Here is a 111,652-nt window from a genome sequence, read left to right on the forward strand (position 1 = left end):
GCCGGAGGCCGCCCCGCTGCCGGAGGCCGCCCCGCTGCCGGAGGCCGCCCCGCTGCCGGAGGCCGCCCCGCTGCCGGAGGCCGCCCCGGCGCCGGAGGCCGTCTCGCTGCCCGACGCCGAGCCCGTTTCCACAGTGCGGTCCGGCACGAAGTTTGCTCCCGCCGCGCCCGATGACGAGCGCGGCGCGCACTACGCCGACTACGCCCTCCTCGACGGACCGCTCGGGGCGCCCATCGATCGGCCGGCCGCCGACGATCCGGCCGGGGAGACCGCACCGCCCGCCGAACCGGAGCCGGCGCCCTTGCCCGCGCCCGCCCCCGGGGAACCGCTGACCGCCCCGCCCGGCCCGCCCACCGGCCCACCGGGTGTGCCCGGCGAACCCGGAGCCGAGCCGCTGGGCGTGCCGGTCTCGCCGGCACCCGCCGGCCCCGGCTTCGACGCGGGCGAACTGCCCAGCGGCGAGGAGATCGGGGCGGAGATCGCCGCCGAACTGGCAGCACAGGCACCGGAGCCACAGCCCGCTCCGCGGCACAGCGACACGGGCGAGTGGCGCGGAATCGTGCTGGTCACCGGCACCGACACCGGCGTCGGCAAGACGATCGTCACGGCTGCGGTGGCCGCCGCCGCGCAGGCATCCGGCCTCCGCGTCGCTGTCATCAAGCCCGGCCAGACCGGCATCGCCGACGGCGCCCCCACCGACCTCGACGTCATCAACCACCTGGCGGCGCCGGAGACCGCGCGCGTGCTCGCCGAATACCCGGACCCGATGGCGCCGCTCGCCGCCGCCACGGTCGCGTCGCTGCCACCGCTCGAGCTCTACGAGGTCGTCGACGCCATCCGCACCGAGGCCGAGAAGCACGACCTGGTGCTGGTGGAGGGGGCCGGCGGCCTGCTGGTGCCGATGGGCGTGCGCCCCTCGGGCGCGGCGTGGACCCTGGCCGACCTGGCCACCACACTCGGTGTGCCGACCATCGTGGTGGCCCGGGCCGGCCTGGGCACGCTCAACCACACCGCCCTGACCCTGGAGGCGCTCAGCCGTCGCGGCGTCCCCGCGGGCGTGGTGATCGGCGCCTGGCCGAACGAGCCCGACCTGGTCCACTGGGCCAACCTCAGCGAAATGCTCCCGCACCTGATCGGCGCGCTGCCCGACGGCGCCGGCCGGATGGATCCGGGTGTCTTCCGCCGTTCCGCGCCCGGTTGGCTGACCGCGCCCCTTTACGGCGTCATCGACAACTGGCGGGTCTGGGCCGAGGAAACCGGTGACGGCCACCACTGACCTGCGCTCGGATAACGGCGGCCTGCGCTCGGATAACGTCGGCTGATGCTGCCTACCGATGGCCATGTGCACAGCGAATGGTCGTGGGACGCCCCGCTCGGCGCGATGGAGCGCACCTGCGCACGCGCCGTCGAGCTGGGGCTGCCCGCCGTGGCCTTCACCGAACACCTCGATTACACGATGTGGTCGGCGGTCGAGGGCAACCTCGACGCGCATCCGTATCTGAAAGCGCTGCGAACGCCGGAACTGACCATCACTCCCCCGCCGCTGGACGTCGACGGTTACCTGGAGTCGGTGCAGCGCTGCCGCGATCTCTTCCCCGGCCTGCAGATCATCACCGGCGTCGAGGTGGGTGAGCCGCACCTGCACACCGCCGCGGTGAAGGCCGTGCTCGCCGCCGGACAATTCGACCGGGTGCTCGGTTCGCTGCACTGCCTGCCGCTCGGTGACGGCTTCGCCGAACCGCCGGCGCAGTTCCAACGGCACGCGGCCGCCGACGTGGTCCGGGCCTACCTGGCGGAGGTGCCCCGCCTGATCGCCGGCTCCGACGTCTTCGGCGTGCTCGCCCACATCGACTACGTCGTGCGCTACTGGCCCGACTCGGCCGGACCGTTCGACCCGTACGTCTTCGAGGACCAGTTTCGGCCGGCGTTGCGCGCGCTGGCGGACGGCGGCCGGGCGCTGGAGGTCAATACCCGCCGGCAGTTTCGACCGGAGTTGGTGCGCTGGTTCCGCGAGGAAGGCGGCGACGCCGTGACCTTCGGCAGCGACGCGCATTTCCCGGAGGCGGTCGGGCAGGGCCTCGCCGAAGCGGTGGCCATGGTCGAGGCGCACGGCTTCCGCGCCGGGGCCCATCCCCACGACCGCTGGTGGCGATAGATATAGGAAACGTCCAGGAGGCGTAGAGGGTCTGGTTGGCGGGGATCCGCCCGGGGCCCGGAGCGCGTGGACTTCTCCGTAGCGACTCTCGCGGAGGTGGACATGCGCGAAACATCGGCCCGGGACACGGTGCCCTTCGCCGGCCAGGATGTGCCCGGCGCCCAGATCGGCGCCGACCAGGCGGTGGACCTCGCGCTCCGGGAGGCCGGCGGCGGCCGGCTCGCCGGGGTGCGGGTGGCCCGCGAATTCGGCCGGGTGTCCTACCTGGTGCAGTTCGTCCGCGGGACCTGGCTGTGCACGGCGACCGTGGATGCCCGAACCGGCGAGGTCACCTCGGTCCTCGACGACGGCGCCCGGCTGCCGACCGCCGTGGACGACGGGCGGCCGGCACCGGGAGTGGGCGGCCGGGCCATCCTGCGCACGGATCTGCGAACCGTGTGGGACGTCCGCGGCGCGGTCGACGACCCGGCGGTGTCCTACGTCGCCACCGACTCGGGTGTCGCCGTGGTGGTGCTGCGGCCGGGTCTCGCCCGGGCGCTGTCGCTGGAGTTGCACCACACGACCGGTTTCGGGGCCACGCGCCAGGTGGCGCCGCTGCCGGACGGTGTCGCCGGGGCGACCGCCGGCGGCCGGGTGTTCCGCCTCGATCGTGGCGGCCGGCTCCGCTGGGAGACCCGGTTGCCTGCGCCGCCCTACACCCTGGCGGCGGACGAGACCGGGGCGCGCCTGCTGGTCGCCACCAATGCCGGCGCGGTCGAGGTCGATGCGGAGCGCGGCGAGATCCTGGGGATGGACGGCGGGCCGGTGCGGGCGGCCGCATATCTGCCGGACGGCTCCCACCTGCTGGCCCGGCATCGCGGGGACCTGCTCGTGGTGGGCCGGAACGCCGAGCCGCGCTGGGTGTGGGAACAGGGCGAATATCCCGAGCGGATGTGGTTGCAGGACGGCCGTGCCTATCTGACCGGCGAGGGTGGGCTGAAGGAGCTGGTGGTCGGCGAGGGCACGGTGGCCCGCTGGTCGGAGCCGACCGCCGAGACCGTCGAGTGCGCGGCGATCGCCGACGGGCGGGTCTTCACCTGTGCGCCCGGCTCGCACGTGAGCCGGCACGGCTATGCCACCGCGGGTTACGACGGACCGGTCACCGGCGTGCCGGACCATCCGGAGGTGCTCACGGTCGTGCGCCCGGACGGCGCCGAACCCTGGCTGCTGATCGGCCATCGGGACGGCTTGCTGTCGGCCCACCTCGTCAACTGATCGCGATGTCATGGCCGGAAGTTTGGGCCTTGACCTAGGGGGAGACTCAACCCCCGAATCCCCCCGGGAGAGAGACTCAGGCGGCCGGGAGGCAGACGACGGCGTCGGTTCCCCGGCCGGCCGCCGGGCGGAGTTCGGCCTGCCCGCCGGAGGCCTCGGCAAGCTGACGGACCAGGGCAAGGCCGAGCCCGGTGCCGCCCTTGGGCGCGTTCGCGGCCCGCCAGAACGGATCCATCGCCCGGGTGCGCTCCTCCGGCGTCAGCCCGGCGCCCTCGTCGGTGACGTGCAGCTCCCACCCGGATTCGCAGGGCTGCCAGCCGATCGTCACGGTGCTGCCCGGCGGCGCCGCCCGGACGGCGTTGGAAAGCAGGTTGTCGAGAATCTGCTCGATCCCACCGGGCAGCGACCGCACCCGCGCCTCCGGGTCGCCGACGGCGCTCAGCTCGACCTCGCCGGCCGCGGCGACCGGCTGCCAGTGCTGGACCCGCCCGGCCGCGACCGCGGCCACCCCACACCGTTCCGGCTCCACCTCGACCTGCTCGTAGCGCGCCATCGTCAGCAGCGTGTCGACCAGCCGGGTGAGACGGTCCGTCTCGGCGAGCGCCGCCCGCAGGTCCCGGCCCTGCTCCTCGGCGGCGTCGTGCTCGAGGTTCTCCAGTCGCAGGCGAAGGGCCGCGAGCGGGGTCTTGAGCTGATGGGAGGCGTGCCCGATGAACGCCCGCTGGGTGGCGATGAGCGTGTGCAACCGATGCGCGGTCGCCGCGAACGTGGTCGCGAGCCGCCGCAACTCCGGCGGCCCGGTCGAGGTCGGCAGGAAGCCGGGGGCGGTGCCCAGCGCGGCCTGACCGGTGGCGCGTTCCAATGCCCGGACCGGGCGGCTGATCCAGCGGGCCAGCGCCACCGCGGTCAGCGCCGCGGCGGCCAGCGCGATGACACCCGCCCCGGCCAGCAGCAGCCAGAAGCGGTGGATCCGGGAGGTCAACGCCGTCGCGGGCACGCTGATCCGGATCGCACCCTGCGCCACGACGCCGGGGTGCACGGAGACGGTCACCACGAGCGCCCTGTCGCGGTCCGAGCCGGTGATCCGGGCCCGTACCCGGCCCTGTCCGTGCAACACCGCGCCGATGTCCGCGGCAGCGTCCGGAAGTGGTCCCCCGGGTCGCGTGCTCGTCAGCGTCCGGCCCCGGCCGTCGACGACGTCGACCTGGCCACCGAGGCGTTGCGCGGTCTCGGCGGCGAGCAGGTCGATCGGCCCGCCGCCGCTGAGCGCCGCGTCGACGAAGACGGCCAGCACCTCGGCGTCGTGCTCGAGCTGTTCGAGCGCGTTCTGCTGCTCGTTGCGCTGCTGCATCCAGCCCAGCGGAATCTCCAGTGCGGCCAGGATGAGCAGGCCGAACGTCAGGTAGGTCAGTAGCAGGCGCCGGGTCACGCGGCGTCCGCCGGCGGCACGCTCAGCCGGAATCCGACCCCACGCCGATTCTCGATCCACCGGGGGTCGCCGAGCTTCCGGCGCAGCGTCGCGACGTGGAAGTCGAGGGTCTTGCCGCTGCCGAAGAAGTTGGGCTCCCATACCCTCTCGAGGATCCGGCGCCGGTCGACCACCGCGCCCGGGTCCTGGGCGAGCAGGACCAGCAGCTGGTACTCCTTGGCGGTCAGCCGCAAGGGGGTGCCGCGCAGCGTGGCCTCGCGCAGCCGCGGATCGATCCGCAGCGGGCCGAGCGGACCGCCCGGGTTCGCCGGGGTCACGACGCGACGGCCGATCGCGCGCATCCGGGCGACCAGTTCCCGGGTGCTGAACGGCTTCGCCACGTAGTCGTCGGCGCCGATCTCCAGGCCGAGGACCCGGTCCGCCTCGTCGCCGCGCGCGGTCAGCATGATGATCGGCACGTCGCCCTCGGCCCGCAAGCGGCGGCAGACGTCGATGCCGTCGATGTCCGGCAACCCGAGGTCCAGCAGCACGAAGTCGCCGACCGGAGCGCTCAGGGCGGCCGCGCCGGTGGCCACGTGCCGGGTGACCATGCCGTATCGGGCCAGCCCGTCCATCAACGGCTCGGCGATCGACTCGTCGTCCTCGACCAGCAGGACCTCCACGGCACAACTCCTCACCGCGCGCCGACGGCGGCAGGGCGCGCACCAGGAGGTACGTCTCTGGGTTGCGGCCGGTTGAAAGAAGGGCTTTACCTTCCCGCCGGGTGAGGGTCCAGACTCCTCGGCATGAGCTTGCGGGAAGGCCATTCACCAGGGTTCGAGTCAGTTCGCAAAAACACCTGCGGAGCAGCCAAAAGCCCGTCAAGAACAGGGGTGGAGGCCCGGCCACCGTGACCCGGTGGCGGGCTTCCAGCCCGCACAAACAAAGCTTCCGAGGTGTACGCGGTGGATCAGACCGTCTCGGCCAGTTCCGCCAGCTTGCTGACCGTCGCCCAGTTCCGCTCCGTGCCGTGCAGGGCGAGCCGGCGGGCGACCATCGCGGCGTTCAGCGGATTGCCGTGCACCCCCGTGCGGTAGTCGATGTACACCTCCCGATCCTGCACCCGGACGTCGTCGTGCTCCTCCAGGCGTTTGACGCGCTCGGGCGACGGGTGCTCGGCAAGGAAGATGACCCGCATCAGAGTCGGACGTTCGGCGGCCGCCTCGGCGAAGGGGTTCGCGGCGAGGATCTCGCGGAGGCGGTCGTGGCTGCGGACCATGACCGGCTCATCGAGTCCGAAGTCGGCGCGCAGCACCTCGCGAATAAGCGAGCCGATCTCCGAGCCGGTCACCGAGCCGATCACCAGCCCGCTCTCCCGATCGGAACGGAGGATGACGTTGCCGCTCTGCAGATGGGTGCGGGCACCGGGGATGCCGGCCTCGGCCAGCCGATCACGCAGGTACGCCATCGGCACCTTGTTGCGGGCACCGAGATTGACCGCTCGCAGCAACGCGATCCACACCGTCATCGACCGTCATCCCTCCGTGCCGACTTCTTGGAGGTCGCCGGAGATCAATTCCATCATCGTGGCCTCACGCCGGCGGCGGCGGAGGCCCGCAGACCCACACGCCGTGTGCGATTTTCATATTGAAGGCCGGCGGGTGGCATCAAATCGGCCACCGTGGCCGTTGCGGGACACCTGGGCAGTTTCTAGGCTCGGCGTGACCGCGATCACGTAGAGGGGATTCGCTCATGACCAACAGCAATCCGGTGTCGTCGAGCGCCTACGAGTACTTGGACAACGTCGGTCCCGAGGAACAGGCGCGGCTCGAGGCCGTCCGCCGGTACCGACTGGTCGATCAGCCGGTGGAGGACGCCTACGACCGGATCGCATTCGTCGCGGCGGCCATCTTCGACACTCCGATCGCGACGGTCTCCCTGGTCGAGCAGGACCGGGTGTGGCTGGCCGCATGCCAGGGCCTCGTCGGGGTGCGCGAGGTGGGCAAGGAGCCCGGCCTGTGCGCGTCGGTGATCGCCCAGGACGACGTCTACGTGATCAACAACGCCTCGGTCGACCCGCGCACTCTCGAGCACCCGCTGGTCCGCGGTGAGCTGGGCCTGCGCTTCTACGCCGCGGCGCCGATCCGCACGCACGACGGCTACCGCCTCGGCACCGTCAACGTCATCGACAATCGGCCGCGCGAGGCCACCCCGCGTCAGCTGCGGGCTCTCGAGCACCTGGCGTCGATGGTCTCGGACGAGTTGGAGCTGCGCCTGATGGTGATCCGCAGCGCCGCCGCCGAGCAGCGCATGCGGGAAACGGTGAACTGATCACCCGGCCGGTGCTCGACGGGTGCTGATCGACGGGTGCTGATTACCGGCCGGTCCGATCGGGTAGTCCGCGTCCATGCAGACCCCCCGAAAGATCGCTGTCGTCGCCCACCAGCGCAAGACGCTCGATGGTGGCTTGGATGAGCTGCGGCGCCGCATCACCGGCGGCGGCGTCGACGAGCTGATCTGGGCCGAGGTCCCGAAGAGCAGCAAGGCGCCCAAGCAGGTCCGCAAGGCCGTCGCGGCCGGGGTCGACCTGCTGGTCGTCTGGGGTGGCGACGGCATGGTGCAGCGGTCGCTCGACGTGGTGGCGCAGGAGAAGGGCGGCTCGAAGATCCCGGTGGCGATCATTCCGGCCGGCACCGGGAACCTTCTCGCCACCAACCTGGGCATCCCGCACAACCTGGAGAAGGCCGTCGACATCGCGCTGCACGGCAAGCGGCACCGCATCGACCTGGGCAAGCTGGGAGGTGAGTACTTCGGCGTGATGGCCGGCGTCGGCTTCGACGGCGCGATGATCAACGACGCGGACCGGAAGATGAAGGAGCGGCTGGGCAAGCTCGCCTACGTGTGGGCCGGCGTGCGCCACGTCAACGGCGAGGCCGCCACCGCGCGGATCCTCGTCGATGGGGTGAAGTGGTTCGACGACGAGGCCAGCTGCGTGCTGATCGGCAACGTCGGCACGATCACCGGAGGCATCAACGCCTTCGACGACGCGAAGCCGGACGACGGCTGGCTCGACGTCGGCGTCGCCACCGCGCAGGGCGCCATGCAGTGGGCACGCGCGCTCGGCACGATGGCGGTGGGCCGCTCGGACCGTTCCCCGTTCGTCCGCACCACCCGCGCCCGCCGGATCGACGTGAAGCTCAAGAGCAAGATGGAGTACGAGCTGGACGGCGGCGCCCGCACCAAGACCAAGAGCTTCACCGCTTCGGTCTCCCCCGGCGCGGTCAAGATCTGCGTCCCCCGCGAGTCCCCCGAGGCGGCTTAGGCACCCAGCCGCAGGCATCACGCCAGGCGAAAGCGAAGACCGGCTCCGAGAGCCCGGTTTCCAAAGCCCGGCGCCCAAGCCCGGCGCCCAAGCCCGGCGCCCAGCGCTCACACCGGGGGGCAAGCGGCCCACGCATCACGCCAGATCCGCGCGGGCCAGATCCGCGCGGGCCAGATCCGCGCGGGCCAGATCCGCGCGGGCCAGATCCGCGAGCGCCAGATCCGCGACCGCCAGATCCGCGAGGGCCAGAGCATGGGCTCGGCCCGGGCAGCGGCGTGGTCCCGCGCCGAAGGCCAGGTCGCCGTTGAGCGCGACCAGCACCTCTTCGCCGGCCGACACGGAGACCCCGCCGGGTAGCGCCGTCGTCGTCGTGGCCTGGCGCCGGGTCGCCGGGACCGGTGGATCTTCGGCCAAGACCTCGGCCGGCGGGCGGGTGCGCAGGCGCTCGATCAGGGTGGCGGTGGCGTCGCAGGCCTGAACCAGGACGCCGATGCGGGCTGCGGTCGGCTCGTCGTGGGCGCCGGCCAGGACGGTGATCAGCTGCTCGACGGCCGCGTCGGCTCGGGAGTCATCGCCGGTGCCGGGGCGGTAGGCCTGGGCGATCTCGCGCACGAGCGCCACCACCGGCGCGGCGATCCCCATCGCCCGGGCCAGCGTGGCAACCGGATGCTCAGCATCCACCCGGCGTAGCGAGGCCGCCGGGATCCGGTTCAGGATCTCGACGGAGAGCGCCCGGCGACGCTCATGATCTACGCCGGTGCTGAATCGGCCGACCGAAGCGCGCAGCCAGGCGACCCCGGCCGAGCCGGGCGGGACCGGCGGAACTACGAACGTGGGGTCGGTCAGGACGGCCAGTGCGGCCGCGGGATCGAGAATCTCCGGCATGCCCGGACGTTAACGGCGGGAACCTTCGGTCTTCGCCGAACTGACCGGCCGACCGCAGATCTTCGCGACAAAAGACAAATTTGCGACAAAAACTCCGTACGCAAATGGGCTTTTTATGGGGTTATTTGCCTATCAATCCCCTGGATTGTGGCGCCTGATGGGCCGCACACTTGCCTTCGATCCGGCACCACTACGCATCTTCAGGGGGTTCGGCATGACGTACCACCCGAGTTCCGCAGTGAGCGTCGCCGCCGTGCTGACCGCGGCCACCGTCATCGTCGTCGGGTACCGCCTCGGTCGCACGCACTCCGCCTGGCGGGACGTGCACAACGCCCGCCGCGCACTCCGCAGCACCCGCCGGGACGCACTGGCCCAGACGGTCCAGTTCATCACGGCTTCGGTGATCATCCTGGCCACGCTGTTCGCGGCCGCCTTCAACGCTGCCCGCTGATCGAAGGCCCGGGAATCAACGGGGATTCCCGGGACACAGCGTCAGGCGATCTGCTGCCACCAACCGTCGACCGGCGGCGGGTTGTCGACGTCGACCCGCTCGCCCGGCCGGGGAACCGCCAGCTTGACGCCGCGGGCCTTGGCCTCGCTCCAGGCGCGGTCGGCCGGCTCGGGCCAGTCGTGCAGGGCGAGGTTGAAGGTCGCCCAGTGCACCGGAATCATCAGACCGCCGCGCACGTCGACGTGGGTGGCCACCCCGTCCTCGGGGATCATGTGGATGTCCGGCCACTGGTCGCCGTACGCCCCGATCTGCACCAGCGTGACGTCGAACGGGCCGTGCTCCGCGCCGATCTCGGCGAAGCCGGGGAAGTAACCGGTGTCGCCGGAGTAGAAGACCTTGCGGGTGGGTCCGTTGATCACCCAGCTGGTCCAGAGGGTCTCGTCGCGGCTGAAGCCGCGGCCGGAGAAGTGCCGGGCCGCGGTCGCGACGAACTCGATGCCGGCGACCTTGGCGTGCTCGTCCCAGTCGAGCTCGATGATCCGGGTGGCGGGCACGCCCCAGCGCTCGAGGTGGGCACCGACCCCCAGCGGCACCAGGAACGGCGCGGCCTGGAGATCGACCAGATTTTGGATGGTGTCCATGTCGAGGTGGTCGTAGTGATCGTGGGAGATCAGCACGGCGTCCAGCGGCGGCAGGTCGCGCAGCGCCACCGGCGGCTCGTGCAGGCGCTTCGGCCCGCCCAGCCGGGACGGCGAGCAGCGGTCGCTCCAGACCGGGTCGAGCAGCACCCGGCGGCCCTCGATCTCGACCAGCGCCGAGGAGTGGCCGTACCAGGTGACGTGCAGGCCCTCGGCGTCGAGGCCGGAAACCGGGGTCACCACCGGGATCGGCTGGTGCGGGTGGCGGGCCTCCCGGTCGCGCATCGCGGCGACGGCCATCGAGGGCACGCTCGCGGCGGAGAGCGGGCTCGCCGGCACGGTGTTACGGAACTTGCCGTCCGAGAACTGCGGGGAAGCCTGGACCCGGGCAAGTCGGTCACCCTTGGCCTTGGCGCCCATCTGGCGCGGAATGTCCCTGGCCACCCACACGGCCGCCGCGCCCAGCGCCAGCGCGATCCACGAACCGGTTCGTCCCCGCTTAGTCATCACCCCAGTTTGACGGGCTGATGGGGGTACCGCCACAAAGCTGCGAAGGATCTAGACTGCGCGGCCGTGACTGTCGACACCCTCCAGATTCAGCAGCAGCTCATCGTCCGTCAGCGAATCCGCCTGATGGTCAACCAATATGAGATCCACGCCGTCTCCGCCGACGGCAAGGAGGCGGGCATTCTCGCCTTCGCCCAGCAGAAGCGGATGGCCTTCAAAGAGCAGGTCACCCTCTACTCCGATGACACCAAGACCACCCCGGTCCTGGGCTTCAAGGCTCGCCAGGTGATCGACCTGGGCGCCACCTACGACGTGACCGACGCCAACGGCACGCCGATCGGCCTGTTCCGGAAAAACTTCAAGGAGTCGCTCCTGCGCTCCACCTGGCACCTGGAGCAGCCCGGATTCGGCGAGATGATCGGCCGGGAGAGCAACCTGACGGTCGCGATCCTGCGCCGTTTCGTGGACTCGCTGTCCTGGCTGCCGTACCACTTCGAGTTCCTGATCGGCGACCGGCCGGCCTTCTCGGTGATCAAGAAGTGGGGCCTGCGGGACCGTTACGTGGTGACGATCCACGACCCGCAGCTGGACCGCCGGCTCGTCGCGGCGATGGCGGTTGCGCTGGACGCTCTGCAGTCCCGGTAGCGTTGCGGGGTATGGACGATTCTCGGGCCGAGCGCCTTTTCGGGGACAGCCTGGTCGCACCGGGTGACCTCGCCGCCAGCCCGTTCCGGGTGGACCGGGACCGGATCGTCAGTTCCCCCTTCTTCGCCCGGCTCGCCGGCGTCACCCAGGTCATCAGCCCGGGTGGCGCCGGCCTGCTCGTGCACAACCGGATGACGCACAGCCTGAAGGTCGCGCAGGTCGCCCGGGCCATCGCCGAGCGGGTGGTGAAGGCCGACGAGGCCGACCTGGCGGAGAAGCTGGGCGGCCTCGACCCGGACGTGGTGGAGGCCGCCGCCCTGGCCCACGACCTGGGCCACCCGCCCTTCGGCCACCTGGGCGAACGCGTCCTCGACCATCTCGCCCGGCACCGGCTGCGGATCCCGGACGGATTCGAGGGCAACGCCCAGTCGTACCGGATCGTCACCAGCACCGAGATCCGCGGGCAGGCCACGATCGGCCTCAACCTCACCAACGCCGTCCGCGCCGCGATCCTCAAATACCCGTGGACCAGGAACGGCACCGCCCGCTACATGGATCCGCCGCCGCGCGGAGCGGCCCCGCCGTCCGACGACCCGGACGGCGGTTCGGCCAAGTTCAGCGCCTACACCACCGAGGTCGACGACATGCTCGCCGCCCGCGCGCCGTTCGCGGGCCGGGTCGCCGACTGGCAGCAGACCGTCGAGGCGTCGGTGATGGATACCGCCGACGACATCGCATACGCCATCCACGACCTGGAGGACGTGCACCGGGTGGGCGTGCTCCAGCAGGGCGCGGTCGCCGCCGAGCTGATGGCCTGGCAGCGCTGGGGTCCCGACTCGGATCCGACCCGGGCCGGCGGCGCGATCGAGTCGCTGCGCCGCCAGCTGCACCGCAAGGACGGCTGGATGGCGAACGACGACGCCTTCACGGCGGCGGTCGAGCTGGTGCGGGCCGAGCTGGTCGACGGCCTGCTGGCCCGTCCGTTCGACGGCTCCCTGGAGGCGGAGGCCCAGGTCGCGGCGTTCTCGGCGACCTGGACCCAGCGCCTTGTCGAGTCGATCGGGCTGACCGGTCAGCCGGCCGTCCGCTCCGGCCACGTCCAGCTGGCGACCGCCCAGTGGCACGAGGTGCAGATCCTGAAGTTCGTCCAGAACCGCTTCGTCCTGGCCCGTCCCGACCTCGCCCTGCACCAGCGCGGCCAGGGCCGGTTGCTCGCCACCCTGGTGGAGGCGTTGCTGGCGTGGCTGACCGACCCCGACGAGGAGCAGCGCATCCCGCGCCGGCTGCGCGATCTGGTCGAGCTGGCCGAGTCGGAACTCCCGGACGGCACGCCCGACCGGGTGGGCCAGGCCCGCGGCCGCGCGGTGATCGATTTCGTGGCCGCCCTGACCGACAATCAGGCGGTGGGCCTCATGGAGGCCCTCTCCGGCAGCTCCCGCCAGCTCTGGACCGACGCGTTCGTCCTCTGAGCAGCAAGGCTTGATCAAATGAAGAGCTTCGCGGAAGCGACCGCCCTGAGCGGCAACGACGACGGCACCTACACCGCGGAGCTCGACCCGCAGTGGGCGATCGGCGACAAGCTGCACGGCGGCTATCTGATGGCGGTGCTGTGCCGGGCCGTGGCGGCCGGCGCCGAGCATCCGCACCTCGTCGCGGTCACCACCTCCTTCCTCCGGCCGCCGGCGCCGGGACCGGCCACCGTCTCGGTCGAGCTGCTGCGGGCCGGGCGGAGTCAGGCGCAGTTCCGGGCGCGGCTCGAGCAGGACGGCGCGGCCTGTGCGGAGGCGCTGGTCACCCAGGGCACGCTGGACGAGGCGGAGGCCTGGTGGAGCGGCGCGAGCCGGCCCGAGCTGCCGGCCGAGGAGGACTGCTTCCTGCTTCCGTCGAATGCCTCGGGCGCCTCCTTCCAGGTGCACCTGCTGGACGTCGTCGAGCACCGGCTCAACCCGGCCGATCTCGGCTTCGCCGTCGGACAGCCGTCGCCCAGCGGGCGGATCGCCGGTTGGCTGCGGCTGGCCGACGGCGCCGACTGGGACCCGCTGAGCATGCTGATCGCCCTCGACCCGGCACCGCCGATCTCGCTGACCCTGGGCGTGACCGGCTGGGCGCCGACGATCACCCTCACCGCCTACCTGCGGCGGCTGCCGGCACCGGGGCCGCTCCGGGTCGCCATGCACGCGACCGAGATCGTCTCGGGCCGGATGGACGAGATCACCTTCGTCTGGGACGCGAAGGGCAACCTGGTCGCCCAGGCGACCCAGCTCGCGGCCATCCGGCATTAAGCCGACGGGAGAAAAGCGCGAACGTGATGGCAGCAAGCACTGTAACGGTGTAATCCTGTAATCACGTTCGTATGGGGAGGTTGGATATGCGTTACCGTCCCGCTCCGCCGGGGGCCCGCAACGAGCCCCCGGCTGCCGACGACGCCGCCGCCTGGGTTACCGGGGCAATCCCGGACGGGTGGTTCACCGAGCGTCCCGAGGTCGTGGTCGACCGCGACGAGATCATCATCTGGGCCCGGGTCGCCGAGCCCGATCTCGGCGCCGACGCCACCGACGCCGACCGGGCGGCCGCCCAGGCCGGCCGGATCAACCAGTTCCGCGAGGACACCCGGGAGGACCGGATCCGGGTCGCCCGCCAGGTCGAGCACCGCTATCAGCGCAAGGTCGCCTGGGGCGTGCGCTGCGGCGACACCGAGGAACTGTTCACCCATCTGGCCGCTCCGGTGATGACGCGGCTGCGCCAGCCCGAGCGGCAGATCCTGGACACGCTGGTCGACGCCGGCGTGGCCCGCTCCCGGTCGGAGGCGCTGGCCTGGTGCGTGAAGCTGGTCGGGCAGCACTCCGAGGACTGGCTGGCCGGCCTGCGGGAGGCCATGACCAAGGTCGACGAGCTGCGAAAGCAGGGCCCGCACTAGGGTTTGCGGCGTGCTACGTCAGGTCACCGCCCTCCGCTATGTCACGCCGCTCCGCGAGGGCGGTTCGCTGCCCGGCGTCGTCGAAGCCGACGACCTGGGGACGTACGTCGTGAAGTTTCGCGGCGCCGGGCAGGGACCGAAGGCCCTGGTCGCCGAGGTGATCTCCGGCGAGCTGGGCCGCCGGCTGGGCCTGCCCGTTCCCGAGCTGGCCGTGGTGCACCTCGATCCGATCGTGGCGCGCGCCGAGCCGGACGAGGAGGTCCAGGAGCTGATCAAGGCGAGCGCCGGGGCCAACCTGGGGATGGACTTCCTGCCCGGGTCGCTGGGATATGACCCGGTCGCGCACCATGTCGAGCCGGCGCTGGCCTCCCAGGTGATCGCCTTCGACGCCTTCGTGGAGAACGTGGACCGCAGTTGGCGCAACCCGAACCTCCTGATGTGGCACAACGAGCTGTGGCTGATCGACCACGGCGCGACTCTCTACTTCCACCACAACTGGCCGCGCGCCGAGGCGGTGGTGCACCGGCCGTACAAGTGGGACGACCACGTGCTCAAGCCCTACGCCACCGCGCTGGCGACCGAAGGCCCGGCGCTGGCTGCCCGGCTGACGCCCGGGCTGATCACCGAGGCGCTGGCCCTGGTGCCGGACGAGTGGCTGGACGACGTGGACCGCGACGCCTACCTCACCCACCTGGCCCGCCGGGCCGAGCAGCCGGAGGCGTGGCTGCCGTGAGACTCCCCTACGAGTACGCCATCATCCAGGCCGTACCCCGCATCGAGCGCGGCGAGCTGATCAACGTGGGCGTCGTCCTCTACAACCAGCGCGCCGACTTCCTGGCCGCCCGCACCCACCTGCACGAGGACCGGCTGCGCGCCCTCGACCCGGACGCCGACGTCGCCGCCGTGGCCGCCGCCCTGGCTTCGTGGGAGGCCACCTGCACCGGCGCGGGCGCCGCCGCCGCGATGAAGCCGGGCGAACGTTTTCGCTGGCTGGTGGCCCCCCGCAGCACGATCCTGCGAGCCGGCCCGGTGCACATGGGCCTGGCCGAGGACCCGGCCATCGAGCTCGACCGTCTCATGGCGATCCTGGTCAGGTAGAAACCCGCAGGTCGACATCCGAGACCACGCCGCGCGGGCTCACACATCTGATCTGGTCGCCGGGATGCAGTCGGAGGTCGTCGGCGTAACGGTCGGCCAGCTTGCGCTCGGCGGCCTTGTCGCCCGCGTCGGCGGACTGCAGAAGATCGGCGATCTCGTCGATCAGGGCCGGGTCGGCGGGCGGCTCGCGGCCCATGTCGCCCCAGAGATCCCACAGCAGCAGCTCGTCGCCGCGGCGGTGGGCCAGCTCGTAGATCACGTAGTTGCGCACGAACCAGGCGCCGCGCAGCTCCGGATCGCCGCCGACGCCGAAGGTCTCCACATCGACCACGCCGCTGCGGTGGTCGGTCCACACCTGCGCCGCCGTGCGGAGCCCGCCGGGCGCCAGCCGCACGTCGGGCACGTCCACCTCGGTGTCGGTGGCGATCCAGCGGCTCCCGTCCCAGAACTCCGTGATCACGTGGTCCAGGTGGTCGCCCGGGACGATGTAGTCGGCGAAGCCGATCCGGCTTCGCGCCGGCACCCCCTTGTGCCGCAGCGCGGCGACGGTCAGCAGGGCGAAGTCGCGGCAGCAGCCCACCACGCGCTGCTCGGGCGGGCGCGGCTCGGCGAGCGGGGTGGCGAACCGCTTCCGGTCGGCGCCGAGGATCCGGTCGACCCAGCGGCTGTCGATCTCGGTGAGCCGATCGGGTGGGAAGTCGATGCCGGAAGCCCGGTAGTGCACGGCCAGGTTGCGCACCACCGCGCCGATGCCGTCGGGATCGGCCGGGAGCGGGTCGAACAGCGCCGCGTGCTGCCGAGGGTCGGAGAACCGGGTCTGGCGGGTGTAGTCCATGTCGTTCACTCCTTGATGGGTTGGGCAACGTGCACGAACGGGTCGGTGCCGGCGATCCGGTGCCACTCGCCGAGGTAGATCTCGCGCTCGGGGCCGCCGCGGGCGAGCCCCTGCGCGTTGGTGAAGCCGTCGATCGCCTCGTAGGCCCGCAGGATGCGCGGATAGAAGCAGTCGTCGCGGGCCACGGTGGTGAACACCTGGCGGTGGGCCGGCTCGATCCGGATGGTGATCTCGTCGAACGGCTCGACCGAGCCGGTGAACGGGACACACACCTCGATGAGCGCCTCGCTCTCCGGCGTGACCGGGCCGTGGTAGATCACCCAGTGCTCCACCGCCTCGCTCTCGGTCTGCCCGTCGAGATGGGAACGGATCGCCCACTCGCAGCCGCGGATGGCCTCGACCAGGCCGTGCTGGTCGACCTCGGTGCGGATCGACGCGATCTTGGTCGCCGGGACGTCCCGGACGGTCACCTCGAAGCTCGCCTCGAGCGAGCTGGCTCGGTTGGCCAACTGGCCGCGCAGCCAGCCGAAACTGCCGCGCCGGGCCTGCATGCCGGCCTCCTCCGCGGCCCACCAACGGTCGAGCCGGAGCACCGCCTCCTCGTCGGTGGCGTCGACGATCTCGGCGATGACCGCGAGCGGCATCTCCAGCCGGCGGAGCACACTGATCCGCCGGGCGCGCTCCACCTGGTCCTCCCGGTAGCGGCGATAGCCGTTCAGCGGGTCGACCGTGTCGGGCCGCAGCAGGCCCGAATCGTCGTAAGCCCGCAGCGTTTTCGCCGTGAGCCCGGCCCGGCGGCCGAACTCACCGATGGTGAGGGTGTCCATGACGAAGAGTCTGGGCCTTCCCCCAGGGGGAAGGTAAAGACGGATCACGACGGAAGCGGCAGACTGGGGACCATGGAGCTGCCGATCAACCCGCCGGTCAAGCCGATGCTCGCCAAGCCCGTCGCCGAGATCCCGCCGGGCCAGGTCTACGAGCCGAAGTGGGACGGCTTCCGTTCGATCATCTTCCGGGACGGCGCCGAGGTCGAGATCGGCAGCCGCAACGAGAAGCCGATGACCAGATATTTCCCCGAGGTCGTCGAGGCCGTGCTGGCCAACTTCCCGGAGCGGGTGGTGATCGACGGCGAGGTGATCGTGGCCGACACCGAGCGGAACACGCTCGATTTCGAGGCGCTCCAGCAGCGCATCCATCCGGCGGCCAGCCGGGTCAAGCTGCTCAGCGAGCAGACCCCGGCCAGCTTCGTCGCGTTCGACCTGCTCGCGATCGGCGACGAGGACCTCACCGAGCGGCCCTTCGCGGAGCGGCGGGCGCGCTTGCAGGACGTACTCAAGAATGCGCAGCCACCGGTGCACATCACGCCGGCCACCGACGATCTTCCCACCGCGCAGCGGTGGTTCGCGGAGTTCGAGGGCGCCGGGCTGGACGGGTTGATCGCCAAGGCGCACGACCTCACCTACCAGCCCGACAAGCGGGTGATGACGAAGATCAAGCACAAGCGGACGGCCGACTGCGTGGTCGCCGGATATCGCGTGCACAAGTCCGCCGAGGATCGGATCGGATCGTTGCTGCTCGGCCTCTACGACGAGCGCGACGTCCTGGTCTCGGTCGGCGTGATCGGCGCGTTCCCGATGGCCGTGCGCGAGGAGCTGTTCCGCGAGCTTCAGCCGCTGGTCACGCCGCTGGAGGGCCACCCGTGGGATTGGGCCGCGCACATGCAGGGCGAGCGCACCCCGCGGAAAAACGAGTACAGCCGGTGGAACAACGGGAAGGATCTCTCCTTCACACCGTTGCGCCCGGAGCGCGTGGTCGAGGTGCGGTACGACTACATGGAGGGCATCCGGTTCCGGCACACCGCCCAGTTCGAGCGCTGGCGACCCGACCGCGAGCCGCGTACCTGCACCTATGAGCAGTTGGAGCGCCCGGTGCGGTTCGACCTGGCCGAGGTCCTCAGCAGTCGGTGAATCAAGACCGGCTAGCCTCGACCCTGCAAGTCCCAGCCGTCGAAAGGCCCTGACCGTGCCGCGTCGCTCCCGTCTGACCGTCGGACTTCTCGCCGCGATGGTGGTCGCCACCGCGGGCTGCACCCTGCCCGCGTTCGCGCCGGACGGCTCGGGCGAGGACAGTCCGGTCGCCGGCGGCACACCGACGTCGGCCGCGGTCCCGGGCACCACGCCCGACTGGCGCAACTGCGACGACGTGCCGCGTGACCTGGTCGGGCGGGGCGCGACCGGGATGAGCTACGACTGCGCCGAGATCGCCGTCCCGCGCGACTGGAACGACCCGCAGGGCGGCGAGACGTATGCGATCTCGGTGATCCGGATCCATTCCTCGACGCAGAAGAACCGGATCGGCTCGCTGCTGATCAACCCGGGCGGCCCGGGCGGTTCCGGCGTCGACACCGCGGTCTACCTGTCCTACGGCGAGGCGCTCGGCGGTCTGCCCACCGAGATCACCAACCAGTTCGACATCATCGGCTTCGACCCGCGCGGGGTCGGCCGCTCCGATCCGATCAAGTGCATCAGCAACGCCGACCAGGACGCGAGCTTCGCGGCGCCGCCCGACCCGGTGAGCCAGGCCGATTTCGACAGCCTGGTGGCGCTGAACAAGAAGATCGCCACCGGCTGCGGCACGAAGTACGGTGACCAACTGGTCAACTTCTCCACCGAGCAGGCCGCCAAGGACATGGACGCGATCCGGGCCGCGGTCGGCGACGCGAAGATGTCCTACCTGGGCTTCTCCTACGGCACGCTGCTCGGCGCCACCTACGCCCAGCTGTTCCCGACCAAGGTGCGGGCGCTGGTGCTCGACGGCGCGGTCGACCCGAAGCAGAGCTACGTGCAGGGCTCCGAGTCGCAGGCCAAGGGCTTCGAGCGGGCGTTCACCAACTTCAGCACCTGGTGCAAGGCAACCCCGGCGAAATGCCCGATCGCGCCGGACGCGCGAAAGGCGGTCACCGACGCGATCGCGGCCGCCGCGAAAAATCCGATCGCCTACTCGGACGGTCGCAAGGCGACCTCCGGCTGGATCTTCGTCGCGGTGATCTCGTCGCTCTACACCGAGTCGAGCTGGACCACGCTGGCGCAGGCGGTCGCGGCCCTGCAGGACGGCAACCCCAAGGGCATCTTCACGCTGGCCGACCAGTATTCGGAGCGCAAGCCGGACGGCAGCTACACCAACCTGTTCGACGCCAACCTCGCGGTGAACTGCGCCGACACCAAGGACGCGCCGAGCGTCGAGGAGGTCCGCAAGCTGCAGGGCGAGTGGCGCGCGAAGTACCCGCTGTTCGGGGCGCCGCTGGCGACCGGCATGCTGCCGTGCACGTTCTGGCCGGGCGACCGCGACCCCTACCCGGCCGGCACGGCCACCGGTGCCCCGCCGATCGTGGTGGTCGGCACGACCGGCGACCCGGCGACGCCGTATGAGAACACCGCCGACCTGGCGAGCATGCTGGGCGTCGGGCACGTGCTGACCTGGGAGGGCGAGGGCCACACCGCCTACCCGAGCACGACCTGCATCGTGAAGGCGGTCGACAACTACCTCATTTCTCTCCAGGTGCCGCAGGAGGGACTGCGCTGTCCGGCAAAATGACGCCCTCTCGCTCGGCCAATGCCTCGAGGAGCACCTTCACCCGGCGCAGGTTGTGCTTGAGCTCCTCCTGCTCCTCGTGCCGGAAGGCGTCGTTGTCGACGATCAGCCGACTGGCGAAGTGCGCGGTGATCAGCGGGATCACCAGCAGCACCATGACCGAGATGAGGATGCCGGCCAGCACCCGGCCCTCCCAGGTCTGCGGGGAGATGTCGCCGTAACCCACGGTGGAGGCGGTGACCACCGCCCACCACACCGAGTCACCGAGCGAGGCTTTCTCCTCGAAGACGTGGTAGAGGGCGGCGCAGACCAGGATCAGCAGGGAGTAGGAGAGGATCAGGGTGCGCGGCGAGTTCGCCAGCCAGACGATCGCCCGATAGGCCTTCCGAAACGGCGTGAGCAGCACGTGCATGGCGAACATCGTGCCTGAACAGGGCACCTCACGGGGAGGACGCGATCGATGGAGTTCCGCCTGGCCGAACGGGCAGACGTGCCGGCCATCCTGGAGTTGCTGGCCGACGACGAGATCTCCCGGTCCCGCGGCTTCGGCACGGTCGCCGAGGAGGTCGACGCGTCAACCTGGGCCGCGTTCGAGGCGATCGACGCCGACCCGGGCAACGAATTGATCGTGGGCATTGACGACGGCGAGGTGGTGGCGACCTGCCAGCTCACCTTCACCCCCGGCCTGAGCCGCGGCGGCGCCTGGCGGATGACGATCGAGGCGGTGCGGGTCCGGGCCGATCGGCGCGGCGGCGGCTTGGGCCGCCGACTTATGGCGTACGCCGTGGAGCGCGCCCGCGACCGCAACTGCCGGATCGTCCAGCTCACCACCGACAAGCGGCGTACGGAAGCACACCGCTTCTACGAGTCGCTCGGCTTCACCGCATCGCACGAGGGCATGAAGCTGACGATCAAGACCAGTTAGCCTTGTTGATCTTGCTCGGCTGCACCCGCGGCGGCTCGCCCGGCATCTTCGGATGGTCGGGCGGGTAGGGCAACTCCCCCTGACCGGCCTTCTCGTCCCGCTCCGACCACTCCAGCAGCGGGGTGATGTCGTGCGCCACGTCGTCGATCGCGGCATGCGGGTCGCCGATCTTGGCGAACCGGGCCGGCACGGTCCGCAGGTCGAAGTCGTCCGGCTCGACCTCGGTCAGCTCGTCCCAGGTCACCGGGGTGGAGACGGTGGCCCGGGCGGTGGCCCGCAGCGAGTAGGCACAGGCGATGGTCCGGTCCCGGGCCATCTGGTTGTAGTCGATGAAGACCTTCTCGCCCCGCTCCTCCTTCCACCAGGAGGTGGTGATCCGGTCCGGACTGCGCCGCTCGACCTCCCGGGCCAGCGCGATCGCCGCCCGCCGCACCTGCACGAACGACCACTGCGGCGCGATCCGCACGTAGACGTGCACCCCTCGCCCGCCGGAGGTCTTCGGATAGCCGACGAAGCCGAGGTCGCCGAGCACCTCGCGGATCACCCCGGCCGCCGCGACCACGTCGCCGAAGTCGGTGCCGGCGTGCGGGTCGAGGTCGATGCGCAGTTCGTCCGGGTTGTCCACGGCGGCGCCCCGCACCGGCCACGGGTGGAACACGACGGTGCCCATCTGCGCGGCCCAGGCGACGTGCGCGAGGTCGGCCGGGCACAGCTCGTCGGCGGTGCGCCCGCTCGGGAAGCTGATCGTGGCGGTCTGCACCCAGGGCGGCACGCCACGGGTGGGGATGCGCTTCTGGAAGAACATCTCGCCCTCGATGCCGTCCGGGAAGCGCTGCAGGGTGGTGGGTCGGTCACGCAGCGCCCGCAGGATGCCGTCACCGACGGCGAGGTAATACTCGAAGACGTCACGCTTGGTGTAGCCCTTGCGCGGGAAGCAGACCTTGTCGGGGCTGCTCAACCGGACGGTGTGGCCGGCGATCTCGCGCTCTTCCGCTGCGGCTTTCGGCATGCATCCGACCCTATGCCGCCAAGACCCATGGACACGCCCGTGGCCGCCCGGCAAACGCCGGACGGCCACGGAAATGCTAACAAATCGGACGCTAGGCGCTGCGGCGCCGACGCGTGTACCAGACCGAGGCGGCACCGGCGGCGACCATCAGGGCGCCGAGCGAGATGACCGCGCCCATCGGCGCACCGGTGACCGGAAGCGCGTGACCGGCGCTGACGCCACCACCCGGAGTGCTGCTGCTCGGAGCCGGCGTGCCGGTGTCCTGCACGCCCGGCGGCGTGGTCGGCGGAACGGTGTCGACGTTGCCCGACGGCGGCGTGGTGGCCGGCGTGGTCGGGGTGGTGGCCGGCGTGGTCGGGGTGGTCGACGGCGCGACCGAGCCGTAGCCGCCATGACCACGGGTGTGCCCACCGGTGGTGGCCGGGCCGGTGGTGGTGGCCGGACTGGTGCCACCGCCCTTGGTGCCGTAGTCGCACTTGGTGCGGTCGGCCTCGTTGCAGGGCGACGCGGTGACGGCCGGACGAACCGCAGTATCCGCGGCCAGGACCGGCGTGGCGGAGAAGGCCAGGGCCGCCGCGACGGCCACAGAGGGCAGTCCGGCGGCAAGAATGCGGCGAGTTGCACTCATGAGGAGTATTCCGTTCTGTTGCGGTATTTCCAGGGTCCGAAGGGCAGCTTAGCGGGAATTGCCCGATTTACCCGTTAATGCTTCTCGGCGGGTCATCATCCCGGAAGACCACCGAAACGGTGACTACGCCATATATGGGACAAAGCGAACATCTTGACCTCAAACTGCGGGTCGGCGGCGAACAGATCACCGCTGTACGGCGCGTTGAGCTGCACACTCGCCCCGGAGTCCAGATAGACCGACACCACGGTCCGGCCACCCCGCCGCTCGGCCCGCATGTCCACCACCCGATGCCACGGCGCGATCCCGCCACCACCGACCGACAGCGTCCGGATGCCGCCCGCGCCCAGCTCGGTCGCGGTGAACCGGCGGGCCAGAAGCCCCGCTCCCGCCCCGGCCATCGGCGGCCCGAACGCCAGTACCGGCCAGATCCACAACGGTGGTCCGATCCGTCCGACGAGCGCCAGCACCACGGCGACGAGCATGGCGGCAGTGATACCCACCACGCCGATCAGGGCGCCGATATAGAGGCCGCGGCCGAAAGCCTGCTGCCACGTGGGACGGAACGTCGCGGGCGATGCATCTTCCATGCCGGTACAACGGCGGACGCCGCAACGACGGCCGCACTTCGAGTGCGTCGAAGTACCGTTGGTGGCATGGCAACGCATGACACCACCCTGCCCACCACCGAGGATGAGTGGCGGGTCCGGCTCAGCCCCGACGAGTTCCGGGTCCTGCGCCAGGCCGGCACCGAGGCCCCCTGGTCCGGGGAGTACGTCGACACCAAGACCGAAGGCATGTATGCGTGCCGCGCGTGCGGCGCCCAGCTCTACCCCAGCACCGACAAGTTCGACTCGCACTGTGGCTGGCCGTCGTTCGACGACGCCATCCCGGGCGCGATCAAGGAAATCGACGACATCAGCCACGGCATGGTCCGCACCGAGATCCGCTGCGCCAACTGCGACTCGCACCTGGGCCACGTCTTCCGCGGCGAGCACATGACGGCGAAGAACACCCGCCACTGCGTGAACAGCCTCTCGATCCGCCTGGATCCGAAGGCCTGACCGAAGGCGCAGCCCGGCGAGAAGCCGCCGGGCTGCGAAAATCAAATTCAAGTTCCAGCTTGCGTACGCGGTGAGCACCGCGCCATCAGCCGACGTTCCGTTCCAGCTCCTCGACCACGTAGCGCAGCCCGTTCGAGGCGGTCTGCCACTCGCCGGTCGACGACAGCACCCAGCTGTCCCCCAGCGCCGGCGCCCGGGTGTCCCCGGCCACGTCGAGGTCGATCCGGGTCCGCACGACATGCGTAGCGACCGGCAGGAACGCCTCGTAGACCGCCGCCCCGCCGATCACCCAGACGTCGCCGCTCAGGTCGGCCCCATGAACCGCGTGGGCGACCTCGGCCCCCGCGGCCGACCACAGCGGGTCGCGGGTGAGCACGACATTCCGCCGGCCCGGCAACGGCCGCACCCGCTCCGGCAGCGAATCCCAGGTGGCCCGCCCCATGATCACGGTCGCGCCCATCGTGCGCTCCTTGAACAGGGCCTGCTCCCCCGGCAGATGCCAGGGGATGCCACCGTCCGCACCGATCACCCGATCCCGGGCCTCGGCCCAGATCATGTGGACGGTCACGCTGTGCCCACCTTTGGCATGCCCTTCCGGCCCTCGCCTGCGACGCCGTCGGCAGGCGCCGGCAAGTGCCGCTCGGTGCAGTCGGTCATACCGCCACCGGGGCCCGCAGAGCCGGGTGGTGCTCGTATCCGACCAGCGAGAAGTCCTCGTACCGGTAATCGAAGAGCGAAGCGGCCGGGGCGATCTCCAACTGCGGGAACGCGAACGCCGACCGGGACAACTGCTCGGTCACCTGCTCCACGTGGTTGGAGTAGATGTGGCAGTCACCGCCGACCCAGACGAAGTCGCCGGGGACCAGCCCGACCTGCGCCGCCACCATCCGGGTGAGCAGCGCGTAGCTGGCGATGTTGAACGGCACGCCGAGGAAGAGGTCGGCGCTGCGCTGGTAGAGCTGGCAGCTCAGCTTGCCGTCGGCCACGTAGAACTGGAACATCGCGTGGCACGGCGCGAGCGCCATCGACGGCAGCTCGGCCACGTTCCACGCGGAGACGAGCATGCGGCGCGAGTCCGGGTCCGTGCGGAGCGTCTCCAGCACCGAGGTGATCTGGTCGACGTGCCCACCGTCCGGAGCCGGCCACGACCGCCACTGCACTCCGTAGACCGGGCCGAGCTCACCGTCCGCGTCGGCCCACTCGTCCCAGATGGTCACGCCCTGGTCGCGCATCCAGCCGACGTTGCTGTCGCCGCGCAGGAACCAGAGCAGCTCGACGGCGACCGACTTGAAGTGCACCCGCTTGGTGGTGACCAGCGGGAAGCCCTTCGACAGGTCGTAGCGCAGTCGCTCGCCGAACACGCTGACGGTGCCGGTGCCGGTGCGGTCACTCTTCGGGGTGCCGGTGGTGAGGACGCGGCGCAGCAGGTCCTCGTACTGGGTGTCGACAGACATGCCAGCAAAAGTACAGCTCCGCCGACGCCGCCCCGGTGGCAGTAGGGCGACGGCGGCGGAGTGTCTATCAGCCGGCCCAGGCCTCGGCCATCTGCGGGATCTGCTGGTTCATCGCGTTCAGCTCCTGCTGCTGCCCCGCGGCCGTGCCGGCCTGCATCGCGACGGCGAATCCGAGCTCGGCGCCGATCTGCTGCCAGCGCTCGTAGAGCACCTGGTCGACCAGAACGGTCCGAATGTCCTGATGCGCCGCCCGAAGCTCGTCCACCGCCGCCTCGTACCGTGCGACACGCTTGTGCAGGTCGGAGGTCTCGTACATGGTCATGCAGCCAGATTAGCCATAAGTGAGGCTTTTTCCGGTGTTAGCGGGAAAAGGGCTAGATCCGCAGTTCGCTGCCGTGCTCGTCGTCCAGCCAGACACCGTCGCTGGCCAGGTACCGGAACTCGTAATGGCCCGGCGACAGCGGCACGCTCACCGTCCGGGTGCCGTCCCGGCGCTGCATGAGCTCGTGCGTCCCCGGCTCCCAGCCGTTGAACGAGCCCACCACGCTGACCCGCCCGGCCGGCACATCCCCCGGCAGGCAGAAAGTCACCCGCGTCTTGTTCCCCAACAACCTGCTTTTCTTGATCATGAGCGCCTCCACAGCCCAGGCTTCCATCCGTTCAACGTCGGGCCGCGATACGGGTGACGGCATGCCGCATACGATTTGTGACATGCATCCGGAACCACATGACGTCCTGCGCTCCGCCTCGTTCGCCGACCTCGACACCACCACTCTGTACGGCATCCTGAAGCTTCGCAGCGATGTCTTCGTGGTCGAGCAGGACTGCGCCTACCCCGATCTGGACGGCCGGGACACCGAGCCCGGAACCCGGCACGTGTGGTTCGAGCGGGCCGGCGAGATCCGCGCCTACCTGCGGGTTCTGCACGACGGCGAGACCCAGCGGATCGGCCGCGTGGTGACCGATCCGAAGGCCCGCGGCGCCGGCCTGGCCGGGCGCCTGGTGGCCGAGGCGCTGATCATCATCGGCCACCGGCCAAGCACCCTGGAGGCCCAGGCCCACCTGGCCGGCTTCTACGGCAAGTTCGGCTTCGAGCCGACCGGCCCGGAATACCTCGAGGACGGCATCCCGCACATCCCGATGCGCCGGGCGTGAGACGGCTCAGGGCAGGTTGGCGACGATCTCGCTGACCGAGCGGCGGCGGCCGGTGTAGAACGGGACCTCTTCGCGCACGTGCCGGCGGGCCGTGGCGGCGCGCAGGTCGCGCATCAGGTCGACGATCCGGTGCAGCTCCTCGGCCTCGAAGGCGAGCAGCCACTCGTAGTCGCCGAGGGCGAACGACGAGACCGTGTTGGCCCGGACGTCCGGGTACGGGCGCGCCATCTTGCCGTGCTCGGCCAGCATGTGGCGGCGCTCCTCGTCGGGGAGCAAATACCACTCGTAGGACCGGACGAACGGGTAGACGCAGAGGTAGGTGTGCGGCTCCTCGCCGGCCATGAAGGCGGGCAGGTGGCTCTTGTTGAACTCGGCCGGGCGGTGCAGGCCCATCTGCGACCACACCGGCGCCAGGTGCCGGCCGAAGGCGGTGCGGCGGAACAGGCCGTACGCGTCCTGCAGGGCGTCCGAGGAGCTGGAGTGCCACCAGATCATCACGTCGGCGTCGGCGCGCAGCCCGGACACGTCGTACGTGCCGCGGATCGTCACGTCCTTGCCGGACAGCTGCTCGAACAGCGTGTCCACCTCGATGGCCAGGTCCTCGCGCATGGCCGGCATCGGGGTAGTCGCCTTGAACACCGACCACATCGTGTAGCGGATCGTGGCGTTCAGCTCGGCGATCCGGACCGCGCTCGGCTGGGTTTCGTCGCTCATCATTCCTCCAGGGACTTGCTGACGTCTTCGGCCGCCCGCTCGCCGCTCGCCACGCAGGCGGGGATGCCCACGCCGTCGAAGGCGGCGCCGGCCAGCGCCAGGCCGGGCGGCAGCTGCTGCCGGGCGAAGGCCACGCGGTCGCGGTGGCCGGGGGCGTACTGCGGGAGGCTGCCGCCCCACCGCTGGATCCAGGCGGCGGCCGGCGGCGGCAACGCGCCGCCGATCAGCTCGCCGAGCTCGCGCCGGGCCTGCTCGAGCAGGTCCTCGTCGGCGAACTGCAGGCGGTCCTGCTCGCCGTAGCGGCCGAGGGAGGCCCGCACGATCACCGGGCCGGCCTCGGGGCCCAGGTGCGGCCACTTCCGGGTGAAGAACGTCGCCGCCTTCACCAGGGTGCCCTCGCTCGGCGGCACCAGGAAGCCGGACAGCTCCGGCAGCGGGGTGCCGGGCGGCAGCGCCAGGCCGGCCAGCGCGACGCTCGCGTAGTCGAGTGCCCCGATCGCCTCGGCGGCCTCCGCGGACAGCGCGGTGAGCAGCCGGGACGCCGGCTTGGCCGGCACCGCCACGATCACCGCGTCGACGTCGTCGGTCTGCGGGGCCGGCGCCGGGCCGAGCAGCAGCCGCCAGCCGTGGGCGGTGCGGGACAGGTCGCGCACCGGGAGGCCGAGGCTGATCCGGGCGCCGCTCGCGGCGGCGGCCGCGGCCACCAGCCGGCTCATCCCACCGTGCACGGCCGTGAAGATCGGGCCGGGAGTGCCGGTGCGGGCCGCCTGCGCGGCGCGCACCGCGCCCTGCAGGGTGTGCTCGACCCGGGCGGTCGCGGCCAGCTGCGGCATCGTGACGTCGAGGGACAGCCGGTCGGCGCGGCCCGCGTAGACGCCGCCGAGCATCGGGTCGACCAGACGGTCGACGACCTCGGCGCCGTACCGGGCGCGGACCAGCTCGCCCACCGCGACGTCCTCGCCCGCGGCCAGCAGCGGGCGGCCGTCGTCGGGGTCGGTGCCGGTCACGTGGGCCACGTCGCCGAGCTTGGTGAGGTCACCGGGGACGCCGACGAGGGTGCCGCCGGGAAGTGGGGTCAACCGGCCGGCGACGGAGAGGGCGGCCGGCACGGTGGCCGGGTGGACCAGGGCGTCACCGAGGCCGAGATGCCGGGCCAGGGCGACCACCGCGGACTCGTCGCCACCGGGGCCGGCGGTCAGGAAGGATTCGGCGCCGCGCTCGACCGGCAGACCGGCCAACTCGCCGGTACGCAGTTTGCCACCGAGGACGCCGCCCTGCTCGTACACGATGATGTCGGTGCCCGGCGGGGTCAGATCGCGCAGGCGGACCGCGGCGGCGAGCCCGGCGATGCCGCCACCGATGACCGCAACCCGCTTTCGCACGTTGTCAACCCTCCCAGGTCGCGCACGGACGTGGCCACCGGGGTCGGTCGTTGTGAGTCCCACGGGGGCCCACCCTGCACCCACCGGTCCCGGCCAGGGAGGGCCGAAGGTCCCTCAGCGCGCCGATGCGGTGTGCACGAGCTCGACAAGCCGGGTGAGCATGTCCGGGTTCGTGTCCGGCAACACCCCGTGGCCCAGGTTGAAGACGTGCCCGGGGGCGGCCCGGCCCTGCTCGAGCACCCGGCGGGCCTCCCGCTCGACGACCTCCCACGGCGCGAACAGCACCGCCGGGTCGAGGTTGCCCTGCACCGGCCGCTCCGGGCCGATCAGCGTGGTGGCCCGGTCGAGCGGGGTGCGCCAGTCGACGCCGACCACGTCCGCGCCGGCCTCGCCGATCGCGCCGAGCAGCACGCCCGTGCCCACCCCGAAGTGGATGCGCGGCACGCCGGCGCCGGCCAGGCTGCCGAGGACCCTGGCCGAGTGCGGCAGCACGAACTCGCGGTAGTCGGCCTCGGAGAGCGCGCCCGCCCACGAGTCGAACAGCTGGACCGCGCTGACCCCGGCGTCGATCTGGGTGCGCAGGAACGTGAGGGTGATCTCGGCGAGCCGGCCGAGCAGCGCGTGCCACAGCTCCGGCTCGCCGTACATCATCGCCTTGGTCCTGGTGTACGTCCGGGACGGGCCGCCCTCGATCAGGTAGCTCGCCAGGGTGAACGGCGCACCCGCGAACCCGATCAGCGGGGTGCCGCCGAGCTCGCCGACGAGCTGGCGCACCGACTCGGCCACGAAGGACACGTCGTCGGCGGTGATCGGGCGCAGCCGGTCGAGGCCGGCCGCCGTCCGGATCGGCTCGGCGATCACCGGGCCGGTGCCGGCCACGATGTCCAGGTCGACGCCGGCCGCCTCGAGCGGCACCACGATGTCGCTGAACAGGACGGCCGCGTCGACGTTGTGCCGGCGGACCGGCTGCAGCGTGATCTCGGTGACCAGATCCGGTCGCCGGCAGGACTCGAGCATCCCGACGCCCGCACGGATCTTGCGGTACTCGGGCAGCGAGCGCCCGGCCTGCCGCATGAACCAGACCGGGGTGTGCGGCACGTCCTGACCGCGGCACGCCCGCACGAACGGCGAATCGTTCAACACTGAAGTCACGGCGCAATGGTGCCATGTGCGAAATCCCGCAGTCGCCCCGCGACTGGACGGCGCGGCGATCGACGACGGACAGCGGTGATCGGCATAGGCTTCCGGCATGGCGACCCCCTCCGCTGCACCCGAGGCGTTCACCCGCGCCGTCGCCGGGCTGCGGGCGGCCGCGCCACGACCGGAGATCCTGCTCGAGGAGATCGCCGCGCCGCAGCGGCTCGCGCCGTACGCGTTCGCCCTGTCCGCCACCGTGCTCCGCGACGGTGACGAGGTGGCCAGCGGCCGGCTGATCCTGCTGCACGACCCGTCCGGGCACGACTCCTGGCGCGGCGACGTGCGGCTGGTCACCCTGGTCACGGCCGAGCTGGAGCCGGACATGGCGGGTGACCCGCTGCTGCCCGCGGTGGCCTGGACCTGGCTGACCGACGCGCTGGAGCAGCACGACGCCGCCTACACGGCGATCGGCGGCACGATCACGCAGACCGCGTCGACCCGGTTCGGGGAGCTGGCCGGCCCGGTGCCGACCGCCGACCTCGAGGTGCGCGCCTCCTGGACGCCGACCTCGGTGGACACGGCCGCCCACCTGCTCGGCTGGTGCGCGATGCTGGCCTCGACCGCGGGTCTGCCGCCACCCGGGGTGACGTCCCTTTCGGAACGCCACCGGGTGGGGCAGTAAGCCTTCGAGAAAACCCGGTTCAGCAGACGCCGGTGAAGGTGTCGCAGGCCGTCTTGATCGGGATGGCCAGGCCGATCCCCTCGGCGTCCTTCGCCTTCGCGGTGGCCAGGCCGACGACCTGGTTGCCCGAGTTGACCACCGGTCCGCCCGAGTTGCCGGGGTTGATCGGCGCGTCGAACTGGATCGTCGGCCCGTCCGGGTCGGACGGCCGGTAGGCGCTGATCACGCCGGTGGTGACGGTGTCGTCCAGGCCGAGCGGCGCGCCCACGACCACCACCTGCTGGCCCGCCTTGACCTGCACGGTCGCCGCGGCCAGCCCGGGGACGTCCTGGTTGGCGCGCAGCAGCGCCAGGTCCTTCGCCTTGTTGACCTTCACGATGGTCGCGTTGATCTTCGTGGTGCCGCGTTCCAGCGACACCGTGCGGCCGCCGCCGGTGTAGAGCTCGGCGACGACGTGGTAGTTCGTGAACAGGTTCGACTGGCCGTCCTTCGCCTTCGACCCGACCGAGAACGCGGTGCCGGTGAAGTCGCCGGCCCGGACCCGGAACACGCTGGGCAGCACCTTCGACGAGACGGCCTCGGGGTCGAACACCCCGGCGAGTTCCTTCTCCAGCCGGTCGGTGCGGTCCTGCTCGGCGGCGAGCACCGAATGCAACGACGCGTTGTCGCTGTGCATCGTCTCGATCCGGTACGCCTGCCAGCCGGCCACCGCCACCAGGACCCCGACCAGGCCGGCGATCACCGGTTTCGCCTTCCGGGCCGGCCGGGCGCGCTGCGGATCCTCGGCGGGCACCGCCGGGAAGGTCTCCGAAACGCCGGCCTGCCATTGCGGCGCGGGCTGGTACTGCGGCGCCGACTGATATTGGGGCTCGTGCTGCTGCCAGGACGGCTGCGGCGAATATTGCGGCTCCTGGTACCGGGGCTCCGGATACTTCGGATCGGCGAACCCGGTGTTCGATTCCCAGCCCGGTTCCGCGCCCCAGGAGACCTCCTCGGCGCGGCGCCGACCGTCGTATCGGTGCTGGTCGGTGCCGTCGGCAGGGATGAACGGGTCGTACGTCGTGGTCATCCGGCACGGCCTCCAGGGTCTCGGCGCTGCGAGGAGTAGTACGCACGAAACGGCTCAGCGGATGAGTCGGCTTTCGATCGAGAAAACGGCGCGCCGGTACCCGGCTGCACAATGCAGGGGTGGCGCACCCGTACGGTTACGTGGTGACCGACGAAGCACCCCTGCGCCGTCGGGACGAGCCAGAGCCGGCAGGGGACGGACGACCGCTCGCCGAGCCGCCCGACCCGACGTCTGGCGGTCCCGCGCCCCTGCCCGCCTCCGTCCCGCTGACCGCCCCTCGCGAGGGCACCCCCCGCCCACTCGAGACCGAGTCCGAATTGTCCGAGATGGTGGCCAAGATGGCCGCCGGCACCGGACCGGTCGCCGTGGACGCCGAACGAGCCTCCGGCTACCGCTACACCCAGCGCGCCTACCTCGTGCAGCTGCGCCGGGCCGGCGCCGGGACGGTGCTGATCGACCCGATGCCGCTGGACGACCTGCGCACGCTCGATGCCGCGCTGGCCGAGAGCGAATGGGTGCTGCACGCGGCCAGCCAGGACCTCGCCTGCCTGGCGGAGCTGGGCCTGAAACCGCGCAGGCTGTTCGACACCGAGCTGGCCGCGCGGCTGGCCGGGTTCGAGCGGGTCGGCCTGGCCGCGCTCACCGAGCAACTGCTCGGCTATTCGCTGGAGAAGCACCACTCGGCGGCGGACTGGTCGACCCGGCCGCTGCCCGAGTCGTGGCTGACCTACGCGGCGCTCGACGTCGAGCTGCTCACCGACCTGCGTGACCTGCTCGCCGCCGAGCTGGAACGGCAGGGCAAGACGGCCTGGGCGGCCGAGGAGTTCGCCACCCTGGTGGCCAGCGCCGACCGGCCACCCCGGGTCCGCCCCGATCCGTGGCGCCGCACGTCCGGAATACACCGCGTCCGTGGCGCCCGCGCCCAGTCCCGGGTGCGCGCCCTCTGGTATGCCCGGGACGGCGTGGCCGCCCGCCGTGACTCGGCCCCCGGCCGGGTGCTGCCCGACTCGGCGATCGTGGCCGCGGCCGAGCTGGACCCGAAGGACGAGCGCGCCCTGCTGGTCATCCCCGGCTTCGGCGGCCGTTCGGTCCGCCGGCTGGCCCGGGTGTGGCTGGACGCCCTCGACGAGGCCCGGGCGCTGCCGGACGACGAGCTGCCGGTCAACCAGCCGCTGGACGGCCCGCCGCCACCGCACCGATGGGCCGAACGCGACCCGATCGCCGCGGCCCGGCTGGCCCGCTGTCGTCAGGTGGTCGTCACCACCGCCGAGGCCAACAACTTGCCACCGGAAAACCTGATCAGCCCGGACTACGTCCGCCGGCTGGCCTGGTCCCCGCCCGACGAGGTGAGTTCGCAGACGGTCGGCGACACCCTGCGCGGCTTCGGGGCCCGCAACTGGCAGGTCGGCCTGCTCGCCGACCAGCTGGCCGATGCCCTTCCGGAGCCGGCACCTGCAACCTGAGAAACCGGCCGGGCGTGGAACCGCCCGGCCGGAACCTCTTGCCGAGGTTTCCCGGGCTGTGCGCGATCGCTCCCGCAGAATGAGAGCCGGAAACGTTGCTGTGACATTGCAAGGGTCCTCTGGCACCTCTTAGTTACCGGCGAGTAGCATCAATCGCACAGGAAAAATGCCCGCAAGGAGACTCCCGTGCCCCGTGAAGTACGTGAGGTCGTCTTCGTCGACGGCGTCCGCACCCCGTTCGGCAAGGCGGGCGGCATGTATGCCGAGACCCGCGCCGACGACCTGGTCATTCGTTGCATCCGCGAGCTGATGCGGCGCAACCCCCAGCTTCCGCCCGAGCGGGTGGACGAGGTCGCGATCGCGGCCACCACCCAGATCGGCGACCAGGGCCTGACCATCGGCCGCACGGCCGCGCTGCTTTCCGGCCTGCCCAAGACCGTCCCCGGCTACTCGATCGACCGCATGTGCGCGGGCGCGATGACAGCGGTGACCAACGTGGCCGGCGGCATCGCGATGGGCGCCTACGACATCGCGATCGCCGGTGGTGTCGAGCACATGGGCCGGCACCCGATGGGTGAGGGCGTCGACCCTAACCCGCGGATCCTCGCCGAGAAGCTGGTGGACCCGTCCGCCCTGGTGATGGGCTCGACGGCGGAAAACCTGCACGACCGCCTGCCCGGCATCACCAAGGAGCGGGTCGACCGCTACGGCCTCAATTCGCAGATCAAGACGGCCAAGGCGTACGCCGACGGCAAGCTCCAGGACGACCTGGTGCCGGTGGCCGTCCGCAGCGTCGAGCAGGGCTGGGGCCTCGCGACCGTGGACGAGGCGCCGCGCGAGACCTCGATGGAGAAGCTCGCCACCCTGAAGACCCCGTTCCGCCCGCACGGCCGGGTCACCGCGGGCAACGCGGCCGGCCTCAACGACGGTGCCACCGCCGCGCTGCTGGCCGACGAGGCCACCGCCCGCGAGCTGGGCCTGCCGGTCGCCATGCGGATGGTGTCGTTCGGTTTCGTCGGCGTCGAGCCGGAGATCATGGGCTACGGCCCGATCCCGTCGACCGAGAAGGCCCTGAAGAAGGCCGGTCTCACCATCGACGACATCGGCCTGTTCGAGCTGAACGAGGCGTTCGCGGTGCAGGTGCTCGCCTTCCTCGACCACTACGGCATCGCCGACGACGACCCGCGGGTCAACCCGTGGGGCGGCGCGATCGCCATCGGTCACCCGCTCGCCTCCTCGGGCGTGCGGCTGATGACGCAGCTCGCGCGGCACTTCGCCGAGCACCCCGAGGTCCGGTACGGCATCAACGCCATGTGCATCGGCATCGGCATGGGCGGCACGGTCATCTGGGAGAACCCGAACTGGGAAGGATTCGCGAAGTGACGGCTCTTCCGGAGTACCCCAACGAGGTCGTGACCAAAGCGATCGTGCGCCTGGTCCGCGTCCCCGGCCTGGCCAAGCAGGCCGCGCTGATCACGCTGGACAACGGCTTCGACTACAAGAAGCCGAACAGCTTCGGGCCGGGCGGCCTCGCGTCGCTCGACGAGGCGATCACCACGGCGACCGCGGCCGACCCGGCGTTCATCGCGATCACCGGCAAGCCGTACATCTTCTGCGTCGGCGCCGACATCACCGGCATGCCGTTCATCACCGAGCGGGCGCAGGCCGTCGCCCTCGGCGAGCTGGGCCACCGGGTGTTCGCCCGGCTGAAGAGCTCGGCGATCCCGACCTTCGCGTTCGTCAACGGCGCGGCGCTCGGCGGTGGCCTCGAGGTCGCGCTGCACTGCCACTACCGGACGGTGTCGACGGGCGCGGCCGCGCTCGGCCTGCCCGAGGTCGCGATCGGCCTGATCCCCGGCTGGGGCGGCAGCCAGCTGCTGCCCAACCTGATCGGGGCCCCCGGCGCCGCCCAGGTGATCCTGCAGAACCCGCTCACCCAGAAGGTGCTGCGCCCCAAGCAGGCCCGTGAGCTGGGCGTGGCCGACGAGATCTTCGAGGCCGCCGACTTCCTGGAGAGCTCGCTCGCCTGGGCCGCCGGCGTCGTCCAGGGCTCCATCGAGGTAACCCGGCCCGAGATCGACAAGGACATGTGGGACGGCGTGCTGTTCTTCGCCAAGCAGCAGCTCGACCAGCGGCTGCACGGCGCGGTCCCGTCCGCCAACAAGGCCCTCGAGCTGCTCGCGCTGGCCAAGGAGGCCTCCTTCGAGGACGGCACCGCGGCCGAGACCGAGGCCCTCGCCGACCTGATCATGGGCGACGAGGCGCGCGCCTCGCTGTACGCCTTCGACCTGGTGCAGCGCCGGGCCAAGCGGCCGGTCGGCGTGCCCGACAAGTCACTCGCCCGCAAGGTCACCAAGGTCGGCATCATCGGCGCCGGCCTGATGGCCTCGCAGCTCGCCCTGCTGTTCGCCCGCCGCCTGCAGGTGCCGGTCGTGCTGACCGACCTCGACCAGACCCGGGTCGACAAGGGCGTTGCTTACGTTCTCGGCCAGATCGACAAGACCGTGTCGAAGGGGCGGATGGACGAGGGCACCGCGGCCAAGCTACGCGGCCTGGTCTCCGGCTCGGTCGACAAGTCGGTGTTCGCCGACGCCGACTTCGTGATCGAGGCCGTCTTCGAGAACCTCGACCTGAAGAAGCAGATCTGGGCCGAGCTCGAGAAGATCGTCTCCCCCGAAGCGATCCTCGCCACCAACACGTCGTCGCTGTCGGTCACCGAGATGGCCGCCGACCTCGAGCACCCCGAGCGGGTCGTCGGCTTCCACTTCTTCAACCCGGTCGCGGTCCTCCCGCTCCTCGAGATCATCAAGGGCGAGAAGACCGACGACCCGACCCTGGCCACCGCGTTCGCCGTCGGCCGGGAGCTGAAGAAGTCGTCGGTGCTGGTCAAGGACGCACCCGCGTTCGTGGTCAACCGGGTGCTGACCCGCTTCACCAGCGAGGTTTTCAACGCGGTCGACGCCGGCACCCCGCTGGACGTGGTGGACTCCGCGTTCGACCCGCTGGGCCTGCCGATGCGGCCGATCGCGCTGCTCCAGCTGGTCGGGCCGGCCGTCGCCTACCACGTGGGCGAGACGCTGCACGCGGCGTTCCCGGACCGCTTCACCGACAGCCCCAACCTCAAGAAGATCGTCGACGCCGGCCTGCCCCTGATGGTCGACGACGAGATCAACCCCGAGGTGGCCAAGCTGGTGGCCGGCGGTTCCGCTCCGCTTTCCGCCGATGAGGTACGCGAGAAGGCCCTCGCCGCCCTGGCCGAGGAGATCCGCCTCATGCTCGACGAGGGTGTGGTCGCCGAGGCACAGGACATCGACCTGTGCATGGTGCTGGGCGCCGGCTGGCCGTTCCACCTCGGTGGCGTGACTCCCTATCTCGACCGCAGCGGCATCTCCGAGAAGGTGACCGGCAAGCGGTTCCTGCCGCAGGGCGTCGGCAGCCTGCCCGCCTGATTTCGCCCCTGTCGAATTTTCCAGTCGGATCGACGACGCCCCGCGCCTCCTGGTGCGGGGCGTTGTCGTAGTCGCAGCCGGTTTGTCCGGTCGGGTGTGATCACCTACCCGGTTAGGGGGGCGACCTCCCTGGCCGGAGGCCGATAGGCTCGCTGCCGGGAAACCCGATCGATGGAGCTTTGATGTCGCAGCCGCCGCAGCCGCCGTATTCTGGCCAGCCCTACAACGGCCAGCCGTCTTCCGGCCAGCCCTACCAGGGCGGCCAGCCGCAGTACGGGCAGCAGCCGCCACAGCCACCGCAGTACGGCCAGCAGCCGCCACAGCCGCCCGAGTACGGCCAGCCCGAGTACGGCCAGCCCCAGTACGGTCAGCCCCCATACGGCCAGCCGCAGTACCCGGGCCAGCCCAACCCTGACGTGCCGACCTCGGTGCCGCCGCAGCCGACGTACCCGCCGACCCAGTCGTACCCGGCGTCCGGCCAGCCGCAGTACGGCCAGCCCGAGTATGGTCAGCAGCCGCCGCAGTACGGTCAGCCGGAGTACGGGCAGCCGCAGTTCGGCCAGCCCGGCTTCCCGCCGCCGACCCCGCCGAAGAAGAAGTCCAAGGCGCTGCCGATCGTGCTGACCTCGATCGCGATCGTGCTGGTGCTCTGCGTCGGCGGTGTCGCCGCGCTCTACATGGTCGGCAAGAACAAGGTCGACGACATCAACGACCAGCTCGCCGACGCGACGGCCACGCCGACCGCCGGGGCGACCCGGACCGCCGAGCCGACCAAGGCGGCCTCCACCATCAAGATCGTGGAGCCGGCCACGCTGGGCGGCCGCCCGAAGCTGACCGACGCGCAGTTCGCCGACATCGCCAAGGAGCTGAAGGACGGCCTCGGCTCGGTCCCGTCGGCCACCAACTCGGTCGGCTCGCTCTACGGCACGGTGGAAAAGCAGGACATCGTCATCGTCGCGGCCGCCGAGGCCCCGATCGACGACCCGGAGAAGGAGCTCGACCAGACCTTCCTCGGCGCCGGCATCGGCGGCCTGAAGATCTCCAACATCACCGACGCGCCGACCGGCTCGCTGGGCGGCACCGCCAAGTGCGGCAGCGCCTCGACCTCCGGCGTCGACATGGCGATCTGCAGCTGGGCCGACGACGGCAGCCTGGGCATGGTGATCTGGTATTTCAAGTCGGTGAGCAAGGCCAAGGCCGAGTTCCCGAAGCTGCGGGCCCAGATCGAGAAGAAGAGCTAAACACGCAGGCAGGTCAAGCTGACACGCCGTAAGGCGCGGTCACATGGTCACAACGCTCCCGGCACGGACCGGTCACGGTTCCGGGCCGGGAGCGTTTGCGTAACCCTCAGCGGTCAGGATGGGTCGGTCTTTTCCGCGCCCGACCCGACAGGCTGAGGAGTAGTCCGGTGGTCCTGCAGCACCTGCGCCGCGTCCGGTGGGCGGTCCGAGCCACGCTGTTGCTGGGTGTGGCCGCGTCCGTCGTCGCCAACGTCCTGCACGCGCTGGACAACCCGATCAGCCAGGCCATCGCCGCCTGGCCGCCGCTGGCCCTGCTGCTCACCGTCGAGCTGATCTCCCGGGTGCCGGTGCACCGCCGCTGGCTGGCCGCGGCCCGCCTGATCGCCACCGCCACGATCGCCGGCATCGCCGCCTGGGTCTCCTACTGGCACATGGCCGGGGTGGCCGCCCGCTACGGCGAGACCGGCGCCTCCCCCTACCTCCTTCCGCTGTCGGTGGACGGCCTGATCGTGGTGGCCAGCATCTGCCTGGTCGAGCTGGGCGGCCGCATCGCCACCCTGGAACGCGACGCCGACCTGGCCGCCAACCAGCCGATCGCCGCCAACCAGCCGAGCGCCGCCAACCAGCCGAGCGCCGCCACCGCGCCGATCGCCGGCACCGCGCCGATCGACCCGGCCATCCCCGGCTTGATCCCGACTCCGGTCCCCGTTCAGGCACCGGCCGCGATGCGGCACGCGGTCCCGGCCGCGACCGTCGAGGCGGCGGGCACCCGCGCCGGCAGCGCGCCGCTGAACCGCCGGCTGCGCGAGGAGGCCGCCGCCGTACTCCCTCGGGCCAACGGCGCCGACGGGTTCAGCCCCACGGTGACCCGGCAGGCGCGGCCGCCGGCCGCCACCGGCCGTGCGGTTCCCGCGCAACGCAGCTCATCCACCGTGAAAGCGAGCGCCGGACGTGGCGGCGGGAACGGCCGTACCGGCGGGGACGCCCCACCGCGTACGGATAAGAAAGAAAGACCGCGACGCAGCCCGGCCGAGACGGTGGCCCTCGCCGCGCGGCTGAAAGCCGACCGCCCGGCGCTCAGCGAGGCCGAGATCGCCGCCGAGCTGGGCATCACCACCTCCCGGCTGCGCACGGTCCAGCGCGCGACGCAGGCGGGCGACCACACGCTCGCCGCTTGATTCAGGCGATGCCGAGGTTTTTGCCGCGGGGGACGGATGCCGTTGCCGCGACCACCGGGGTGGCGTCGGCGGTGGGCAGCGAGACCGTGACCTCCAGGCCGCCGCCCGGCTGGGCGACCGCGGAGACCGTGCCGCCGTGGGCGTCGCAGACGGCTCGGACGATCGACAGGCCCAGGCCGGAGCCGCGGGAGCCGGTGCGTTCCCAGCCGCCCCGGCGGAACGGCTCGAACAGGCCCGGCACGTCGGCCGGCTCGACCTCGTATCCGGTGTTGCCGACCACCAGGCGCGCCTGGCCGTCGACCATGCCGGTGCGAAGCCAGAGCTTGCCGAGCAGGTGGTTGTAGCGGATCGCGTTTTCGATGAGGTTGCCGGCCAGGCGGTCGAGGAGCGAGGGGTCGCCGACGACGGGGGCCGGCTCGAGGTCGGTGGTGACGTCGAGTTTGAGGCGTTCGGCCTCGGGTTTCACCGCGGACAGCGCGTTGGTCACGCTCATCGACAGGTCGGCGGGGACCTTGCGGGCCAGCCGCCGCCCCGACTGAGCTTCCGAGCGGGCCAGCACGAGCAACGCGTCGACCAGGCCGTTCGCGCGCTCGGAGGCGTTGCGGACGACCTTGGCCATCCGGCGGTACTCGGCGACGTCGGCCTCGTCGTCGGTGAGCGTCACGTCGATCTCGGTGCGCATGACGGCGAGCGGGGTGCGCAACTCGTGCGAGGCGTTCGCGACGAAGCGTTTCTGCGACTCGAACGCCCCGGCCAGCCGGTCGAGCATGGCGTCGAAGGTGCGGGCCAGCTCGGCCACCTCGTCGTCCGCCCCGGAGTAGCGGATCCGCTGGTCGAGGGTCTCCTCGCCGAGGCGGCGGGCGGTCTGGGTGACGGCGTGCAGCGGGCGCAGCGCGCGACCGGCCACCGCGTAGGCCCCGGCGATCCCGATGATGCCGATCGCGAACAGCGCGACCAGGCCCTTGACCAGCACTTCCCGGGAGGCCCGCTGGACCAGCCCGGCCTGCCACTCCAGTGCGTCCTGGGTGTTGCCGTTCTGCAGGGTGACCTTCGAGCCGTCGGCGAGCGCGACCACCGGGTGCATGGCGTCGCCGACCAGCAGCCAGGCCAGCAGCACCAGGATGGCGCCCGCACCGACCAGCAGGATGCCGTTGAGAAGGGTGAGCCGCAGTCGGAGTGTGGGTCGCAGGCTGAGCGGTTTGCTGCGCCCCTGGTAGACGGTCATGCGAGACCGACCGGTTCCGGGACGCGGTAGCCGGCGCCGACCACGGTCTCGATCAGTGGTGGGTCGCCGACCTTCTTGCGCAGGGTCATCATGGTCACCCGGACCGTGGTGGTGAACGGGTCGGTGTTGGCGTCCCAGACCCGTTCCAGCAGTTCCTCGCTGGACACCACGCCACCGCGCGCCTTGAGCAGCTCCTCGAGCACGCCGAACTCCTTGTTGGTGAGCTCGATCGGCACGCCGCCGCGGGTGACGACCCGGCGGGTCTGGTCGAGCACCAGGTTGCCGACGGTGAGCACCGGCGGGGCGGCCGGGGTGGCCCGCCGGCCGAGCGCCTGCACCCGGGCCACCAGCTCCTCGAAGGCGAACGGCTTGGCCAGGTAGTCGTCGGCGCCGAGCTGCAGGCCCTCGACCCGGTCGGCGACCGTGCCGCTGGCGGTGAGCATCAGCACCCGGGTGAGCGCGCCCGAGGCGACCAGGGCGGCGCAGATCTCGTCGCCGTGCATGCCGGGCAGGTCGCGGTCGAGGACGACCACGTCGTAGCGGGTCACGTAGGCCATCTCGTGGCCCTGCAGGCCGTCGTAGGCGACGTCGACCGCCATGCCTTTGCGGCGCAGCCCCCGTGCGATCGCGTCGCAGAGGTTCCGCTCGTCTTCCACTACCAGAACGCGCACCGCAGACCCTCCGTCGCCGACCGCAACAGCCTTCCCGACCAGGTGTGAAGAGGCTGTAAGTGAAGGCTACCGAAGGGGCCATACGGCATACGAGGCGTCGACCAGCCGGCAAACGAGAAGGACGCCACTGGTCTGGCAGTCGCCGGAGACCCGGTCGGCGGTGCCGAGGTAGTCGATCCGGCGGGTGGCCGGGTCGAGCAGCCCGTAGTAGATCCGGTAGCCGGCGTCGGTGAAGCCGTAGAGCAGCCCGTCGCCGGCCGGGCCGAGGGCGTGCCAGTCGCCGAAGTTGCCGAGCGGCTCGCCGGTGGCCGGGTCGATCACCCACAGCACGGACACCCCGCCGCGGCCGTCGACGGCGGCGCTGGCCAGCAGGTAGCGGCCGAGCGGTTCGGCGTACGACCACCGGTCGTTGCGCCACACCTGCCGGCCGGTGGCCGGGTCGACGGCGGTGGTGCCGCCCGGCTCCCGGAACGAGCAGATCACCGTGCCGCAGTCGATCTCCATCCAGCTGTGCGACAGGTCGGCCGTGGTGTGCCACCGGCGTTCCAGCCCGGGCAGGCGGTACCCGTCGTAGCCGTCCCCGGTGTTCACCAAGATCAGATCCCCGGCCGTCTGGACCAGATCGTCGGACCGGCCGGCCAGCGGCGGCCCGGCGACCGAGCGCAGGAGTCGGCCGGTATGCGCGTCCCAGACCTCGATCCGGCCCGCGTCGGCGATCCGCACGATCCACGACGAGGAGGAGACGACCACCGTGCCGGCCGGACTGGAAACCCGCCAGCGCAGCGCACCGCTGCGCAGGTCGACCGCGTATTCACCGGTCGCGTCGGCCAGGAGGACGGTGTCGGCCGAGGGGGCGGCGACCATCCGGGCGGCCCGCCGCCACAGCGGGGTGCGCCCGCCGACGGTCTGCGCCACCACGCCCTGGATGCCGTCGGTGTTCGACCGGTACGTCACCACCAGCACGTCGCCGACGTGATTGACCCCGGTGACCTCGCCGACGAAGGTGACCATGGTCCGGCCCAGCGGCCGGGCGTCAGGCAGCCGGTAGCCGTCGACGGCCCAGCTCTGTACGGTCTCACCGGCCTGCGCCGACCCGGAGGCGACCACGAACAGCCGGTCGCCGTCGAGGTAGACGGTGTCGCCGAGCCGGGCCGGGACGATCGCGGGCGGCCGCGCCGGCGACCGGTGCGCGGCGCCGGACAGCAGGGCGAGCAGCACGAGCGAGAGGGCGCCGAGCACGGCCCGGTACGGGATCGGCCGCTCGACCGGCGGCACCTCCCGGACGAGACCGAGGTCGATCACGACCGGTACGCCCAGATCTCCAACCCGTCGTTGCCGCGACAGAACACGTACGCGTGGTTGGCGTTGCATTCGCTGACCGGCCCGGCGCTGGCCCCGAGGATCTGCACCTTGTCCCGGTCGGCGAGCACCACCCCGAACGCGCTGCGCCCGGCCGAGAGGGCCTTGCGCAGCACGACCGGCATCCCGGCACCGTTCCCGGTGATCTCGTCGTTCCAGCCGGTCAGGTCGACCCGGGCGGCGCCGGTGGCCGGGTCGGCGAGCCGCAGCGGGTTGCCGGCCGAGGCGCCGGTCTCGATCACGTAGTCGCCGAGCACCCCGAGGTCGACCGCGGCCGGCGCCCGCCACCGGACCCGCCCGGTGGCCGGGTCGAGCACGTCGAGGGCGGCCCGCGGCCCCGAGCACAGCACCCCGCCGCAGCTCGGCGGGTCGAGCAGCACCTCCGGGTTCTTGTGCAGCCAGAGCCGGGTGAGCGTGTCGGGGGCGTAGACGACGTCCTGGTCGGCCGAGCCGGACTGGCCGTAGTAGATGACCACCATGCCGCCGATGAGATCGCCGCCGACCGGGCGGTCGGCGCCGATCCGGGCGAGGCCGACCTTCCGCTGGACGACGCCGGTGCCGCCGTCGATGCGTTCCAGCCGGTCGGAGGCGACCACGATCACGTCGGAGTCGCGGAACAGGACGTTGACCGAGCCGGGCAGCGCGACCGTCCACCGCTGTTCGCCGGTGGCCAGGTCGACCCCGCGCACCTCGGTGCGGACCGGCGGTTCGACGTGCGGCTGGCCGGTGGACGAGAAGTAGAGCAGGCCCGGGTCGCCGGAGTCCTGGTCGTAGAGGGTGCCGTCGCGGAACACCTGGTTCTGCACGACGCCGATCCGGCCGCCGGGCAGCGGGGTGATGTTGACCTCGGACTGCCAGCGCACCCGGCCGGTCGCCGCGTCCACGACGGTGGTGGCCGGTCCGTCGCTGAGCAGCACGTTGTCGCCGGACTGCCGGGCCTGCCCGCCGCCGAAGCCGATGTCGTCCGGCCCGATCACCCGGCCCGGGTAGTGCACGGTCCACAGTTGGTGCGGCTTCGGGTCGACCGCGAAGGCGGTGGTGACGCGCTCGCCGCCGGAGCCGGAGACGGTGTAGATGCGGTCCCCGACCAGCCAGGACTGCGTCTCGGCGCCGCCGGGTGGCGGCACCGCGCCGAGGTAGCGCCAGAGCGTCGAGCCGGCCGGGGCGGCGCCCCCGAGGACGACCACCAGGACCGCGGCGAGGACCAGGCCGGGGAGGCGGTAGCGGTAGGCGGGCGGCGGTGCGGTGGGCGTCAGGTCGGGCCGGGTGGTCAGGTCCAGCTCGATCAGCGCCAACGGTTCACCCCTCCTGGTATGCCCAGACGACCAGCTCGCCGTACATGGTCCGGCAGATCAGCCGGGCGGGAGCGGCCTGGCAGTCGCCGGTGCCGGAGGGCAGCGCGGCCAGCAGGCGCGGTCGCAGGTCGCCCGGGTGGGCGACGGCGACCATGGTACGGGCTCCGTCGTCGACCGAGCGGATGAGCAGCAGGTTGCCGTCCGTCCCGGTGCCGGTCACCGGCCGCCAGCCGGCGAAGTCGACCCGAACGGTTCCGGTCAGCGGGTCGATCACGCCGACCGGGTCGGTGTCGTCGGATCCGCTGTACGCGATGAGCGACGCCCCGTACTGCACGACGCTCTGCCAGCCCCGGTGCGACCACCGCTGGTCGCCGGTGGCCGGGTCGATCGCCCGCACCTGACCCGGCCCGGCCAGGCAGGCCAGCATGCCGCACGCCTCGACCTGGTAGGCACCGTCGGCCGGCGCGGTCCACAGTTGCCGCAACGTCACCGGGTCGTAGGCGGAGATCTCCGGCGCGACCGTCCCGGGGTGCCGCAGCAGGATCACGCCGCCCGCGACGGCCGGGTTGTCGGGGTTGTAGTCGGCCGGCGGCACGGTGGTCGAGGCGAGCCGGCGACCGGTGTTGAGATCGTGCACGGCGAGCGTGCGGTCGTCGTGCACGAGCAGCATCCGGGACTCGTCGTCGGCGACGCCGGGCACGCCGAGCAGCACGGCGGTGGACGGCACCCGCACGGTCCACACGGTCTCGCCGGTGAGGGCGTCGATCGCCTGGATCGGGCCCTGGACCCGGCGGCCGGTGCCGGTGAGGCTGCGCACCGAGGAGACGGCGAGCAGGGCGTCCGAGCCGGCCACGGTGACCACGCTGCCGGCCCGCTCCCACTGGGCGGCTCCGGTGAAGGTGGAAACGGCGGTGGTGGCGGGTTCGCCGGCACCGACGGTCCACGGCCGCATCAGGACCAGGCCGCCGCTGAGCCGCAGCCGGTAGGCGGGGGTCGACTGCCCGGCCTGCCACCGCATCACCCCGTCGCCGAGGCCGTAGGAGGTGAGCAGCCCGAACGTCTGGGCGAGCAGCTGGCCGTCCTCGGTCACCGCGTACGTGTCGGCCGGCCCGATCTGCAGCCGGAAGAGCGGCGTCATCGGGGGTTTGGCCGGGGCCGCCGAGGCCCCGGCGAACAGCAGCACGAACGCTCCGAGCAGCGCCGCCGGAAACCAGGACGGGAACGTGGAGTGTCCCGGCGCCCGGTACGAGGGCGGTTCCCCGCGCTCGTAACCGAGATCGATCACGATCATGCCGCCGGTGTCGTCCATGGTCCAAAAATAACGACTAGATAACAGAACCGCCCCTCGGCGGTCCCGTTCCTCCGCGTTTGACAGCGTTTGGAACTTCTAAAGCGGCATCTCCGCGGCCGCCTCGTCCACCCGCGACACCCATTCGGTCACGTCGCGTGCGATGTCCTGTGCGGTGAGTCCCAAAGCGGTCAGGATCTCGGCCCGGCTGCCGTGCGGGTGGAACCCGGCCGGCACCCCGAAATCGCGCAGCGGCACGTCCACCGCGGAGTCGCGCAGCGCGCTCGCCACCGCGTCGCCGACGCCGCCGGCCCGCATCCCGTCCTCCAGGGTGACCACCCGGCGGTGCTGGCCGGCCAGGCCGATCAGCTCGATCGGCACCGGGCGCACCCAGCGCGGGTCGACCACGGTGACGCCGTAGCCCTGCTCGGCCAGCCGCTCGGCGACCTCGAGGCCGAGCCGGGCGAACGAGCCGACCGCCACCAGCAGCACGTCCCGCCGGTCGTCGTCGCGCAGCACGTCGATCTGGCCGAGCCGGCGCACGGCCGGGGTGTCCGGCGCGACCGAGCCGGTCGGGAACCGCACGATCGTCGGGCCGTCGTCGACCGCGATCGCCTCACGCAGCTCCTCGCGCAGGGTGGCCGCGTCGCGCGGGGCGGCGATCCGCATCCCGGGCACCACGCCGAAGACGCTCATGTCCCAGATGCCGTAGTGGCTCGGTCCGTCCGGACCGGTGATGCCGGCCCGGTCGAGCACGAACGTGACCGGCAGCTCGTGCATCGCGACATCGAGCAGGACCTGGTCGAACGCGCGGTTGAGGAACGTGGCGTAGACCGCGACCACCGGGTGCAGCCCGCCCATCGCGAGGCCGGCCGCGCTGGTCACCGCGTGCTGCTCGGCGATGCCGACGTCGTAGGCGCGGGCCGGGTATTTCTTCGCCAGCGCGGCGATGCCGGTCGGCTCGGCCATGGCGGCGGTGATGCCGACCACATCGATCCGCTCGTCGGCGATCTTCACGAGCTCCTCGGCGAAGACATGCGTCCACTTCACCGACGGCTTGGCCAGCAGCTTGCCGGTCTCCACATCGAAAGCGCTGCTCGGGCCGTGCAGGCGGTCGGCCTCGTCCAGCTCGGCCGGCTGGTAGCCGTACCCCTTGCGGGTGACCGCGTGCACGATGACCGGCGCGTTGTAGCCCTTGGCCCGCCGCAGCGCCGACTCCATCGCGACGATGTCGTGGCCGTCGATCGGCCCGATGTACTTGATGCCGAGGTCCTCGAACATCGGCTGCGGGCTGACCGCGTCCTTGATGCCCTTCTTGACCGCGTGCAGCACCTCGTAGGCCGGCTTGCCCACCACCGGGGTCGAGCCCAGCGCGTTTTTCACCAGGTCGAGCACCCGCTCGTAGCCCGGGTTGAGCCGCAGCGTGGACAGGTGGTCGGCCAGGCCGCCGATCGTCGGCGCATACGACCGGCCGTTGTCGTTGACCACGATGACCAGGCGGTTCTTGGCCGAGGCGATGTTGTTGAGCGCCTCCCAGCACATGCCGCCGGTGAGCGCGCCGTCGCCGACCACGGCCACCGTGTGCCGGTCCTCGCCGCGCAGCGCGAACGCCTTGGACAGGCCGTCCGCATACGACAGGGCGGTGGAGGCGTGCGAGTTTTCAATAAGGTCGTGCTCGCTCTCCGCCCGCGACGGGTAGCCGGAGAGGCCACCGCGCTGGCGGAGCAGGTCGAAGCCGTCCTGCCGGCCGGTCACGATCTTGTGGACGTAAGCCTGGTGGCCGGTGTCGAAGAGCACCCGGTCCCGCGGCGACTCGAAGACCCGGTGCAGGGCGAGGGTGGTCTCCACCACGCCCAGGTTGGGTCCGAGGTGACCGCCGGTGCGGGACACCTTGGCCACGAGGAAGTCACGGATCTCGGCGGCCAGCTGGGTCAGCTGCTCGGTGGTGAGGCGCTTGAGATCAGCGGGAGAGCTGATGGACGCCAGAAGGCCGGCCGAGGCGGAAGGGGCTTCGCTCATGGATGCGAAGTCTATCGGCGTGATCCCACCATGCACGCCGCGCGAACGGTCAGTGCGAGCTCCTACACACAACTTCCACATGACTGTGACCGCCGGGTGACCGTTCCGCCGAGCATCGGGCATCCTTATGGGTGGACGCGACTGGCGGGACGAGGATGGGTAACCATCGGGGAGCCGGACGTGGGGAGTCGACCGCCTGGGCCCCCGCGCCGAGGAGCCCCATGCCCGCCCGCCTTCTTCCCGGCGCCCCGGTCGCCGAGGCCGTGCTCGCCGACGTCACCGCCCGCGCCGCCAAGCTCCGCGAACGCGGCGTCGTGCCCAGCCTCGCCACCATCCTGGTCGGCGACGACGACGCCAGCGCCGGCTACATCCGGATCAAGCAGCGGCAGGCCGCCGAGCTCGGCTTCGAGTCGCCGCACCGGCACCTGCCCGCCGACACCACCCAGGAGCAGCTGCTCGAGGTGATCGCCGGTTTCAACACCGACAAGAACGTGCACGGCGTCCTGATCCAGTACCCGATTCCCGGCCACCTCGACTACGACGCCGCGCTGCAGTCGCTCGACCCCGACAAGGACGTCGACGGCATGCACCCGCTCAACATGGGCCGTCTCGCGGTCGGCCTGCCCGGTCCGCTCCCCTGCACGCCGGCCGGCATCGAGGCGCTGCTCGCCCACCACGAGATCCCGGTGGCCGGTCGCGAGGTGGTCATTCTCGGTCGCGGTGCCACGCTCGGCCGCCCGCTGGCGATGCTCCTGGCCCAGAAACGCCCGACGGCGAACGCCGCGGTCACCGTCGTCCACACCGGCGTCGAGGACTGGCCGCGCTACACCCGGCGTGCCGAAATCTTGATCGCCGCCGCCGGCGTCCCCGGAATCATTCGCCCCGAACATGTCAAACCGGGCGCGGTGGTCATCGGCGCCGGCGTCCGCTACGCCGGCCGCCGCCTGCTCCCCGACGTCGACGAGTCCTGCGCCGACGTCGCGGGCGCCATCACCCCCCGCGTCGGCGGCGTCGGCCCGACCACGGTCGCCATGCTTTTCCGCAACGCCATCGAAGCGGCAGAAAGAGCATGAAATCCATATAAGTACGCCCATGAAGAGTTCCCCATCGACGGCGCGGCCCGGGCGATCCGCCCGGGCCGTTGCGCGCCCATCGGGCAAAGGCGTGCCGTTGCGGCAGGATCGACGGGAACCCGGCCGAAGGAGCAGTCATGCCCGAGCACAGGACCGAACGAGAAGTGGCCGGCCCGTGGTCGCTGGCCACGTCGCGCACCTTCTGGGAGGGATTCGGGCCGGCGGCCCTGCGCTACCAGCCGGTCAACGGGACATTGCGGACGGTCTTCCTGGTCGAGCGGGACTGGTCGACGGCCGTCGTGACCGTGCGCCAGGAGGACACCACCGCGCACCTGACGGTGACCGGCGAGGGCGACCTGGCCGCGGCCACCGAGCAGACCGCCCGCTTCCTCGCGCTGGACATCGACGCCACCGACTGGCCCGCCGTCGGCACCCGCGACCAGGTCATCGCGGCCGCCCAGGCCAAGCTCCCCGGGCTCCGGCCGTGCGGCTTCCACTCGCCGTACGAGGCGGCCACCTGGGCCGTGCTGTCCCAGCGGCTGCGCGTGCCCCAGGCCGCCCAGCTGCGCACCGCCCTGATCGACCGGCACGGCCACGAGGGCGCCTTCCCGGCCCCCGCCCTGCTGCGCACCCTGGAGCTGAACCTGCCCGGCCGCAAGGCCGAGTACCTGCGAACGGTGGCCGACGCGGCCCTGGACGGCACCCTCGACGGCACCCGCCTCCGCGAGCTCGACCCGGCCGCCGCCGTCGCCCAGGTCCAGCAGGTGAAGGGCCTGGGCCCGTTCGCCGCCGAGCTGGTCGTCCTGCGCGGCGCCAACCACCCCGACGCCGTCCCCCGGCACGAGGAACAGCTCCTCGACGAGATCACCGTCCAGTACGGCCCCGACGCCACCCTCGACCAGGTGTCCCCCGCCTGGCAGCCCTTCCGGACGTGGGCGTCGGTGCACCTGCGCGCGATCCGAGCGCTCCACAGCACCACAAAAGAGCGGGACTAGTCAGAGAGGCTGGTTAGCAGCTAGTCTGCCTAGCCATGACGATCTCGCGCCCGTGGCTGCACGGGTTTCTCGATCTCTGCCTGCTCGCGATGCTGCGCGAGAAGCCCGACTACGGCTACGGCCTGGCCCAGCGCCTGGCCGCGGCCGGCGTCGCCGACGTCCCCGGCGGCACGCTCTACCCCGCCCTGCTCCGCCTGGAGCAGCAGGGCCTGGCCGAGCCGAGCTGGCACCCGTCCGAGTCAGGCCCGCGCCGGAAGTACTACGCGATCACCCCGGCCGGCCGCGACGAGCTGAATGCCCAGGTGGCGGCGTGGGAAGTGTTCCGCGGCGGCATCGATGTCCTGGTGGCGGCAAGCACCGAGGAGCGGCGATGAGCGGCTGGGACCACCGGTTCGAGGCCGAGCTGCTGCGGCTCGGCGTGCAGCCCGGCCGGGCACGGCAGCTCACCGAGGAGACCGCCCAGCAGGCCGCCGAGTCCGCGGCCGAGCCGGACGGCCTGTTCGGCCCGGCCCACCTCTACGCCCGGCACCTGGTGTCCGAGCTCAACACCGCCGCCCTGCCCCTGTCCGGCGGCGAGAAGGGCCAGGTCCGGCTGCGGCTGACCGGTGTCGGCAAGCGCTACCGGCGCCGCACCGTCTTCACCGGCGTCGACCTCGAGGTCCGGTCCGGCGAGGTGGCCGCGATCGTCGGCGCCAACGGCTGCGGCAAGTCGACCCTGCTGCGCATCTGCGCCGGGCTGACCCGGCCGAGCACCGGCCGCATCCAGCGCACCCGCCGGGTCGGTTTCGTGCCGCAGGACGCCGGCACCGCCGGCTGGCTGACCGCCGACGAGCACTTCACCCTGTTCGGCGCGGCGGCCGGGATGGCTCCGCGCCGGTCCCGCTCCACCGGCGAGCACCTGGCCGCCCGGCTGGCCTGGCGCCCGGCCCGCCGCGAGCTGACCCAGCACCTGTCCGGCGGCACCCGGCAGAAGCTCAACCTGGTGCTCGGCGAGCTGCACGCCCCCGACCTGCTCCTGCTCGACGAGCCCTACCAGGGCTTCGACCAGGGCACCTACCTCGACTTCTGGAAGCAGGTGCTGACCTGGCGCGACGCCGGCCGAGCCGTGGTGGTGGTCACCCACCTGCTGCACGACCTGCAGAACGTCGACCAGGTCTACGACCTGGGAGCAGTCGCATGACCGCCTGCACCGAGCGGCACCGCCGTGACCTGCGCACCAAGGCCGCAGGCGAGGGCCAGAAGGGCATGCCTAAGGAGGGCTCAGCATGACGGCGCTGGTCGTGGCGGCCCTGTCCGCTCGTGAGGTGAGCCGGCGGCGGACCGCGCTGCTGCTCGTGATCGCCCTGCCGCTGTGGTTCTACCTGGTCCGGCGGGATCAGACCGGCCAGTCGATGCGGATGCTGACCCTCGGCATCGGCTGGGCGGTCTCCACGCTCACCCTCTTCGTGGTGAACGCCTCCCGCGGCGTCGACCCCCGGCTACGCCTGAGCGGCGCCTCCACCGCCGCGGTGATCGGCGGCCGGCTGCTCGCGATGACCGCCGGCGGGGTGGCCCTGGCCACCGGCTACTGGATCCTGGCCGCGATCGACCAGCACCTGGACCGGCCCGGCACCGCGCTGCTGATGATGGCCCTGACCGCTGCCCTCGCGGCCCCGCTGGGCGGCCTGGTCGCCGCGTTGCTCCCACGCGAGCTGGAAGGCGCCCTGGCCCTGCTCAGCGTGTGCGCGGTGCAGATGCTCGCCGACCCGGCCGGCCTGACCGCCAAGCTGATGCCGTTCTGGTCGGCCCGCGAGATCGGCACCTACGCGATCGACGCGACCGGCCCCGACTACCTGTGGCGCGGCCTGGCCCACGGCGCCGTGACCTGGCTGATCTGCGCCGGCGGCACGTGGGCCCTGTTCGCCTGGCGCCTGCGCCTGCCCCGCTATCCGGAGCCGTAGGGGTCAGACCGGCTCGATCAGGGCGACGCACTCGACGTGCTGGGTCATCGGGAAGCAGTCGAACGCGCGCAGCTCGGTCAGCCGCCAGCCGAGCTCGCCGAAGGTGGCGACGTCGCGGGCCAGCGCGGCCGGGTCGCAGGCCACGTAGGCGACCGCGCGCGGCCCGGCGTCGGCGATGCCGCGGACCACCCGGGCGCCGGCGCCGGAGCGCGGCGGGTCGAGGACCACCAGGTCGACCGGGGCGGTGATCCGGCGGCGTTGCAGGGCCACCTCGACCCGGCCCTCGACGACCTCGACGGCGGGCAGGTCGGCGAGGCCGGCCCGGGCCGCGGCGCAGCTGAGCGGCGACGACTCGACCACCGTGGTGCGGGCCCCGGTGTGCGCGGTGACGGCCGCGGCGAATAGGCCGGCCCCGCCGTAGAGATCCCAGGTCACCTCGCCGGCGGCGGGCCGGAGAAGTTCGACGACGGTCGCCGCGAGCGTCTCGGCGGCGGCCGGGTGGATCTGCCAGAAGCCCTCCGGCCGTACGTGCCATTCGCGGCCCGCCGCCACCTCGGTCACCTCGGCCGGACCGGACAGCTGCACCCGGCTGCCACCGGCGGGCGCGTCGGTCGGGTCGTCGGCCGGTCCGGCCCCGGCACCGCTCGGCCGGGTCAGGACGGCCACGTCACCGCCGGTGGACGCGATCGTCTCGACCGCGTCGGCGTCCGCCCAGTCGTGCGACAGCACGTCCAGCTCCTGGATCGCCGGGTGGGCGATGATGCAGCGGTCGATGGCGACCACCTGGTGCGAGCGGTGCTGCAGCAGGCCGGGCCGGCCGGCCGCGTCGACCGCGTACCGGACCCGGCTGCGCCACCCGAGCAGCCGCTCCGCCGCACCGTCCGCCGACTCCAGGGGGCGGGTCGGCGACGCCGCGGTCGGCAACGGCTCGACGCGTACCGGAAAATCGGCCAGCTTGGCCAGCCGCCGAAGCTGTTCCCGGACGACGTCGCCCTTCCACCGCAGCTGGGCGTCGCTGGCGACGTGCTGCAGATCACAGCCACCGCAGCCGCCCGGATGGGCGAAGTGGCACGGGGCCGTCACCCGATCGGGCGACGGCGCGAGGATCTCGACCGCGTCGGCCCGCAGATAGCCCTTGTGCCGCTCGGTGATCTCGACGGTGACCCGTTCGCCGGGCAGCGCGTGCCGCACGAAGAAGACCCGGTTGTCCAGTCGCGCCACGCAGTGGCCGCCGTGCGCGGGAGCACCCACGGTGAGCTCGACGCGGTCACCCTCCACGAGGTCGAGGCTCGGGTCGAAGGTCGTGGGGTCGGAGATCATGTCTGCGGTTCCTCGCTGCTGGTCTCGGCCGGTGGCTCGACCTCGGTGGTGCGGGTGCGCGGGCCGCGGGCCGGCACCCGGCCGAGCGCCCGGTCGAAGCGTTCCAGGTCGCGGTCCTGGCTGGAGCGCAGCTGCCACGGCACGCTGGTCACCATGACGCCGGGCTCGAACAGCAGCCGGCCCTTGATCCGCAGCGCACTCTGGTTGTGCAGCAGGTTCTCCCACCAGCGGCCGACCACGTACTCCGGCACGAAGACGGTGACCACGTCGCGGGGCGAGCCGCGCCGCATGCCCTTCACGAAGTCGATGATCGGGCGGGTGATCTCCCGGTACGGCGAGTCGATCACGGTGAGCGGCACCGGGATCTGCCGGCGCTCCCACTCGTCCTGGATCGTGCGGGTGTCCTTGTCGTCGACGTTCACGGTGATCGCGGTGAGCGTGTCCGGCCGGGTCGCCTGGGCGTAGGCGACCGCCCGCAGGGTCGGCATGTGCACCTTGCTGACCAGCACGATCGCGTGGTTGCGGCTGGGCAGCACCGGCCGTTCCTCGGTCGGCTCCAGCTCCCGCGCCACCCGGGTGTAGTGCTTGCGGATGCCGAGCATCAGCAGGTAGAGCGCGACCATCGCGGCGATCGCGATCCACGCCCCGAGCAGGAACTTGGTGACCAGCACGACGATCAGCACCGCGCCGGTCAGGCCCATACCGAACGCGTTGATCGCCCGGGACCGTTTCATCCGGCTACGACGGGCGGGGTCACGCTGCGTACGTAGTAATCGGTTCCAATGTCGGATCATCCCGCCCTGGGAAAGCGTGAACGACACGAACACGCCCACGATGTAGAGCTGGATCAGCCGGGTGGTCTCCGCCTGGAACGCGACCACCAGCACGATCGCGGCGATGGCCAGCAGCACGATGCCGTTGGAGAAGGCCAGCCGGTCGCCGCGGGTGTGCAGCTGGCGCGGCAGGAAGCGGTCCTGGGCGAGGATCGAGCCGAGCACCGGGAACCCGTTGAACGCGGTGTTCGCGGCCAGGAACAGGATCAGCGCGGTGACCGCCCCGACGATGTAGAGCAGGACCGACCCGGCCCCGAAGATCGTCTCGCCGAGCTGAGCGGTAACCGTCTTCTGGTCGTAACCGGGCGGCCCGGAGACGATCTGAGTGGCCTGGTCCTCGACGTACTGCAGGTGGGTCACCCGGGCCAGGATGATGATCCCGACCAGCATGATGATCGCGATGCCGCCGAGCAGCATCAGCGTGGTGGCGGCGTTCTTGCTCTTCGGCGGCTTGAAGGCGGGCACGCCGTTGGAGATGGCCTCGACCCCGGTCAACGCGGCACAGCCCGAGGAGAACGTCCGCAACATCAGGTAGGCGAACGCGAAGCTGGTCAGATGGTCGTGCTCGGCGGTGATCACCAGGTCGGCGCTGGGCGCGCGCAGGTCCTGGCCGAGGACGAAGACCCGGAACAGGCCGGTCAGGATCATGCCGACGATCACCACGATGAACGCGTACGTCGGGATGGCGAAGGCCGTTCCCGACTCGCGCAGGCCACGCAGGTTGAGCGCGGTCAGGATGACGATCGCGGCGACCGCGAACGGCACCTTGTGCTCGGCCACGAACGGCACCACCGAGCCCAGGTTGTTCACCCCGGCCGCGGTCGACACCGCCACCGTGAGGATGTAGTCGACCAGCAGCGCGCTGGCCACCCCCAGCCCGGCCCGCGGCCCGAGGTTGACCGTGGCCACCTCGTAGTCGCCGCCGCCGGACGGGTAGGCGTGGACGTTCTGCCGGTAGCTGGCCACCACGGTGACCATCACGACGGCGACCGCGAGCGTCACCCACGGGGAGATCGCGTATGCCCCCGCACCGGCGATCGAGAGGGTCAGGAGGATTTCGTCGGGCGCGTACGCCACGCTCGACAGCGCGTCGCTGGCGAACACGGGCAGCGCGATCCGCTTGGGCAGCAGCGTGTGCTGCAGCTTGTCGGAGCGGAACGGCCGGCCGAGCAGCAGCCGCTTGGCGAGGGAGGTCGTACTTGCCACGAGTGCCAAGGGTACGGGCGCAGTTCCCTACGCGTATGCCGCCCCGGCCGCCGCCCCCAACGAGCACATGGCACTCTCACAGATGTGAGCATTGATCCGGAAGGGCGCGACACGTGCACGTGGTGATAATGGGGTGTGGCCGGCTCGGCTCCACGCTCGCCCAGAAGCTCGAGGAGCGCGGCCACTCGGTCGCGGTCATCGACCAGAATTCGGACGCCTTCCGCCGGCTCGGCTCCGAGTTCGCCGGCATCACCGTCACCGGCGTCGGCTTCGACCGGGACGTGCTGCGCGCCGCCGGCATCGAGCGCGCCGACGCGTTCGCCGCCGTCTCCAGCGGCGACAACTCCAACATCATCTCCGCCCGGCTGGCCCGCGAGACGTTCGGCGTCTCCCGCGTGGTGGCCCGCATCTACGACGCCCGCCGCGCCCAGGTCTACGAGCGGCTCGGCATCCCCACCGTGGCCACCATCCGGTGGGCCGCCGACCGGATGTTCCGGCACCTGGTCCCGGAGGGCACGGTCGAGGTGTTCCGCGACCCGACCAGCGTCGTCTCCATCGTCGAGGTGCCCGTGCACCGCGACTGGGTCGGGCGCACACTCAAGGCGCTGGAGGAGCAGAGCGGCGGCCGGGTGGCCTACCTGATGCGCTTCGGCATGGGGACCCTGGGCACACCGTCCACCGTCATCCAGGACGGCGACCAGGTCTTCATGCTGGTCACCGATGACACCGTCGGAGACGTACTGGACATCGCCGCCGGCTCGCAACAGTCGAGGGAAGGGCACTGATCATGCGGATCGCCATTGCCGGGGCCGGCAACGTCGGCCGGTCGATCGCCCAGGAGCTGATCGGCAACGGCCACCGGGTCATGCTGATCGAGCGCCAGCCCCGCCAGCTCAAGCCGGAGCGGGTGCCGGAGGCCGAGTGGGTGCTCGCCGACGCGTGCGAGCTGTCCAGCCTCGAGGAGGCCGACGTGGCCGGCTGCGACGTCGTGGTGGCCGCCACCGGCGACGACAAGGCCAACCTGGTGGTGTCGCTGCTCGCCAAGACCGAGTTCGCGGTGCCGCGGGTGGTGGCCCGGGTCAACCGGGCGGAAAACGAGTGGCTGTTCACCGAGCAGTGGGGCGTGGACGTCTCGGTCAGCAAGCCGCGCCTGATGGCGGCGCTGGTCGAGGAGGCGGTCACGGTCGGCGACCTGGTCCGGCTGATGACGTTCCGGCAGGGCGAGGCCAACCTGGTCGAGATCACCCTGCCCCGGCACGCGCCCTACGAGGGGAAGCCGGTGCGCAACGTGCCGCTGCCCCGGGACGCCGCCCTGGTGGCGATCCTGCGCGGCAAGCGCGTGGTGGTGCCGACCCCGGACGACCCGCTGGAGGCCGGCGACGAGCTGATCTTCGTCTGCACCTCGGAGGTGGAGGACCAGATCCGCGCGGTCGTCCTCGGCAACGACAGCCGCGAACTAGGCGGCTGAGGGGCCCGGCTCCTGGGTGCTGGTCACCCGGTGGATGGCCCAGGCGGTGAAGGCGAACGTGGCGGCGTAGATCGGCCAGCTGATCAGGATCCGGACGATGCCGAGCGCGTTCGCCTCGTTCTGCGCCCACAGGTAATACTGAATTCCGGCCCGCAGGCACAGCGACACCACCCAGACCAGGGTGAGCCACTGGAACGTCCGGAACAGCCGGCTGTTGCCGAACCAGTCCTGGTGCCCCTTGTTCGCCATGATCCCCCACGCGTAGCCGATGAGGGGCTTGCGGACGAACACCGACAGGAGCAGCACCGCGGCCTGCCCGAAGGTCAGCAGGATGCCGGGCAGGTAGAAGTCTTTCGCGTCGCCGGTGCGCCAGGCGAGGTAGGCGCCGACCGCGATGCCGAACAGCCCGTTGATCGCGTGCCGCACCGGCTCCTTGCGGAACAGCCGGTAGACGCCGATGCCGGCCGCCGAGATCACCGAGCCGGCGATCGCCCAGTAGAGCGCGGTCTTCTTGTCCAGGCCCAGGACGGCGTCGCCGAGCAGGACGTTGAGCAGGACGAACGCGAGAACGGGCAGGCTCGACTCGATGAGACCGCGCACCCCGCCCAGCTGCTCGGCGATCTGCTCGCTCATCGAGGGAAGCGGTTCCTCGACCTCGTGCAGGTTGAGCTCTTCGACGACCTCCTCGGCGAGCCTCTCCTCCACGGTTTCGTGCGCGGCGTGACGCGGCTCGTTGCCGGGTGTCACCGGGGCGCCTCCAGCTCGTAGAACGGGTTGTAGATGACCTTACGGTCGTCCCGGATCGCTATCCGGCCACGCGCGGTGAGCTGCCGCCCCGGCTCGATGCCGGCGATCGACCGGCGCCCCAGGAAGACGAGCGTGACCACATCGCTGCCGTCGTAGAGGTCGGCCTCCAGCGTCGGCAGGTTGGTTCGAGGAGTGTACGCCACCGTGCGCAGCCGTCCGGACACCGAGACGACCTGCCCGCGGCTGCACTCACCGGCCGGCATGGCGCCGCACTTGGCGCTCTCCCGCTGCAGATGCTCGGCGTCCAGCTCGGAGTCGGTGGCGGTCAGCTGTTTGAAGAACCTGCGCAGACCGGTGCGCTCATCGGTCGACATGATCTCTCCTGACCCCGCAACGGTGGACGGCACAGTGTGCGCACGTGCCGTCCGTCCACGGTACGCCGGAAGTGCCCCCGGTGACCTCCGTCACCGGGGCCTGCTTACGGGTGCCGGCCGTTGGTGCCGGGCTGCGGACCGGCCTGGGCCTCGGCCTCCTCGGCCTCGGCGGCGGCCTGCTCGGTCATCTCCTTGGGCAGCTGCAGCGGCAGCGCCTCGCGGACCGGCCGGGCCTCGGCGTCGCGGACCACGACCAGGCCGGCGAGCACCTCGCGGAGCACACCCTCGCGGCCCGGGTCGGCCGCGGCCGCGCCCTGGTAGAGGGCCCGGACCATCCAGCGCGGCCCGTCCACCCCGACGAACCGCACGTCGGCCGGCCCGTCCGGGGTGTTGACCCGGGCGGTCAGCTCCACCCCGTACGGCCCCTGGATCTCGCGCGGCGCCACCCCGTCCGAGGTCATCGCCTCGACGATCTCGGCGCGCACCTCGTCCCAGATGCCCTCGGACTTCGGTGCCGCGAAGACGCCGAGCTGCAGCGCGCTCTCGCCGTCGACCAGCACGATCTGCTCGACGCCACCCTCGGGGTTGGCCTGGACCCGGACCTCGACGCCCTCGACCGCGGGGATCTGCAGGCTGCCCAGGTCGAGCCGCTGCACACCCTCCGGGGCGTACTTCGCGTCCCACGGGCCGTGCTCGGGGGCCGGCGGCTCGTCGTCGGCCGCGAGGCTGCGCTCGAGCGCCTCCGAGGGCGGTGCGTCGGTCGCACGCACGTGCTTCGGGCCGCCGCGCTTACGGGAGAACATCACTGCCACCTTCCGTCTTCCGTTTCGGTGTTGCTTCAGTCCTGCGGCTGCCGCGGCGGCAGCGCGTGGTGCCCGCCGGTCGAGCCGGTCCCGCCGGCACCGCGTGCGGTGTCGTCGAGCTCCTCGACCACCTGGAATTCGGCTCGCTCGACCCGCTGAAACACCAGCTGGGCGATGCGATCGCCGCGAGAGATCTTGACCGTGTTCGCCCGATCGTGATTGACCAGGATGACCAGAATTTCGCCGCGGTAGCCGGCGTCGACCGTACCGGGCGCGTTGAGGACCGTCACACCCAGGCGAGCGGCCAGTCCCGAACGGGGATGCACCAGCCCGACATAGCCGTCCGGGATGGCCACCGCGATGCCGGTGCGCACCGCGGCGCGGGCGCCCGGAGCGAGCTCGGCGTCCTCCGCCGCGACCAGGTCGGCACCCGCGTCACCGGGGTGCGAGTAGGCCGGCAGCGGCAGGTCGGGGTCGAGCCGGCGGATCGGGATCACTACGTCTGCCAAGGCGAAAAATCCTCACTGAATGCATCGGCCGGGGCGGGGTCCAACCCTGCCATCCTGCCGTGCCCACCCACGGAGGCGCGCCGTACCCTTCCAGGGTGACACCGGAGTCTCCCGCGCGCACGACCGAGCCCGCCGCCTACACCGAACGGCTGGGTGTCTCCCCGTGGGCCTGGGCCGCCGCGGTGGCGGTCGACCTGATCGTGGGCGTCGAGGTGCTGCTCAGTTTCCCGAGCATGCCGGCCTGGGTCCCGTTCGCCGTCCTGGCCCCGCTGACCGCCGCCGTGCTGCTCCGGGCCGGCCGGATCACCGTGACGGTCACCGCCGGCGAGCTCCGGGTCGACGACGCCCGGCTGCCCCTGTCGGTGATCGCCGACGTGATCGCCCTGGACGCGGCGGGCAAGCGCGAGTCGCTCGGCGTCGGCTCGCACCCGATGGCCTTCATCATCCAGCGGCCGTGGATCGGCCCGGCGGTGCAGGTGCTCCTCGACGACCCGGCCGATCCGACACCCTTTTGGGTGATCAGCACGCGGCGCCCGGTCGAGCTGGCGACCGCCCTGCTGAACGCGGCTAACCTTCGATGATCTTGGGGCGGGAACGCCTCAGGTCCTTCTGCACATGCTCGCCGAGTGACTTGGTGGCCCGGCGGTTGAGGAAGCCGGCGACCGCGGCCCCGGTCAGCAGCGGACCCATCGTGCTCAGGCTGCGGCCGAACCTGCGCAGCAGGCTCTTCTGCAGGTCACGGCGCGCGGCCGTGCCCAGCATGGTGGCCATCCCCACGCCCGGCAACAGCGGGTTGATGCCACGCTGCTGCGACCAGGCCTGAACGAGCGACAGCGCACGCTGGCTCGGGCTGCCGACGATCGGCCGCCCGTAGACCTCGTGCAGCTCGCCGAGCAGCTTCAGCTCGATCGCCACCACCGTGACCGTCTCGGCGGCCAGCAGGATCGGCGCGGACAGCAGGGTGGGCGGAGCGATCCACTCGACGGCCGCCACCCCACCGCCGACCGCGCCGACACCGGCCGTCGAACGGGCGGCGTTGCGGATCAGGCGCTCGGCCAGGTCGTCGTCGTCCAGGCCGGGGAAGTGCCGGTGCAGGGTCGTCCTGTCCCGGATCGGCACGTGCGGCGCCACATCGGCGACCACGTCGGCCATCCAGCGCAGCGCGGCGCGCGGCCGGAACAGCTGGCCGAGCCCGCGTCGCCGGATGTCACCGACCAGCCGGCCGAGCAGCTCACGCCGGCCGGCCGGTTCCAGGTCGTCCGCGGTCAGCGCGGCGACCGTGCGGCTCAGCTCGACATCGGCAGCGGCCTGCTCGGGTTGCTCGCCGCTGCCATCGGCCTCCAGGTGGTCCGGGTGGCTCATGGTGTCCTCCCGTCGTACATCACATCGGCTTCGATGCAGATGCCCGGTGAAGTTCCCTGTTCAAACCAACACGATCCAAACCAGGGAATGCCCGCACGCCCGACCGCTCGTCCGCGGCCGGGTGTTTGGCGCGTCTGCGCGCGGGTCGCCGTCAGGCACACTCGCGGCAGATCAGCTCCCCGTTGCGCTCCGCGGCCAGCTGGCTGCGGTGATGCACCAGGAAGCAGCGGGCGCAGCGGAACTCGTCGGACTGCATGGGCAGCACCTTGACGGTCAGTTCCTCGTCGGCCAGATCGGCGCCGGGCAGCTCGAAGCTCTCCGCCACCTCGACCTCGTCGACGTCAACTGAGCCCGACTGCGAGTCAGCTCGACGGGCTTTCAGCTCCTCGAGGCTGTCCTCGCCGAGGTCGACCTCATCGCGACGCGGGGCGTCGTAGTCGGTGGCCATCGGTTTTCACTCTCCTGTATCGATGTGTCACTTGGCGTTAGTAACGCCTGTGACGAGGTTTCGGTTCCCGCATCCGCCGGACGATTTCTGACACTTGTGTTGACCTGACGAAACTGCCCCCGGGAGCGCGGAACCATACCGCCGTAGCGGCATGCTTGTACGCGTACTGGCGGCCCATTGTTCCCGATGTGACCGAGGCGACATCAAAGTAGGGGCACAACACTCTGGATCATCGTCGGCGCGCCGGAACGATTCCCTGTTTCCGCGTGCCTGGCGCACAGACGCTAACCTCTCGACAGGTCCCGCCTCTCACCCGGCCACACCCCAACCCCGGCCACACCCGATCTGGAGCCACCCATGAGCTTTGCCCGCGTCCGAGCGCTCGTCGTCGTTGGCGTGCTCGCCGTGGCCGCGGTGGTTTTCGTCATCACCGCCCTGGTCCGTGACACCCAGGGTGGCGCTGCGGCCGGTTCGGACTGCCCGGCGGGCGCTCCGCTCGCCGACGTGACCCTGCCGGACGATCCGGCCGAGGTCACCGTAAAGGTATACAACGGCACGAACACCGCCGGGCTGGCCGACAGCGTGACCAACGAGTTCAAGAACCGTCGCTTCACCGTCCAGAAGCCGGCCGAGAGCAAGACGAAGTTCAAGGGCGTCGCGCTCATCCGGTTCGGGCCGGACAGCGTCGGCCGGGCCCAGCTCCTCCGGGCCTACTTCCTGGCCCAGTCGAAGATGGAATACAACGCCAAGCGCAAGGGCACCCTCATCGACATCGTGGTCGGCAGCCAGTTCCGGCAGCTCGCGACGACCACCGAGGTCAACCAGTCGCTGGTCGAGGTCGGCGAGCCGACCCTGCCGCCGGGCTCCTGCCTGAAGCCGGCCAAGAAAAAGGACGAGGACTCCTAGGCCCCACCGGCCGCGTCCAGCTCCACCAGCAGATCGTGCAGGGGCGTAAACACCGCTGACGGCGCCGCTACGACCATGTCGAGGCCGGGTGGGGCCCCGGCCAGGCCGGCGACGATCGCGCCCGCCTCGGCCGCGATCAGGCCGCCGGCCGCATGGTCCCACGGGTTGAGGCCCTTCTCGAAGTACGCGTCGAGCAAACCCTCGCCGACCGCGCACAGATCCAGCGCCGCCGCGCCGAACCGGCGGATGTCACGCACCTGGGTGATCAGCTGGGCGAGCACCGCCCCCTGATGGGCGCGCCGCTTCGCGTCGTAGCCGAACCCGGTGCCGACCAGCGACTGGGCCAGCTCGGTGCGCTCGGAGCAGCGCAGCCGCCGACCGTCGCGCCAGGCGCCACCGCCCAGAGTGGCGGTCCACTCGTCGCCGGTCGCCGCGTTGATCACCACGCCGGCCCGCACCACCCCGTCCACCTCGGCCGCCAGCGAGACCGCGTACTGCGGAAGGCCGTAGAGATAGTTCACGGTTCCATCGATCGGGTCGAGGATCCACCGCACCGCGCCCGGCCCCGGCGCGGCCGCCTCCCCGTACTCCTCGCCGAGCACCGTGTCACCCGGGCGCGCCGAACGCAGGGAGTCGATCACTTGACGTTCCACCGCCCGATCCGCGGCGGTCACCACGTCGGTGGTGGTGCTCTTGGTCTGGACGTCGGTGATGGCCTCGGCGCGCATCCGGCGCGCGGTTTCGGCGGCCGCCCTGGCGATCGGCAACGCGATCGCCAGCAACGCATCAGGAGTTGATATCGCTCTTGTCTCGCTCACGTCTCTGCCCTTTCCGCCGATACCGGTGAGAGTTGCTCGCACGGCGGTGACCAACACGGACAACCTTCGCATATCCGCAACTTGAAGCGGGTCGCGAACCGGGCTCATCATCTCGCCGGGGGTTTCCGTCGAGGTCGGCGACCCCCTTGCGGCGTGCTGCGGCGGGAGGATCTCACTGGACGGCGCTACAATTCATCCCTGCCCACGACTACGCGAACATCAGCTGCTCCGATCGTCCGCGTTCCGGGGGTCCCCACACCAACACCGGCCAGCCTCTTCGCCGTGCGCTGTGCTGGGCTCATCGCCGTGCACAACCTCATCGCCTCCGGAAGGTCATTCGTGACAGAAGCCCACCAGAACGGTGCCGACGTTCGTTCTCTCACCGAGGCCCTGATCGCCCATGCGCAGGGCGCGGGCGGGCAGCTCACGTCGGCTGAGGTCGCTCGCACGCTCGAGTCCGCCGAGGTGAATCCGGCTCAGGCCAAGAAGATCCTGCGCGGGCTCGTCGATGCCGGCGTCACCGTTGTCGTCGACGGGTCGGTGAGCACTCGCCGGCCCAAGGTCGCCGCCGCTCGTGCCGCTACCCCGGCCTCGAAGGCCACCACTGCCAAGGCCGCTCCGGCAAAGGCGGCGCCGCCCAAGCAGGCCGCCGGCGTGCCCGCGGCCGACGCGGCCGGGTCGCCCGCCAAGGCTGCCCCGGTGAAGAAGTCGGCTCCGGCCAAGAAGGCCGCGGTCGCCAAGACCGCTGCCGGCCCCGTCAAGAAGGCCGTTCCCGGCAAGCCCGGCGAGGAGGGCCCGGAGGACGGCGAGATCGATCCCGAGGAACTCGCCGCCGAGATCGAGGATGTCGTCGTCGAGGAGCCGGCCGCGATGGTGGCGGCCGCCGCCACCGACGCGGCGAGTTCCGCGACCGACGGCGACTTCGAGTGGGACGACGAGGAGTCGGAGGCGCTCAAGCAGGCCCGGCGTGACGCCGAGCTGACCGCCTCGGCCGACTCGGTCCGCGCCTATCTCAAGCAGATCGGCAAGGTTCCGCTGCTCAACGCGGAGCAGGAGGTCGAGCTGGCCAAGCGCATCGAGGCCGGGCTCTACGCTGCCGAGCGGCTGCGCGCCTGTGACGAGGGCGAGGAGAAGCTCGAGCGGACGATGGAGCGCGATCTGCGCTGGATCGGCCGTGACGGCGAGCGGGCGAAGAACCACCTGCTCGAGGCCAACCTGCGACTGGTGGTGTCGCTCGCCAAGCGCTACACCGGCCGCGGCATGGCCTTCCTCGACCTGATCCAGGAAGGCAACCTGGGCCTGATCCGGGCGGTCGAGAAGTTCGACTACACCAAGGGCTACAAGTTCTCGACGTATGCGACCTGGTGGATCCGGCAGGCGATCACCCGGGCGATGGCCGACCAGGCCCGCACGATCCGCATACCGGTGCACATGGTCGAGGTCATCAACAAGCTCGGCCGCATACAGCGTGAGCTGCTCCAGGACCTGGGCCGCGAGCCCACGCCGGAAGAGCTTGCCAAGGAAATGGACATCACTCCGGAGAAGGTTCTGGAGATCCAGCAGTACGCCCGGGAGCCGATCTCGCTCGACCAGACGATCGGCGACGAGGGCGACAGCCAGCTGGGCGACTTCATCGAGGACTCCGAGGCGGTCGTCGCCGTCGACGCGGTTTCCTTCTCGCTCCTGCAGGATCAGCTGCAGCAGGTGCTGCAGACGCTCTCCGAGCGTGAGGCCGGCGTGGTCCGGCTGCGCTTCGGCCTGACCGACGGCCAGCCCCGCACGCTGGACGAGATCGGCCAGGTCTACGGGGTCACCCGGGAGAGGATCCGGCAGATCGAGTCGAAGACAATGTCGAAATTGCGACACCCGTCGCGGTCGCAGGTCCTCAGGGATTACCTGGACTAGGTCGTTCAGTCAACACAACGTGTCTGTTTGGTCACCACCTGTACATCGTCGGGTGGTGATCAGACCGTTGTGTAGAAGTGATCGTTGACGTGGCACCCTTGGATCACGGCACACTAGCCGGAACACGTGTGATCCCGGTCCCCCCGGGGAACCGTGGGAAGGCTGCAACGGTGCAGGGTGTTGCACGATGTGAGCAGTAGCCGAGGAACATGTTCATCGGTGACGAACAGAGGAGGAAGGCGATGACCCCGACCCTCACGCCGCCGGCGGGAAGTCTGGCCGGCACAGCAGCCGATGAACGGTGCGACCGCTGCAATGCAGCCGGAAAGCTCCGTTTGACCCTGGCTGGTGGAAGTGAGCTGGTGTTCTGCGGACACCACGCCAACCGATACGCCGAAGACCTGGTGAAGATCGCAGTGCAGTACACGGCGGATCCGGAGTTCACGTGGCGCGGCGCGGACATGATGTCTAACTCCAACTAGATCCCCCGAAGTAGACGTAGTGAGAGGGGCGCCCGGGTGTGGGGCGCCCCTCTTCTTCATGTCTCCGATCCCCAGAGGCTCTCGACGCTCACCCCGAGCACCCGGGCGATCCTGACGGCCAGGTAGACCGAGGGCGCGTAGTCGCCGGTCTCCATCGCGATGATGGTCTGCCTGCTCACCGCCACCGCGGCGGACAGTCCCGCCTGGGTCAGGCCGGCCTCCTTGCGCGCGGCCCGGATGCGGGTGCCCGCCGCCCCGTCGGTCTCCGCGGCCCGCACCGGGCCGGACGGAGGCGCCATCAGTCCTCGTCCCCGGCGAGCGCCTCGAGCCGGTTCCGGCGCCGGATCTTCAGGCTCGTGGCCCCGATCGAGAGCGCCGCGGGCTTGCCGAGCGGCCACACCATGACCGCCGCGGACCACGGGATGAGGATCGACTGCAGCGACGCGGCGGTCGCGATCCCCTCATACCACCGGAGGCGCTCCCGCTCGTCGCCGTACAGGTCGCCGTCGAGATCCAGGTTCCACCGCACCACGCGATCGAGCACGTTCGTCGTCATGCGTCCATCCTGACGTCAAGAACTCTTGACGTCAAGTGGACTTAACATGGCGGGTGGAATCAGAGGGTCTGGATGGTGGCGATCCGCTCCTCCAGCTGCTCGATCGTGGCCTGGGCACTGGGCGGCCCGCCGCAGAGCCGGCGCAACTCCGCGTGGATCTTGCCGTGCGGCAGGTTGGTGCGGTGGTGGTGAGCCGCGACGAGAGTGTTCAGCTGGCGCCGCAGGCTGTTCCGCCGCTCCCCCGCGGACATCGGCACCACCTCCGGCTTCCGGGGCTCCGGAACCGGCTCAGCGGCCTTCTGCCGCTTCTGCGCGGCCAACTGGTCCGCCTGCCGCTTGTTGAGCAGAACGTGCACCTGGTCGGGCGTGAGCAGGCCGGGCAGGCCGAGGTATTCCTCCTCCTCGGCGGTGCCGGTCAGCGCGCCGGTGCCGAACGAGGTGCCGTCGAAGATCACCTGATCCAGCTCGGCGCTGGCGGACAGGGCCTCGAACTGCTTCTCCAGCTCGCCGGCCGCGTCCTCCTCCTTCTGCGCGCGCTCCAGCAGGTCGTCGTCGAGCCCGTCCTTCTCCTTCGGCGCGCCGAGGATGTGGTCGCGCTGCGCCTCCATCTCGCTGGCCAGCCCGAGCAGGTGCGGCACGCTGGGCAGGAACACCGTGGCGGTCTCGCCCGGCCGCCGGGCCCGCACGAAACGCCCGATCGCCTGCGCGAAATAGAGCGGGGTGGAGGCGCTGGTGGCGTAGACGCCGACGGCCAGGCGCGGGATGTCGACGCCCTCGGACACCATCCGGACGGCCACCATCCAGCGGTCCTCGGAGAGCGCGAACGAGGCGATCCGGCCGGAGGCGCCCTCGTCGTCGGAGAGCACCACCACGGCCGACTGCCCGGTGATCTCGTGCAGGAGCTTCGCGTACGCCCGGGCGGTCTGCTGGTCGCTCGCGATGACCAGGCCGCCGGCGTCGGTGATGCCGTGCTCGCGCAGCCTGGACAGCCGGGCGTCGGCCGCCCGCAGCACCTGCGGCATCCAGCCGCCGCGGTGGTCGAGCGCGGTCCGCCAGGCCTGGGCGACCAGGTCCTTGGTCATCGGCTCGCCGAGCCGGGCGGCGAGCTCGTCACCGGCGTTGGTGCGCCAGCGGGTCTCCCCGGAGTACGCCATGAAGAGCACCGGCCGCACGACGCCGTCGCGCAGCGCGTCCGAGTAGCCGTAGACCGAGTCGGCCCGGGACCGCTGCAGGCCGTCCTCGCCGCGCTCGTAGGCGACGAACGGGATCGGGTTGTCGTCCGAGCGGAACGGGGTGCCGGTGAGCATCAGCCGGCGCTCGGCCTCGTCGAACGCGGACTTGACCCCGTCGCCCCAGGTCCGCGAGTCACCGGCGTGGTGGATCTCGTCCAGGATGACGAAGGTGGGCCGGGTCATCGTGCGCCGGCGGTGCACGGCCGGGGCCATCCCGACCTGGGCGTAGGTGAGCACGGCCCCGTGGAAGTCGCGGGACGAGTGCACGTCGGAGTTGCGGAACATCGGGTCGAGCTGGATGCCGACCCGGGCCGCGGCGTTCGCCCACTGCGTCTTCAGGTGCTCGGTCGGGCAGACCACGGTGACCGCCTCGACGGTGCCGTGGGCGAGCAGCTCGGCCGCGATCCGCAGGGCGAACGTGGTCTTGCCGGCCCCGGGCGTCGCCACGGCCATGAAGTCCTCGCTGCGCCGGCGGAGGTACTCCACCAGGGCCTTGCGCTGCCAGGCACGCAGCGGCGGGAAGGTCTCCAGATCCGGTAAAGGCGGGCTCACGCGCGAAGATCCCCTATCTTCTCCGGAACGAAAACGCCTCCGCGGGCGGAGGCGGCGACCAGCATATCCACACGGCGATCAGGGCACCGCGATCGGCGCGGACCACCGCCGGAGCAGCGCGACGAGCCGCAGACCGGTCATGAGCACGGCCGCGGCCGTCATCGGCAACGGTCCGGCCAGGCCGAGCTCTCGCAGGATGGTGACAAGAATCGCTCCGCCGAGGGCGACGATCGCGTAGATGTCACGCTGCAGCACCACCGGGATCTCCCCGGTCAGCAGATCGCGGGCGAGGCCGCCGCCGATCGCGGTGAGCATGCCGATCAGGCACGCGCCGACCGGCGGCACGCCGACGTCCAGCGCCTTGAGCGTGCCGGTGACGGTGAACAGGCCGAGTCCGGCCGCGTCCAGCACCAGCACCGTCCGGCGGAGCCGGGCGAGCTGTGGATGCAGCCAGAAGACGGCGAGCGCGGCCAGGATGGCGGTCACCGCATACCGCCAGTCGGCGAACGCCAGCGGCGGCACCGCCCCGATCACCAGGTCGCGCAGGATGCCCCCGCCCAGCGCGGCCACGAAACCGACGAAGGCCACGCCGAACAGGTCGAGCCGCTTGGCGATCGCGGCCGACGCGCCCGAGGCGGCGAAGACCGCGACGCCGACCAGGTCGCCTACCAGTAGAAAGCTCAGTGCTTCATCGCCTCGTAGATCTCTTTGCACTGCGGGCAGACCGGGGCGCCTTTCTTGGGCGTCCTGGTCACCGGGAACTTCTCACCGCAGAGGGCCACCACGAAGGTGCCCATGACCGCGCTCTCGGCGATCTTCTCTTTCTTGACGTAATGGAACATCTCCGACCCGGTGTCGGCGTCCTTGGTCTCCGGCCGCTCCAGGATCTGCGTGGTCACGACATCAGCCCTTCAGAAGGAAAACCGCCGGCGCCCCCAGCGCGGCGGACGGAATGCAAGCTCCAGCCAGCAAGTCTGACACCTCACGCCGAGACGGTCCAACGTCGGCGAGCCCCGCGGGCGTCGTACCGTAGCTGGCGTGACTGACTTCGCGATTCGATACGGCGAGCACGTGACCCGTGCCCGCCGGGACGGCCGGCCGGTGGTCGCGCTGGAGAGCACGATCATCTCCCACGGTCTCCCCCACCCGGACAACCTGCGGGTGGCACGGGAGATCGAGCAGACCGTCCGGGACAACGGCGCCGTGCCCGCCACCATCGGCATGATCGGCGGCGAGCTGATCGCCGGCCTCGACGACGCCCAGATCGAGCACCTGGCGCTGGCCGAGGGGGTGGCCAAGCTCAGCGTCCGCGACCTGGCGGTCGCCGCGGCCAAGCGGGCCGACGGCGCCACCACGGTCGCCGCCACCAGCGCGGTCGCCGCGGCCGCCGAGATCGGCGTGTTCGCCACCGGCGGCCTGGGCGGCGTGCACCGGGAGGCGAGCGTCACCTTCGACGAGTCGGCCGACCTGGTCACCCTGGCCCGGACGCCGATCGTGGTGGTCTGCGCCGGGGTGAAGTCGATCCTCGACGTGGGCGCCACCCTGGAGCGCCTGGAGACCCTCGGGGTGGCGGTGGCCGGTTACCGCACGAAGCGCTTCCCGGGCTTCTTCATCACCGACGGCGGCTTCGACATCGACTGGGAGCTGGACTCCCCCGAGCAGGTCGCCGACGTGATGCGGGCCCGCACCGACCAGGGGGTCGGGGCCGGCGCGATGATCCTGGCCAACCCGCTTCCGGTCGACGAGCAGCTCGACCGCGCGCTGCACGACCGCACCCTGGCCGAGGGCCTGGAGCTGCTGGCCAAGGAGCACATCACCGGCAAGGCGGTCACCCCGTTCCTGCTGTCGCACTTCCACTCCAGCACCGAGGGGCAGAGCCTCGCGGTCAACGTGCGGATCATCCTGCGTAACGCGGCGCTGGCCGCGCAGATCGCGGCGGCGCACACCCCGGCTCCGGTGGCGCTGGGCTTCTCCGCGTGATCGTTGTCGGCGACCTGGTCACCGACGTTCTGGTGGAGCACGCCGGCCCGATCCAGATCGGGTCGGACACCAACGCCTCGATCACCGTGCGCGGGGGTGGCCAGGCCGCGAACACGGCGGCCTGGCTGGCCCGGGCCGGTCAGGCGGTCACCCTGGTGGCCGCGGTCGGGGACGATCCGGCCGGCCGGGACCGGGTGGCCGAGCTGACGGCGGCCGGGGTGCGCTGTGCGGTGCGCGCGCATCGCGGTGCGCCGACCGGCAGCGTCGTGGTGCTGGCCGGGCCGGCCGAACGCACGATGATCACCGATCGGGGTGCGTCGCTGCTTCTCGATCCGGCCGACGTGGTCGCCGCGATCGCCGCGTCGGACGCCCGCCACCTGCATCTTTCCGGCTATCCGCTGCTGCACGACGGGTCCCGGGCGGCCGGTCTGGCGGCCCTGGCGGCCGCCGCCGAGCGGGGTCTCACGACGAGCGTCGACGCGGCCTCGGCGGCACCGTTGCGGTCGGTGGGGGCGCCGGCTTTCCTGGCTTGGGTACGCGGTGCCGACCTGCTGCTGTGCAACGCGGACGAGGCCGACGTGCTGGCCGGTCCGGGTGACCCCGCCGAGCAGGCCGTCCGACTGACCGCGGGGGTGGCTCAGGTGGTGGTCAAGCAGGGTGCGGCCGGTGCCTGCTGGGCCGGGAACGGTCAGGTTTTCCGGGGGCGCTCCCCACGCGTACCCGTAAAGGACCCCACCGGAGCGGGCGATGCCTTCGCGGCCGGACTCCTCGCCCGCTGGTGTTCCGGCGGCACGCCGGAGGCCGCCCTCGCGGCCGGCGCCGCACTCGGCGCCGAAGCGGTGAGCCGGATCGGCGCCCGCCCCTAACGCTGCTGCTGCTCGCGCTCGGCCCAGTGCTCGCCGTCGATCGTCAAATACTCGATCTCCTCGGCGGGCTGCTCGGCCAGCGCGGCCTGGTGGCGCTCCCGCTCGGCGGCGGCCGACGCGGCCCGCTCGGCCTTGGACTTCGCCGGACGGTCGTTCGCGATGAGGACGGCCGCCCAGGGCAGGAAGACCATGCCGGCGGCACAGAGGATGAGCCAGAACCCCAGCCATGGCGGACGAGCGCTGATCAGGACCGCGCCGGCGATCAGGCAGGCGGCTCGCACGCTCATCATCGTGACGTAGCGGATCTGCCGGCTACGGAACTGTTCGTCCGGACTGCGGGCGGCATCGGTGATCAGGACCGGCTGTTTCTTCACGGTGAGGCACTCCGATCGACCCCCTCATCCTTGCACCGTTCGCACACTCGTGCGCGAATCAGGGTCGGTCGGCCCTTTCCTCCAAGCGCTCGACCACCTCGTCGGCGGTCGCCTGGAGGAAGGCCAGCTCGCCGGGGCTGAACGCGCGGGGCCGGACGTCCAGCCCGCACAGGCCGCCGAGGACGTGACCCGACTGCGACACCAGCGGCGCTCCGGCGTAGGACCGCAGGCCCGCGACGGTGACCAGCGGATTGTCGTGGAACAGCGGATCGGCCTCCAGGTCCTCGATCGTGCGGGCCACCCGCTCGGTGACCAGCGGCTGGCAGAACGCCCACTCCAGCGGCGTACCCCCGGCCTGCTGGATGAACTCCGGCACCGGACCGCGCCCGGCCAGGATCACCTGGGCGTCGTTGAGCAGGGCGTCGACCACGACGTACGGGGTGTCCAGCCGGTGCGCCACCCGATCCACCAGGTCGCGCAGGAACGGGCGCTCGGCCTCCCGGTCGAGTCCGAGCCGGGCGATGTCGACCAACCGGTTCACCGTGCGGATGGCCGGGTGGTAGTCGCTCAGGGCCGAACCGGTCGTCACGAAGTCACCGTCCGGCTCAACGCCTCGTACGTGATCACTCGGACCTTGGTCGAGCGTCCGGCGACCCGGAGAAGATCGCCCACGGTCATCAGGTGCTCGGCGACCCGGCGCAGATCGGCCGGGTCGCTGAGCGGGCGGCGCAGGTTGAGCTCGCGCGCGGCAAGATCCCAGATGCCCTCGGCGAGCGGGTGCCCGAGCAGATCGGCCAGCGCCGACACCGCCTCGCCCTCGGTGGGACAGTCCTGCCCGTACTCGTTGCCCGGTGCCATGCCGATCTCCCCCGTCAGAACAGTTCGATCATCGGGTCGTCGCGTGCGTCGTCCGCTGCCGGCCCATGACATGGCGGGCCCGCAGCTCCTCGACACTTCTCATCCTCTCCCGCAGGCCGTCGGCCGGGAGGGCACCTTCGCCGTAAGCCACCAGATCTTCCGACTGCCAGGCCCGCGTCAATGGCGTTACCTCCGGTCAGGCACCGGGGAGGACCTGCTTGATCACTCCGAGGAGCTGGTCGGGGGCGACCGGCTTGACCAGCCAGCCGGTGACGCCCGCGGTCTTGGCCTCGGCCCGCTTGGCCTGGTCCGACTCGGTGGTCAGCATGAGCATCGGGGTGAAGCGCAGGCCGGGATCCTTACGGGCCTCGCGGACGAAGGTGATCCCGTCCATCTGCGGCATGTTCACGTCGGTGATGATCAGGTCGGGTTTGATGCCCTTACCGAGCTTGTCGAGCGCGTCCTTGCCATGGTTCGCGGTCTCCACCGCGTACCCGGCCTTGGTCAGGATGGGCTTCAGGCTCATCAGCATGGTGGTGGAGTCGTCGATGAGCAGGACGGTGGTCATGACGGATCGCTTTCTTGTCGAATCGGCGCGCCGGAGCTCCCTTCGAGCAGCGGCAGCACCAGCCCGGCCAGGAACGAGTCGGCGGGTGCCGCACTGATCTTCGGCCGGAAACGCATCATTGCCTGAAATGCGCCGGTATGCAGGTGGTTGCACTTTCGCAGGTTGACCCGGGGCTTCGCGGTCCCCCGCAACCAGGCGGCGAAGGGTTCCACCTCGTCGACGGTCACCACCCCGGTCAGGGTCGCGCTGGTGTCACCCAACTCGAGCGGCAAGGCCCAGCACCTCCTTCAGGTTCAGCACCAGCAGCACCAGCCCGTCGCCGAGCAGCGCGGTGCCGGAGAACTCGTCGGCGTAGGCGAGCAGGCCCTCCATCGGCTTGAGGAGCACGTCGACCTCCCGGTGGAACTGCTCGACCAGCAGTCCGACCCGCTGCCCGGCCACGCCGGCGATGACGATCGCCCGATCGGCCGCGGCGTCCGGCCGGCACGGCATCTCCAGGACACGGGCCAGATCTACCACCGGGATCACCTCGCCGCGCAGCACCACCACGTCCTGGTGCAGCACCCGGCCGATCTCGCCGGCCGGCACCCGGACCGACTCCGCCACCAGGTCGACCGGGATGCCGAAGCGCTGCCCGCCCACGCTGACCACCATCACCTGGGTCACCGCCATCGACAGCGGCAGCCGCAGCCGGATCGAGGTGCCGCCACCCGGCTCGGAGCGCAGGGTGACGGTGCCGCCGAGCTTTTCCACACCGGCCCGGACGGCGTCCATCCCGACACCGCGACCGGACAGGTCGGAGATCTCCTCGGCGGTCGAGAAACCCGGCCGGAAGATCAGGTCGAGCGCGTCGGCGTCGCTCAGGCTCCGGGATTCCACCGCGCCGATCAGACCTTTGTCGTACGCCGTCCGCCGCACCCTCGCCGGGTCGACGCCGCGCCCGTCGTCGGCGAAGTCCACCAGCACCGCGTCACCGTCGGCGATCGCGTCCAGGGTGATCCGGGCGGTGGCCGGCTTCCCGGCCGCCCGCCGCTCGCCGGGCGGCTCCACGCCGTGGTCGAGGCTGTTGCGCACCAGGTGCATCAGCGGGTCGGCGAGCGCCTCGATGACGTCCTTGTCGGCCATCGTGTCGTCGCCGGTGACGACCAGCTCGACGTCCTTGCCGAGCCGCCGGCCCAGATCGCGGATCATGCGCGGAAGCCGGGCGAACGCCACCGACAGCGGAAGCATCCGGATGTCCATGACCGCGGCCCGCAGGTCCTCGGCGATCCGGTGCAGGCCGGCGTGCTGGTCCCTGATCCGCTGGGCGAGGTCCCGGCTGCCGAACTCCTCCTCGGCCGCCCGAGCCAGGAACGGGAGGCTGTTCTTGGCCACGTTGAGCTCGCCGGCCAGCTCCATCAGGTGATCGACCTTCGCCTGATCGACCTTGAGAATGCGGCTGCCGACCTGCCCGCCGTCGTCGACCGAGCCCGGCCCCTCCGGCTCTTCCGGCGGCGGGGTGTCGCCGAGGAGCCGGGTGACGGTCGCGGTGAGGGTGACCACGTCGGGCTCGCGGATCTCGACCGGGTCGCCGAGGACGTGGGCCGCGTTGGTGATCGCGTTCGCGACCGAGATCAGGTGCGCGCTGCCGGTCGGGTTGGTGGTGAGGGCGTGCAGGGCGGCGGCGAGCACCGCTCGCGCCTCGGTGACCAGGTCCGGGTCGTCCCCGGAGGCCGGGGCGGCAACCTTGAGGGCTTCGCCGGTCTCGCCCGACAGGTAGCGCTGGATCGCGTCGCCGTCGAGGTCGGCCACCTCGATCTGGTCGCCCACGTAACGGAACAGGTAGCCGATCTCGCCGGCCCCGGCCCGGGCGGCGAAGACGAAGCCGATCAGGCAGGCGTATTCGTCGTGGTCCGCCGGCCATTCGATCGGCTCGATCACGTCCAGGTGCGCGAGGGCCGGAACCTGCCGGATCAGGTGCAGCGGGTCCTCGCCACGGAAGAAGCAGCCGGAATCAGGTACGTACCGGACAAAACGCATTTGCGAAGAGGTCGTGCGCAGCCAGGCGGCGGTGGCGGCCAGCCACTCCTCGTCGACGTAGGCGAGCCAGGCCGGAACCCTGCCCGGCTCGACCGTCGTCGGCTCGGGCGCGGCCTCGCCGCCGATCGGCGTCCGGAGCCGGGTGATCAGGACGGCCGCGTCCGCCGCCGCGGACGGTGGCAGGGACTCGCTGCCGGTGACGTGCGCGAGCCAGCCGCGGATCAGGTCGAACGCGGCCAGCACGTCGTCGGTCATCCCCGAGTCCAGCGGCAGTTCGCCGGCGCGCACCGCGTCGAGCAGGTCCTCCGCCGCGTGCGTGAGCCGGGTCAGCTCCGGGAAGTCGAACAGCCCGGAGGACCCCTTCAGGGTGTGCGCCGCCCGGAACACGTCGTTGATCAGTTCCGGATCACCGGGCGTACGTTCCAGCTCCAGCAGGCCCTCGTCGATCTGGGTGAGCAGGTCGGCCGCCTCGGCCAGGAACTGGGCGAGCAACGCGTTCACCGGGCCGCCACCCGATCCGCCGTCAGCAGCCTCGCGATCCGCACCAGGCGCTCGGGTGGCACCGGCTTGACCAGGTAGAGGTTGGCGCCGGCCGCGTAGGCCCGGTCGGCGTCCCCGGGCCGGTCCTCGGTGCTGATCATGACGACCGGCGCGGGGGTGCCGACCGTGTCCGAGCGCAGTGTCTCGACAAACGTGTAGCCGTTCATCTTCGGCATGTTCACGTCCACCACGAACAGGTCGAACGGCGTGGTCAGCGCCGTCTCGACGGCTTCCAGGCCGTTCGCCGCCTGCACCACCCGGAAGCCGGCCTCGGTCAGCAGGGTGCTGTGGTAGGCCCGCACTGTGGCGGCGTCGTCCACGACGAGCACCTTCGGCTGCGTCTCGGTCATCGCTTCGCTCCGGTCGGTCGTTGATAGACGATGCCCTCCGGCAGGCGGGTCGGGGTGAAGATCGGCGAAATCCGGCTCATCGACTCGGAATGCCCGAGGAAGAGGTACGCGCCGGGCCGCATCGCGCCGTACAGGTTCTCGGCGGCCCGGCGGCTGGACAGGTCGTCGAAATAGATCAGCACATTCCGGCAGAACACCACGTCGAAGTCGCGGAAGGACCGCATGGCCGCGGTGTCGCAGACGTTCACCTGCCGCAGCGTGAGCGCCTCCCGGATGCCGTCGTCGATCTGGTACCGCCCGGCCCCCACCGGGCTGAAATGCCGGGCCAGCCACGGCGCCGGCACCCGCTGCAGCGACCGCTCGCCGTAACTGGCATGCCGGGCCCGCTCCAGCACCTCGCCGTCGATGTCCGCGCCGTGAATCTCCACATCCACGGTGTCGATGTGCGGCCATTCCTCCAGCAGGCGCAGCGCGATCGAGTACGGCTCCTCGCCGCTCGCACAGGGCAGCGAGAGGATCTTGACCGGCCCGGCGATCCGGTCCGGGCCGCCGCGCGCCGCCAGGACCCGGGGCAGCACCGAGTTCAGCAGCGCGTCGAACTGGTAGTCCTCGCGCAGGAAGTACGTCTCGTTGACGGTGAGCTGGCTGATCAGCTCCGGCAGCAGCCCCGGCCGGTCCCCCGTCCGCAGCGCACCGAACCAGGCCGCGAACGTGTCGAAGCCGGCCGCGCGTACGCAATGCTCGATCCGTTTGTCGACGAAGTACCGCTTCGAATCGGCGAACTGGATGCCGGTGCGCCGGTAGAAGTACTCGCGGATCTTCTCGAACTCGGCCTTGGCCAGGCCGGTACCGGTGGCGGCCGAGGTCATCGCAGCGCCGCCTCGACGGTGAACCGCAGGAACGGGTCGTCCGGGAAGCGGCGCACGGCCCGCTGCAGCAGCTCGGCGTGCTCCGGGCCGAGCGACGGGAGCAGCGCGTCGATGGCCGACGCCACCACGTTCGGGTGCGGATCGTCCTTGATCATCACGGCCAGCCAGGTGAGGGCCTCCGGGTGCGGCAGATCGGCGAGCACCCGCGCGCACAGCATCCGTACGTCGTGGTCGGGGTCCTCGAGAAGCCGCGGAACCAGGGCCGGCACCGAGACCGGCATGGCCGCGAGGGCCTCCGCCGCCGCCGTTCGCAACCCGGCGTCCTCGCTGGCCAGATGCACCGCCAGCCCGGCCGCGACCCGGTCGGTGTCATGCCCGGCGAGGGTGGTGAGCATGGCGTCCCGCACGGCCGGCTGCTCCTCGGCCCCGACCCGGTCGAGCAACGGCTCCACCGCGCCGGCCACCCCCTCCAGGCCGAGCGCCGCCACCCGCCGCGCCTCCGGGTCGGCATCGTCGAGCTGCCGGATCAGGTCGTCGGCCGACACGGCCGGCGGTTCCGGCATCGGTTCCGCACTGCGGCGGACGAGTCCCACGGTTTCCCCTTCCCCTCAGTACTCGCTCAACGGACCCAGTCGGCCAGTCGGGAGGCGATCGCGTACGACGGCAGCACCACGCTCGCGCCACCCCGCCGGGCCAGCGCCCCCGGCATCCCCCAGATCGCCGCGGTCTCCTCGGACTCGGCGATGGTGCGGCCACCCGCCCGGTGCACGGCGGTCATCTCGGCGGCGCCGTCGTCGCCCATCCCGGTCAGCAGCGCGCAGACCAGCCGGGCCGGGTCGCAGTGCCGGCGGGCCGTCGCGACCAGCCGGGACACGCTCGGGTGCCAGCTGTAGTCGGCGCCGGACGGCACGGTCTTCACGATCAGGCCGTCGGTACGCCGGGCCACCACCACGTCGGCGCTGCCCCGGCCCAGGTAGATGTGTCCCCGCCGGACCGCCATGCTCCGGTTGACCTCGTGCACCCGCAGCGCACAGAGCTCGTCGAGCCGGCGGGCCAGCGGGCCGGTGAACGCTGCCGGGATGTGCTGGGCCACCACGACCGGCGCGCCGAGCGACGCCGGGAGCTGCGGCAACAGCTCGCTGAGCAGTCGCGGGCCACCGGTCGAACAACCGATCAGGAGCAGATCCACCCCACCCGGGGGCGCGGTGCCGCGAATCGGCGACGGCATTTTCGGCGTACGCCCCGAAGCCGTCCGCCGCAGGTGCGCGCAAGAGGCCGCACGGACCTTGGTGACCAGCTCGCCGGCCACCTCCTCGAGGTTCGCCGAGGCCGTCCCGCCCGGCTTGACCACGTAGTCGACCGCCCCCAGTTCCAGAGCCTCCACGGTGACCTGCGTGTACCGCTCGGCCAGCGACGACACCACGACCACCGGGGTGGGCTGCCGCGCCATGATCTCGGCCAGACAGGACAGGCCGTCCATCACCGGCATGGTCAGGTCCAGCGTGATCACGTCGGGCCGCAGTCGACCCAGTTGGTCGAGCGCGTCCGCCCCGTTGCGCGCGGTGTGCACCTCGAACTCGCCGTTCCAGGCCGGGCCCGGCCCGGTCAGGATCGTCCGCAGCGCGCGGCGCATCAGCGCCGAGTCGTCGACGACCAGAACCGAGGTGGTCACTGTCGCTCGCCTCAGATGCTCGCAAGAGCCTCGTCCAGGGCCCTGGTCTCCGGCACGGCCAGCAACTGGTCCAGCTCCACCAGCAGCAGCAGGCGCTGCTGGGCCGCCAGGTTGGCCACCCGCGACACCATCCGGGCCTGGCCGGCCGTCAACTCCGGGGCCGGCTCCAGCAGGTGCCGGCCGACCCGGGCGACTTCGGCCACCGCGTCCACCACGAAACCGGTGCGCACGCTGCCGCGGGTCAGCACCACGATGCGCCGGCGGTCGTCCGAGGCGGTGCGCGGGAGGCCGAGCCGGGTCCGCAGGTCGACCACCGGCAGCACCGTTCCGCGCAGGTTGACCAGGCCCTCGACGAAATCGCTGGTCCGCGGCACCCGGATCAGGACGTCCGGCACCCGGATGATCTCCTGCACGGCGTCGACGTCGACCGCGTACTCCGCACCGGCCAGCCGGAACACGACGAACATCTCCTCGTCGTCCGGGTTCTCGGTCGTCCGCGCCGGTTCCCCCGCGCTCGGCTGCTCCGCGCCCGGCTCCTCGCCGCCCGGCTGGCCGGCGACCTGGGCGAACATCCGGTCCACGCTGAGCACCGACACCAGGCGATCGCCGTCGTCGAGCCGGCACACCGCATCGATCTCGCCGGGCCGGCCGTCACCCGCCGGCAACGGCGGCGGCGGGGCGACCAGCCGGCGCGGGACCCGCAGCACCTCGCGCACGGTGTCCATCACGACGCCGACGGCTCCGCGGCCGGGGAGCGAGACGACCACGATCCGGTTCGGTGGCCGCGGGCCGGCGACGGGCAGGCCGACCATGCGGCGCATGCTCACCACCGGCAGCAGGCGGCCACGCAGGTCGATCATGCCGAGAAGCCGGTCGTCCGCGCTCGGCACGTGCCGGACCGACTCCGGGGCCTGGACGATCTCCTGCACCCGGTCGATCGGGAAGGCGTACTCCTGACCGCCGACCGCGAAGCTGACCAGCTCGAGCGTGTCGCTCTCGTCCTCGTCGACGACCATCCGCGTGCCTCAGCCGGCGATCTGGAGCTCATCGGCGAGAGCCGCGATCTCCTCGATGGCGGCGGCCAGGTCCTCGGCACCCATCGCCTGCTCGCGGGCCGCGGTGGACGCCTGACCGGCCAGCTGCTCGGCCTGGTCGGCCGAGGTGGCGATCTGCTCCAGGCCGGCCTTGACCTCGGCCAGCACCGCGGCGATCTGCTGCGCCGACGTACGCACCTCGTCGTTACCGATCCGGACCTGCCGGATGTCCCGCTCGATCTCCTCCAGCCGGGCGGTGGTGACCTTGGCCGCCTCCACCTCGGCCAGCGCCTCCCGGCTGGTCCCCTCCAGATCCCAGCGCACCTGCACGACCCGGTCCTGCACCGACTTGACCAGGTCCTTGATCCGGTCGGCGTTGTCGGCCGAGTCGCGCGCCAGGCTGCGGATGTCGGTCGACACCACCGCGAAGCCCTTGCCGAACTCGCCGGCCCGGGCCGACTCGACCGAACCGTTCACGGCCAGCATGTTCGTCTGGATCGAGAGGGTCGCGATCGCGTCCACGATCTTGTCGATCCGCCGCGAGATCTGCTCGAGCGCGGTGACCTTGCGAACGTTCTCGATGCCCTCCCGGGCGGCCCGGCCGATCGCCTCGATCATCGACCCGACCGCGGCCTTGTTGGTGACCAGCAGCGCCAGAATCTGATCGGCCCGCATCACGGCGGCACCGCCGCGCGCCTCCGACAGCTGCGCCCCCTGTTCGATCCGGGCAATCTCCTCGGCGGTCTGCAGCCCCTTCTCGGCAGCCATCCGCGCCCCGGTGTCGATCTCGTTGATCGCGGTGTCGATCTGCCCCGCCGCCCGGTTGATCTCCTCCACCGCGGCGGACAGCTCCTCGGCCGCGCCGGCCACGTCGTCGGCGTTCTCCGCGATGTCGACGCTGCCGCGCAGGCTCTCCGCGATCTCGGCGAGCAGCTCGGCGGCCAGTTCGCTCTGCCGCAACGCCTGGGTCTGCTCACTGACCGTCTGCAGCGACTGCTCGCAGGCCGCGGACTGCTGCTCGGCCGCCGCCGCGATCTCCTCGGAACGGGTCTTCGCGACGGCCGTGGACTGTTTGACCTGCTGGGCGGCCACCGCCATCTCGGCCGCGCCCTCCATGATCGAGCCCATGTCGCCCCGGATCGTCTCCAGCTGAGCGGCGATGCTCCGCCCTTTCACGACCTCGCCCCGGGCCCGCTCGGCGGACGACTGCACCCCCGTGGCGATGTCGGTGACGCCCGCCCGCACCTCGTCGATCAGGTCCCGGATCTGCCGGGCGCTGCGCTCACTGGTCTCGGCGAGCGTGCGCACCTCGTCGGCGACCACCGCGAACCCTCTGCCGTGCTGCCGCGCCCGGGCCGCCTCGATCGCCGCGTTCAGGGCGAGCAGATTCGTCTGGTCGGCGATGTGCGCAACGGTCTTGACGATCTCCCCGATCTCGTCGGCCTGCTTCTCCAACTCGGTGATGGTGCCGACGGAGGCGGTCTGCCGGTTGGCGGCGCTCTCGACGTTGGCGAGCAGCCCGTTGATGCCGCCGCGGGTCTCGTTCAGCAGGTTCTGCAGGGCCAGGCTGAGCTCGGCGACCTGCTGGGTGATCTGCTCCTGACTCTCGATCCGCTCCTCGACCTGGTTCATCGCGGCCAGACTCTGCTGGGTGGCACCGGACGCTTCCTCAGCCCCCGCGGAAATCTGCTGCATCGACTCGGTGAGCTGCCGCGAGGCCTCGGCGGCCTGCGCGTTCTGCGCGGAGATCTCGGCGGTGGCCGACGCGATCCGCTCAGCGGCTTGCTGCTGCTTGGCAACAGCCCGAGCCCGCCGCCGCCCGGCCTCGGTGTCCCCACCAGGCGAAGACCGCCCACCTTGCCCGTCCGCATCACGAGCCGACCGACCGGCGTTGCTTTCCCCACCGCGGCCAAGCCGCCCGGCGTGACCTTCCCCATCACGAGCGAGCCCTCCGGCGTGGCCCTCCCCGCCGCGAGCCGATCGGAGGGCTTGGCCTTCGCCGCCACGAGCAGGGCGGCCGGAGGCCGAACCGGCCGTCGATCGACCCGCTCGGCCATGATCGGCACGCCCGTTCGAGGAACTCGCGGTCAAGGGCATCGGGGTGATCTCCCCTTGCATCGGCGGTGCCCGACCGTGCCGCGCACGCCAGTTTCACCGGAGTCCTCGGGGAACACCGCATCCCTGGCCCAGCGTCGTGGCAGCCGCTTTGCGCCCACCCACGATCAGGTGACGCTGAACTTCCCCCGCCTACCCGCAAATCCTGGCACCGTCAGCGACGCCGCCGAGGCAAAATGCACCACCTTGAATCAGCACCACCGGCCCACACCGACGGCGGGGCGTCAGGCCTTGGCCGCGGCCTTCATCTCCTTCTTGTAGGCGCGCACCTTGCCGAGCGACTCCCCGTCGACGATGTCGGCCACCGACTTGAACGAGCCGGCCTCGCCGTAGCCGCCCGCCGCCTCCCGCCAGCCCTCCGGCTGCACCCCGTACTGCTTGCCGAGCAGAGCAACGAAGATCTGCGACTTCTGCTTACCGAACCCCGGCAGCGCCGCCACCCGCTTGAGCAGTTCCTTGCCATCCGCGGCCCCCGACCAGAGACCGACGGCCTCCCCGTCGTACTCCTCGACGAGCGCCCGGCACACCTCTTGCACCCGGGCCGCCATCGCCTTGGGGAACCGATGCAGGGCCGGCGGCGTAGCGAAGATCGCAACCAGCGCCTCCGGCTCGAACTCGGCCAACTCGACCGCGGTAGGTGCATGCCCGAGCCGCTGAGCAAGCACCCAGGGCGAGCTGAACGCCTTCTCCAGCGGGATCTGCTGATCAAGCACCATGCCGATGAGCAGCGCCAGGGGATCGGTGGAGAGCAGCTTGTTGGCCTCGGCGTCGATCGGCAGGCTGAGCGTCATGCCCCTATCTTGCCGCTAACCCATCAGCCCCGGTCCAGACGCCCACCCCCATCCGCACGGCGACATCACCGGACCCCGGTTTCGTAGACGATCATCACCAGCTGAGCCCGATCGCGAGCGCCCAGTTTGGCAAGAAGGCGCCCGACGTAGGTCTTGACCGTCGCCATGCTCAGGTGAAGCCCGGCGGCGATCTCCTCGTTCGACCGGCCGGCGGCAGACGGGCGGGCCACGGCCGGTGCGTGGTCAGGCGTTGAGGAAGTCGCGGAGCGGGTGGTCGGCCAGCGACGTCAGCCGGACGTCCGCGCCGTCCAGGGCGAGGCCGGCGGTCATCGGGTTGGGCACGGCGACGCAGTACAGGCCGGCTGATTTCGCGGCGAGCACGCCGTTCGGCGAATCCTCGACCGCCACCGCCTCGCCGGGTTGCACACCGAGTTCGGCGACGGCCAGTTCGTACAGGTCAGGGGCCGGTTTGCTGTGTTCGACCCGGTTCCGGGTGGCCAGCACCTCGAAGCGGTCGCGCAGACCGAGTGCGTCGAGGAAGCGCGACACCCAGACGATGCCCGAGCTGGAGGCCAGCCCGATCCGCACGCCGAGGTCGCGGGCTTCGTCGAGCCAGGCGACGACGCCGGCGCGCGGTTCGGCGGCCGCCATCAGCCGGTCGAAGTGGGCATGGCGGGCCGCGCGGATCGACGGCCGGTCGATCGGGTTGCCGATGAGGGTCTCAAGGTGGCGGTACGGGTCGAAGCCCGAGTCGGTGGTGCCGATCGCCTGCGCCCACACGGCCTGGTCGAGGGGCACGCCGTGGGCGGAGTACACCTCCTGCCACGAGACGAACTCGGGTGTCTCGGTGTCGAGAATCGTTCCGTCCAGGTCGAAGATGATCGCTTTCCGCACCCGGGCATCATGCCTCGACGCGTCAACGGGAGACACGGCGCCGGCGGCTCGATCGGGCCGGCGGTGGGTGTGCAGCGACGCTCGCGGCGGGCACCGATGTCGACCAGCTTCAGGACGCGAACACCACCACCGGTGACGCGACCACGGGTGCGATGGAGACGCCGGTCGACGGGTACACGAGCGACGCCAGCAGCAACGCGGTCGACTGACGGGGAGACGGACGCTACCGTCGGCCGGGTGACGGATCTGGAACTGTTCGCCGCGGGGCGCGAGGCGGATGTGTTCGCGCTGGACGGGAACCGGGTTCTGCGGCGCTACCGCACCGGGATGGACGTGGCCCGAGAGGCCGAGGTCATGGCGTATGTCGGCGGGCTCGGCTTCCCGGTGCCCGAGGTGTATGCCGCCGCAGGCACCGACCTGGTCATGGAGCGGCTGGACGGGCCGACCCTGGCGCAGGCGGCGCTCACCGGCGAGCTGTCCATTCCGGACGGCGTCGCCATCCTGGCCGACCTGCTACGCCGGCTGCACGACCTGCCACCCCGCGGCGGCACGAGCGGGGACACGATCGTTCATCTGGATCTGCATCCGGAGAACGTGCTGCTCACCCGGCGCGGGCCGGTGGTGATCGACTGGTGCAACGCCGGTGATGGGCCGGGAGACCTGGACACGGCGCTCAGCGCGCTGATTCTCGCTCAGGTGGCGATCGGGTCGATCGAGCATCCGCTGGGCACCGAGGCCGGCGCCATGGTTGACCTGTTCCTGGAGCTGGCGCCCGGGGATCCGCTCCGGCTGCTCGACGACGCGGCGGCCTTCCGGCGCCGGCAGCTCACGATGTCGCCGGACGAGCTCGCGATGATCGATGCGGCCACCGCTCGGGTGCGGACCGCGGCCTGACGCCCGCCGGCCGGCGACGGGTGGCAGGCAACGGGTGGCAGGCGCCAAAACGCCCGGCGGTAGGGGAGGTGCCGCCGGGCGGATCGGGTTGTCTGGCCGGGATCAGCCGGCGTAGGCCTCCAGGCGGGAGGCGCGCTCCGGGTCGCGGAGCTTCAGCATGGTTACCTTTTCGATCTGGCGGATGCGCTCGCGGCTCAGGCCGAACTCGCGGCCCACCTCGTCGAGGGTGCGCTGGCGGCCGTCGTCGAGGCCGAAGCGCAGGCGGATGACCGCCGACTCGCGCTCGGACAGGGTGGCGAGGACGATTTCCACCTCGTTGCGAAGTTCGCCCTGGCCGACCGTGGTGGCCGGGTTGTTGGCGTCGACCGCGGCGACGAAGTCACCGAGGGCGCTCTCGCCGTCCTCGCCGACGGCCTGGTCGAGGCTGACCGGCTCGCGGTCGTAGGAGATCAGCTCGATCACCTGGAACTCGGGGACGGCCATCGCCGTGGCGATCTCGGCGATGCTCGGCTCGCGGCCGAGGGTGGCGGCGAGGTCGCGGCGGGCCCGGACCATGCGGTTGACCTGCTCGACCATGTGGACCGGGATGCGGATCGTGCGGGCCTGGTCGGCCATCGCCCGGGTGATCGCCTGCCGGATCCACCAGGTGGCGTACGTGGAGAACTTGTAGCCCTTGGTGTAGTCGAACTTCTCGACCGCCCGGATCAGGCCCAGGTTGCCCTCCTGGATGAGGTCGAGGAAGGCCATGCCACGACCCGTGTACCGCTTGGCGATGCTGACCACCAGGCGGAGGTTGGCCTCGAGCAGGTGGTTCTTGGCGGCCTTGCCCTCGGCGATGATGACGCGGAGGAGCGGTGTGAGGTCGTCGCCGGCACCGGCCAGCTTCTCCTCGGCGTACAGGCCGGCTTCGATGCGCTTGGAGAGTTCGACCTCCTCGACGGCGGTCAGCAGGCGAGTGCGACCGATGCCGTTGAGGTAGGCGCGGACCAGATCCGCGGAGACGCCACGCTCGTCCGTCGCGTCCAGGTCGGTCAGGAGCTCGACACCGTCCGTCATGCTGTTGGTGTCATCCGCCGTCTTCATCATCTGCAGGACCACCTTTCAGTCCCCTCCCCGCTGGTAACCGTCGTATGCGTCCCAGCCGCATTCGTTCCGGTGATCGATAGCTTGGCCCGGGACGCGTTAAGCGGAGGTGAGGCAAGCGTCCAGGTGGCATGAATCAGGGAGAACCCTGAGGTCGCCAAGCCGACACGTGGGCGGAATGCCGGTTCTGGGGTGTTGTCGAGCGCCGATAGTGTTTCTGAAACGCTCCTTAGGAGGATTCGGTTCGATGGTCTTCAAGCGAATGATGCAGGCGCTCGGTGTGGGCGGCCCGTCGGTGGAGACGGTGCTGACCAACCCCAACTGCCGGCCCGGCGGCTTCCTGGAGGGGCAGGTGCACGTCCAGGGCGGCGACCACGCGGTCGATGTCGAGTACCTGGCGGTCGGCCTGATGACCCGGGTCGAGGTGGAGAGCGGCGACAGCGAGTACAACACCGACCAGGAGTTCCACCGGCAGCGGCTGACCGGTTCGTTCCGGTTGGAGCCGAACGCCCGGCATGACGTGCCGTTCCGGTTCGACGTGCCGTGGGAGACGCCGATCACCGAGGTGTACGGGCAGCATCTGCACGGCATGACGATGGGCCTGTCCACGGAGCTCGAGGTGGCCCGGGCGGTGGACAAATCAGATCTGGACGCGGTGGCGGTGCATCCGCTGCCGGCCCAGGAGCGCCTGCTCGACGCGCTGCTCCGGCTGGGCTTCCGGTTCAGCCGGGCGGATGTCGAGCGCGGCCGGGTGTACGGGGTGGATCAGCAGCTGCCGTTCTACCAGGAGATCGAGTTCCACCCGCCGTCGGCGTACGCGAGCGGGATCAACCAGCTGGAGCTGACGTTCATCGCGACGCCGCAGCGCCTGCAGGTCGTCCTGGAGATCGACAAGCGGGGCGGGTTCCTCAGCGAGGGGCACGACGCGTTCGGCCGGTTCGACGTCGACTACGCGACCGTCGACCAGGTCGACTGGGCCGGCCAGCTGGACAACTGGCTGCGGCAGTCGGCCCAGCGCCGCGGCCTGTTCTTCTGACGCGACGAACCTAGAGCTCCAGCAGGAGCGTGCGCGGCCCGACGTTCACGCTGGAGACCAGCATGTGGGCCTGGAAGCGCCCGGTCTCGACCGTGGCGCCCCGGGCCCGCAGTGCCTCCACGAACGCCGTCACCAGCGGTTCGGCGACGGGGGCGGGGGCGGCGGCACTCCACGTCGGGCGGCGGCCCTTGCGGCCGTCGCCGTAGAGGGTGAACTGGCTGACCACGAGCAGCGGCGCGCCGATGTCGGAGGCGGACTTCTCGTCGTCGAGGATGCGCAGGTCGTACGTCTTGCGGGCCAGCTCGGACGCCGTGGCGGCGGTGTCGTCGTGGGTGACGCCGAGCAGGACCAGCAGCCCGTCCTCGATCTTGCCGACCACCTCGTCGTCGACGGTCACACTCGCCTGGCTCACGGTCTGCACCAATGCACGCACGGAAAAGACCTTCTCACGGGTTGCGCAGGCGGCGCGGGCCGGTGTCCGGCCGGGACGCGGGCAGGCCGATCTCGGTGGCGGCGTGCAGCACGGAGATGCCGTCCGGCCGGGCGAGGACCGGGTTGAGCATGAGCGAGCGTAGCCGCGGATGGTCGTCGGCGAGCCGCCCGACCCGCAGGAGCAGGTCGATGAGGGCGTCCCGGTCGACCGGTGCCGACCCGCGGTAGCCGTGCAGCAGCGGCGCCGCCCGCGGCTCGTCGACCAGGGCTTCGGCGGCCCGGTCGGTGAGCGGCGCGGCCCGCCAGGCCAGGTCGCCGAGCAACTCGCTGGCCACCCCGCCGAGCCCGAACCCGACGACCGGACCGAACGCGGGATCGTCGATGACCTCGACGGTGCAGGCCACCCCGGGGGCCACCATGCTCTGCACGAGAACGTCCCGCCCGAAATTTCGGGACAAATCATCGTAAGCGGCACGAACGTCGTCGGAGTCAGCCAACGCGAGCCGGACGGCCCCGAGGTCGATGCGATGCCGCAAAGCTCCGCCGGCGGCCTTGAGCGCCACCGGATACCCGAGCGAGCCCGCGGCCGAGAGAGCCGCGGAAAGCGAGCTGCACAGCGTGGACGGCTCGACCGCGATCCCATAGGCCGCGAGCAGCGAGGACGGTGGCCCGGAGAGATCGGCGGCGGACGGATCCACGTCGGACAAAAGCGGAATAACACCCGGCGGGCGCCGCAACCAGTCCGCATAGGTGGCGACCCGCCCGAGAGCCCGGACGGCTTCCTCCACCGACGGATACGACGGCACCCGGGACGACAGGTTGCCCAGCAGGAAGGTGGCCACGGTCGGCTTCTCCCCCGCCAGCGCGACGCTGGCCAGGGCGGCCGCGAAGTCCGCGTCCTCGTCCGGGAGCTGGCCCGGCAGCGGCGGCGCGAAGACCACCACGAGCGCGTCGGCCCGGTCGTCGACGGCGGCGTCGGCCAGCGCGTCGGCGAAGTCGTGCGCCCCCGCCTCGGGGCTGATGTCGTGCGGGTAGCCGTCCGCCACGGTCAGCCCGTTGCCGCGGCAGGCGGTGACGGCCAGCTGGGACAGCGCCGACGAGTTCCCGACCACGGCGACCCGCCGCCCGGACGGCAGCGGCTGATGCGCGAGCAGCAGCCCGACGTCGAACATCTCCTGCACGGTGTCGACCCGGATGACGCCGGAGCGGGCGAACAGGGCGGTGACCGCGTGCGCGTCCGGCCCGGGCAGGCCGCCGGAGAGGCCGGGCGGCCGGGTGGCCGACGCGACCGCGACCACCGGCTTGACCCGGGACATCCGCCGGGCGAGCCGGGCGAACTTCCGGGCGTTGCCGAAGGTCTCCAGGTAGAGCAGCACGACGTCGGTGCCCGGGTCGTCCCGCCAATACTGCAGAAGGTCGTTGCCGGAGACGTCGGCCCGGTTGCCGGCCGACACGAAGCTGGACAGCCCGAGGCCACGCCGGTCGGCCTCGGCCAGGAGGGCGACCCCGAGCGCCCCGCTCTGACTGAAGAACCCGACACGGCCGGCCGCCGGGAGTCGGGGCGCGAGCGTCGCGTTGAGGCGTACACCCGGCTCGGTGTTGGCAATCCCCATGCTGTTGGGCCCCACCACGCGCAACCCCGCGGCATGCGCGCTCTCCACCAGTCGCCGCTGGGCGGCGGCGCCCGCCTCACCGGCCTCGGCGAAGCCGGCCGAAACCACCACCACCCCACCGGCGCCGCTGGCGGCGGCGTCCGCCACCGCGACCGGCACGCTGCGCGGCGGCACCGCGATCAGCGCGAGATCGACGTCGACCCCGGCGTCCGCCGCCGATTTGTAGGCCGGCAGGCCGGCCACCCGCTTGGCCCGCGGGTTGACCGCGATGATCGTCCCGGTGTAGCCGCCGTCGCGCAGGTGGCCGAGCATGGCCGCGCCGATGCCCTGACCGCTGGCGCTGGCGCCGTAGACCGCCACCGCGCGCGGGGCGAGCAGCCGCGCGATCGACCGCGCCTCGGTGCGGTGCTCGCGGAACTCCTGCACCTCGCGGGACTTCTCGGTGGGCGCGATCGGGAATTCGAGGTGCACCACCCCGTCGGCGTATTTGCGCTGCACCTGGTAGCCGAAGTCGCTGAAGACGCGGAGCATGCCGCCGTTCTCCGGCAACACCTCGGCGACGAAGCGGGTGATCCCGTTCTCCTGGGCGGCGGAGGCGAGGTGTTCGAGCAGCACCGACCCGATGCCGCGGCCCTGGTGGGCGTCCTCGACCACGAACGCGACCTCGGCCTCGGGCGCGTCGGCGCCGAGCCGTTCGTAGCGGCCGACCGCGGTGATCTGCGCGCCGCTGACGATGACGAACGCCTCGCGGTCCTGGTGGTCGACGTTGACGAAGCGCTTCAGATCGCGTTCCGGAATCCGCGGATAGGGCGAGAAGTAGCGCAGGTAGCGGGTGCGGTCGCTCATCCGGGAGTGGAAATCCACGATGGCCGGTGCGTCCTGGGGACGGATCTGCCGCAGGTGGACGGCGGTGCCGTCGGAGAGCAGTACGTCCGCGTTCTTCTCCATGTCGCGCTCCGTCAGTCGCGGGGGTCATGGGGGTCGAGGCCGTGCAGCGGGAAGACCGCCGTCCGGGTGGCGAGGATGGCCCGGTCGACGGCGTCGGGGGTGGTGCCGGGCTCCCAGGTCTGGGCCTCGGGCTCGGTGCCGTCGGTCATCGTGGCCGGCACGACACCGCGCGGGCAGCGTTCGGCGGCGAGCTTGCGCCAGGCGGCCGGGGTCGCGACGGCCGGGTCGAGCGGATCGCCGGTGGCGACCGCGAGCAAGTGCGTCCAGGCCCGCGGCACCACCTCGACCAGCGCGTATCCGCCGCCGCCGAAAGTGACCCAGCGCCCGTCGCAGAGTTCGTCGGCCAGGTCGCGCATGGCCAGGTAGGTGGCGCGCTGGCCGTCGACGGTCAGGCGCAGGTCGGCGAGCGGGTCGAGGCGATGGGCGTCGGCGCCGCACTGACTGAAGATGATCTCCGGGGCGTAGGCGCGGAGCACCGACGGGACGATGGCGTGGAAGGCGCGCAGCCAGGCCGCGTCGCCGGTGCCGGGCGGAAGTGCCACGTTGACCGCGGTGCCGGCCGCATCCGGGCCGCCGGTCTCGTCGGCGAAGCCGGTGCCGGGGAAGAGCGCGAGCGGCGTCTCGTGCAGGCTGATCGTGAGCACCCGCGGGTCGTTGTAGAAGGCGGCCTGGACGCCGTCGCCGTGGTGCACGTCGACATCCACATAGGCCACCCGCTGGGCGCCCTGGTCGAGGAGCCGGGCGATGGCGACGGCGGGGTCGTTGTAGACGCAGAATCCGGCCGCCCGGGACGCCATCGCGTGGTGCAGGCCGCCGGACACGTTGACCGCTCGCAACGCCGTACCGTGCCAGACGGCCTCGGCCGCCGCGATGCTGGCGCCGCAGATCTTGGCCGATGCCTCGTGCATTCCGTCGAAGACGGGATTGTCGTCCGTGTTCAGACCCCAGCCGCGGAAGAACGGGTCGGCGGGGGCGAGCCGGACGGCGTCGAGGTAGTCCTGATGGTGGACACGGAGCAGATCCGCCTCGCCCGCCGGTCGAGGTGTGATCATTTGCACCCCGGGCCGGTCCAGGATGCCGAGCTCACGGGCCAATGCCATGGTCAGCTCGACCCGCACCGGGTTGAGCGGGTGGTCACCCATGTCGTAGTCGAGCAGGGCCCGATCCCACACCACGGCAGTCGTCCGGTCAGCCATGCCCGTCATGCTCCCACGGTGCGTGCGGAGGCACCGCTGTCAAGCCCTGGTAACGAGGTAATATCGCTGCTTGGGAGGGCCGCACCTTGAATGATCTTGTCGACACTACGGAGATGTATCTCCGCACCATCCTCGAGCTCGAGGAGGAGGGTGTCCCGCCGCTGCGTGCTCGGATCGCCGAGCGCCTGCACCAGAGCGGTCCTACGGTCAGCCAGACGGTCGCGCGCATGGAGCGCGACGGGCTGCTCACCGTCGAGGGCGATCGTCACCTCGTTCTCACCGCGGCCGGCCGGGTGGCCGCCGTGGCCGTCATGCGTAAGCACCGGCTCGCCGAGCTGCTGCTGGTCAATGTCATCGGGATGCCTTACGAGGAGGCGCACGAGGAAGCCTGCCGGTGGGAGCACGTGATGAGCGACTCGGTCGAGCGCAAGGTCTACGAGCTGCTCAACCGGCCGACCCGCTCGCCGTACGGTAATCCGATTCCCGGTCTTGACAAGCTGGGCGGGGGCGAGGAGTCGCTGAGCAGCACGGGCGAGCGCAACCTGGCCTTCCCGGGCCTGACCGGCAGCGTCGTGGTCAGCCGCATCTGCGAGAGCGTGCAGACCAACGCCGACGTGCTGCGCCAGCTGCACGCGGCCGGCATCGACCCGGGCACGACGGTGACCGTGGCGCAGGAGCGCGACGCGGTGACCATAGACCGCTCGGGTGACAAGATCCGCCTGCCACGCGAGGTGGCTTCCCGGGTCTTCGTCGCAGCGCACTGAAAGCACCAAGGCTCAGCCTGCGGTCGTGTCCATCGCTTTGGCGAGGTCGAGCAGTTTGGCGTTCATGGCGGTCACGTCGGCGGCCTTGGCCGTCTTGGCGAACGTGTAACGCAACGTCTGCAACTGCTTGGCCTCGCTCAGCCAGCCGATCTCGATGACCGGCCCGTGCGCACCGCCGGCGGCCGTGTTGAGCCGATAACCGGCCTTACCGAGCCCCTTGAGCGTGGTCGACTTGTCCGGTTTGAGGTCGGAGTTGAACAGCTTCGCGTCGGCCTGGGTGCTCTCCACGACGCTCAACGCGAGGTCGGGGTAGTCGTTGGCGACGGTCTGCACGACGCAGGTGGACGTGTCGTCGACCTGGTCGGACGCGGCCACCTCGAACTTGATCCCGATCTTGGATTTGATGAAGTCGTAATCCCAGAGGATGCAGGCGCCCCCGGCCGAGGCGGCCGGCTGCTCGACGAAATCCACCGGCCCCAATGCCTCATCGGCCGATTTGTCCTTTTTGTCACAGCCGCCGAGGGCAAGAAGCGCAACGGCGCCGAGCACGACAAAACGTGAACGCACGTCACCCTCCCGAGAGTTTTCGGGGAGAACCGTACTTTGCCCGGCCATGACACGAAAGGCCGCGACAGGCACCATTCGGGCACGCACCGTGACTTGACACGTGGCGTCAAGTAGCACGAGGATCAACGCCCGTGGACCTTGTCGAGCAGATCGTGCGCCTTCTCGACGTACGCCTGCTCGACCCGCTCGAGGTGTTGCTCGAGGGCGACGACGCGGTCGATGCCCTGCGGCACATCGTCGCGCTGCGCGCCCGCCGCTGGGCCGGCACCCTGCGGGACGGCACCGACCGGGAGGCCACCCTCGCGGCCGCCCGCCTGATCGCCACGCTCTACCCGAGCGACCGCGCCTTCGACCCGCCGCCGGAGTGGTGGGCCACCCCGCTCGGCCAGGTCATCGCCGCCCGGGCCGGGCACCCGTGGGCCGATTCGGTCTCCTATGCCACCGCCGGCGCCATGCTCGGCATCACCCGCCAGGGCGTTCACGACCTGGTGCGGCGCGGCCGCCTGCCCCGCCACCCCGACGGCGGCGTGCCGTCGGCTGCCATCCGCGACCGCCTGCGTGCCCGCGATTCCCGAGGAGAACCCGTGATCAACGATCGACTTGTCGATGCCGGAGAGCTGCCGATCGCGATCCGCGACTTCGGCGGCGACCAGCCGCCGCTGCTGCTCCTGCACGGCGCCGGCGGCAACCTCGCCCAGCTCACCACGCTCGCCCGCGCGCTGCGCCCGCACCACCGGGTGATCACCATGGATCTGCGCGGGCACGGCCGCTCCGGCGACGGGACGTGGACGTGGGACGCGGCGCTGGGCGACTTGGCCGCGGTGTGCGTGCAGATGGAGCTGGACCGGCCGGCGGTGGTGGGTCACTCGCTGGGCGGCATGCTGGCGGCCCTGTGGGGGCAGCGGCATCCCGAAACTCCCGGTGTGGTCAGCCTCGACGGCAACCCGCCGCCGACCCGGCCCGAGCACCTGCCTGGCCTCGACCCGCAGAAGGCGGCAGTCGAGCTGGCCCGCCTGCACGAGATCTTCGACCGGATGGAGGCTCTCGGCGGCCGCGTCATCCCCGCCGATCAGCTGCCCGACCTGGTGGAACGCCAGCAGGCGGCGGCCCGCGACATGGGCGCGAACGAGAAGGTGTGGATCGAGGGCTTCCGCCGCAACCTGGTGCACGAGAACGGCGAAACTTCCACCCGGCCGTCCGCCGCGACCACGTCCCAGCTGCGCACGCTGATGAACGACCTGGACCTGGGCCCGGTCTACGCCGCCACCACCTGCCCCGAGCTGCTGGTGCTGCCGACCCGCGACCTGCCCGAGCAGGAGCCGTTCGCCGACCTCTACGCCGCGCACCGCCGCTACGTGGTCGAGCAGGCCAAGTTCGCCGGCCACCCGCGGTACATCTCGCTCGCCGACACCTCGCACGCCATGGTGATCGAGCAGCCGACCGTCCTCGCCGACCTGATCACCGACTTCCTCAGTTCCAACCGCTGAAAAACCTACAACCTTTTTGGGTACGACGTTGTCCCGGAACCCGCCGCGCAGTGTGCGCTCACTGCCACGAAAGGCCGTGCGCCCGCTGCGGCCAGGCGGCCCCGAGCGCCCGCTACGCGGGCTTGAGCGGCCTCGCCGCGCCCGAGGCGAACAGGCCGATGGCCAGCGCGACCAGGGCGCAGAGGATGGCGTTGAGGACGCCGAGGTGCTGGGCCAGCAGGCCGATCAGCGGCGGGCCGGCCAGGAACGCGCCGTAGCCGATCGAACCCGCCACCGAGACCCGGATCGCCGCCCGCGCCGGGTCGTCGGCGGCCGCGCTCATCCCCACCGGGAAGCCCAGCGATGATCCGGCTCCCCAGAGCAGGCCGCCGAGCAGGGCAACCGGCACGCCGAGGCCGGAGACCACCAGCAGCAGCCCGGTGATGCCGGCCGCGACGGTGCCACGCAGCACGGCCACCCGGCCCCAGCGTTCGATCGCGTAGCCGCCGAACAGCCGGGACAGGGTCATCGCGACGACGAACGACCCGTACCCGACGGCGCCGATCGTCTCGCTCGCGCCGTAGCCGTCGACCAGGCTGATCGCGAGCCAGTCGTTGGCGGTGCCCTCGGCGAACCCGAAGCCCAGCATGATCAGGCCGATGAGGACGGTGCGGGGTTCGCGCCAGGCCTGGCCGACGCTCATCGCGGGCCGGTGGCCGGGTGGGATCGGATGATGCGGGAGGAACATCCGTACCGTCGGAAAAGTCACCGAAGCCGCCAGCGCCGCGGTGAGATAGAGCTGCGCCCAGATCGGCAGGCCGCAGGCCGCCGCCAGGGCGCTCGCGCCGGCGCCGAGCACCGTGCCCAGGCTGAACCCGGCGTGGAAGCGCGGCATGATCGTGCGGCCGAGGCGGCGTTCGACGTCGGCGCCCTCGACGTTCATGGCGACGTCCCAGGCGCTGTTGCCCGCGCCGACCAGCACCAGCCCGGCCGCCGCGACCGGGACCGAGCCGGTGAGCGTGCCGGTGCCGAGGCCGGCCAGGCCGATGACCATCGACGTGCTGCCGAGCAGGATCGCCCGGGCCGGCCCGAAGCGCTGGACGAGCGGACCGGCGAGCGGGATCGACGCGATCGCGGCGGCCGAGATGCACAGCAGCAGCAGGCCGAAGCCGGCGGCGGAGAGATGCAGATCGGCGCGGACCGCGGGGGCGCGGGCCAGCCAGCCCGCGTAGGCGAGGCCGTTGGTCGCGAAAGTGGCGGCGACCGCGACCTTCGACCGCTCGATGGTCACGACGCCCAAACTTACTCGTTAAAGCGGGATCGCTGCGCGTGCGGGTGAATGTAGTCAGAAAAGACACAGCGAATTCAGAGAACGCCCGTCCGGGGCTCTACCAGGAAGAATGCTGCCAACGATCACAAATCTCCGCGGTTTTATGCCCCAATTCAACCGTTTCGTGGGTGGGTTGGCGCGGCACTATACCGCCCCTATATTGGGCTGTCATTTGGCCTTTCGTGGGAGTTACCGAGCGCCCTCGCCACGATTATCTGCCGCGTGAGGAAGAGTGCTGGGGGGAAAATGCGAGTGCGAGGCCGGATATGGTCCCGAGCGGCGGCGACCGCGGTGTTGTGCCTGGTGGCAGGCACCGCCGTGGTGCTACACGAACAGGAACGGAGTGAATCGGCTCCGCCGGTCGCCGACGAGCACGCCCGGCATGTGATGCCGCGCGCCATCCCGGTCGCGGTGACGACCGGCGCGCCGCTGCCGAAGATCGGCTGGACGGCCACCGCCGACACCGCCGCCTCCGGGTTCGCGGCCGGCAGTGCGATCGACGACCAGACGGCCACGGCGTGGAAGAGCACCACCACCGCCATGCCGCACCAGATCACCATCGACACCAAGAACCGGGTGGCGATCAGCGGCCTCACCTACCTGCCGATGTCCGGCGCCAACGGCCGGATCGGGCAGTACCGGGTGCAGGTCAGCGACAACGGGACGACCTGGAGCGGGAACATCGCCACCGGCACCTTCGCCGACAACGCCACCGCCAAGACGGTCACGATCAACACGGTGATCACCCGCTACGTACGGCTCACCGCGGTCACCGAGGCCGGCAACCGGGTCAGCTACGCGGCCGCCGCCGAGATCAACCTGCTCGGCGGCACCGACCCGGTGCTGCCCCGCACCGGCTGGACGGTCGCCGCGGACAGCCAGGAGACCGCCGGCGAGGACGGCAAGGCCGCCAACGCGATCGACGGCAACACCAGCACGCTCTGGCACACCCAGTGGCAGGACGCGTCGCCGGATCTGCCGCACACGTTCACCATCGACATGCACGCGGTGAACCTGGTCTCCGGCCTTGGCTACCTGGGCCGGCAGGACGGTGCGCAGTTCGGCAACATCGGCCAGTACCGGATCGAGACCAGCATGGACGGCACCAACTGGTCGCCGAACGTGGTCACCGGCTCGTTCTCCGACATCGCCACCGCGCAGACCAAGACGTTCGCGTCGGCACTGGCCCGCTACGTCCGCCTCACCGCGGTCACCGAAGCCGGCCGGCGCGGCCCGTGGACCTCGGCCGCCGAGATCAACCTGCTCGGCCGCGGTGACCCGCGGCTAACCCGGACCGGCTGGACCGCGACCGCCGACTCGCAGGAGACGCTCGGCGAGGACGGCAAGGCGGCCAACGCGCTGGACGGCAACAACGCCACCATCTGGCACACCGCGTGGAGCGCCGAGTCGGTGCCCGGCTTCCCGCACACCTACACGATCGACATGAAGACCAGCCAGCTCGTCGGCGGCCTCGCCTACCAGCCCCGGCAGGACTCGTCGTTCAACGGCGGGATCGGCACCTACTCGATCCAGACGTCGGCCAACAACACGACCTGGACCGACCAGATCACCGACGAGAAGTTCGCCCCCGAGACCGCCGCCCAGCAGACCGTGCTGTTCCCGCCGGTGACCGCCCGCTACCTGCGGATCATCGCGAAGAGCAGCGAGAGCGGCGAGCAGGGGCCGTGGACGACGGCCGCCGAGTTCTACCCGCTCGGCGCGAGCGGCGCGGTCGTGCCCAACCGTGGCACGTGGAGCGCGCCGGTCGGCTTCCCGCTGGTGCCGGTGGCCGCGGCCGTCCTGCCCAACGGCAAGATCCTCACGTGGTCGGCGTCCTTCGACAACGACTACGTCGGCGGCACCGGCCGCACCCTGACCGCCACCTACGACCCGGCGACCGGCGTGGTCACCCAGCGCGAGGTCGCCGAGACCGGGCACGACATGTTCTGCCCCGGCATCTCGGTGCTGCCGGACGGCCGGATCCTGGTCACCGGCGGCAACGACGCGGCGCTGACCAGCATCTACGACCCGGCCACCGACTCGTGGACGAACGGGCCGGACATGACCACCGCCCGCGGCTACCAGTCGAGCGCGACGCTCAGCGACGGCCGGGTGTTCACCATCGGCGGTTCGTGGAGCGGCGGCGTCGGCAACTACGACGTGGGCCGCAAGAACGGTGAGGTCTGGTCGGCCACGACCGGCTGGACTGCGTTGCCCGGCGCGGACGTCGTGCCGATGCTGACCGCCGACCCGGGCGGCAACGGCGACTACCGCAAGGACAACCACGCGTGGCTGATCGCGTGGAGCGGCAACAAGGTCCTGCAGGCCGGGCCGAGCAAGAAGATGAACTGGTACACGATCAGTGGCCAGGGCTCGGTGGCGTCGGCCGGCACCCGCGGCGACGACGGTGACGCGATGAACGGCAACGCGATCATGTACGACACCGGCAAGATCCTCACGGTCGGCGGGGCGCCCGCCTACCAGGACTCGAACGCCACCGCCAACGCCTACGTGCTCACCATCAGCGGCACCACGGTGACCACCCGGAAGGTCGCCTCGATGGCGAACACCCGGGCGTTCCACAACAGCGTGGTGCTGCCGGACGGCAAGGTGCTGGTGGTCGGCGGCGAGAACTACGCGGTGCCGTTCTCGGACAACACCGCGGTGCTCAACGCCGAGCTGTGGGATCCGGCGACCGAGACGTTCACGACGATGGCCACCCAGGCGGTGCCGCGGACCTACCACAGCATCGCCCTGCTGCTCCCGGACGGCCGGGTGCTCAGTGCGGGTGGCGGTCTCTGCAGCGAGTACTGCGACACCAACCACTTCGACGGTCAGATCTTCACCCCGCCGTACCTGTTGACCGCCGAGGGCAAGCCGGCCGCCCGGCCGACGATCACCACCGCCCCGGCCACCGCGGCCAACGGCGCGACGATCAACGTCAAGACCGGGGCGGCGGTCAGCGCCTTCTCGATCATCCGGATGGGCACGGCCACCCACAGCGTCGACACCGACCAGCGGCGTCTGTCGCTGACCCCGACGGCGGCGAGCGGCGGCTACAACCTGACCATCCCGTCCGACAAGGGCATCGCGATCCCCGGCTACTGGATGCTGTTCGCCCTGGACGCCAAGGGCGTCCCGAGCGTCGCGAAGATCATCAAGATCGGCTGATCCGCCGACAGGCCCACAGGGGCGCCGGTCTCCGGACCGGCGCCCCTGCTCTGCTTACTGGCCGGCTGGTGGCGCTTACCGGCCGTTGGTGGCGCTTACTGGCCGTTGTGGCGCTTACTGGCCGTTGGTGGCCAGGGTGGTGACCTCGGCGGCGGTCAGTGCCCGGCTGTAGAAGCGGACGTTGTCCAGGGCGCCGTCCAGGTAGGGATCGGCGTACTGGGAGCGGCCCAGCCAGTTCTGGGTGGTGCTGGTCAGGGTGGCGGTCAACGCCGCGTTGCGGGCCACCTCGGTGCCGTTCACGTAGAGCACGCCCAGGCCACCGCTGCGGGTGACCGCCACATGTGTCCAGGCGCCGGTCGGCAGCGCCGCCGGCCCGTCGATGCGCTGCTCGCCGCCGGAGCCGGCGGTGGTGATCGCGAAGCGGGCCGTGCCCGCGCTGGAGCGTGGCGTCAGGAACATGTAGGCGCCGGTGCCGGTGCCCAGGTCGAACAGCCGGCTCCAGGTGGCGACCGTGTCGATCCGCACCCAGAGGGCGACCGAGAAATTGGCCGCGCCGGCCAGGATGCCGCCGGGGATCGCGGCGTACCCGGTGGAGCCGTTGAGATCCAGCGCCTGACCGCTGCGCCCGGTCACGTAGGCCGCCCCGCCCGCGAGCGTGGCGGTTCGCCCGTTGCCGGAGGCATCCGCCACCGATGCGTCAAATGGGTAGTGCGCGACCAAAGTCGAACCCCCGATCGACCAATAGACGCTGTATCGCTGGCCGTGCGCCTTGTAGAAAGGAACCAACGAAACACCCCCCGCCGTGTACTGCAGCGGCGTCGCCGTGGGAGACAGCGACGCCGGGTCCAGCACCGGCAGCGCGGTCAGGTTGGACGTGCCGAAAAGTCCACCGAGGACGATCGGGCCGACCTTGACCGCTTGCACCGACGCGTTGTCGTTGGTCGCCTCCCTGGTCAGCGTCATCGGGAGCGTGACGTCGACGATGTCGCCGGAAGCCCAGGTCCGGCTGACCGTCGCATAGGCGCCGGCCGCCGGCGACGAGAACGCGACGCCGTTGACTTTGATCTGCGCGCCCGCAGCCCATGCCGGAATCCGGATCCGCAGGGTGAAGGTGCCCGAGCCGGTGACGGTCAGCTTCGTGGAGCCGGCCTCGGGGAAGGACGTGTCCTGCCGGACCGTCACGCTCCGGGCCGACCAGGTGAGAACGGAAGGGATGAACAGGTTGACGTAGAGGGTGCTCGCCCCGTCGTGGAAGTAGATCGAGTCGCCGTACTTGGTGTTGCTCTCCATGCCGGTGCCGTGACAGCAGACGAAGCTGTTGTAGTCGTTGCTGTAGGTCTTGATCCCGCCCGACCGCAATGGCACGTAGTAGCACTGGAAGCCGTGCGCGGACGACGGGTCCTGCGACGCGAGGATGTGGTTGTAGAGGGCCTTCTCGTAGTAGTCCATGTAGTCGGCCCGCGCCGGGTCGGTCAGGAACAGCTGCCGGGTGAGCTTGAGCATGTTGTAGGAGTTGCAGCACTCGGCGGTCGTGTCGGACAGCTCGCTGGCGATCCGGTCGGGGGCCTTGAAGTACTCCCCGTTCGAGTTGCCGCCGATCGCGTAGGTGTGGTGCCGGGTCACGATGTCCCAGAAGTTGACGGCGATGTCGCGGTACCGGGTGGTTCCGGTGGCGTGATACTCGCGGATCGCTCCGAGGATCTTCGGGATCTGGGTGTTGGCGTGGTAATTGTTCAGACTGTCCTGATTGGCGGCGAGCGGATCGAAGATCTCGGCGTGGTCGAACTGCTGCGCCGCGGCCAGGTGGGTGGCATCGCCGGTCAGCTGATAGAGGTTGGTCAGCACCTCGTTCATCCCGCCGAACTCGGTGTCCAGCATGTTCTGCCGCTGGGCGAGGGTGAGCCGGTCGTTGCGGAGTTTCACCCAGGCCGCCATGCCGGTCAGCACGGTCAGCGCCTGGGCGTTGCCGGCCAGCAGGTGCATGTCGAGCAGGCCCGCCATGATCTTGTGGAGGGTGTAGTAGGGCGCCCAGACGCTCTGCCGCTGCTCGACCCGGTCGATGAAGCTCTCCGGGAAGGCGCTCAGATAGCCGGTGTTGAAGCCGGCCGTGGCGGCACGGGCCTGACACTGGGCCAGCACGGTGACGATCTGGTTGCCCTTGGTCTGGTAGGCGACGTCGCCGGTGCTCGCGTAGGCCTGCGCGAGCGCGGACAGCAGGTGGCCGGTGGAGTGGCCGCGGAGCTCGGTGCTGGGTGACTCCCAGCCGCCGCACGCGGTGGCCGACGACGACAGGCCGACGTTGAGCCGGAACGTGTGCACCATCCGGTCGACGTCGAGAAACTGCAGATAGGACTGCGTGCGCCCGGCGTTCGCGGTGAACGGGCTGGTCAGCAGGCGAACAGCGGTGAGCGGGAAGGCGTAGGCGGAGACGCCGGTGTCGGGTCGCGCCGCGGCGGCGGCCGCTTCCGCCGCGGTCACGGCGGGAAGGCCGGCCGCGACAGCGGACTGCGGAGTGGCAAGCACCGTGGCGGCGCCGACGGCGGCGGAGCCGGCCAGGAGCGTGCGGCGGGTGAGCGGGGATTGCATGGGGACCTCCCAGGCGAAGCGGGGATCGGACTTATCGCCGGGCCGCGATCCGGCGGCCCGTTCGGGGAGTCGATGGCGGCCGAACGACACGGCGGGCCGTAGATCGCGGCCGCCCCGCGAGAGGCGGGCGCGCCGGCGGACTTGCCGCCGCCGGGCAGCGGTGCGCTGAGGACGAGCGCGCCGCCGTCGCACAACGGCGAGGCGTGGCGGGCGAGCCCTTGGGGCCGCGGCCCGGCGCGTTTGTGGGAACGCGCCGAGCCGCGGGGATCGGGAGCGGGTCTGCCGTCAGGAGGCCTTGACCTCGAGCAGGCCTACCGATGCGGTGCCGCTCTGCAGCAGCACTCGCAACCGGGTGGTGCTGACCGCGGTGAAGGTGACGTGGTTGTACTGGTTCAGCGCGGTCGGGTAGCCGGACGCTCCGGCCACGTCGGCGTAGGCGGTGCCGTTCCAGTACTGGAGCTTCCATGAGGCCGGTGCCCGGACGCCGCCGTTGTCGTCGAAGAAGTAGACGTCGGCGCTGGACAGGGTTTCGGCCGACGGCCAGGTCAGCAGGCCCCACTGCTCACCGGTGTTGGGCCAGGTGCCCCAGCGCCGGTTCACCGTGTCGTTCGACGACGGCGGGTCGATGCCGTCGTTGAGGGCCAGGACGCTCTCCCACGACGACGTGTAGCTGGCGGTCGGGGTGGCGGTCAGGGCCTTGTTGGTGGTGGTCGGTGGGGTCACCACTCCCCCACGGTTCACGACCTTGACCTCGGTGATGCCGGTCTTCACGCCGCTCGCGTGGGTGACCTGCACCCGCAGCCGGGTGGCGTTCACCGCCGGGAACTGCAGGACGTTGTAGTTGGCCTGGCCGGTGCCGGTGGCCACCGTTGTCCAGGTGCTGCCGTTCAGGTATTGGATCTGGTAGGACGACGGCTGGCGGTAATGGTTGGTGGCCCGGTCGTTGCGGAACCACACCCGCACCTCGTTGACCGTCCGCTGCTGGCCGAGGTTGAGCTCGAGCCAGTCGGTGGCGTTCGGTGAACCCCAGGTGCCCCACAGCGGCTCGTTGATCGGGAAGCCGTCGACCGCGTTGGCGCCCGCCGTTCCCGATGCGGTGTAGGACGCCGTCGTCGCCGCGCCGGCCGCGTAGTTGGGCAGGTCCGCGGTCAGGTCGACGCCCGCCTTGTTGAACATGTCGACCATCTGGGCGCTGCTCTGGGTCACCTGTGCCGGTGACTGGAGTCCGGCGTACGCCTGGCTGTAAAGCACGCTGCCGCCGGACGGCAGCGTGACCGTGCCCGAGTCGGGGTTCCAGGTCAGCGGGACGAGTTTGTCGACGGTGACCACCCGGGTGCCGTTGACGAACAGCGAGTAGCCCTGCGGGATGCCGGTGTACTTGACCACGCCGTCGGCCGGGTCGTCCCAGACGATGCTGAGGTCGGCGTTGCGGTAGCGCAGGTTGTTGGCGGCGAAGTTGGGCCAGCCGATGTTGATCGGGGACAGCTCGACCTGCTTGTCGGTGCGCGGGCGCAGGCCCATCACGTCCTCGATGACGGTCCAGTTGCTGCTGCCGAGGATGTTGTGGTGGATCCACGAGCGGTAATCGATGGTGGTGGTGCCGGCGTTCCAGTCGGCCCAGAATTCGTTGGCGTCCGGCCAGGCGGTGTTGCCGCCGACGTACTGCGCCCAGGTGTTCCAGTAGAGGAGCTTCTTGTAGTCCTCGGCGGTCATCCACTGGTTGGGGTAGTTGCGCAGCACCGACGAGTAGAGCCGGAACTGCACCGTCGAGTTGATCGTGGAGAAGTTGTTGCTGCCCGGGAAGCCGGCCGCGGCCGCGGTCGCCTTGTCCTTCTGGTTCGCCGTGTAGAACGGGAAGATCGGGTATTCGGCCGGGTCGGCGAACAGGCGCAGGGCCTGCTTGTACTCGTCGGTGTTCGGCATCGCGCCGACGGCGTACGGGTAATAGTTGTTGATCTCTTTCCAGGGGACCAGGCTGTTCGAGGCGATGTGCCGGTGCTCGATCAGCTTGTTGGTGGAGTCCCACAGGTAGGTGACGATCGCGTTCTTGATGCGGTCGGCGATGGCCTGCATCTCGGCGGCTTTGGTGGTGTTGCCGATCGCGGCGTAGGCCTGGGCGGCGGCGACGGCTCCGCTGTAGACGTACGCGGATTCGGCGCGGTCCATGTTGCCGGACTTCCAGTCGAAGGAGACGGCGTCGGCGTCGTTGCCGGTGAGCGCGCCCCAGTCGTACTCGATGAGCCCGTCGTTGTTGTGGTCGTAGTACGAGAGTTGGCCCTTGACGTCGCCCTCGGCGTATTTCGCGAGGTTGCCGGCGATGGCCGGCTGGCCGCCGTGGATCTCGAAGCTCTTCCAGGCCGCCTCGGCGATGTACTGGGTGTAACTGTTCGACCAGTTCTCCGGGTCACCGGGGTTGTCCATGAACCGGCCGCCCTTGGAGACCTGCCCCACGGAGAGCCACGGACCGTACGAGTACGCCGGGTTACGCAAATACTTGAGGTCGTCGATGTGCATCGGCTGGGTGAGGACGATGGCGTTGTTGTAGCCGAGCGCGCCCTCGACCGACGTGGGGAACTGGAAGTCCTGGCCGGGGATGTTGGCGTCGAGGTAGTTGAACCGCATCAGCCACCAGCGGTAGTAGATCTCCTTCTTGATGGCCGGTTCGGGAACGTCCAGATAGGGCAGGTTCTGCGCCCACCAGAGGTTGTACGCCCGCACGTGGGTGGCGAAGGCGTTGTCCGGAGTCAACGCCTTGTAGGCGTTGTATTCGGACAGTGAATCGGGGATTTCGTTGGCCACGAACCCGAGCTGGATCTTGACGCTCACCGACGCGCCGGCCGCCAGCGTCACCGACCTGGTCAGCGCGCCGCTCGCGGCCGCGAAGCCGTCACCGGAGAGCCGCGGATAAATCGTGGTAAGCGCGTTCTTGACCGACACCTGGCCGGTCAGGTCGGTGCCGCTGACCGTCGTCGCGTAGGGCGAGGTCGCCCGTAAAGCGACGGTCACCGACGACGAGCCGGTATTGGTGAAGGCCAGATTGTCCACCGCCACGTCGTTCTGGGTGATGAACTTCGTCTGGGTCAGCCGCAGCGACCCGTTGGTGTGCACGCTGCGGAAGTAACTCGGCGCCTGCCAGCGTGACGCCACCGTCTCACTCCACGTGCCCGACCCGGCGGTCACGGTGAACGCGGCCTGGTCGTTGATGCTTTCCCAATACGCGACGGTGCCACCGAAGCCCAGCACGGACGGTGTGTGGGTCTTCATGAACACCGCGCGGCCGCGGCTCATCAGCCAGGTGCCGGCCGGGTCGTTGCCGGAGCGGGCGAGCAGCCGATCCATCCAGAAATCGGTGCCCGCTTTTTCCGCGTCGTACATCGCCTGCATGGTGTTGCCGGTTGTCATCGCCACCGGCATCGCCGGGAGGGCGGGCCCGGAGAACGTCGGATAGCCGATGGTCTGCGCGGCGAAGGCGGGTGCTGTGGGAGTCAGCACTGCGGCCGTGAGGACTGCGGTCAACGCGAGTGCCAGCCGGGGATGCGGCATCGCGTACCTCCCTTTCAGATGGTGTTGGACCTTTCTGACGGCAACCAGATCCGCATCGTGGACGGGCCGCGACGGGCCCAGCGGTGGTACGGGAGGAGCGGAACCACGACCGGATCGGGGCGTTCGGTGGTGGTGCGGTGACTCTGGTAGGGCCAGCTCTGTTCGGCCGGCGTGATCCGCCGGGCCTTGACGGCACCGGCTTCGGGGGCGATCGACGTGTCGACCTGGATCTCGTCGAGGCGGATGTCGTCGTCCTGGTCGATCGATTCGGCGCACATGACGACCGGGCCGACCTCGACGGCCGCGCAGCCACGCAGCGCATCGACCCGCGGGTCGGGAAACGTCCATCGGGGACGCATCGGCAGATCCAGGCGGATCCGCTCACCCTTGTCAAAAACCTTGCGGTGTACGCCGTTCGCGCCGGCCGCCCACGCCGGAACCCGGAGGGTGATGGTGCGCGGGGTGTCCGGGGCCTCGACCACGGTGACCGTGACGGTGCCCTTCTCCGGGTATCCGGTGTCGACGTCGAGCACCATCCCGCCCGCCTCGATGCGCATCGGCGCGAACTGGTGCAGCTGCACGCCGCCGGAGTCCTCGGTGACGAAGTAGGTGCCGAGCGAGGCGATCAGCCGGGCCATGTTGTTGAGGCAGCAGGACACCTCGAACCAGGGTGCCCGGGCGCCGCCGCTGAATTTCTTGAGCCCGGTGGCCTGCGCCGGGGTCCGCTGGTGGAGGGTGTTGGCATAGAAGAAGGAGCGGCCGTCGTCGCCGATCGAGGTGGCGATCACGTTGTGCAGGACCCGGTCGACGATGTCGCCGTAGCGGGTTTCGCCGGTGGCGAGCAGCAGCCGCTGCGCGAGCATGACGGTGGCCACGCCGGCGCAGGTCTCCGAGTAGGCCCGGTCGGGCGGAAGGACGAAGTCCTCGCCGAAGCTCTCGTCGAGGTGCCGGGAGCCCATGCCGCCGGTGAGGTGGGTGCGGCGGGCGAGGGTGCGGTCGAACTGCCGGGCGACCGCTTCGAGGAGTTCGTCGTCGCCGGTCTCGACGGCGACGTCGACGGCACCGGCGGCGAGGTAGATGGCCCGGACCGCGTGGCCGCCGAAGACCTCGCCGGTGCGGACCGGGACGGCGTCCTGGAAGTAGGGCCAGCCGAACTCGTGCTCGGGCAGGGTCTGCCGGCCGCGCCGGAAGAGGAACGCGGCGGCCTGGTCGAGGTAGCGTCGTTCGCCGGTGACCCGGTAGAGCTCGACCAGCGCGGTCTCCACCTCGGGGTGGCCGCAGAAACCCTCGTCGGCGAACGCGACGCAGATGTGGTCGGCGAGCCGGACGCCGATGTCGAGCAGGCCGGGTGCGGCGCCGGTGCGGGCGGCGGCGACCGACGCCTGGAGCAGGTGGCCGGCGCAGTAGAGCTCGTGGCCGAAGCTCAGGTCGCCGTAGCGTTGCGGCTGGCCGGGCCGGCCGTAGGCGGTGTGCAGGTAGCCGTCGGCGTCCTGGGCCGCGCCGATCAGCTCGACCAGCTCGGCCAGCTCGTCGTCGTGCCGGATGCCGCCGGGGCGGGCCGACTCCCAGCAGAGCGCCTCGGCCCGCTTGTAGACCTCGGAGTCGCTGAACTCGCGCCCGCGGCTGTCGGCGTTTCCGTTCGGTTCGCGGAAGTTCGTGGTCCAGCCGAGCCGGTCCTGCCAGGCCCGGCTGTGCGCCATGGTGGCGGTGCCGTTGATCGCCTGGCGCCGGCCCCAGAAGCCGCCGGTCAGCCGCACCCGCTGCGGGTCGATCGGCCGCAGGACGCCCCTCGTCGGTGCGACAGGTCCGTTCATGACACCGCCTCCCGAAATTCTCGAAAACCTTTTCGGGAATGGTTGCAGCGTGTTTCTTCAGTGTCAACGGTCGATTTCCGAAGTGGACCGTGCTACCGCGACCGGTTATGCTGCCGAAAACCTTTCGGAGGTTGCGCCGTGGGCCGCAGACGCGCACAGGTAACGCTGACCGACGTCGCCAAACGAGCCGGGGTGTCGGTGGCCACCGCGTCCAAGGCCCTCAACGAGCGCGCCGAGGTCGCCCCGGCCACCCGCGAACGGGTCCGGCAGGCGGCCGAGGAGCTGTCGTTCCAGCCGAACGTGCTGGCCCGGAGCCTGCTCTCCGGCAACACCCGCACGGTCGGGCTGCTCACCGACGAGTTGTCCGCGGCCCGGTTCGCCATCCCGGTGCTACTGGGCGCGGAGAACGCCCTCGGCAACGAGCAGATGAGCGTGCTGCTGTGCGACGCCCGCGGCGACGCGATCCGGCGCCGGCACTACATCCGCACGCTGCTGGCCCGGCAGGTCGACGGCTTCATCATCCTCGGCGACTCGAACGAGGTCCGGCCGTCGCTGACGGCCGAGATTCCCGTTCCGGTGGTGTACGCGTACTGCGAGTCAGACGACCCTTCGGACCTGTCGGTCATCGCCGACGATGCGGGCGGCGCCCGGCTGGCCGCCGAACATCTGGTGTCGCTCGGCCGCAAGCGGATCGCGCACATCACCGGCGACCCCGGCTACCGGGCGGCCCGCGACCGCGCGTCGGCGTTCACCGAGGTGCTCGACGCGGCCGGCCTTCCGCTGGTCGGCGAGCCGCTGTTCGGCCAGTGGTCGCAGCGCTGGGGCCGGCACGCCACCGCCCGGCTGCTGGCGTCGCACCCCGGCATCGACGCGATCTTCTGCGGCAGCGACCAGATCGCCTCCGGGGTGACCGAGGCGCTGCGCGACCTGGGCCGCACCATCCCCGAGGACGTGGCGATCGTCGGCTACGACAACTGGGAGGTACTGGCGACCGAGTGCCGCCCGCCACTGACCACGGTGGACCTGAACCTGGAACAGCTGGGCACGACCGCCGCCCAGCACCTGTTCGCGGCCCTGGACGGCGACCGCCACACCGGCGTCATCCGCCAGCCCGGCCGTCTCGTGGTCCGCGAGTCCACCGCGGTGGCCGGTCCCATTCGCCCTCGCTGAGACCCGCCAGCAGCGCCGACCCGGCCAGCGCCACCGCGACGAGCACCGCCGCCCAAGGGTGCGTGCCCGTCAACCGGTCGGTGAGCGCCGGCTCCGCTACGAACACCCGCATGCCCGGCGCCAGGAAGGCACCGCTCTCGCCGGGCGGCGTCGAGGCCAGGGTCACCAGCGACCACACGTCGGCAACCCGCAACACGTCGGCGACGATCGCGACCTCGAGCGCCAGAGCCCCCGCGATCACCATCGAGCGGGTCCGGGCACGCCGGGCACCGACCGCCGCCATGACCGCGCACAACACCGCCGCCGCCAGCCCGGGCAGCACCACGACCAGGAGGGGCCACGGGTCGGCGGGGAGCGGCCACCGGGTATCGGCGGCCTCCTTCACCAGGCCGGCGACCGCCACCATGAGCGGCATCAGGCCGAGGCCGGCGGCCGCGACGACCGGCCACCGGGACCGCCCGGCGCCGGGCAACCGATGCACCGCGACCAGCAACGCCGTCACCGCGAGCAGCAACAGCACCCCGGTGAGCCGCTCGCCGTCCAGCGAGGCGACCACCCACACCGTGCCCGTCCCGCCGGCACCCGCGGATCGCGGAAGGGTGTCGACCGGGTGCCAGAGCCGGCTCGCCGCCGCCACGGCGAGCAGATGCAGGCCGGCGGTCGCGTGGAATGCGGATGTGGCTGCGGATGTGGCTGCGGATGTGGCCAGGAACATAAGCGCGAGCGCGGCCGACGCGGCACTTGCCTGGTCGGCGCCGAAAAACGCCGCGCCGACCGCCGCGGCAGCGAGTGGCATCAGTAATGGCGATGGCCGAGTAACAGCGAGCACAACCGGACATTGTAGAGGGTCGTCGCTCGGTGCCAGTATTGTGCGCTGCATTGACGTACGTTAATTTGCAGCACTGAGCGCAACTGCCGTCAGACAGCTCACACACGGGGGCATTAGATTTCGTGTGTCAATTCAATGCATGGGCAATACTCCCGTGCGCCAACCCCGGTCCACCCCGCGTGCGAACGTTTCGGCCCCGAACCGGCGTCCTGCGGTACGACTGCGCGGACAACAAGTGCCAGCAGACCGGCGTCCGGCACGCCCGCGCCACGATTCTCGGCCTCGGCACCCAGGACGGGCGCCAACTACGACACCATCGGCACGGCTGCCACCTGGGCGGTGAAGGCACTCTATTCGGTGCACAACCTGTCGGCCGGCCGTCTCTACGGAGTCTGGTATCGGGCCGATGGTATTCTCTTCTATATTCAGATCGACAATTCCCCGGAATTTGTGGGATAGCTGACGAAGCGTTGCCAGCACCCTTTCCCGGGTGCCGACAGCGCCCTTTTGGAGAAGGAGATGCCGGCCATCACGGATACGCTGAGCGATATAGACATATGGCTGGCCGACAACGCGCCCCGAGGCCACGAACTTCGGCGCGATCTTCCACGCCTCCTTGGAGAACGGCCCGAGATTCTTCGAGGCCTGGCCGACGCTGACGGCCGCGCTCGACGACGTCGCCGACACGCCGGCAGCCGACGCCCCGCAGCCCGTGCGGGCCGGACCCCGGTGGTCGACGCCGGTCGTCTCACCTGGCGATGACCGGCCCGCGCCAGGTCCGCACAGCAAAGATGCCTCCCACCCGTGACCGGGTGGGAGGCATCGATGTTCTGAGGCTTACGAGCAGCCCGACGTGGAGCCGCAGCCCTCACACACGTAGCAGCTGCCGGCGCGGCGCATCTTCGTGCCGCAGGTGAAGCACAGCGGTGCGTCGGCCGAGTGGCCCATCATGACCTCGAGCAACTCCGTCGACGAACCGACGCTCACCGGCACGGCCTTCTCGGCCTCGACCGGAGCCGCGGCGATCACCTCGGCCGGTGCGGTCACCGGGGCCGACGCGGCCATGCCGGCCAGGTCGACGCCGGCCGCGGCCGCCTCGGCCGCCGCCTCCGCCTGCACCTGGGCGGCCCGCTCCTTCGCCGTGAAGATACCCAGCTCGGCGCGGGTCTCGTAGGGCAGGAAGTCGAGCGCCAGGCGACGGAAGATGTAGTCCATCACCGAGGCCGCCATGCGGACATCCGGGTCGTCGGTCATGCCGGCCGGCTCGAAGCGCATGTTGGTGAACTTGCTGATGAAGGTCTCCAGCGGCACGCCGTACTGCAGCCCTATCGAGATCGCCACCGAGAAGGCGTCCATGACGCCGGCCAGGGTGGAACCCTGCTTCGACATCTTCAGGAAGACCTCGCCGAGGCCGTCGTCCGGGTAGGACGACGCCGTCAGGTAGCCCTCGGCGCCGCCGACCGAGAACGACACCGTCTCCGACGGGCGCTTCTTCGGCAGCCGCTTGCGGACCGGACGGTACTCGACGACCTTCTCCACGACCTTCTCGACCGCGGTGGCCGCGACGGCCGGGGTCGCCTCGACGGCGGCCGGCTTCTTCGAGGCGACCGAGAGCGGCTGGCCGACCTTGCAGTTGTCGCGGTAGATCGCGAGCGCCTTCAGGCCGAGCTTCCAGCCCTGGTAGTGGATGTTCTCGATCTCCTCGACCGTCGCCGTCTCCGGCATGTTGACGGTCTTGGAGATGGCACCCGAGATGAACGGCTGCACGGCCGCCATCATCCGCACGTGACCCATCGGAGCGATCGACCGCTCGCCCATCGCGCAGTCGAACACCGCGTAGTGCTCCGGCTTGAGGCCGGGCGCGTCGACGACGTTGCTGTGGTCGGCGATGTGCTCGACGATCGCCTCGACCTGCTCCTCGGGGTAGCCGAGGCTGCGCAGCGCGCGCGGCACCGTCTGGTTGACGATCTGCATGGAGCCGCCGCCGACCAGCTTCTTGAACTTGACCAGAGCCAGGTCGGGCTCGATGCCGGTGGTGTCGCAGTCCATCATCAGGCCGATGGTGCCGGTGGGGGCGAGCACCGACGCCTGGGCGTTGCGCCAGCCGTTCTTCTCACCGAGCTTGTTGCCGGCCTGCCACTGCTTGGTGGCCTCGCGGACGATCTCGATGGCCACCGTGTTGGTGGTCTTGATCTCGTCGTTGGCGGCGGCGTGCTTGCGCATGACGCGCTTGTGCGCCTCGGCGTTGCGGGCATAGCCCTCGTACGCCCCGACGACGCCGGCCAGCTCGGCCGAACGGCGGTAGGCGGTGCCGGTCATCAGCGAGGTGATGGCGGCGGCGACCCCGCGGCCACCCTCCGAGTCATAGGGCAGACCCGAAGCCATCAGCAGTGCGCCGATGTTGGCGTAGCCGATGCCCAGCTGCCGGTAGGCCCGGGTGGTGACGCCGATCTTCTCGGTCGGGAAGTCGGCGAACGAGATCGAGATCTCCATCGCGGTGATGATGAACTCGACGCTCTTGACGAACTTCGCCACCTCGAAGCCGCCGTCGGCCTTGAGGAACTTCATCAGGTTGAGCGAGGCCAGGTTGCAGGACGAGTCGTCCAGCGACATGTACTCCGAGCACGGGTTGGACGCGGTGATCCGGCCGGTCTCGGGGTTGGTGTGCCAGTCGTTGATGACGTCGTCGTACTGCATGCCGGGGTCGGCACACTCCCACGCCGCCTGGGCGATGTCGCGGAAGAGCTTCTTCGCGTCGACCCGCTCGATCTCCTCGCCGTGCAGCCGGCCGCGGAGGGCGAAGTCGGTGCCCTCCTCGTACGCCCGCATGAACTCGTCGCTGACCCGCACCGAGTTGTTGGCGTTCTGATACTGCACGCTGACGATGTCGGCGCCGCCCAGGTCCATGTCGAAGCCGGCGTCCCGCAGCGCGCGGATCTTGTTCTCCTCGCGCGCCTTGGTGGTGACGAACTCCTCGATGTCCGGGTGGTCGACGTCGAGGATGACCATCTTGGCGGCCCGGCGGGTGGCACCGCCGGACTTGATGGTGCCCGCGCTGGCGTCGGCGCCGCGCATGAAGCTCACCGGTCCGCTGGCGGTCCCCCCGGACGACAGCAGTTCCTTCGACGAGCGGATGCGGGACAGGTTGACGCCGGAGCCGGAGCCGCCCTTGAAGATCAGCCCCTCCTCCTTGTACCAATCCAGGATGGAGTCCATCGAGTCGTCGACCGACAGGATGAAGCAGGCGCTGACCTGCTGCGGCGACTTGGTGCCGACGTTGAACCAGACCGGCGAGTTGAAGCTGAACACCTGGTGCAGCAGCATCCAGGTCAGCTCGTGGTCGAACAGCTCGGCGTCCGCCTTGGTGGCGAAGTAGCCGTTCTTCTCGCCGGCCTTGCGGTAGGTCGAGACGACCCGGTCGATGAGCTGCTTGAGCGACCACTCGCGGTCCGCGGTGCCGACCGCGCCGCGGAAGTACTTGGTGGTGACGATGTTCGCCGCGTTCACGCTCCAGAACCCGGGATATTCCACGCCACGCTGCTCGAAGTTGATCGAGCCATCCCGCCAGTTCGTCATGACGACGTCGCGGCGCTCCCACTCCACCTCGTCGTACGGGTGGACGCCCTCGGTCGTCCAGACCCGCTCGACACGCAGCCCCCCGGCGGGCGCGCTGCCGTTCGCACGACTGCGCTGCCGACCTGCTGTGATGCCGTCCCCGGCCATACTGCTCCCCCTCGTCGAAACTGCTCGTCTTTACTTGATCTTGGGCGCCTGGCCCGCCGAGACGGCCGCCGCCGCCTCGCGCTGAACCGTCGCCTCGCGCAGCGCGACAATTTCCTTCTCGAACTCGTCGAGCGAGTCGAAGGCCTTGTAGACGCTGGCGAATCGGAGATAAGCCACCTGGTCGAGCTCCCGGAGCGGGACGAGGATCGCGAGACCCACCTCATGGCTGGGGATCTCTGCCGCACCCTTGGCCCGGATCGTCTCCTCGACCTTCTGCGCGAGCAGTGCGATCGAGTCCTCGTCCACGGGCCGGCCCTGGCAGGCCTTGCGGACCCCGCTCATGATCTTCGTCCGGCTGAAGGGCTCGGTCACGCCGCTGCGCTTCACGACGGCGAGAACTGCCTCCTCGACCGTGGTGAACCGCTTGCCGCACTCCGGGCACGAGCGACGCCGACGGATCAGAGCTCCGTCGTCGGCCTCACGCGAGTCGACCACGCGCGAATCGGCATGGCGACAGTACGGGCAGCGCACCGCGATCTCCTTCCGGAACTCTCCCCCAATGGTGCTCCGGGCACGCCAAAAACGACGTCGCTAACTGTGCGCCGCCGTCAACAGCCTGTGGATAACCGGGGGAGAGAAACCCCAACCAGTGGATGACTTACACCCTTGTAACTACTATATGTTGGGGTAGACGCTAGGCCCATGCGGACGCGGGCGCAAGCTAAGAGCGTGCCGACGCGCCGTATTTTCCGCCTCAACACGTGCGGTGTACCGGCGACTACGGACGGCGGCCCTTCGTCACATTTGGACGGCCACTAAATCACGTTCGCGGCAAGATCAACGTCTGGCCGGGGGTCAAGGTCGAGTCGTCCAGGTGGTTGATCCGGCGGATCTCGGCGACCGCATCCCGGCCGTCCCAGCGGGGGCGCACGCGGGTCGCGATGTCCCACAGCGTGTCGCCCTGCTCGACGGTGATCGTCGGTGGCGCGGAGGCCGGCTGATCGTCCGCCCGCGACGCGGTGGTGAACAACACGGCGCTCGCCAGCGAGGCGACCAGCACCAGGAGAACCAGCACCACGGCCCGCCCGCGCCGCGTCAGCCGCAGCGGCGGCTCGACCTGCCGAATGTCGTGCGCCACCATGCCGACCCCCTCCGAAGACCCCGGTAGGACACCCGTTCGATCGAACGCCCGTACGACGGTCTATCAGAACACGCGTACGGAAGTCGAGCACTTCCGAGCGACACGCCGGAAGAAAGTCGTACAGATGTTTGAATATGTCGCACCCCGCGATTATGTTTTCCCGTCAAGAGGGGTCAGCCGGACAAACGCCATCCCCACGGCGAGACCCGGCACCGCGAGCGCACCACGTGCCGACAGGCACTGGCCGACAGGAAGGGCGGACGTGTCGACCGACGACCGGACCAGCCGGCAACAACAGATCTCCCAACGCCGCTCACCGACGCGGGCGCGCGGTGACGGAGCACCTCAGCTGCGCGCCGTCACACCCGTGGTCAGCCACTTCCCCGACCTGGTGACCGCCGACCTCACCGCCCGGCAGCGGCGCATCCTGGAGTTCATCCGCAGCTGGGGCGAGCAGTACGGTTACCCGCCGAGCGTCCGCGAGATCGGCGAGGCGGTCGGCCTGGTTTCCCCGTCCAGCGTCGCCTACCAGCTGAAAGCCCTCGAACAGAAGGGCTTCCTGCGCCGCGATCCCAACCGCCCCCGAGCCGTCGACGTGCGCGCCCCCAGCGAGATGGTCGACGACGAGGCCCTGCGCCACGCCCGCCCGCAGCCCGCCTACGTGCCGCTGCTCGGCCGGATCGCGGCCGGCGGTCCGATCCTGGCCGAGCAGGCGGTCGAGGAGTTCTTCCCGCTGCCGCGCGAGCTGGTCGGCGAGGGCGACGTCTTCATGCTCGAGGTCAAGGGCGACTCGATGATCGACGCGGCCATCTGCAACGGCGACTGGGTGGTGGTCCGCCAGCAGCCCAACGCGAACGCCGGCGACATCGTCGCCGCGATGATCGACGGCGAGGCCACGGTCAAGAGCTACCGCCAGCGCGACGGCCACGTCTGGCTGATGCCCGCCAACCCGGCTTTCGACCCGATCCCGGGCGACGACGCGACGATCATGGGCCGGGTGGTTGCGGTCCTGCGCCGCGTCTGACCAAACCCCAGATCCGAAAAGTACGACATAGCACGAGTCCCCAAGTCAGCGGCAACGCCAGCCGGCACTAAAGGCCGTCCCCGGCCACCGGCCCGGCCCCGCTGGTAACGCTCACCCCAACCGCCCGATGGCCTACGGCCATCGGGCGGCGAGCGCTTCCGCAAAGACCTTCGTCGAGGCCCCGGCCGCCGCCCCAGCTCTGCTCACCGCGAGGCCCCCGCCGCCGCCCCAGCTCTGCTCCATAGCGATCTTGTCGACTTCGCGCACTTTCCGGACGCAAAATAATCAAGATCCGCGGTTCGTGGTCCGCGGACCACGGGCTGTCGGCAGCCAAAGGCCCCAGGCTGCCGCGCGCACGTTTGTGGATGGGTAGACGACGAAAGGCCGGCCCGTCGGGGCCGGCCTCTCGTCTGTTGTTCGGTGGCTCGGTTGGTCAGCGGCGGTAGCCGGGGTTGTCGAAGCGGCCCTCGGGGCGGCCGTTGCGGTCGGCGTAGCCGTCGCCGCGCTGGGGCGGACGGCCCTGGCCGCCGCCGGGCTGGCCGTAGCCGCCCGGTGCGCGCGGCGGGCCCTGGGCCGGGCGCGGCCCCTGACCCTGCGGTGGGCGTGGCCCCTGAGCCTGGCCGCCACCGCCGCCCTGGCCGGGCGGACCGGCCGGACGCTGCGGGCGCTGGCCCTGCTGCGGGCCGCGCGGCGGCTGGCCGTACTGCTGACCACCACCACCGCCGCCGCCGTAGACCGGGCCACCGCGGC

General features: G+C 70.9%; 111 protein-coding genes and 1 riboswitch (1 of these 112 cut by a window edge). Of the genes, 43 read left to right on the plus strand and 68 right to left on the minus strand.

The features are described 5' to 3' along the window. Positions 1 to 490: 490 nt before the first annotated feature. From bioD to Adu01nite_RS00090, 3 genes are all read left to right on the plus strand, one after another. Entirely contained in the window at positions 491 to 1,276 is a 786-nt protein-coding gene (gene bioD, locus Adu01nite_RS00080) for a dethiobiotin synthase (RefSeq protein WP_203724304.1), read from the plus strand. A 45-nt stretch (positions 1,277 to 1,321) separates the two neighbouring features. Continuing rightward, positions 1,322 to 2,155 (plus strand): PHP domain-containing protein, encoded by an 834-nt coding sequence (locus Adu01nite_RS00085; protein WP_203724101.1) that lies wholly within the window; start codon positions 1,322 to 1,324, stop codon positions 2,153 to 2,155. Positions 2,156 to 2,257: 102 nt separating this feature from the next. Next, positions 2,258 to 3,409 carry a PepSY domain-containing protein gene (locus Adu01nite_RS00090; RefSeq protein ID WP_203724102.1) on the plus strand — a complete coding sequence of 384 codons (1,152 nt, stop codon included), beginning with the start codon at positions 2,258 to 2,260 and terminating at the stop codon, positions 3,407 to 3,409. 76 nt (positions 3,410 to 3,485) lie between these two features. On the opposite strand, the gene Adu01nite_RS00095 is transcribed toward Adu01nite_RS00090, so the two are convergent. The 3 genes from Adu01nite_RS00095 to Adu01nite_RS00105 form a co-directional block, all read right to left on the minus strand. Continuing rightward, positions 3,486 to 4,838, minus strand: a complete 1,353-nt coding sequence (locus Adu01nite_RS00095; protein ID WP_203724103.1) for a sensor histidine kinase — start codon at positions 4,836 to 4,838, stop codon at positions 3,486 to 3,488. Next, positions 4,835 to 5,500 (minus strand): response regulator transcription factor, encoded by a 666-nt coding sequence (locus Adu01nite_RS00100; RefSeq protein WP_275414608.1) that lies wholly within the window; start codon positions 5,498 to 5,500, stop codon positions 4,835 to 4,837. Before Adu01nite_RS00100 ends, Adu01nite_RS00095 begins: the two co-directional genes overlap by 4 nt. A 287-nt stretch (positions 5,501 to 5,787) precedes the next feature. Beyond that, positions 5,788 to 6,345 carry a DUF1697 domain-containing protein gene (locus Adu01nite_RS00105; protein WP_203724105.1) on the minus strand — a complete coding sequence of 186 codons (558 nt, stop codon included), beginning with the start codon at positions 6,343 to 6,345 and terminating at the stop codon, positions 5,788 to 5,790. Positions 6,346 to 6,569: 224 nt separating this feature from the next. Here Adu01nite_RS00105 and Adu01nite_RS00110 point away from each other — a divergent pair, with 224 nt between their 5' ends. Together Adu01nite_RS00110 and Adu01nite_RS00115 are read left to right on the plus strand one after the other, a co-directional pair. Beyond that, positions 6,570 to 7,148: a GAF domain-containing protein gene (locus Adu01nite_RS00110; protein ID WP_203724106.1), complete on the plus strand. Its 579-nt coding sequence runs from the start codon at positions 6,570 to 6,572 to the stop codon at positions 7,146 to 7,148. A gap of 76 nt (positions 7,149 to 7,224) precedes the next feature. Continuing rightward, complete coding sequence (locus tag Adu01nite_RS00115) at positions 7,225 to 8,139, plus strand: diacylglycerol/lipid kinase family protein (RefSeq protein WP_203724107.1); 915 nt, start codon at positions 7,225 to 7,227, stop codon at positions 8,137 to 8,139. Between the two features lie 135 nt (positions 8,140 to 8,274). On the opposite strand, the gene Adu01nite_RS00120 is transcribed toward Adu01nite_RS00115, so the two are convergent. Beyond that, positions 8,275 to 9,024, minus strand: a complete 750-nt coding sequence (locus Adu01nite_RS00120; RefSeq protein ID WP_203724108.1) for a hypothetical protein — start codon at positions 9,022 to 9,024, stop codon at positions 8,275 to 8,277. A gap of 214 nt (positions 9,025 to 9,238) precedes the next feature. On the opposite strand from Adu01nite_RS00120, the gene Adu01nite_RS00125 reads away from it, so the two are divergent. Further along, positions 9,239 to 9,475: a hypothetical protein gene (locus tag Adu01nite_RS00125; protein ID WP_203724109.1), complete on the plus strand. Its 237-nt coding sequence runs from the start codon at positions 9,239 to 9,241 to the stop codon at positions 9,473 to 9,475. 41 nt (positions 9,476 to 9,516) lie between these two features. On the opposite strand, the gene Adu01nite_RS00130 is transcribed toward Adu01nite_RS00125, so the two are convergent. Continuing rightward, the gene (locus Adu01nite_RS00130; protein ID WP_203724110.1) at positions 9,517 to 10,620 is read right to left on the minus strand and encodes an MBL fold metallo-hydrolase; all 1,104 of its coding nucleotides are present in this window, start codon (positions 10,618 to 10,620) and stop codon (positions 9,517 to 9,519) included. Positions 10,621 to 10,686: 66 nt separating this feature from the next. Here Adu01nite_RS00130 and Adu01nite_RS00135 point away from each other — a divergent pair, with 66 nt between their 5' ends. The 6 genes from Adu01nite_RS00135 to Adu01nite_RS00160 all read left to right on the plus strand — a co-directional run bounded on the left by Adu01nite_RS00135 (position 10,687) and on the right by Adu01nite_RS00160 (position 15,280). Continuing rightward, a complete protein-coding gene (locus Adu01nite_RS00135) occupies positions 10,687 to 11,265 on the plus strand; it encodes an LURP-one-related family protein (RefSeq protein WP_203724111.1) in 579 nt (192 codons plus the stop codon). A gap of 11 nt (positions 11,266 to 11,276) precedes the next feature. After that, positions 11,277 to 12,734 carry a deoxyguanosinetriphosphate triphosphohydrolase family protein gene (locus Adu01nite_RS00140; protein WP_203724112.1) on the plus strand — a complete coding sequence of 486 codons (1,458 nt, stop codon included), beginning with the start codon at positions 11,277 to 11,279 and terminating at the stop codon, positions 12,732 to 12,734. Positions 12,735 to 12,752: 18 nt separating this feature from the next. Then, entirely contained in the window at positions 12,753 to 13,547 is a 795-nt protein-coding gene (locus tag Adu01nite_RS00145; protein ID WP_203724113.1) for a thioesterase family protein, read from the plus strand. Between the two features lie 86 nt (positions 13,548 to 13,633). Continuing rightward, positions 13,634 to 14,182, plus strand: coding sequence for an ATP-binding transcription factor AbmR (gene abmR, locus Adu01nite_RS00150; RefSeq protein WP_203724114.1), 549 nt, complete (start codon positions 13,634 to 13,636; stop codon positions 14,180 to 14,182). 10 nt (positions 14,183 to 14,192) lie between these two features. Next, positions 14,193 to 14,915: a HipA family kinase gene (locus Adu01nite_RS00155; protein ID WP_203724115.1), complete on the plus strand. Its 723-nt coding sequence runs from the start codon at positions 14,193 to 14,195 to the stop codon at positions 14,913 to 14,915. Continuing rightward, positions 14,912 to 15,280: a DUF3037 domain-containing protein gene (locus Adu01nite_RS00160; RefSeq protein WP_203724116.1), complete on the plus strand. Its 369-nt coding sequence runs from the start codon at positions 14,912 to 14,914 to the stop codon at positions 15,278 to 15,280. The genes Adu01nite_RS00155 and Adu01nite_RS00160 overlap by 4 nt, the downstream gene beginning before the upstream one ends. Here Adu01nite_RS00160 and Adu01nite_RS00165 read toward each other — a convergent pair. Continuing rightward, positions 15,273 to 16,115 carry a transglutaminase-like domain-containing protein gene (locus tag Adu01nite_RS00165; protein ID WP_203724117.1) on the minus strand — a complete coding sequence of 281 codons (843 nt, stop codon included), beginning with the start codon at positions 16,113 to 16,115 and terminating at the stop codon, positions 15,273 to 15,275. The two genes, Adu01nite_RS00160 and Adu01nite_RS00165, sit on opposite strands and share 8 nt — an antisense overlap. Positions 16,116 to 16,120: 5 nt before the next feature. Continuing rightward, positions 16,121 to 16,942 (minus strand): MerR family transcriptional regulator, encoded by an 822-nt coding sequence (locus tag Adu01nite_RS00170; protein ID WP_203724118.1) that lies wholly within the window; start codon positions 16,940 to 16,942, stop codon positions 16,121 to 16,123. Between the two features lie 72 nt (positions 16,943 to 17,014). Between Adu01nite_RS00170 and Adu01nite_RS00175 the strand changes: the two genes are divergently transcribed. Together Adu01nite_RS00175 and Adu01nite_RS00180 are read left to right on the plus strand one after the other, a co-directional pair. After that, complete coding sequence (locus Adu01nite_RS00175) at positions 17,015 to 18,082, plus strand: ATP-dependent DNA ligase (protein ID WP_203724119.1); 1,068 nt, start codon at positions 17,015 to 17,017, stop codon at positions 18,080 to 18,082. A gap of 97 nt (positions 18,083 to 18,179) precedes the next feature. Beyond that, the gene (locus Adu01nite_RS00180) at positions 18,180 to 19,709 is read left to right on the plus strand and encodes an alpha/beta hydrolase (RefSeq protein WP_203724305.1); all 1,530 of its coding nucleotides are present in this window, start codon (positions 18,180 to 18,182) and stop codon (positions 19,707 to 19,709) included. Here Adu01nite_RS00180 and Adu01nite_RS00185 read toward each other — a convergent pair. Continuing rightward, positions 19,660 to 20,118 carry a potassium channel family protein gene (locus tag Adu01nite_RS00185; protein WP_203724120.1) on the minus strand — a complete coding sequence of 153 codons (459 nt, stop codon included), beginning with the start codon at positions 20,116 to 20,118 and terminating at the stop codon, positions 19,660 to 19,662. The genes Adu01nite_RS00180 and Adu01nite_RS00185 overlap by 50 nt on opposite strands. 48 nt (positions 20,119 to 20,166) lie before the next feature. Here Adu01nite_RS00185 and Adu01nite_RS00190 point away from each other — a divergent pair, with 48 nt between their 5' ends. Beyond that, entirely contained in the window at positions 20,167 to 20,631 is a 465-nt protein-coding gene (locus Adu01nite_RS00190; protein WP_203724121.1) for a GNAT family N-acetyltransferase, read from the plus strand. On the opposite strand, the gene ligD is transcribed toward Adu01nite_RS00190, so the two are convergent. The 3 genes from ligD to Adu01nite_RS00205 form a co-directional block, all read right to left on the minus strand. Beyond that, positions 20,618 to 21,640, minus strand: coding sequence for a non-homologous end-joining DNA ligase (gene ligD, locus Adu01nite_RS00195; RefSeq protein ID WP_203724122.1), 1,023 nt, complete (start codon positions 21,638 to 21,640; stop codon positions 20,618 to 20,620). The two genes, Adu01nite_RS00190 and ligD, sit on opposite strands and share 14 nt — an antisense overlap. A gap of 91 nt (positions 21,641 to 21,731) precedes the next feature. Continuing rightward, positions 21,732 to 22,268: a hypothetical protein gene (locus Adu01nite_RS00200; RefSeq protein WP_203724123.1), complete on the minus strand. Its 537-nt coding sequence runs from the start codon at positions 22,266 to 22,268 to the stop codon at positions 21,732 to 21,734. A 95-nt stretch (positions 22,269 to 22,363) separates the two neighbouring features. Beyond that, positions 22,364 to 22,936, minus strand: a complete 573-nt coding sequence (locus Adu01nite_RS00205; RefSeq protein ID WP_239132004.1) for a hypothetical protein — start codon at positions 22,934 to 22,936, stop codon at positions 22,364 to 22,366. On the opposite strand from Adu01nite_RS00205, the gene msrB reads away from it, so the two are divergent. Further along, the gene (msrB, locus tag Adu01nite_RS00210) at positions 22,925 to 23,332 is read left to right on the plus strand and encodes a peptide-methionine (R)-S-oxide reductase MsrB (RefSeq protein WP_203724124.1); all 408 of its coding nucleotides are present in this window, start codon (positions 22,925 to 22,927) and stop codon (positions 23,330 to 23,332) included. The two genes, Adu01nite_RS00205 and msrB, sit on opposite strands and share 12 nt — an antisense overlap. A gap of 85 nt (positions 23,333 to 23,417) precedes the next feature. On the opposite strand, the gene Adu01nite_RS00215 is transcribed toward msrB, so the two are convergent. The 4 genes from Adu01nite_RS00215 to Adu01nite_RS00230 form a co-directional block, all read right to left on the minus strand. Continuing rightward, a complete protein-coding gene (locus Adu01nite_RS00215) occupies positions 23,418 to 23,900 on the minus strand; it encodes a dihydrofolate reductase (protein ID WP_239132005.1) in 483 nt (160 codons plus the stop codon). A gap of 85 nt (positions 23,901 to 23,985) precedes the next feature. Continuing rightward, entirely contained in the window at positions 23,986 to 24,786 is an 801-nt protein-coding gene (locus tag Adu01nite_RS00220; protein WP_203724125.1) for a thymidylate synthase, read from the minus strand. A 67-nt stretch (positions 24,787 to 24,853) separates the two neighbouring features. Beyond that, the gene (locus Adu01nite_RS00225; protein ID WP_203724126.1) at positions 24,854 to 25,108 is read right to left on the minus strand and encodes a hypothetical protein; all 255 of its coding nucleotides are present in this window, start codon (positions 25,106 to 25,108) and stop codon (positions 24,854 to 24,856) included. A 52-nt stretch (positions 25,109 to 25,160) separates the two neighbouring features. Then, positions 25,161 to 25,415 carry an isoamylase early set domain-containing protein gene (locus tag Adu01nite_RS00230; RefSeq protein ID WP_203724127.1) on the minus strand — a complete coding sequence of 85 codons (255 nt, stop codon included), beginning with the start codon at positions 25,413 to 25,415 and terminating at the stop codon, positions 25,161 to 25,163. Positions 25,416 to 25,497: 82 nt separating this feature from the next. On the opposite strand from Adu01nite_RS00230, the gene Adu01nite_RS00235 reads away from it, so the two are divergent. Then, positions 25,498 to 25,941, plus strand: a complete 444-nt coding sequence (locus Adu01nite_RS00235; RefSeq protein ID WP_203724128.1) for a GNAT family N-acetyltransferase — start codon at positions 25,498 to 25,500, stop codon at positions 25,939 to 25,941. Between the two features lie 6 nt (positions 25,942 to 25,947). Here the strand turns inward: Adu01nite_RS00235 and hemQ are convergent, their stop codons facing one another. The 3 genes from hemQ to hemE form a co-directional block, all read right to left on the minus strand. Next, a complete protein-coding gene (gene hemQ, locus Adu01nite_RS00240; protein ID WP_203724129.1) occupies positions 25,948 to 26,655 on the minus strand; it encodes a hydrogen peroxide-dependent heme synthase in 708 nt (235 codons plus the stop codon). Then, positions 26,655 to 28,037: a protoporphyrinogen oxidase gene (hemG, locus tag Adu01nite_RS00245; protein ID WP_203724130.1), complete on the minus strand. Its 1,383-nt coding sequence runs from the start codon at positions 28,035 to 28,037 to the stop codon at positions 26,655 to 26,657. Before hemG ends, hemQ begins: the two co-directional genes overlap by 1 nt. Positions 28,038 to 28,151: 114 nt before the next feature. Next, positions 28,152 to 29,189, minus strand: coding sequence for a uroporphyrinogen decarboxylase (gene hemE / locus Adu01nite_RS00250; protein ID WP_239132006.1), 1,038 nt, complete (start codon positions 29,187 to 29,189; stop codon positions 28,152 to 28,154). Positions 29,190 to 29,286: 97 nt separating this feature from the next. Here hemE and Adu01nite_RS00255 point away from each other — a divergent pair, with 97 nt between their 5' ends. Further along, positions 29,287 to 29,856, plus strand: a complete 570-nt coding sequence (locus Adu01nite_RS00255; RefSeq protein ID WP_203724132.1) for a DUF3000 domain-containing protein — start codon at positions 29,287 to 29,289, stop codon at positions 29,854 to 29,856. Between the two features lie 19 nt (positions 29,857 to 29,875). Here the strand turns inward: Adu01nite_RS00255 and Adu01nite_RS00260 are convergent, their stop codons facing one another. Then, positions 29,876 to 30,925 (minus strand): S1C family serine protease, encoded by a 1,050-nt coding sequence (locus tag Adu01nite_RS00260; protein WP_203724133.1) that lies wholly within the window; start codon positions 30,923 to 30,925, stop codon positions 29,876 to 29,878. A 143-nt stretch (positions 30,926 to 31,068) separates the two neighbouring features. On the opposite strand from Adu01nite_RS00260, the gene Adu01nite_RS00265 reads away from it, so the two are divergent. The 5 genes from Adu01nite_RS00265 to Adu01nite_RS00285 all read left to right on the plus strand — a co-directional run bounded on the left by Adu01nite_RS00265 (position 31,069) and on the right by Adu01nite_RS00285 (position 38,256). Further along, a complete protein-coding gene (locus Adu01nite_RS00265) occupies positions 31,069 to 32,388 on the plus strand; it encodes a ribonuclease D (protein WP_438871058.1) in 1,320 nt (439 codons plus the stop codon). Between the two features lie 186 nt (positions 32,389 to 32,574). Then, complete coding sequence (locus tag Adu01nite_RS00270) at positions 32,575 to 33,771, plus strand: thiolase family protein (protein WP_203724135.1); 1,197 nt, start codon at positions 32,575 to 32,577, stop codon at positions 33,769 to 33,771. After that, positions 33,768 to 35,837, plus strand: a complete 2,070-nt coding sequence (locus tag Adu01nite_RS00275) for a 3-hydroxyacyl-CoA dehydrogenase NAD-binding domain-containing protein (protein ID WP_203724136.1) — start codon at positions 33,768 to 33,770, stop codon at positions 35,835 to 35,837. Before Adu01nite_RS00270 ends, Adu01nite_RS00275 begins: the two co-directional genes overlap by 4 nt. A gap of 182 nt (positions 35,838 to 36,019) precedes the next feature. Further along, positions 36,020 to 37,078: a hypothetical protein gene (locus Adu01nite_RS00280; protein ID WP_203724137.1), complete on the plus strand. Its 1,059-nt coding sequence runs from the start codon at positions 36,020 to 36,022 to the stop codon at positions 37,076 to 37,078. A 167-nt stretch (positions 37,079 to 37,245) separates the two neighbouring features. Then, positions 37,246 to 38,256 carry a DUF2637 domain-containing protein gene (locus Adu01nite_RS00285; protein ID WP_203724138.1) on the plus strand — a complete coding sequence of 337 codons (1,011 nt, stop codon included), beginning with the start codon at positions 37,246 to 37,248 and terminating at the stop codon, positions 38,254 to 38,256. Between the two features lies 1 nt (position 38,257). Here Adu01nite_RS00285 and Adu01nite_RS00290 read toward each other — a convergent pair whose 3' ends face one another. The 6 genes from Adu01nite_RS00290 to dxs all read right to left on the minus strand — a co-directional run bounded on the left by Adu01nite_RS00290 (position 38,258) and on the right by dxs (position 46,113). Beyond that, a complete protein-coding gene (locus tag Adu01nite_RS00290) occupies positions 38,258 to 39,481 on the minus strand; it encodes a sensor histidine kinase (protein WP_203724139.1) in 1,224 nt (407 codons plus the stop codon). Continuing rightward, positions 39,478 to 40,152: a response regulator transcription factor gene (locus Adu01nite_RS00295; protein ID WP_203724140.1), complete on the minus strand. Its 675-nt coding sequence runs from the start codon at positions 40,150 to 40,152 to the stop codon at positions 39,478 to 39,480. Before Adu01nite_RS00295 ends, Adu01nite_RS00290 begins: the two co-directional genes overlap by 4 nt. Positions 40,153 to 40,218: 66 nt before the next feature. After that, a complete protein-coding gene (locus Adu01nite_RS00300) occupies positions 40,219 to 41,454 on the minus strand; it encodes a PQQ-binding-like beta-propeller repeat protein (RefSeq protein WP_203724141.1) in 1,236 nt (411 codons plus the stop codon). Next, positions 41,451 to 42,806 carry a PQQ-binding-like beta-propeller repeat protein gene (locus tag Adu01nite_RS00305; RefSeq protein WP_203724142.1) on the minus strand — a complete coding sequence of 452 codons (1,356 nt, stop codon included), beginning with the start codon at positions 42,804 to 42,806 and terminating at the stop codon, positions 41,451 to 41,453. The genes Adu01nite_RS00300 and Adu01nite_RS00305 overlap by 4 nt, the downstream gene beginning before the upstream one ends. A gap of 4 nt (positions 42,807 to 42,810) precedes the next feature. Continuing rightward, complete coding sequence (locus tag Adu01nite_RS00310) at positions 42,811 to 44,115, minus strand: outer membrane protein assembly factor BamB family protein (protein WP_203724143.1); 1,305 nt, start codon at positions 44,113 to 44,115, stop codon at positions 42,811 to 42,813. 78 nt (positions 44,116 to 44,193) lie between these two features. Continuing rightward, a complete protein-coding gene (dxs, locus tag Adu01nite_RS00315) occupies positions 44,194 to 46,113 on the minus strand; it encodes a 1-deoxy-D-xylulose-5-phosphate synthase (RefSeq protein WP_203724144.1) in 1,920 nt (639 codons plus the stop codon). A 127-nt stretch (positions 46,114 to 46,240) separates the two neighbouring features. Next, positions 46,241 to 46,322: riboswitch (ZMP/ZTP riboswitch) on the plus strand. Between the two features lie 12 nt (positions 46,323 to 46,334). Here dxs and Adu01nite_RS00320 point away from each other — a divergent pair. The 5 genes from Adu01nite_RS00320 (at position 46,335) to Adu01nite_RS00340 (ending at position 50,121) form a co-directional block, all read left to right on the plus strand. Further along, on the plus strand, positions 46,335 to 47,186 hold the full coding sequence (locus tag Adu01nite_RS00320; protein ID WP_203724145.1) for a bifunctional 5,10-methylenetetrahydrofolate dehydrogenase/5,10-methenyltetrahydrofolate cyclohydrolase: 852 nt from the start codon (positions 46,335 to 46,337) through the stop codon (positions 47,184 to 47,186). 137 nt (positions 47,187 to 47,323) lie between these two features. Then, positions 47,324 to 48,181, plus strand: coding sequence for a DNA-3-methyladenine glycosylase family protein (locus Adu01nite_RS00325; protein ID WP_203724146.1), 858 nt, complete (start codon positions 47,324 to 47,326; stop codon positions 48,179 to 48,181). A 35-nt stretch (positions 48,182 to 48,216) separates the two neighbouring features. Continuing rightward, entirely contained in the window at positions 48,217 to 48,555 is a 339-nt protein-coding gene (locus tag Adu01nite_RS00330) for a PadR family transcriptional regulator (protein ID WP_203724147.1), read from the plus strand. Continuing rightward, positions 48,552 to 49,361, plus strand: coding sequence for an ATP-binding cassette domain-containing protein (locus Adu01nite_RS00335; protein WP_239132007.1), 810 nt, complete (start codon positions 48,552 to 48,554; stop codon positions 49,359 to 49,361). The genes Adu01nite_RS00330 and Adu01nite_RS00335 overlap by 4 nt, the downstream gene beginning before the upstream one ends. 85 nt (positions 49,362 to 49,446) lie before the next feature. Then, positions 49,447 to 50,121 carry a hypothetical protein gene (locus Adu01nite_RS00340; protein ID WP_203724148.1) on the plus strand — a complete coding sequence of 225 codons (675 nt, stop codon included), beginning with the start codon at positions 49,447 to 49,449 and terminating at the stop codon, positions 50,119 to 50,121. A gap of 3 nt (positions 50,122 to 50,124) precedes the next feature. Here the strand turns inward: Adu01nite_RS00340 and Adu01nite_RS00345 are convergent, their stop codons facing one another. After that, the gene (locus tag Adu01nite_RS00345) at positions 50,125 to 51,441 is read right to left on the minus strand and encodes a class I SAM-dependent RNA methyltransferase (RefSeq protein WP_203724149.1); all 1,317 of its coding nucleotides are present in this window, start codon (positions 51,439 to 51,441) and stop codon (positions 50,125 to 50,127) included. Next, positions 51,438 to 53,480 (minus strand): APC family permease, encoded by a 2,043-nt coding sequence (locus tag Adu01nite_RS00350; protein WP_203724150.1) that lies wholly within the window; start codon positions 53,478 to 53,480, stop codon positions 51,438 to 51,440. The genes Adu01nite_RS00345 and Adu01nite_RS00350 overlap by 4 nt, the downstream gene beginning before the upstream one ends. A gap of 113 nt (positions 53,481 to 53,593) precedes the next feature. Here Adu01nite_RS00350 and Adu01nite_RS00355 point away from each other — a divergent pair, with 113 nt between their 5' ends. Continuing rightward, on the plus strand, positions 53,594 to 54,265 hold the full coding sequence (locus Adu01nite_RS00355) for a potassium channel family protein (RefSeq protein WP_203724151.1): 672 nt from the start codon (positions 53,594 to 53,596) through the stop codon (positions 54,263 to 54,265). 2 nt (positions 54,266 to 54,267) lie between these two features. After that, positions 54,268 to 54,948 (plus strand): potassium channel family protein, encoded by a 681-nt coding sequence (locus Adu01nite_RS00360; protein WP_203724152.1) that lies wholly within the window; start codon positions 54,268 to 54,270, stop codon positions 54,946 to 54,948. On the opposite strand, the gene Adu01nite_RS00365 is transcribed toward Adu01nite_RS00360, so the two are convergent. The 4 genes from Adu01nite_RS00365 to dut all read right to left on the minus strand — a co-directional run bounded on the left by Adu01nite_RS00365 (position 54,937) and on the right by dut (position 57,381). Then, positions 54,937 to 55,695, minus strand: coding sequence for a DUF3159 domain-containing protein (locus Adu01nite_RS00365; RefSeq protein ID WP_203724153.1), 759 nt, complete (start codon positions 55,693 to 55,695; stop codon positions 54,937 to 54,939). The two genes, Adu01nite_RS00360 and Adu01nite_RS00365, sit on opposite strands and share 12 nt — an antisense overlap. Then, a complete protein-coding gene (locus tag Adu01nite_RS00370) occupies positions 55,692 to 56,069 on the minus strand; it encodes an OB-fold nucleic acid binding domain-containing protein (RefSeq protein WP_203724154.1) in 378 nt (125 codons plus the stop codon). Before Adu01nite_RS00370 ends, Adu01nite_RS00365 begins: the two co-directional genes overlap by 4 nt. A gap of 104 nt (positions 56,070 to 56,173) precedes the next feature. Next, positions 56,174 to 56,872, minus strand: a complete 699-nt coding sequence (locus tag Adu01nite_RS00375; RefSeq protein WP_203724155.1) for a DUF3710 domain-containing protein — start codon at positions 56,870 to 56,872, stop codon at positions 56,174 to 56,176. Between the two features lie 35 nt (positions 56,873 to 56,907). Then, the gene (gene dut, locus Adu01nite_RS00380; protein ID WP_203724156.1) at positions 56,908 to 57,381 is read right to left on the minus strand and encodes a dUTP diphosphatase; all 474 of its coding nucleotides are present in this window, start codon (positions 57,379 to 57,381) and stop codon (positions 56,908 to 56,910) included. 95 nt (positions 57,382 to 57,476) lie between these two features. Between dut and Adu01nite_RS00385 the strand changes: the two genes are divergently transcribed. Next, positions 57,477 to 57,962, plus strand: coding sequence for a DUF3093 domain-containing protein (locus Adu01nite_RS00385; RefSeq protein WP_203724157.1), 486 nt, complete (start codon positions 57,477 to 57,479; stop codon positions 57,960 to 57,962). On the opposite strand, the gene Adu01nite_RS00390 is transcribed toward Adu01nite_RS00385, so the two are convergent. Together Adu01nite_RS00390 and Adu01nite_RS00395 are read right to left on the minus strand one after the other, a co-directional pair. Next, positions 57,949 to 58,743 (minus strand): hypothetical protein, encoded by a 795-nt coding sequence (locus Adu01nite_RS00390; protein WP_203724158.1) that lies wholly within the window; start codon positions 58,741 to 58,743, stop codon positions 57,949 to 57,951. The genes Adu01nite_RS00385 and Adu01nite_RS00390 overlap by 14 nt on opposite strands. 151 nt (positions 58,744 to 58,894) lie before the next feature. After that, positions 58,895 to 59,191 carry a DUF4193 domain-containing protein gene (locus tag Adu01nite_RS00395; RefSeq protein WP_030434033.1) on the minus strand — a complete coding sequence of 99 codons (297 nt, stop codon included), beginning with the start codon at positions 59,189 to 59,191 and terminating at the stop codon, positions 58,895 to 58,897. 357 nt (positions 59,192 to 59,548) lie between these two features. Between Adu01nite_RS00395 and Adu01nite_RS00400 the strand changes: the two genes are divergently transcribed. Then, positions 59,549 to 60,097, plus strand: coding sequence for a LytR C-terminal domain-containing protein (locus Adu01nite_RS00400; RefSeq protein ID WP_203724159.1), 549 nt, complete (start codon positions 59,549 to 59,551; stop codon positions 60,095 to 60,097). Here Adu01nite_RS00400 and Adu01nite_RS00405 read toward each other — a convergent pair. Beyond that, positions 60,094 to 60,915: an inositol monophosphatase family protein gene (locus Adu01nite_RS00405; RefSeq protein WP_239132008.1), complete on the minus strand. Its 822-nt coding sequence runs from the start codon at positions 60,913 to 60,915 to the stop codon at positions 60,094 to 60,096. The genes Adu01nite_RS00400 and Adu01nite_RS00405 overlap by 4 nt on opposite strands. A gap of 339 nt (positions 60,916 to 61,254) precedes the next feature. On the opposite strand from Adu01nite_RS00405, the gene Adu01nite_RS00410 reads away from it, so the two are divergent. Next, positions 61,255 to 62,820, plus strand: coding sequence for an RNA polymerase sigma factor (locus Adu01nite_RS00410; protein ID WP_203724161.1), 1,566 nt, complete (start codon positions 61,255 to 61,257; stop codon positions 62,818 to 62,820). 242 nt (positions 62,821 to 63,062) lie between these two features. Further along, positions 63,063 to 63,302, plus strand: coding sequence for a DUF7455 domain-containing protein (locus tag Adu01nite_RS00415; protein ID WP_203724162.1), 240 nt, complete (start codon positions 63,063 to 63,065; stop codon positions 63,300 to 63,302). Positions 63,303 to 63,358: 56 nt separating this feature from the next. On the opposite strand, the gene Adu01nite_RS00420 is transcribed toward Adu01nite_RS00415, so the two are convergent. The 5 genes from Adu01nite_RS00420 to Adu01nite_RS00440 form a co-directional block, all read right to left on the minus strand. Then, positions 63,359 to 63,601, minus strand: a complete 243-nt coding sequence (locus Adu01nite_RS00420; protein ID WP_203724163.1) for a helix-turn-helix transcriptional regulator — start codon at positions 63,599 to 63,601, stop codon at positions 63,359 to 63,361. Next, the gene (locus Adu01nite_RS00425; RefSeq protein WP_203724164.1) at positions 63,601 to 63,858 is read right to left on the minus strand and encodes a hypothetical protein; all 258 of its coding nucleotides are present in this window, start codon (positions 63,856 to 63,858) and stop codon (positions 63,601 to 63,603) included. The genes Adu01nite_RS00420 and Adu01nite_RS00425 overlap by 1 nt, the downstream gene beginning before the upstream one ends. 59 nt (positions 63,859 to 63,917) lie before the next feature. Further along, positions 63,918 to 65,642, minus strand: coding sequence for a DEAD/DEAH box helicase (locus Adu01nite_RS00430; RefSeq protein WP_203724165.1), 1,725 nt, complete (start codon positions 65,640 to 65,642; stop codon positions 63,918 to 63,920). 78 nt (positions 65,643 to 65,720) lie between these two features. Then, positions 65,721 to 66,356 carry a trimeric intracellular cation channel family protein gene (locus Adu01nite_RS00435; protein ID WP_203724166.1) on the minus strand — a complete coding sequence of 212 codons (636 nt, stop codon included), beginning with the start codon at positions 66,354 to 66,356 and terminating at the stop codon, positions 65,721 to 65,723. Further along, the gene (locus Adu01nite_RS00440; protein ID WP_203724167.1) at positions 66,323 to 66,541 is read right to left on the minus strand and encodes a DUF3039 domain-containing protein; all 219 of its coding nucleotides are present in this window, start codon (positions 66,539 to 66,541) and stop codon (positions 66,323 to 66,325) included. The genes Adu01nite_RS00435 and Adu01nite_RS00440 overlap by 34 nt, the downstream gene beginning before the upstream one ends. A 139-nt stretch (positions 66,542 to 66,680) precedes the next feature. On the opposite strand from Adu01nite_RS00440, the gene Adu01nite_RS00445 reads away from it, so the two are divergent. Then, positions 66,681 to 67,622, plus strand: a complete 942-nt coding sequence (locus Adu01nite_RS00445) for a pseudouridine-5'-phosphate glycosidase (RefSeq protein WP_203724168.1) — start codon at positions 66,681 to 66,683, stop codon at positions 67,620 to 67,622. Then, positions 67,619 to 68,488, plus strand: coding sequence for a carbohydrate kinase family protein (locus tag Adu01nite_RS00450; protein ID WP_203724169.1), 870 nt, complete (start codon positions 67,619 to 67,621; stop codon positions 68,486 to 68,488). The genes Adu01nite_RS00445 and Adu01nite_RS00450 overlap by 4 nt, the downstream gene beginning before the upstream one ends. Here the strand turns inward: Adu01nite_RS00450 and Adu01nite_RS00455 are convergent. The 15 genes from Adu01nite_RS00455 to Adu01nite_RS00525 all read right to left on the minus strand — a co-directional run bounded on the left by Adu01nite_RS00455 (position 68,485) and on the right by Adu01nite_RS00525 (position 80,572). After that, positions 68,485 to 68,862: a DUF3099 domain-containing protein gene (locus Adu01nite_RS00455; protein ID WP_203724170.1), complete on the minus strand. Its 378-nt coding sequence runs from the start codon at positions 68,860 to 68,862 to the stop codon at positions 68,485 to 68,487. The two genes, Adu01nite_RS00450 and Adu01nite_RS00455, sit on opposite strands and share 4 nt — an antisense overlap. A 58-nt stretch (positions 68,863 to 68,920) precedes the next feature. Continuing rightward, the gene (locus Adu01nite_RS00460) at positions 68,921 to 69,451 is read right to left on the minus strand and encodes a GAF domain-containing protein (protein ID WP_239132009.1); all 531 of its coding nucleotides are present in this window, start codon (positions 69,449 to 69,451) and stop codon (positions 68,921 to 68,923) included. Next, on the minus strand, positions 69,448 to 69,720 hold the full coding sequence (locus Adu01nite_RS00465; protein ID WP_203724171.1) for a hypothetical protein: 273 nt from the start codon (positions 69,718 to 69,720) through the stop codon (positions 69,448 to 69,450). Before Adu01nite_RS00465 ends, Adu01nite_RS00460 begins: the two co-directional genes overlap by 4 nt. Before the next feature lie 196 nt (positions 69,721 to 69,916). Further along, positions 69,917 to 70,288, minus strand: coding sequence for a response regulator (locus Adu01nite_RS00470; protein ID WP_203724172.1), 372 nt, complete (start codon positions 70,286 to 70,288; stop codon positions 69,917 to 69,919). After that, complete coding sequence (locus Adu01nite_RS00475) at positions 70,285 to 70,560, minus strand: hypothetical protein (protein ID WP_239132010.1); 276 nt, start codon at positions 70,558 to 70,560, stop codon at positions 70,285 to 70,287. Before Adu01nite_RS00475 ends, Adu01nite_RS00470 begins: the two co-directional genes overlap by 4 nt. Beyond that, positions 70,541 to 72,808 carry a chemotaxis protein CheA gene (locus Adu01nite_RS00480; protein WP_203724173.1) on the minus strand — a complete coding sequence of 756 codons (2,268 nt, stop codon included), beginning with the start codon at positions 72,806 to 72,808 and terminating at the stop codon, positions 70,541 to 70,543. The genes Adu01nite_RS00475 and Adu01nite_RS00480 overlap by 20 nt, the downstream gene beginning before the upstream one ends. Continuing rightward, positions 72,805 to 73,197, minus strand: a complete 393-nt coding sequence (locus tag Adu01nite_RS00485) for a response regulator (RefSeq protein WP_203724174.1) — start codon at positions 73,195 to 73,197, stop codon at positions 72,805 to 72,807. Before Adu01nite_RS00485 ends, Adu01nite_RS00480 begins: the two co-directional genes overlap by 4 nt. Further along, complete coding sequence (locus tag Adu01nite_RS00490) at positions 73,194 to 74,066, minus strand: CheR family methyltransferase (RefSeq protein WP_203724175.1); 873 nt, start codon at positions 74,064 to 74,066, stop codon at positions 73,194 to 73,196. The genes Adu01nite_RS00485 and Adu01nite_RS00490 overlap by 4 nt, the downstream gene beginning before the upstream one ends. Beyond that, a complete protein-coding gene (locus Adu01nite_RS00495) occupies positions 74,063 to 74,659 on the minus strand; it encodes a HEAT repeat domain-containing protein (protein WP_239132011.1) in 597 nt (198 codons plus the stop codon). The genes Adu01nite_RS00490 and Adu01nite_RS00495 overlap by 4 nt, the downstream gene beginning before the upstream one ends. A gap of 26 nt (positions 74,660 to 74,685) precedes the next feature. Continuing rightward, on the minus strand, positions 74,686 to 75,738 hold the full coding sequence (cheB, locus tag Adu01nite_RS00500; protein ID WP_203724176.1) for a chemotaxis-specific protein-glutamate methyltransferase CheB: 1,053 nt from the start codon (positions 75,736 to 75,738) through the stop codon (positions 74,686 to 74,688). A gap of 11 nt (positions 75,739 to 75,749) precedes the next feature. Continuing rightward, positions 75,750 to 76,754, minus strand: coding sequence for a chemotaxis protein CheW (locus Adu01nite_RS00505; RefSeq protein ID WP_203724177.1), 1,005 nt, complete (start codon positions 76,752 to 76,754; stop codon positions 75,750 to 75,752). A 9-nt stretch (positions 76,755 to 76,763) separates the two neighbouring features. Beyond that, positions 76,764 to 78,467, minus strand: a complete 1,704-nt coding sequence (locus Adu01nite_RS00510; protein ID WP_239132012.1) for a methyl-accepting chemotaxis protein — start codon at positions 78,465 to 78,467, stop codon at positions 76,764 to 76,766. 644 nt (positions 78,468 to 79,111) lie between these two features. Beyond that, entirely contained in the window at positions 79,112 to 79,678 is a 567-nt protein-coding gene (locus Adu01nite_RS00515) for an HhH-GPD-type base excision DNA repair protein (protein WP_203724178.1), read from the minus strand. A 65-nt stretch (positions 79,679 to 79,743) separates the two neighbouring features. After that, the gene (locus Adu01nite_RS00520) at positions 79,744 to 79,908 is read right to left on the minus strand and encodes a response regulator transcription factor (RefSeq protein ID WP_203724179.1); all 165 of its coding nucleotides are present in this window, start codon (positions 79,906 to 79,908) and stop codon (positions 79,744 to 79,746) included. 13 nt (positions 79,909 to 79,921) lie between these two features. Continuing rightward, positions 79,922 to 80,572 carry an HAD family hydrolase gene (locus tag Adu01nite_RS00525; protein ID WP_203724180.1) on the minus strand — a complete coding sequence of 217 codons (651 nt, stop codon included), beginning with the start codon at positions 80,570 to 80,572 and terminating at the stop codon, positions 79,922 to 79,924. Positions 80,573 to 80,809: 237 nt separating this feature from the next. Between Adu01nite_RS00525 and Adu01nite_RS00530 the strand changes: the two genes are divergently transcribed. Continuing rightward, positions 80,810 to 81,466 carry a phosphotransferase gene (locus Adu01nite_RS00530; RefSeq protein ID WP_239132013.1) on the plus strand — a complete coding sequence of 219 codons (657 nt, stop codon included), beginning with the start codon at positions 80,810 to 80,812 and terminating at the stop codon, positions 81,464 to 81,466. Positions 81,467 to 81,568: 102 nt separating this feature from the next. Here Adu01nite_RS00530 and sigB read toward each other — a convergent pair whose 3' ends face one another. Continuing rightward, positions 81,569 to 82,552: an RNA polymerase sigma factor SigB gene (sigB, locus tag Adu01nite_RS00535; protein WP_275414609.1), complete on the minus strand. Its 984-nt coding sequence runs from the start codon at positions 82,550 to 82,552 to the stop codon at positions 81,569 to 81,571. A 244-nt stretch (positions 82,553 to 82,796) separates the two neighbouring features. On the opposite strand from sigB, the gene Adu01nite_RS00540 reads away from it, so the two are divergent. Continuing rightward, positions 82,797 to 83,585, plus strand: coding sequence for a sporulation protein (locus tag Adu01nite_RS00540; protein ID WP_203724182.1), 789 nt, complete (start codon positions 82,797 to 82,799; stop codon positions 83,583 to 83,585). Positions 83,586 to 83,595: 10 nt separating this feature from the next. Here Adu01nite_RS00540 and dtd read toward each other — a convergent pair whose 3' ends face one another. From dtd to Adu01nite_RS00555, 3 genes are read right to left on the minus strand one after another with little or no spacing between them, the layout of a single operon-like run. Beyond that, positions 83,596 to 84,018, minus strand: a complete 423-nt coding sequence (gene dtd, locus Adu01nite_RS00545) for a D-aminoacyl-tRNA deacylase (RefSeq protein WP_203724183.1) — start codon at positions 84,016 to 84,018, stop codon at positions 83,596 to 83,598. 13 nt (positions 84,019 to 84,031) lie between these two features. Beyond that, positions 84,032 to 86,578 (minus strand): bifunctional acetate--CoA ligase family protein/GNAT family N-acetyltransferase, encoded by a 2,547-nt coding sequence (locus tag Adu01nite_RS00550; protein ID WP_203724184.1) that lies wholly within the window; start codon positions 86,576 to 86,578, stop codon positions 84,032 to 84,034. A gap of 11 nt (positions 86,579 to 86,589) precedes the next feature. Next, the gene (locus tag Adu01nite_RS00555) at positions 86,590 to 87,774 is read right to left on the minus strand and encodes an acetoin utilization protein AcuC (protein ID WP_203724185.1); all 1,185 of its coding nucleotides are present in this window, start codon (positions 87,772 to 87,774) and stop codon (positions 86,590 to 86,592) included. A gap of 86 nt (positions 87,775 to 87,860) precedes the next feature. Here Adu01nite_RS00555 and Adu01nite_RS00560 point away from each other — a divergent pair, with 86 nt between their 5' ends. Continuing rightward, positions 87,861 to 88,538: an iron-dependent transcriptional repressor DtxR gene (locus Adu01nite_RS00560; RefSeq protein ID WP_203724186.1), complete on the plus strand. Its 678-nt coding sequence runs from the start codon at positions 87,861 to 87,863 to the stop codon at positions 88,536 to 88,538. Between the two features lie 12 nt (positions 88,539 to 88,550). On the opposite strand, the gene Adu01nite_RS00565 is transcribed toward Adu01nite_RS00560, so the two are convergent. Beyond that, positions 88,551 to 89,105 carry a hypothetical protein gene (locus Adu01nite_RS00565; protein WP_239132014.1) on the minus strand — a complete coding sequence of 185 codons (555 nt, stop codon included), beginning with the start codon at positions 89,103 to 89,105 and terminating at the stop codon, positions 88,551 to 88,553. Positions 89,106 to 89,236: 131 nt separating this feature from the next. On the opposite strand from Adu01nite_RS00565, the gene Adu01nite_RS00570 reads away from it, so the two are divergent. Next, on the plus strand, positions 89,237 to 90,592 hold the full coding sequence (locus Adu01nite_RS00570) for an alpha/beta fold hydrolase (RefSeq protein ID WP_239132015.1): 1,356 nt from the start codon (positions 89,237 to 89,239) through the stop codon (positions 90,590 to 90,592). Positions 90,593 to 90,704: 112 nt separating this feature from the next. Here the strand turns inward: Adu01nite_RS00570 and Adu01nite_RS00575 are convergent, their stop codons facing one another. Next, entirely contained in the window at positions 90,705 to 91,862 is a 1,158-nt protein-coding gene (locus Adu01nite_RS00575) for an MFS transporter (RefSeq protein ID WP_239132016.1), read from the minus strand. Between the two features lie 357 nt (positions 91,863 to 92,219). Here Adu01nite_RS00575 and Adu01nite_RS00580 point away from each other — a divergent pair, with 357 nt between their 5' ends. Then, positions 92,220 to 95,072, plus strand: a complete 2,853-nt coding sequence (locus tag Adu01nite_RS00580; RefSeq protein WP_239132017.1) for a galactose oxidase family protein — start codon at positions 92,220 to 92,222, stop codon at positions 95,070 to 95,072. A gap of 114 nt (positions 95,073 to 95,186) precedes the next feature. On the opposite strand, the gene Adu01nite_RS00585 is transcribed toward Adu01nite_RS00580, so the two are convergent. From Adu01nite_RS00585 to Adu01nite_RS00595, 3 genes are all read right to left on the minus strand, one after another. Then, a complete protein-coding gene (locus tag Adu01nite_RS00585) occupies positions 95,187 to 97,658 on the minus strand; it encodes a glycoside hydrolase family 127 protein (protein WP_203724189.1) in 2,472 nt (823 codons plus the stop codon). A 285-nt stretch (positions 97,659 to 97,943) separates the two neighbouring features. Next, on the minus strand, positions 97,944 to 101,201 hold the full coding sequence (locus tag Adu01nite_RS00590) for a discoidin domain-containing protein (protein ID WP_239132018.1): 3,258 nt from the start codon (positions 101,199 to 101,201) through the stop codon (positions 97,944 to 97,946). 14 nt (positions 101,202 to 101,215) lie between these two features. Beyond that, a complete protein-coding gene (locus tag Adu01nite_RS00595) occupies positions 101,216 to 103,015 on the minus strand; it encodes a glycoside hydrolase family 127 protein (RefSeq protein WP_203724190.1) in 1,800 nt (599 codons plus the stop codon). 138 nt (positions 103,016 to 103,153) lie between these two features. On the opposite strand from Adu01nite_RS00595, the gene Adu01nite_RS00600 reads away from it, so the two are divergent. After that, positions 103,154 to 104,185 (plus strand): LacI family DNA-binding transcriptional regulator, encoded by a 1,032-nt coding sequence (locus tag Adu01nite_RS00600; RefSeq protein WP_203724191.1) that lies wholly within the window; start codon positions 103,154 to 103,156, stop codon positions 104,183 to 104,185. On the opposite strand, the gene Adu01nite_RS00605 is transcribed toward Adu01nite_RS00600, so the two are convergent. The 4 genes from Adu01nite_RS00605 to Adu01nite_RS00620 form a co-directional block, all read right to left on the minus strand. Continuing rightward, positions 104,115 to 104,981 (minus strand): hypothetical protein, encoded by an 867-nt coding sequence (locus Adu01nite_RS00605; RefSeq protein ID WP_203724192.1) that lies wholly within the window; start codon positions 104,979 to 104,981, stop codon positions 104,115 to 104,117. The two genes, Adu01nite_RS00600 and Adu01nite_RS00605, sit on opposite strands and share 71 nt — an antisense overlap. A gap of 870 nt (positions 104,982 to 105,851) precedes the next feature. Then, a complete protein-coding gene (locus Adu01nite_RS00610) occupies positions 105,852 to 108,737 on the minus strand; it encodes a vitamin B12-dependent ribonucleotide reductase (RefSeq protein ID WP_203724193.1) in 2,886 nt (961 codons plus the stop codon). 30 nt (positions 108,738 to 108,767) lie between these two features. Then, on the minus strand, positions 108,768 to 109,268 hold the full coding sequence (gene nrdR / locus Adu01nite_RS00615) for a transcriptional regulator NrdR (RefSeq protein ID WP_203724194.1): 501 nt from the start codon (positions 109,266 to 109,268) through the stop codon (positions 108,768 to 108,770). 289 nt (positions 109,269 to 109,557) lie between these two features. Then, complete coding sequence (locus tag Adu01nite_RS00620) at positions 109,558 to 109,878, minus strand: LysM peptidoglycan-binding domain-containing protein (protein ID WP_239132019.1); 321 nt, start codon at positions 109,876 to 109,878, stop codon at positions 109,558 to 109,560. Positions 109,879 to 110,140: 262 nt separating this feature from the next. Between Adu01nite_RS00620 and lexA the strand changes: the two genes are divergently transcribed. Then, positions 110,141 to 110,902, plus strand: coding sequence for a transcriptional repressor LexA (lexA, locus tag Adu01nite_RS00625; protein WP_203724195.1), 762 nt, complete (start codon positions 110,141 to 110,143; stop codon positions 110,900 to 110,902). Positions 110,903 to 111,335: 433 nt separating this feature from the next. Here lexA and Adu01nite_RS00630 read toward each other — a convergent pair whose 3' ends face one another. Further along, a protein-coding gene (locus Adu01nite_RS00630) for a hypothetical protein (protein WP_239132042.1) crosses the window boundary here: on the minus strand, positions 111,336 to 111,652 show its final stretch. Its footprint extends 1,342 nt past the window's final position; 317 of the gene's 1,659 nt are visible here — the last part of the coding sequence; its start codon lies beyond the right edge, outside the window; it ends in the stop codon at positions 111,336 to 111,338.

Source organism: Paractinoplanes durhamensis (assembly GCF_016862175.1).
Taxonomy (GTDB): domain Bacteria; phylum Actinomycetota; class Actinomycetes; order Mycobacteriales; family Micromonosporaceae; genus Actinoplanes; species Actinoplanes durhamensis.

What these genes read in the sequence shown, in the direction of transcription:
- ligD (WP_203724122.1), bottom strand. Translation starts at nt 21,640, where the DNA reads ATGCCGAAAGCCGCAGCGGAAGAGCGCGAGATCGCCGGCCACACCGTC.
- Adu01nite_RS00490 (WP_203724175.1), bottom strand. Translation starts at nt 74,066, where the DNA reads ATGACCTCGGCCGCCACCGGTACCGGCCTGGCCAAGGCCGAGTTCGAG.
- Adu01nite_RS00590 (WP_239132018.1), bottom strand. Translation starts at nt 101,201, where the DNA reads ATGCCGCATCCCCGGCTGGCACTCGCGTTGACCGCAGTCCTCACGGCC.
- Adu01nite_RS00280 (WP_203724137.1), top strand. Translation starts at nt 36,020, where the DNA reads ATGTCGCAGCCGCCGCAGCCGCCGTATTCTGGCCAGCCCTACAACGGC.
- Adu01nite_RS00620 (WP_239132019.1), bottom strand. Translation starts at nt 109,878, where the DNA reads ATGGTGGCGCACGACATTCGGCAGGTCGAGCCGCCGCTGCGGCTGACG.
- Adu01nite_RS00105 (WP_203724105.1), bottom strand. Translation starts at nt 6,345, where the DNA reads ATGACGGTGTGGATCGCGTTGCTGCGAGCGGTCAATCTCGGTGCCCGC.
- Adu01nite_RS00465 (WP_203724171.1), bottom strand. Translation starts at nt 69,720, where the DNA reads ATGGCACCGGGCAACGAGTACGGGCAGGACTGTCCCACCGAGGGCGAG.
- Adu01nite_RS00115 (WP_203724107.1), top strand. Translation starts at nt 7,225, where the DNA reads ATGCAGACCCCCCGAAAGATCGCTGTCGTCGCCCACCAGCGCAAGACG.
- Adu01nite_RS00340 (WP_203724148.1), top strand. Translation starts at nt 49,447, where the DNA reads ATGACGGCGCTGGTCGTGGCGGCCCTGTCCGCTCGTGAGGTGAGCCGG.
- hemQ (WP_203724129.1), bottom strand. Translation starts at nt 26,655, where the DNA reads ATGAGCGACGAAACCCAGCCGAGCGCGGTCCGGATCGCCGAGCTGAAC.
- Adu01nite_RS00130 (WP_203724110.1), bottom strand. Translation starts at nt 10,620, where the DNA reads ATGACTAAGCGGGGACGAACCGGTTCGTGGATCGCGCTGGCGCTGGGC.
- Adu01nite_RS00470 (WP_203724172.1), bottom strand. Translation starts at nt 70,288, where the DNA reads ATGACCACCGTCCTGCTCATCGACGACTCCACCACCATGCTGATGAGC.
- Adu01nite_RS00510 (WP_239132012.1), bottom strand. Translation starts at nt 78,467, where the DNA reads ATGCAGCAGATTTCCGCGGGGGCTGAGGAAGCGTCCGGTGCCACCCAG.
- Adu01nite_RS00425 (WP_203724164.1), bottom strand. Translation starts at nt 63,858, where the DNA reads ATGACGACGAACGTGCTCGATCGCGTGGTGCGGTGGAACCTGGATCTC.
- Adu01nite_RS00165 (WP_203724117.1), bottom strand. Translation starts at nt 16,115, where the DNA reads ATGGACTACACCCGCCAGACCCGGTTCTCCGACCCTCGGCAGCACGCG.
- Adu01nite_RS00225 (WP_203724126.1), bottom strand. Translation starts at nt 25,108, where the DNA reads ATGACCATGTACGAGACCTCCGACCTGCACAAGCGTGTCGCACGGTAC.
- Adu01nite_RS00505 (WP_203724177.1), bottom strand. Translation starts at nt 76,754, where the DNA reads ATGGTCGTCGACGAGGACGAGAGCGACACGCTCGAGCTGGTCAGCTTC.
- Adu01nite_RS00200 (WP_203724123.1), bottom strand. Translation starts at nt 22,268, where the DNA reads ATGAGTGCAACTCGCCGCATTCTTGCCGCCGGACTGCCCTCTGTGGCC.
- Adu01nite_RS00400 (WP_203724159.1), top strand. Translation starts at nt 59,549, where the DNA reads ATGAGCTTTGCCCGCGTCCGAGCGCTCGTCGTCGTTGGCGTGCTCGCC.
- dxs (WP_203724144.1), bottom strand. Translation starts at nt 46,113, where the DNA reads ATGAGCGAAGCCCCTTCCGCCTCGGCCGGCCTTCTGGCGTCCATCAGC.
- Adu01nite_RS00180 (WP_203724305.1), top strand. Translation starts at nt 18,180, where the DNA reads ATGGTGGTCGCCACCGCGGGCTGCACCCTGCCCGCGTTCGCGCCGGAC.
- Adu01nite_RS00170 (WP_203724118.1), bottom strand. Translation starts at nt 16,942, where the DNA reads ATGGACACCCTCACCATCGGTGAGTTCGGCCGCCGGGCCGGGCTCACG.
- Adu01nite_RS00310 (WP_203724143.1), bottom strand. Translation starts at nt 44,115, where the DNA reads ATGGACGACACCGGCGGCATGATCGTGATCGATCTCGGTTACGAGCGC.
- Adu01nite_RS00390 (WP_203724158.1), bottom strand. Translation starts at nt 58,743, where the DNA reads ATGAGCCACCCGGACCACCTGGAGGCCGATGGCAGCGGCGAGCAACCC.
- Adu01nite_RS00320 (WP_203724145.1), top strand. Translation starts at nt 46,335, where the DNA reads ATGCCCGCCCGCCTTCTTCCCGGCGCCCCGGTCGCCGAGGCCGTGCTC.
- Adu01nite_RS00345 (WP_203724149.1), bottom strand. Translation starts at nt 51,441, where the DNA reads ATGATCTCCGACCCCACGACCTTCGACCCGAGCCTCGACCTCGTGGAG.
- Adu01nite_RS00125 (WP_203724109.1), top strand. Translation starts at nt 9,239, where the DNA reads ATGACGTACCACCCGAGTTCCGCAGTGAGCGTCGCCGCCGTGCTGACC.
- Adu01nite_RS00375 (WP_203724155.1), bottom strand. Translation starts at nt 56,872, where the DNA reads ATGTTCTCCCGTAAGCGCGGCGGCCCGAAGCACGTGCGTGCGACCGAC.
- Adu01nite_RS00260 (WP_203724133.1), bottom strand. Translation starts at nt 30,925, where the DNA reads ATGACCACGACGTACGACCCGTTCATCCCTGCCGACGGCACCGACCAG.
- Adu01nite_RS00290 (WP_203724139.1), bottom strand. Translation starts at nt 39,481, where the DNA reads ATGACCGTCTACCAGGGGCGCAGCAAACCGCTCAGCCTGCGACCCACA.
- Adu01nite_RS00110 (WP_203724106.1), top strand. Translation starts at nt 6,570, where the DNA reads ATGACCAACAGCAATCCGGTGTCGTCGAGCGCCTACGAGTACTTGGAC.
- Adu01nite_RS00235 (WP_203724128.1), top strand. Translation starts at nt 25,498, where the DNA reads ATGCATCCGGAACCACATGACGTCCTGCGCTCCGCCTCGTTCGCCGAC.
- sigB (WP_275414609.1), bottom strand. Translation starts at nt 82,552, where the DNA reads ATGATGAAGACGGCGGATGACACCAACAGCATGACGGACGGTGTCGAG.
- Adu01nite_RS00120 (WP_203724108.1), bottom strand. Translation starts at nt 9,024, where the DNA reads ATGCCGGAGATTCTCGATCCCGCGGCCGCACTGGCCGTCCTGACCGAC.
- Adu01nite_RS00205 (WP_239132004.1), bottom strand. Translation starts at nt 22,936, where the DNA reads ATGCGTTGCCATGCCACCAACGGTACTTCGACGCACTCGAAGTGCGGC.
- Adu01nite_RS00555 (WP_203724185.1), bottom strand. Translation starts at nt 87,774, where the DNA reads ATGGCTGACCGGACGACTGCCGTGGTGTGGGATCGGGCCCTGCTCGAC.
- Adu01nite_RS00515 (WP_203724178.1), bottom strand. Translation starts at nt 79,678, where the DNA reads ATGACGCTCAGCCTGCCGATCGACGCCGAGGCCAACAAGCTGCTCTCC.
- Adu01nite_RS00175 (WP_203724119.1), top strand. Translation starts at nt 17,015, where the DNA reads ATGGAGCTGCCGATCAACCCGCCGGTCAAGCCGATGCTCGCCAAGCCC.
- msrB (WP_203724124.1), top strand. Translation starts at nt 22,925, where the DNA reads ATGGCAACGCATGACACCACCCTGCCCACCACCGAGGATGAGTGGCGG.
- Adu01nite_RS00395 (WP_030434033.1), bottom strand. Translation starts at nt 59,191, where the DNA reads ATGGCCACCGACTACGACGCCCCGCGTCGCGATGAGGTCGACCTCGGC.
- abmR (WP_203724114.1), top strand. Translation starts at nt 13,634, where the DNA reads ATGCGTTACCGTCCCGCTCCGCCGGGGGCCCGCAACGAGCCCCCGGCT.
- Adu01nite_RS00330 (WP_203724147.1), top strand. Translation starts at nt 48,217, where the DNA reads ATGACGATCTCGCGCCCGTGGCTGCACGGGTTTCTCGATCTCTGCCTG.
- Adu01nite_RS00550 (WP_203724184.1), bottom strand. Translation starts at nt 86,578, where the DNA reads ATGGAGAAGAACGCGGACGTACTGCTCTCCGACGGCACCGCCGTCCAC.
- Adu01nite_RS00420 (WP_203724163.1), bottom strand. Translation starts at nt 63,601, where the DNA reads ATGGCGCCTCCGTCCGGCCCGGTGCGGGCCGCGGAGACCGACGGGGCG.
- Adu01nite_RS00605 (WP_203724192.1), bottom strand. Translation starts at nt 104,981, where the DNA reads ATGCCACTCGCTGCCGCGGCGGTCGGCGCGGCGTTTTTCGGCGCCGAC.
- Adu01nite_RS00185 (WP_203724120.1), bottom strand. Translation starts at nt 20,118, where the DNA reads ATGCACGTGCTGCTCACGCCGTTTCGGAAGGCCTATCGGGCGATCGTC.
- Adu01nite_RS00140 (WP_203724112.1), top strand. Translation starts at nt 11,277, where the DNA reads ATGGACGATTCTCGGGCCGAGCGCCTTTTCGGGGACAGCCTGGTCGCA.
- Adu01nite_RS00610 (WP_203724193.1), bottom strand. Translation starts at nt 108,737, where the DNA reads ATGGCCGGGGACGGCATCACAGCAGGTCGGCAGCGCAGTCGTGCGAAC.
- Adu01nite_RS00085 (WP_203724101.1), top strand. Translation starts at nt 1,322, where the DNA reads ATGCTGCCTACCGATGGCCATGTGCACAGCGAATGGTCGTGGGACGCC.
- Adu01nite_RS00220 (WP_203724125.1), bottom strand. Translation starts at nt 24,786, where the DNA reads ATGTCTGTCGACACCCAGTACGAGGACCTGCTGCGCCGCGTCCTCACC.
- Adu01nite_RS00485 (WP_203724174.1), bottom strand. Translation starts at nt 73,197, where the DNA reads ATGACCGAGACGCAGCCGAAGGTGCTCGTCGTGGACGACGCCGCCACA.
- Adu01nite_RS00585 (WP_203724189.1), bottom strand. Translation starts at nt 97,658, where the DNA reads ATGCAATCCCCGCTCACCCGCCGCACGCTCCTGGCCGGCTCCGCCGCC.
- Adu01nite_RS00090 (WP_203724102.1), top strand. Translation starts at nt 2,258, where the DNA reads ATGCGCGAAACATCGGCCCGGGACACGGTGCCCTTCGCCGGCCAGGAT.
- Adu01nite_RS00540 (WP_203724182.1), top strand. Translation starts at nt 82,797, where the DNA reads ATGGTCTTCAAGCGAATGATGCAGGCGCTCGGTGTGGGCGGCCCGTCG.
- Adu01nite_RS00255 (WP_203724132.1), top strand. Translation starts at nt 29,287, where the DNA reads ATGGCGACCCCCTCCGCTGCACCCGAGGCGTTCACCCGCGCCGTCGCC.
- Adu01nite_RS00230 (WP_203724127.1), bottom strand. Translation starts at nt 25,415, where the DNA reads ATGATCAAGAAAAGCAGGTTGTTGGGGAACAAGACGCGGGTGACTTTC.
- Adu01nite_RS00335 (WP_239132007.1), top strand. Translation starts at nt 48,552, where the DNA reads ATGAGCGGCTGGGACCACCGGTTCGAGGCCGAGCTGCTGCGGCTCGGC.
- Adu01nite_RS00360 (WP_203724152.1), top strand. Translation starts at nt 54,268, where the DNA reads ATGCGGATCGCCATTGCCGGGGCCGGCAACGTCGGCCGGTCGATCGCC.
- Adu01nite_RS00370 (WP_203724154.1), bottom strand. Translation starts at nt 56,069, where the DNA reads ATGTCGACCGATGAGCGCACCGGTCTGCGCAGGTTCTTCAAACAGCTG.
- Adu01nite_RS00190 (WP_203724121.1), top strand. Translation starts at nt 20,167, where the DNA reads ATGGAGTTCCGCCTGGCCGAACGGGCAGACGTGCCGGCCATCCTGGAG.
- Adu01nite_RS00325 (WP_203724146.1), top strand. Translation starts at nt 47,324, where the DNA reads ATGCCCGAGCACAGGACCGAACGAGAAGTGGCCGGCCCGTGGTCGCTG.
- Adu01nite_RS00415 (WP_203724162.1), top strand. Translation starts at nt 63,063, where the DNA reads ATGACCCCGACCCTCACGCCGCCGGCGGGAAGTCTGGCCGGCACAGCA.
- Adu01nite_RS00145 (WP_203724113.1), top strand. Translation starts at nt 12,753, where the DNA reads ATGAAGAGCTTCGCGGAAGCGACCGCCCTGAGCGGCAACGACGACGGC.
- Adu01nite_RS00595 (WP_203724190.1), bottom strand. Translation starts at nt 103,015, where the DNA reads ATGAACGGACCTGTCGCACCGACGAGGGGCGTCCTGCGGCCGATCGAC.